General features: G+C 53.2%; 83 protein-coding genes and 2 pseudogenes (1 of these 85 only partly in view). 33 read left to right on the top strand and 52 right to left on the bottom strand.

Annotated elements, in window-relative coordinates:
* The coding region (locus OGX67_RS12285; RefSeq protein ID WP_286526550.1) for a hypothetical protein at positions 1–209 on the top strand (209 nt) is incomplete at its 5' end.
* A gap of 105 nt (positions 210–314) precedes the next feature.
* Here the strand turns inward: OGX67_RS12285 and OGX67_RS12280 are convergent.
* Positions 315–437: pseudogene (locus OGX67_RS12280) on the bottom strand (transposase); the annotation flags it as partial.
* 208 nt (positions 438–645) lie between these two features.
* On the opposite strand from OGX67_RS12280, the gene narP reads away from it, so the two are divergent.
* Positions 646–1293 (top strand): nitrate/nitrite response regulator protein NarP, encoded by a 648-nt coding sequence (narP, locus tag OGX67_RS12275; RefSeq protein WP_003027518.1) that lies wholly within the window; start codon positions 646–648, stop codon positions 1291–1293.
* Positions 1294–1394: 101 nt separating this feature from the next.
* Here narP and OGX67_RS12270 read toward each other — a convergent pair whose 3' ends face one another.
* From OGX67_RS12270 to napF, 15 genes are all read right to left on the bottom strand, one after another.
* Positions 1395–2444: a cytochrome c-type biogenesis protein CcmH gene (locus tag OGX67_RS12270; RefSeq protein WP_049002051.1), complete on the bottom strand. Its 1050-nt coding sequence runs from the start codon at positions 2442–2444 to the stop codon at positions 1395–1397.
* Positions 2441–2998 carry a thiol:disulfide interchange protein DsbE gene (gene dsbE / locus OGX67_RS12265; protein ID WP_003834613.1) on the bottom strand — a complete coding sequence of 186 codons (558 nt, stop codon included), beginning with the start codon at positions 2996–2998 and terminating at the stop codon, positions 2441–2443. The genes OGX67_RS12270 and dsbE overlap by 4 nt, the downstream gene beginning before the upstream one ends.
* Positions 2995–4950 (bottom strand): heme lyase CcmF/NrfE family subunit, encoded by a 1956-nt coding sequence (locus OGX67_RS12260; RefSeq protein WP_003027529.1) that lies wholly within the window; start codon positions 4948–4950, stop codon positions 2995–2997. Before OGX67_RS12260 ends, dsbE begins: the two co-directional genes overlap by 4 nt.
* Positions 4947–5426: a cytochrome c maturation protein CcmE gene (ccmE, locus tag OGX67_RS12255; RefSeq protein ID WP_032949674.1), complete on the bottom strand. Its 480-nt coding sequence runs from the start codon at positions 5424–5426 to the stop codon at positions 4947–4949. Before ccmE ends, OGX67_RS12260 begins: the two co-directional genes overlap by 4 nt.
* Positions 5423–5635, bottom strand: coding sequence for a heme exporter protein CcmD (gene ccmD, locus OGX67_RS12250; RefSeq protein ID WP_003027536.1), 213 nt, complete (start codon positions 5633–5635; stop codon positions 5423–5425). Before ccmD ends, ccmE begins: the two co-directional genes overlap by 4 nt.
* Positions 5632–6369 (bottom strand): heme ABC transporter permease, encoded by a 738-nt coding sequence (locus OGX67_RS12245; RefSeq protein WP_032949675.1) that lies wholly within the window; start codon positions 6367–6369, stop codon positions 5632–5634. The genes ccmD and OGX67_RS12245 overlap by 4 nt, the downstream gene beginning before the upstream one ends.
* Before the next feature lie 76 nt (positions 6370–6445).
* Complete coding sequence (gene ccmB / locus OGX67_RS12240; RefSeq protein ID WP_003027542.1) at positions 6446–7105, bottom strand: heme exporter protein CcmB; 660 nt, start codon at positions 7103–7105, stop codon at positions 6446–6448.
* Positions 7102–7722 carry a cytochrome c biogenesis heme-transporting ATPase CcmA gene (gene ccmA, locus OGX67_RS12235; RefSeq protein WP_003027545.1) on the bottom strand — a complete coding sequence of 207 codons (621 nt, stop codon included), beginning with the start codon at positions 7720–7722 and terminating at the stop codon, positions 7102–7104. Before ccmA ends, ccmB begins: the two co-directional genes overlap by 4 nt.
* Before the next feature lie 20 nt (positions 7723–7742).
* The gene (gene napC, locus OGX67_RS12230; protein WP_003027548.1) at positions 7743–8345 is read right to left on the bottom strand and encodes a cytochrome c-type protein NapC; all 603 of its coding nucleotides are present in this window, start codon (positions 8343–8345) and stop codon (positions 7743–7745) included.
* 9 nt (positions 8346–8354) lie between these two features.
* The gene (gene napB / locus OGX67_RS12225; protein WP_003027550.1) at positions 8355–8804 is read right to left on the bottom strand and encodes a nitrate reductase cytochrome c-type subunit; all 450 of its coding nucleotides are present in this window, start codon (positions 8802–8804) and stop codon (positions 8355–8357) included.
* On the bottom strand, positions 8801–9664 hold the full coding sequence (napH, locus tag OGX67_RS12220; RefSeq protein WP_003839440.1) for a quinol dehydrogenase ferredoxin subunit NapH: 864 nt from the start codon (positions 9662–9664) through the stop codon (positions 8801–8803). The genes napB and napH overlap by 4 nt, the downstream gene beginning before the upstream one ends.
* The gene (gene napG, locus OGX67_RS12215) at positions 9651–10346 is read right to left on the bottom strand and encodes a ferredoxin-type protein NapG (RefSeq protein ID WP_003027555.1); all 696 of its coding nucleotides are present in this window, start codon (positions 10344–10346) and stop codon (positions 9651–9653) included. The genes napH and napG overlap by 14 nt, the downstream gene beginning before the upstream one ends.
* A 6-nt stretch (positions 10347–10352) precedes the next feature.
* Positions 10353–12839 carry a nitrate reductase catalytic subunit NapA gene (napA, locus tag OGX67_RS12210; RefSeq protein WP_220393135.1) on the bottom strand — a complete coding sequence of 829 codons (2487 nt, stop codon included), beginning with the start codon at positions 12837–12839 and terminating at the stop codon, positions 10353–10355.
* Complete coding sequence (napD, locus tag OGX67_RS12205) at positions 12836–13099, bottom strand: chaperone NapD (RefSeq protein WP_003027560.1); 264 nt, start codon at positions 13097–13099, stop codon at positions 12836–12838. The genes napA and napD overlap by 4 nt, the downstream gene beginning before the upstream one ends.
* Positions 13089–13580 carry a ferredoxin-type protein NapF gene (napF, locus tag OGX67_RS12200; RefSeq protein ID WP_286526548.1) on the bottom strand — a complete coding sequence of 164 codons (492 nt, stop codon included), beginning with the start codon at positions 13578–13580 and terminating at the stop codon, positions 13089–13091. The genes napD and napF overlap by 11 nt, the downstream gene beginning before the upstream one ends.
* Positions 13581–13992: 412 nt before the next feature.
* Here napF and eco point away from each other — a divergent pair, with 412 nt between their 5' ends.
* The gene (gene eco, locus OGX67_RS12195; protein ID WP_003027568.1) at positions 13993–14490 is read left to right on the top strand and encodes a serine protease inhibitor ecotin; all 498 of its coding nucleotides are present in this window, start codon (positions 13993–13995) and stop codon (positions 14488–14490) included.
* Between the two features lie 92 nt (positions 14491–14582).
* Here the strand turns inward: eco and mqo are convergent, their stop codons facing one another.
* Entirely contained in the window at positions 14583–16244 is a 1662-nt protein-coding gene (gene mqo, locus OGX67_RS12190; protein WP_016150680.1) for a malate dehydrogenase (quinone), read from the bottom strand.
* A 278-nt stretch (positions 16245–16522) separates the two neighbouring features.
* Between mqo and OGX67_RS12185 the strand changes: the two genes are divergently transcribed.
* Positions 16523–17770 carry a SulP family inorganic anion transporter gene (locus OGX67_RS12185; RefSeq protein WP_230141285.1) on the top strand — a complete coding sequence of 416 codons (1248 nt, stop codon included), beginning with the start codon at positions 16523–16525 and terminating at the stop codon, positions 17768–17770.
* Here the strand turns inward: OGX67_RS12185 and mgtE are convergent.
* The 6 genes from mgtE to OGX67_RS12155 form a co-directional block, all read right to left on the bottom strand.
* On the bottom strand, positions 17733–19169 hold the full coding sequence (mgtE, locus tag OGX67_RS12180; RefSeq protein ID WP_257651501.1) for a magnesium transporter: 1437 nt from the start codon (positions 19167–19169) through the stop codon (positions 17733–17735). The two genes, OGX67_RS12185 and mgtE, sit on opposite strands and share 38 nt — an antisense overlap.
* Before the next feature lie 105 nt (positions 19170–19274).
* Positions 19275–20918 carry a multidrug ABC transporter permease/ATP-binding protein gene (locus OGX67_RS12175; protein ID WP_257651502.1) on the bottom strand — a complete coding sequence of 548 codons (1644 nt, stop codon included), beginning with the start codon at positions 20916–20918 and terminating at the stop codon, positions 19275–19277.
* A 75-nt stretch (positions 20919–20993) separates the two neighbouring features.
* Positions 20994–21644: a DNA oxidative demethylase AlkB gene (gene alkB, locus OGX67_RS12170; RefSeq protein ID WP_373371751.1), complete on the bottom strand. Its 651-nt coding sequence runs from the start codon at positions 21642–21644 to the stop codon at positions 20994–20996.
* Entirely contained in the window at positions 21644–22702 is a 1059-nt protein-coding gene (gene ada / locus OGX67_RS12165; protein ID WP_286526543.1) for a bifunctional DNA-binding transcriptional regulator/O6-methylguanine-DNA methyltransferase Ada, read from the bottom strand. Before ada ends, alkB begins: the two co-directional genes overlap by 1 nt.
* 79 nt (positions 22703–22781) lie before the next feature.
* Positions 22782–23834, bottom strand: a complete 1053-nt coding sequence (apbE, locus tag OGX67_RS12160; RefSeq protein WP_106107095.1) for an FAD:protein FMN transferase ApbE — start codon at positions 23832–23834, stop codon at positions 22782–22784.
* Positions 23835–23949: 115 nt separating this feature from the next.
* A complete protein-coding gene (locus tag OGX67_RS12155; protein WP_003027588.1) occupies positions 23950–25065 on the bottom strand; it encodes a porin OmpC in 1116 nt (371 codons plus the stop codon).
* A 737-nt stretch (positions 25066–25802) separates the two neighbouring features.
* Between OGX67_RS12155 and rcsD the strand changes: the two genes are divergently transcribed.
* Together rcsD and rcsB are read left to right on the top strand one after the other, a co-directional pair.
* Positions 25803–28472: a phosphotransferase RcsD gene (gene rcsD, locus OGX67_RS12150; protein ID WP_257651505.1), complete on the top strand. Its 2670-nt coding sequence runs from the start codon at positions 25803–25805 to the stop codon at positions 28470–28472.
* A gap of 16 nt (positions 28473–28488) precedes the next feature.
* The gene (gene rcsB / locus OGX67_RS12145) at positions 28489–29139 is read left to right on the top strand and encodes a response regulator transcription factor RcsB (RefSeq protein WP_003027592.1); all 651 of its coding nucleotides are present in this window, start codon (positions 28489–28491) and stop codon (positions 29137–29139) included.
* 112 nt (positions 29140–29251) lie between these two features.
* Here the strand turns inward: rcsB and rcsC are convergent, their stop codons facing one another.
* Positions 29252–32098 (bottom strand): two-component system sensor histidine kinase RcsC, encoded by a 2847-nt coding sequence (gene rcsC / locus OGX67_RS12140; RefSeq protein WP_086529426.1) that lies wholly within the window; start codon positions 32096–32098, stop codon positions 29252–29254.
* 168 nt (positions 32099–32266) lie between these two features.
* On the opposite strand from rcsC, the gene atoS reads away from it, so the two are divergent.
* The 6 genes from atoS to OGX67_RS12110 all read left to right on the top strand — a co-directional run bounded on the left by atoS (position 32267) and on the right by OGX67_RS12110 (position 39532).
* Entirely contained in the window at positions 32267–34105 is a 1839-nt protein-coding gene (gene atoS / locus OGX67_RS12135; RefSeq protein WP_257651506.1) for a two-component system sensor histidine kinase AtoS, read from the top strand.
* A complete protein-coding gene (gene atoC / locus OGX67_RS12130) occupies positions 34102–35487 on the top strand; it encodes an acetoacetate metabolism transcriptional regulator AtoC (protein ID WP_220393132.1) in 1386 nt (461 codons plus the stop codon). The genes atoS and atoC overlap by 4 nt, the downstream gene beginning before the upstream one ends.
* A 198-nt stretch (positions 35488–35685) precedes the next feature.
* A complete protein-coding gene (gene atoD, locus OGX67_RS12125; RefSeq protein ID WP_003845129.1) occupies positions 35686–36345 on the top strand; it encodes an acetate CoA-transferase subunit alpha in 660 nt (219 codons plus the stop codon).
* A 2-nt stretch (positions 36346–36347) separates the two neighbouring features.
* Entirely contained in the window at positions 36348–36998 is a 651-nt protein-coding gene (locus tag OGX67_RS12120) for a 3-oxoacid CoA-transferase subunit B (RefSeq protein WP_257651507.1), read from the top strand.
* Positions 36995–38317, top strand: coding sequence for a TIGR00366 family protein (locus tag OGX67_RS12115; protein ID WP_048218308.1), 1323 nt, complete (start codon positions 36995–36997; stop codon positions 38315–38317). Before OGX67_RS12120 ends, OGX67_RS12115 begins: the two co-directional genes overlap by 4 nt.
* A 30-nt stretch (positions 38318–38347) precedes the next feature.
* Complete coding sequence (locus OGX67_RS12110; RefSeq protein ID WP_257651508.1) at positions 38348–39532, top strand: acetyl-CoA C-acetyltransferase; 1185 nt, start codon at positions 38348–38350, stop codon at positions 39530–39532.
* A gap of 43 nt (positions 39533–39575) precedes the next feature.
* Here the strand turns inward: OGX67_RS12110 and gyrA are convergent, their stop codons facing one another.
* A complete protein-coding gene (gyrA, locus tag OGX67_RS12105) occupies positions 39576–42212 on the bottom strand; it encodes a DNA topoisomerase (ATP-hydrolyzing) subunit A (RefSeq protein WP_044701169.1) in 2637 nt (878 codons plus the stop codon).
* Between the two features lie 158 nt (positions 42213–42370).
* On the opposite strand from gyrA, the gene ubiG reads away from it, so the two are divergent.
* The 5 genes and pseudogenes from ubiG to OGX67_RS12080 form a co-directional block, all read left to right on the top strand.
* Positions 42371–43099, top strand: coding sequence for a bifunctional 2-polyprenyl-6-hydroxyphenol methylase/3-demethylubiquinol 3-O-methyltransferase UbiG (gene ubiG / locus OGX67_RS12100; RefSeq protein WP_003027601.1), 729 nt, complete (start codon positions 42371–42373; stop codon positions 43097–43099).
* A gap of 488 nt (positions 43100–43587) precedes the next feature.
* A complete protein-coding gene (nrdA, locus tag OGX67_RS12095) occupies positions 43588–45873 on the top strand; it encodes a class 1a ribonucleoside-diphosphate reductase subunit alpha (protein WP_071697045.1) in 2286 nt (761 codons plus the stop codon).
* Positions 45874–45983: 110 nt separating this feature from the next.
* The gene (gene nrdB, locus OGX67_RS12090) at positions 45984–47114 is read left to right on the top strand and encodes a class Ia ribonucleoside-diphosphate reductase subunit beta (RefSeq protein WP_006683700.1); all 1131 of its coding nucleotides are present in this window, start codon (positions 45984–45986) and stop codon (positions 47112–47114) included.
* Complete coding sequence (gene yfaE / locus OGX67_RS12085) at positions 47114–47368, top strand: ferredoxin-like diferric-tyrosyl radical cofactor maintenance protein YfaE (RefSeq protein ID WP_003027609.1); 255 nt, start codon at positions 47114–47116, stop codon at positions 47366–47368. The genes nrdB and yfaE overlap by 1 nt, the downstream gene beginning before the upstream one ends.
* A gap of 21 nt (positions 47369–47389) precedes the next feature.
* Positions 47390–47479: pseudogene (locus OGX67_RS12080) on the top strand (hypothetical protein); the annotation flags it as partial.
* A 61-nt stretch (positions 47480–47540) separates the two neighbouring features.
* Here OGX67_RS12080 and glpQ read toward each other — a convergent pair.
* Together glpQ and glpT are read right to left on the bottom strand one after the other, a co-directional pair.
* A complete protein-coding gene (gene glpQ / locus OGX67_RS12075) occupies positions 47541–48608 on the bottom strand; it encodes a glycerophosphodiester phosphodiesterase (RefSeq protein WP_071697042.1) in 1068 nt (355 codons plus the stop codon).
* 3 nt (positions 48609–48611) lie between these two features.
* Complete coding sequence (gene glpT / locus OGX67_RS12070; RefSeq protein ID WP_032949686.1) at positions 48612–49970, bottom strand: glycerol-3-phosphate transporter; 1359 nt, start codon at positions 49968–49970, stop codon at positions 48612–48614.
* Positions 49971–50240: 270 nt separating this feature from the next.
* On the opposite strand from glpT, the gene glpA reads away from it, so the two are divergent.
* The 4 genes from glpA (at position 50241) to OGX67_RS26970 (ending at position 54837) form a co-directional block, all read left to right on the top strand.
* Positions 50241–51869 carry an anaerobic glycerol-3-phosphate dehydrogenase subunit A gene (gene glpA / locus OGX67_RS12065; RefSeq protein WP_046670096.1) on the top strand — a complete coding sequence of 543 codons (1629 nt, stop codon included), beginning with the start codon at positions 50241–50243 and terminating at the stop codon, positions 51867–51869.
* On the top strand, positions 51859–53118 hold the full coding sequence (gene glpB, locus OGX67_RS12060; RefSeq protein WP_003839405.1) for a glycerol-3-phosphate dehydrogenase subunit GlpB: 1260 nt from the start codon (positions 51859–51861) through the stop codon (positions 53116–53118). Before glpA ends, glpB begins: the two co-directional genes overlap by 11 nt.
* Positions 53115–54305: an anaerobic glycerol-3-phosphate dehydrogenase subunit GlpC gene (gene glpC, locus OGX67_RS12055; RefSeq protein WP_003027620.1), complete on the top strand. Its 1191-nt coding sequence runs from the start codon at positions 53115–53117 to the stop codon at positions 54303–54305. The genes glpB and glpC overlap by 4 nt, the downstream gene beginning before the upstream one ends.
* A 319-nt stretch (positions 54306–54624) precedes the next feature.
* Complete coding sequence (locus OGX67_RS26970; protein ID WP_081368697.1) at positions 54625–54837, top strand: Rpn/YhgA-type helix-turn-helix domain-containing protein; 213 nt, start codon at positions 54625–54627, stop codon at positions 54835–54837.
* 38 nt (positions 54838–54875) lie between these two features.
* Here OGX67_RS26970 and OGX67_RS12045 read toward each other — a convergent pair whose 3' ends face one another.
* Positions 54876–56072 carry a nicotinamide mononucleotide deamidase-related protein YfaY gene (locus tag OGX67_RS12045; RefSeq protein ID WP_257651509.1) on the bottom strand — a complete coding sequence of 399 codons (1197 nt, stop codon included), beginning with the start codon at positions 56070–56072 and terminating at the stop codon, positions 54876–54878.
* 79 nt (positions 56073–56151) lie between these two features.
* A complete protein-coding gene (locus OGX67_RS12040) occupies positions 56152–56694 on the bottom strand; it encodes a YfaZ family protein (RefSeq protein WP_003027640.1) in 543 nt (180 codons plus the stop codon).
* Between the two features lie 317 nt (positions 56695–57011).
* Between OGX67_RS12040 and nudI the strand changes: the two genes are divergently transcribed.
* The 8 genes from nudI to arnF all read left to right on the top strand — a co-directional run bounded on the left by nudI (position 57012) and on the right by arnF (position 65098).
* Complete coding sequence (nudI, locus tag OGX67_RS12035; RefSeq protein ID WP_003027643.1) at positions 57012–57437, top strand: nucleoside triphosphatase NudI; 426 nt, start codon at positions 57012–57014, stop codon at positions 57435–57437.
* Between the two features lie 284 nt (positions 57438–57721).
* Positions 57722–58861 carry a UDP-4-amino-4-deoxy-L-arabinose aminotransferase gene (gene arnB, locus OGX67_RS12030; RefSeq protein WP_257651510.1) on the top strand — a complete coding sequence of 380 codons (1140 nt, stop codon included), beginning with the start codon at positions 57722–57724 and terminating at the stop codon, positions 58859–58861.
* A gap of 2 nt (positions 58862–58863) precedes the next feature.
* Entirely contained in the window at positions 58864–59847 is a 984-nt protein-coding gene (gene arnC, locus OGX67_RS12025; RefSeq protein ID WP_003027648.1) for an undecaprenyl-phosphate 4-deoxy-4-formamido-L-arabinose transferase, read from the top strand.
* On the top strand, positions 59844–61826 hold the full coding sequence (gene arnA, locus OGX67_RS12020; RefSeq protein WP_044714032.1) for a bifunctional UDP-4-amino-4-deoxy-L-arabinose formyltransferase/UDP-glucuronic acid oxidase ArnA: 1983 nt from the start codon (positions 59844–59846) through the stop codon (positions 61824–61826). Before arnC ends, arnA begins: the two co-directional genes overlap by 4 nt.
* Positions 61823–62725, top strand: coding sequence for a 4-deoxy-4-formamido-L-arabinose-phosphoundecaprenol deformylase (gene arnD / locus OGX67_RS12015; RefSeq protein ID WP_257651511.1), 903 nt, complete (start codon positions 61823–61825; stop codon positions 62723–62725). The genes arnA and arnD overlap by 4 nt, the downstream gene beginning before the upstream one ends.
* On the top strand, positions 62722–64380 hold the full coding sequence (arnT, locus tag OGX67_RS12010; protein WP_032949692.1) for a lipid IV(A) 4-amino-4-deoxy-L-arabinosyltransferase: 1659 nt from the start codon (positions 62722–62724) through the stop codon (positions 64378–64380). The genes arnD and arnT overlap by 4 nt, the downstream gene beginning before the upstream one ends.
* Positions 64377–64712 carry a 4-amino-4-deoxy-L-arabinose-phosphoundecaprenol flippase subunit ArnE gene (arnE, locus tag OGX67_RS12005; protein ID WP_003027661.1) on the top strand — a complete coding sequence of 112 codons (336 nt, stop codon included), beginning with the start codon at positions 64377–64379 and terminating at the stop codon, positions 64710–64712. Before arnT ends, arnE begins: the two co-directional genes overlap by 4 nt.
* Positions 64712–65098 carry a 4-amino-4-deoxy-L-arabinose-phosphoundecaprenol flippase subunit ArnF gene (gene arnF / locus OGX67_RS12000; RefSeq protein WP_003027663.1) on the top strand — a complete coding sequence of 129 codons (387 nt, stop codon included), beginning with the start codon at positions 64712–64714 and terminating at the stop codon, positions 65096–65098. Before arnE ends, arnF begins: the two co-directional genes overlap by 1 nt.
* A 2-nt stretch (positions 65099–65100) precedes the next feature.
* Here arnF and pmrD read toward each other — a convergent pair whose 3' ends face one another.
* From pmrD to OGX67_RS11955, 9 genes are all read right to left on the bottom strand, one after another.
* Entirely contained in the window at positions 65101–65364 is a 264-nt protein-coding gene (pmrD, locus tag OGX67_RS11995) for a signal transduction protein PmrD (RefSeq protein ID WP_048218323.1), read from the bottom strand.
* A 95-nt stretch (positions 65365–65459) separates the two neighbouring features.
* Complete coding sequence (menE, locus tag OGX67_RS11990) at positions 65460–66884, bottom strand: o-succinylbenzoate--CoA ligase (protein ID WP_257651512.1); 1425 nt, start codon at positions 66882–66884, stop codon at positions 65460–65462.
* Positions 66881–67843, bottom strand: a complete 963-nt coding sequence (gene menC / locus OGX67_RS11985) for an o-succinylbenzoate synthase (RefSeq protein WP_257651513.1) — start codon at positions 67841–67843, stop codon at positions 66881–66883. The genes menE and menC overlap by 4 nt, the downstream gene beginning before the upstream one ends.
* Positions 67843–68700 carry a 1,4-dihydroxy-2-naphthoyl-CoA synthase gene (gene menB / locus OGX67_RS11980; RefSeq protein ID WP_003027671.1) on the bottom strand — a complete coding sequence of 286 codons (858 nt, stop codon included), beginning with the start codon at positions 68698–68700 and terminating at the stop codon, positions 67843–67845. Before menB ends, menC begins: the two co-directional genes overlap by 1 nt.
* Positions 68701–68714: 14 nt before the next feature.
* Positions 68715–69473, bottom strand: a complete 759-nt coding sequence (menH, locus tag OGX67_RS11975) for a 2-succinyl-6-hydroxy-2,4-cyclohexadiene-1-carboxylate synthase (RefSeq protein ID WP_071697033.1) — start codon at positions 69471–69473, stop codon at positions 68715–68717.
* Positions 69470–71140, bottom strand: a complete 1671-nt coding sequence (gene menD, locus OGX67_RS11970) for a 2-succinyl-5-enolpyruvyl-6-hydroxy-3-cyclohexene-1-carboxylic-acid synthase (RefSeq protein WP_016150697.1) — start codon at positions 71138–71140, stop codon at positions 69470–69472. Before menD ends, menH begins: the two co-directional genes overlap by 4 nt.
* Positions 71141–71224: 84 nt before the next feature.
* On the bottom strand, positions 71225–72523 hold the full coding sequence (gene menF, locus OGX67_RS11965) for an isochorismate synthase MenF (protein WP_194857542.1): 1299 nt from the start codon (positions 72521–72523) through the stop codon (positions 71225–71227).
* 104 nt (positions 72524–72627) lie between these two features.
* Positions 72628–72933, bottom strand: coding sequence for a stress response protein ElaB (gene elaB, locus OGX67_RS11960; protein WP_032936574.1), 306 nt, complete (start codon positions 72931–72933; stop codon positions 72628–72630).
* Positions 72934–72996: 63 nt separating this feature from the next.
* Complete coding sequence (locus OGX67_RS11955; protein WP_003027684.1) at positions 72997–73458, bottom strand: GNAT family N-acetyltransferase; 462 nt, start codon at positions 73456–73458, stop codon at positions 72997–72999.
* A 67-nt stretch (positions 73459–73525) separates the two neighbouring features.
* On the opposite strand from OGX67_RS11955, the gene rbn reads away from it, so the two are divergent.
* Entirely contained in the window at positions 73526–74443 is a 918-nt protein-coding gene (gene rbn, locus OGX67_RS11950; RefSeq protein WP_003845091.1) for a ribonuclease BN, read from the top strand.
* Between the two features lie 64 nt (positions 74444–74507).
* Positions 74508–75512 (top strand): chemotaxis protein, encoded by a 1005-nt coding sequence (locus OGX67_RS11945; protein WP_003839364.1) that lies wholly within the window; start codon positions 74508–74510, stop codon positions 75510–75512.
* A gap of 59 nt (positions 75513–75571) precedes the next feature.
* Here the strand turns inward: OGX67_RS11945 and nuoN are convergent, their stop codons facing one another.
* The 14 genes from nuoN to lrhA form a co-directional block, all read right to left on the bottom strand.
* Positions 75572–77029: an NADH-quinone oxidoreductase subunit NuoN gene (nuoN, locus tag OGX67_RS11940; RefSeq protein ID WP_286526528.1), complete on the bottom strand. Its 1458-nt coding sequence runs from the start codon at positions 77027–77029 to the stop codon at positions 75572–75574.
* Positions 77030–77035: 6 nt separating this feature from the next.
* A complete protein-coding gene (gene nuoM / locus OGX67_RS11935) occupies positions 77036–78565 on the bottom strand; it encodes an NADH-quinone oxidoreductase subunit M (RefSeq protein ID WP_003027692.1) in 1530 nt (509 codons plus the stop codon).
* Between the two features lie 183 nt (positions 78566–78748).
* Complete coding sequence (gene nuoL / locus OGX67_RS11930; RefSeq protein ID WP_003027695.1) at positions 78749–80590, bottom strand: NADH-quinone oxidoreductase subunit L; 1842 nt, start codon at positions 80588–80590, stop codon at positions 78749–78751.
* Positions 80587–80889 carry an NADH-quinone oxidoreductase subunit NuoK gene (nuoK, locus tag OGX67_RS11925; RefSeq protein WP_000612644.1) on the bottom strand — a complete coding sequence of 101 codons (303 nt, stop codon included), beginning with the start codon at positions 80887–80889 and terminating at the stop codon, positions 80587–80589. Before nuoK ends, nuoL begins: the two co-directional genes overlap by 4 nt.
* On the bottom strand, positions 80886–81440 hold the full coding sequence (gene nuoJ / locus OGX67_RS11920) for an NADH-quinone oxidoreductase subunit J (RefSeq protein WP_003028059.1): 555 nt from the start codon (positions 81438–81440) through the stop codon (positions 80886–80888). Before nuoJ ends, nuoK begins: the two co-directional genes overlap by 4 nt.
* Positions 81441–81451: 11 nt before the next feature.
* Positions 81452–81994, bottom strand: a complete 543-nt coding sequence (gene nuoI / locus OGX67_RS11915) for an NADH-quinone oxidoreductase subunit NuoI (protein ID WP_003028062.1) — start codon at positions 81992–81994, stop codon at positions 81452–81454.
* Positions 81995–82008: 14 nt separating this feature from the next.
* The gene (gene nuoH, locus OGX67_RS11910) at positions 82009–82986 is read right to left on the bottom strand and encodes an NADH-quinone oxidoreductase subunit NuoH (RefSeq protein ID WP_003028063.1); all 978 of its coding nucleotides are present in this window, start codon (positions 82984–82986) and stop codon (positions 82009–82011) included.
* The gene (nuoG, locus tag OGX67_RS11905; protein WP_003839358.1) at positions 82983–85709 is read right to left on the bottom strand and encodes an NADH-quinone oxidoreductase subunit NuoG; all 2727 of its coding nucleotides are present in this window, start codon (positions 85707–85709) and stop codon (positions 82983–82985) included. Before nuoG ends, nuoH begins: the two co-directional genes overlap by 4 nt.
* A gap of 80 nt (positions 85710–85789) precedes the next feature.
* On the bottom strand, positions 85790–87127 hold the full coding sequence (gene nuoF / locus OGX67_RS11900) for an NADH-quinone oxidoreductase subunit NuoF (protein ID WP_003839356.1): 1338 nt from the start codon (positions 87125–87127) through the stop codon (positions 85790–85792).
* On the bottom strand, positions 87124–87624 hold the full coding sequence (nuoE, locus tag OGX67_RS11895) for an NADH-quinone oxidoreductase subunit NuoE (RefSeq protein WP_003028069.1): 501 nt from the start codon (positions 87622–87624) through the stop codon (positions 87124–87126). Before nuoE ends, nuoF begins: the two co-directional genes overlap by 4 nt.
* A 2-nt stretch (positions 87625–87626) precedes the next feature.
* Positions 87627–89429, bottom strand: a complete 1803-nt coding sequence (nuoC, locus tag OGX67_RS11890; RefSeq protein WP_003028072.1) for an NADH-quinone oxidoreductase subunit C/D — start codon at positions 89427–89429, stop codon at positions 87627–87629.
* Between the two features lie 85 nt (positions 89430–89514).
* Positions 89515–90177, bottom strand: a complete 663-nt coding sequence (gene nuoB, locus OGX67_RS11885; RefSeq protein WP_003028075.1) for an NADH-quinone oxidoreductase subunit NuoB — start codon at positions 90175–90177, stop codon at positions 89515–89517.
* Between the two features lie 15 nt (positions 90178–90192).
* Positions 90193–90636, bottom strand: coding sequence for an NADH-quinone oxidoreductase subunit NuoA (gene nuoA / locus OGX67_RS11880; RefSeq protein ID WP_003028077.1), 444 nt, complete (start codon positions 90634–90636; stop codon positions 90193–90195).
* A gap of 627 nt (positions 90637–91263) precedes the next feature.
* Positions 91264–92202 (bottom strand): transcriptional regulator LrhA, encoded by a 939-nt coding sequence (gene lrhA / locus OGX67_RS11875; RefSeq protein ID WP_286526526.1) that lies wholly within the window; start codon positions 92200–92202, stop codon positions 91264–91266.
* 927 nt (positions 92203–93129) lie between these two features.
* Between lrhA and alaA the strand changes: the two genes are divergently transcribed.
* The gene (alaA, locus tag OGX67_RS11870) at positions 93130–94347 is read left to right on the top strand and encodes an alanine transaminase AlaA (protein ID WP_003028082.1); all 1218 of its coding nucleotides are present in this window, start codon (positions 93130–93132) and stop codon (positions 94345–94347) included.
* 83 nt (positions 94348–94430) lie between these two features.
* Positions 94431–94563 carry the 5' portion of a 5'-deoxynucleotidase gene (gene yfbR / locus OGX67_RS11865; protein WP_003839353.1) on the top strand. Its footprint extends 467 nt past the window's final position, so the window shows 133 of its 600 coding nt (coding positions 1–133); its start codon is at positions 94431–94433; its stop codon lies off the right edge, out of view.

The raw sequence follows: 94563 nt of genomic DNA, 5'->3' as shown, positions 1-94563 counted from the left end.
AACCGTCATATTGCTTAAGTACAATCCGCCGTGACTGGCAATCATTCAATACTCGCACTATCGAACGTTCGCCAGTCGGCCGCAATCATGCTCTTGCATACGGTGTGGTTGCGGCAACTCTCGTTACGACTCACCATCAATTGGCCAGCCAGGTCATCTTTAATGATTTCCGTTATTACGCCAAATATCGGCAAAGGAACACTGCTTGATATGATTCAGTAACCTATGGTTATCATATATTAGAACAAAACGACAATTTCAAAAAAAATAATACCAATGAAAATCATTCACCGTTGAATAATCCTTTGCAACAACCAGTTATAGTAGATGGCTTCAGAAATACCGGCCTCCCGGCAGACATCTTGAACGGTTCGTCCGGATTCAACCGATTTAATTACGGCAATGATCTGATGCTCAGTAAAACGGGCTTTACGCATAGTGATCTCCTTTGTTGGCAGATTGATTATGCCGAAGGATCTCTAAATATGAATGGCACGATTATGTGGGATTCTTACATCTGTACAGGTTTTACTACTTACCCATGCACAAATTGGGGTAAAATTTATCCTCTCATCAGCGTGATGAATGTGGACGATTGATGCGCTGAAAACAATAATGATACTAATAAAAACTCAGGAGAATAGTATGCCTGAAGCAACGCCTTTTCGGGTGCTGATTGTTGACGACCACCCACTGATGCGGCGAGGAATTAGTCAATTATTGCAACTTGATCCCGCCTTTAACGTAGTCGCGGAAGCGGGTGATGGCGCCAGCGCTATCGACCTGGCAAACCGCCTGGACCTTGATGTGATCCTACTGGATCTCAATATGAAAGGGATGAGCGGACTGGATACCCTGAATGCGCTGCGTCGGGACGGCGTCACCGCGCAAATTATTATTCTTACCGTATCGGATGCCGCCAACGATGTGTACGCTCTAATTGATGCCGGCGCGGATGGTTATTTACTTAAAGACAGCGATCCTGAAGTCCTGCTGGAGGCTATTCGCAGTGGTGCCAAAGGTGGTAAAGCCTTTAGTACCCGCGTCAGCGAATATTTGCGCGAGCGCGACCTGTTTGGCGCTCAGGAAGACCCATTCAGCGTTCTCACCGAACGCGAACTGGATGTGTTACATGAACTTGCTCAGGGGCTGTCGAACAAACAGATTGCATCAGTGCTGAATATTTCTGAACAGACGGTGAAGGTGCATATTCGCAATCTGCTGCGCAAACTCAACGTGCGTTCTCGTGTAGCTGCCACCATTCTATTTTTACAAACACGCGGCATGCAGTAATCAGATATTGCCCGATAGCGCTACGCTTATCGGGCCTACAAGTCACGTGCATCAGTAGGCCGGATAAGACGTTTTGCGTCGCCATCCGGCATCTTCCACTCTTACTTCTCCTGCGGCGTTAGCTGCTCCATCGCCTGCTTAATGCTGCGTTCTATCACCGCCCGACGGGTATCATTGGCCGGTAATAATTTCAGCATCATCTCCCATGCCGCAACCGCCTCGCCAAAGCGCTGCTGTTCAAAAGCGTTAAACGCATACATGCTGAGAACCCGCACGTTGGCATGTTCGCCGCGTACCAACTGGCGTAGCAGCTCCCCTCCTCGACGGTTATCGTCAGGATCGGAAGAACGGGTCAGCGCTTCCGCATAGCCCAGCGCAGCATCGCTGTTTTTCGGATCCAGTCGATAAGCATTGGCATAGGCTTCAGTGGCCGTACTGGCGTTACCAAGTACCATGCCAATGCGCCCAAGCATGATCCAACCTTCAACGTTGGCAGGATCGGCTTGTAAGCGAGTGCGCAAACCCAACGCCAGACGCGTCATATCTTCTTCATTGAGCGGATCAGCTTTTGGATCCAACGCCCGCTCCAGCAGCGCCGGAGCCTGAGCGGTGGCCTGTTGCCAGACCTGAACCTGCTTATAGTTGCCGGTTTCATAATAGCTCACTGCGCCAACCCCCAGCGCCACCACGATGCCGGGCACAAACAACCCGAACCCACCGCGCTTGCCATCCGGGATAACGTCATCAGGAAACTCTTCCTGTTTTACCCGGACACGTCGGCGAGTACGGGCGAAAATAATCCAGCCACCCAGACCAATCGCGACCACCGGCATCACCCACAAAAGCACAGTAAGCGGCGTCAACGGCGGATCGTAAGTGACGAAGTTGCCGTAGCGCGCCACCATGTAGTCGACAATCTCTTTCTGACTTTTTCCTTCCTGCATCAGTTCGTACACTTTCTGACGCAGGTCGGTGGCAATCATCGAGTTAGAATCGGCAATACTGTTGTTCTGACATTTAGGACAGCGCAACTGTTCGGTAAGCTGACGGAACTGCTGCTCCTGCGCTTCATCCTTAAACTGCATCACATCGATGGTCGCAAGCGCGGATCCCGAGATAACCAGCATCAGCAGGCCCAGTAAAAATCTCATTGCGCAGCCTCCTTACTGTACTTATCCCACAACGGTTTGATCTCGCTCTCCCACACCCTGGCATTCAAATCACCGGCATGGCGATAGCGAATAATACCTTTACCGTCGATCAGGAACGTCTCCGGCGCGCCGTACACGCCAAGATCCAGACCAAGCATACCGTCGCCGTCAAACAGGCTTAATGAGTAAGGATTGCCCAGCTCTTTCAGCCAGACAATGGCTTTCTGACGATCGTCTTTATAGTTCAGACCCACTACCCGTACGCCCTGCGCAGACAGCTGATTCAGGTACTGATGTTCGGCGCGACAGGTCGGACACCAGGTCGCCCAGACGTTCAGCAGTACCGGTTTGCCCTGGGTCAGCACATCGGCCTGATAATGCTGACCCGGATTTTCCAGCGACTCCAGGCGGAATGTCGGAACGGGTTTGCCGATCAGCGCCGACTCCAGATTAGTGGGATCGTCCCCCTGAGCGTTACGCGCCAGCTGCCACAGCAGCGCCGCCGCAATGATCAGAAAAATAATAAACGGAATTAACAGTGCGTTGCGCTTCATACAGCCTCCGACGCATTTTTTTGCACCGCGGCGCGAGGACGCGTGCGCTGACGATAGCGTGGATCAAACAGGCAGAACAATCCGCCCAGCGCCATCAGCAATCCTCCGGCCCAAATCCAGCGAATAAACGGTTTGTAGTACAAACGCACAGCCCATGCGCCGTTATCCAGTTCTTCACCCAGCGCAGCGTACAGATCGCGTGTGAATCCGCCGTCAATTGCCGCTTCGGTCATCATCGAACTGGTGCTGTTATAGAAGCGTTTTTCCGCATGCAGCGTGGCTTCTGGTTTACCATCTCGGGTAACGCCAATAATGGCGACACCGCCCCGGTAGTTAGGTCCGGTAATATCTTTCACTTCGCGGAACGTGAACTGATAGTTATGGATACTGACGCTATCACCTGCCTTCATGCGCACATCGCGTTCAACACTGTAGTTCTGGCTAAAGGCAATACCGACAATAGTAATCGCCAGCCCAACGTGGCCCGACACCATGCCCCAATAGCTTGGTGTTAACTTCGTTCCGCGGGAAACACGCAGGAACGCTTCGGACACCGCCAGCACAAATATCCAGCATGCCATCGCCAGACCCACCACCGTCATAGCGGCAATGCGATCCTCAAACAGCCACGGCAGCAGCAGCGACATAACAAGCGTGGTGACAAACGCGACAAGCAATAGTGTTTTCAGCTTACGCGGTCGGTCACGGCCCCAACGCACTAATGGCCCTATTCCCAGCAACAGCGCGAACGGTGCCATCAGCCAGGTAAACATGGTGTTGAAGAACGGCTCGCCAATCGAAATGCTACCCAACCCCAGCTGTTTGTGCACCAGCGGCAGCAGCGTACCCAATAGCACCACCAGCATGGCGGCAATCAGCAGAACGTTGTTGCCCAACAGCAGAGATTCACGCGACCACAGCGCGTTGTTTACCCGTGAGCGGACCTTGTGACCGCGAACCGCAAACAGCAGCAGGGAGCCGCCAATCACTAATACCATAAAGGCCAGAATAAACATCCCGCGCGACGGATCGGAGGCAAAAGCATGCACCGACACCAGCACGCCGGAGCGCACCAGGAAAGTCCCCAACAGGCAAAGCGAGAAGGCGCAGATTGACAGCAGCAGCGTCCAGGCTTTAAAGCTGGCACGCTGTTCGGTGACCGACAACGAGTGCATCAGCGCCGTTCCCACCAGCCATGGCATAAACGAGGCGTTTTCAACTGGATCCCAGAACCACCAGCCGCCCCAGCCCAGCTCGTAATAGGCCCAGGCGGAACCGAGCACAATACCCAGCGTCAGGAACACCCACGCCGCCAGCGTCCACGGACGCGAAAAACGGGCGAAGGTACTGTCCAGTCGGCCACTCATCAACGCGGCAATCGCAAACGCAAAGGCCACGGAGAAACCGACATACCCCATGTACAGCAACGGCGGATGGAAAATCAGCCCCGGATCCTGCAACAGCGGGTTCAGGTCGCGCCCTTCAATAGGGAAGTTGGGCAACGTACGGGCAAATGGATTGGAGGTAAACAGAATAAACAGCAGAAAGCCAACGCTGACCATCCCCATCACCGCCAGCACGCGGGCGACGATGTCCAGCGGCATACGCTGGCTGAATGCCGCAACGGCGAACGTCCAGCCGCTCATCAGCAGTACCCACAGCAGCAGAGAGCCTTCATGCGCGCCCCAGGTTGCTGCCACCCGATACCAGACCGGAAGCTGGGTATTGGAATTGCTGGCGACGTAGGTGACGGTAAAGTCATTAACCACGAAGGCGTTGACCAAAATCAGGAACGCGCCCATCACACAGATAAATAACACCCAGGCAAAGGGCCGCGCGGAAGCCATCATCCGCACATCGCCGCGCGCTACGCCCCACAGCGGATAGACCGACAGCAGTAACGCCACGCCTAGCGCAAGGCACAACAGCGCATTGCCAATTTCAGGCATCATGACGTTTTATCCTTATACACGCTTTCCGGACGACGATGGTTTTCCTGCATCGCTTTTTCAACTTCCGGCGGGGTGTAATTTTCATCATGTTTGGCCAGAACCTCTTTGGCCTGTACATGATTTCCCCCGTCCAGTTCGCCCTGAACAACAACACCCTGCCCTTCGCGGAACAGATCCGGCAGAATACCTTCATAGGTTACATCCACCACACCTTCGGCGTCATAGATGCTGAAATTCACCTTCAACGACTGCGGATCGCGCTTTACGCTACCGGGCATCACCATACCGCCCACGCGTAGGCGCTGACCGACTTCAGGCATCTGCTGCGTTTCGCGCTTACCGTAGAGTATCTCTCCCGGCGTATAGAACAGGTCAATATTGGAACGCAGCGCATAAAGCACCAGCGTAATGGTCAAAGCCAGACCCGCCAGTACCGCACAGGCTATCCATAACCGATTTTTACGTCGAATATTCACGCCGCCTCCCGTTGCACTTGCGCCGCACGCATACGTGCTTCTCTCGCCCGCTGCTGCGCTACACCGCGTAAAATTGCGCGATGCTGTAACGTGGAATGCACTACCAGCACCACCAGCGGGATAACACTCATCGCTACGGCAAGCCAGACATACAAGGCGTAGCCGCCCATCGCGAAAAAATCACTCCATGATGCAAATGCAGGGGTCATTGGCGGCCTCTTTTTAAGATCAGTTCGCTCACCCACGGGCGGCGTTTTTCCATCATCAGAATCAGGTTACGCATGCGCATCAGCGCCAGCGTGACAAACAGTAACAGGTAGCCGACGATCGCCAGACGCAGCGGCGTACGCATCGCCGGATCGATGCTTTGCTGCATGCGGGTAGAACCCTGATGCAGCGTATTCCACCACTCAACCGAGTAGTGGATAATCGGTAAGTTGACCACGCCAATCAGCACCAGAATACCGGCGGCACGACCTGCCAGACGGCGGTCATCAAAGGCATGCCACAGCGCAATGGCGCCAACGTAGAGAAACAGCAGCACCAGTTCAGAGGTGAGTCGGGCATCCCAAACCCACCAGGTTCCCCACATCGGTTTGCCCCATGCGGAACCTGTCACCAGCGCAATAAAGGTAAACACTGCACCAATCGGCGCCATCGCAGCCAGCGCCAGATTGGCCATTTTCATCTGCCAGACCAGGCCGATAAACGCGGCAACGGCCATCGAGGCGTAAATGCCCATCGACCAGATTGCCGCCGGAACGTGCAGATAAATAATGCGATAGCTCTGCCCCTGCTGATAGTCTGCAGGCGCAAAACCAAAGCCCCAGATCCATCCCGTTATCAGTACCACCGCGCTGGCAATCGCCAGCCACGGGATAAACCAGCCACAGATCTGATAGAGCCGAGGGGGCATCGCCAATTGATGAAGTGTTTTCCACATAGTTCAGTCACCAGACTCCATAAATTAAAATCCGTTGTGCCGGAGCGCCTTGCCCGGCATGCACATCTAATTCTCGTTACTGCACGCTTATCCGTAACGCCGCGGCTGTGGCAAACGGGCTTAACGTGGCGCTGCCGACCAGCAACGCACCCAGAATCGCCATGTACCCTTCAACCGGTAAGTGCATAGAAGCCGCATCCATCGCGGCGGTCGCAAAAATCAGTAAGGGTATGGTGAGCGGGAGTACCAGCACGCTTAACAGCACGCCGCCGCGCTTTAAGCCCACCGTCAACCCTACGCCCGGCGCGCCGAGAAAACCCAGCGTCGGAGTGCCGAGTAACAAAGTCAGCGCCATAATTTTCCAGCCGTACATATCCATGCCCAGCAACAGCGCCACCAGTGGCGAGAGGATCAGCAGCGGCAGACCTGTCACGACCCAGTGCGCCATCACTTTCGCCAGCACCACGGCCGGTAGCGGTAACGGCAGCAGCATCAGTTGCTCAAGGCTGCCATCCTGTAAGTCATCACGAAATAGCCGTTCCAGCGCCAGCAATGACGCCAGTAGCGCTGCAACCCAGATGATGCCCGGCGCTATGCGCGCCAGCAGCTGTGGCTCCGGCCCAATACTCAGGGGGAACAGCGTAATAACAATCAGGAAGAACCATAAAGGATTAGCAATTTCCGCACTATGACGAAACGCAACTCGCAGTTCTAAACGAAAGATTCGCCACATCATTGCGTTGCCCTCTCACTGGTCAGCGCAATGCGTCGCACTTTATCGGTCTCGACATTGAGCGGTTGGTGGGTGGTGAGAATAACAATACCGCCCTGCTCCGTATGCTGCGCCATACGCTGAGTCAGTCGCTCAACGCCGTTCACATCAATGGCGGTAAAGGGTTCATCGAGGATCCACAGTCGGGCGCGGGTCAGCCACAAACGGGCCAGCGCCACGCGCCGCTGTTGTCCGGCGGAAAGTTGGTTCACTGGGATATCTTCATATCCGGCAAGTCCCGCCTGCGCCAGCGCAGCCAGACACTGCGCGATGTCGCCGTCATGATGGAAGAAACGCAGGTTCTCCAACGCCGAAAGCCGGGTTTTTATCCCCGGCTGATGTCCGATCCACAGTAGTTGCTGATGGTAGCTGTCCCGCACGTGATGCAGCGGTTGCTCTTGCCAGCAAACCTCCCCTGCGTCGGGACGCGCCAGCCCGGTAAGCAACCGCAGCAGAGTGGTTTTCCCTGCGCCGTTGCTGCCGGTAATTTGTACCCATTCCCCTGCGTTGACGCGAAATGACAACTCGCTGAACAGTATTCTGTCATCCCGCTCGCAAAGTAATTCTCTGGCTTCAAGCATACCTGGTTATCTACATCCTGTTAAAAGCCCGGTTTGACTTCGCGCATATCAGGCAGTTTGTGCGCTATCCCTTTATGGCAGTCAATACAGGTTTGCCCGTCTTTCACGGCCTGGTCGTGCATTTTGGCCGCTACGCCTTTCTGGGCGGTTAAATCCATAAACTCGAAGTTGTGACAGTTTCGACACTCTTGCGAATTGTTATCTTTCATACGCCGCCACTCATTTTGCGCCATCGTTAAACGATGGTCTTCAAATTTCTGCGGTGTATCTATTAACCCCAGTGCTTTCGCGTACAGCTCTTTACTGGCCTTGATCTTACGGATCATTTTCGGGCCCCACTCGTGTGGGACGTGACAATCAGGGCAAGTCGCTCGCACACCACTGCGGTTGTTGTAGTGTACGGTTTCCATGTATTCCTGGTACACCGTATTGCGCATTTCGTGACAGCTAATGCAGAACTCTTCTGTATTGGCCTTTTCCATACCGGTATTAAAGCCGCCCCAGAAAATAATGCCGCCCACAAAGCCGATTAACAACAGCGTGCCGAGCGCCAGACGGCTGGGGCGACGCCACCATTGCCAGACGCGCTTAATCCAGCCTGGTTTACGGTTAGAATTTTCCATAATGACCTCTTATTTCCCGTAACCTTTCGAGGGGGTGAAGGTATTTTCAACAATCGGCGCGGCGTCAGCCTGCGGAACGTGACATTGCAGGCAGAAATAACGACGCGGCGCAACCTCAGCCAATACCTTGCCGTCGCTGTCCATAAAGTGCGTCGGGCTGATGCGCGGCGCACCGGTGGTGCGATAGCTTTCCACACCGTGGCATTGCAGGCAGCGGTTAGTGTTCGTCGTCACCTGATACCCTTCAACGCTATGCGGAACCATCGGCGGCTGATTCACATAGTTCAGCGGCATGCGCTCTTGCTCTTTCGGCATGCGAATCGCCCCTTCCTGTGTTCCTGAGACTTCCGGTGACTGGCTCAGATCCACTCCGTTTGCAGCCCAAACTGCCCCACTGACTAGCAAGGCCAGCGCGGCCATCCATTGACTCAGCGCTTTAATCAGGTCATGGCTTTTCATGATTTCGCTCCCGAACTCCATCGTGTTGTTATTGTAAAAACATCCTCAGAACAGACATCCACACAGCGACCGCAGGCCATGCAATCGCGACTGGTTACCTGCACCGGACTTTGCTCATCCAGCACCGGCGCACGTAGCACATGCGGTTCCGGGCAAACATGAAAACAATCCATACAGCGGTTACATCTGTTACGTTCTTTTGCCGAGACGGTTAATGCACCTTTACTTCCCACCACGCTATACAGCGCACCCAGTGGGCAGAGATGCCCGCACCAGCCATGCTCAACGACCAGTAAATCAAATAAAAACAGCGCGAGGATCAGCAACGCTCCGCTACCGAATCCCATTACCAGGCTACGTCCCAGCAAAGAAACCGGGTTTATCCACTCCCACAGCAGCGTACCAGTCAGCGCTGAACCGACCAGAATGACTACCAGCAGGACGTACCGTATATGGCGCGGCAGGGTTGCGGACTGATTCAGGTCAAACCTTCTGCGCAGCCAGCTGGCTAAATCGGTGACCGGGTTCATGGGACAAACCCAACTGCAAAACAGTCGCTTACCGGCCAGGGCATACAGCACCGTAATGATGGCTGCCCCCGTTAATGCCACCGTCGCTGGCAGATGCCCACTGGCCAGGCTTTGCAGAGTAATCAGCGGATCGGTGAACGGGATAGCGTCCAGCAACAGGCTGCTACTGTAGTTGCCATGCAGGATCCAAACACCTAGCCACGGGCCGCTAAGGAACATCGCCAGTATCAGAAACTGACTCAGACGACGCAGCAGCAGCCAGCGATGACTCCTCCACCATCCTTTTTTTGCCTGCGCTTCACGCCCGGCATCACGTTTACGATTTGCCATTGTTCCCCTCCAGCCAACCGAAGCGGTAATGGTGTCCTAACTCCCCTTTCGCCAGCGACAACGGCAGCACTTTTATTGCTGGCTGCTCCAGTACGCAGACTTTTTCGCATTTCCCACAGCCGGTACAGGCATCGCTGTGCACGGTAGGAATAAACCGCGCATGCTTGCCGGTACGCATGTTACGGTCCAGCTCCAGGGTGATCGCCTCATCGATTTTCGGGCACTCGCGATAGCAAACGTCACAGCGTAATCCCTGATAGTTGAGGCAGTTTTCGTGATCCAGCAGTACCGCCAGCCCCATACGCGAATCGTCAATGGATTCAATTTCTCTGTCCAACGCGCCGCTGGGGCAGACTTTGGCGCACGGAATGTCCTCACACATTTCGCAGGGAATATCACGGGCGATGAAATATGGCGTACCAGCCGCCAGCCCGGAGGCCAGCGTCGCCAGCTTCAGCGTGTCATACGGACATGCCTGAACGCACTGACCGCAACGTACGCAAGCGCTGGCAAATGCCTCCTCGCTTAGTGCACCTGGCGGGCGCAACCGCACGCCAGTTGCGCGTGCGGTTTGTTGTTGCAACCCCAGCGCCACGCCAACGACGGCCAGCCCGCCTGCTGCGCGAACCATATCGCGCAGAAAGCGGCGGCGGCCATTTTGGGGTTTTGCTGACCGGGACATAACGCGTTACACCTTCGCCAGTTTCACGGCGCACTTCTTGAAATCCGTCTCTTTGGAGAGCGGATCCGTCGCATCCAGCGTCAGGTTGTTCACCAGCTGTGCGGCGTCGAAGAACGGCATGTACACCAGCCCCTGCGGCGGACGGTTACGACCGCGTGTTTCAACAATCGAAATCACTTCGCCACGACGGGAAATCACTTTGACCTTATCGCCACGACGCAGATCGCGTGCTTTTGCATCCAGCGGGTGGATAAACAGCACGGCTTCCGGGAAAGCGCGGTGCAGTTCAGGCACACGACGCGTCATACTGCCGGTATGCCAGTGTTCCAGAACACGTCCGGTGGATAGCCACAGGTCATATTCTTTATCCGGCGCTTCAGCAGCAGGCTCAAACGGCAGCGCGAAGATAACCGCTTTACCGTCCGGTTTACCGTAGAACTTGTAGCTTTCACCTGCTTTCACGTAAGGGTCGTTGCCTTCGCTGTAGCGCCACTGGGTCTCTTTGCCTTCAACGACCGGCCAGCGTAAACCGCGGGCTTTGTGGTAATCGTCAAATGGCGCAAGGTCATGCCCGTGACCGCGACCAAACCAGGCGTACTCTTCGAACAACCCTTTTTGCAGATAGAAGCCCAGCTCGCGGGATTCATCATTCAGTTGATCTTCAGCCAGTTCAGTCACCGGAAATTTTGTCACTACTGGCGTGGCAAACAGCACGTCATATAGCGTTTTGCCACGCAGCTCCGGTTTTTGTGCCAGCAGCTCTTCGGGCCACACTTCTTCTGTTTTGAAGCGACGAGAGAACTGCACCAGTTGCCACAGATCCGACTTCGATTCGCCCGGTGCTTTAATCTGCTGACGCCAGAACTGTGTACGGCGTTCAGCGTTACCGTAGGCACCTTCTTTCTCTACCCACATCGCCGTCGGCAGGATCAGGTCAGCAGACAAGGCGCTGACCGTCGGGTACGGATCGGAGACGATGATGAAGTTACGCGGATCGCGCCAGCCCGGCATACGCTCCTCATTGATGTTCGGACCAGCCTGCATGTTGTTGGTGCACATCGCCCAGTAGACATTGAGCTTGCCATCTTTCAGCGCGCGGTCTTGCGCCACGGCGTGCAGACCGATTTTTGCCGGAATGGTCCCTGACGGAATATTCCAGTGCTTCTCGCAGATATCGCGGTGTTTTTCGTTTGTCACCACCATGTCCGCAGGCAGACGATGGGAGAATGTACCGACTTCACGCGCGGTGCCGCATGCGGAAGGCTGGCCGGTCAGAGAGAACGGGCCGCAGCCTGGCTGGGAGATTTTGCCAGTCAGCAAGTGCAGGTTATAGACCAGGTTGTTAGCCCATACGCCGCGGGTGTGCTGGTTAAAGCCCATCGTCCAGTAGGAGATGACTTTTTTCTTCGGATCGGCATACAGCTGTGCCAGCTGTTCCAACTGATCTTTTGGTACGCCGGTCATTTCGGCGGTTTTATCCAGCGTGTACTCAGCAACGAAGGCTTTGTAATCCTCAAAGCTCATCGGTTCAGAGGCATCGGATCCCGGGTTTTTCGCCGCTTTTTCCAGCGGATGGGTCGGACGCAGACCGTAGCCGATGTCCGTCACGCCTTTACGCAGGTTGACGTGCTTGCTAAAGAAATCCTGGTTAATCGCATTGTTTTGAATGATGTAGTTCGCGATGTAGTTGAGGATTACCAGATCGGTTTGCGGCGTGAAGACCATACCGTTATCCGCCAGCTCAAAGCTGCGGTGCTGGAAGGTGGAGAGAACCGCGACGTTCACATTAGGATCGGACAGACGACGGTTGGTGATGCGCGACCACAGTATCGGGTGCATCTCTGCCATATTCGCGCCCCACAGGACGAAGGCGTCTGCATGTTCGATATCGTCATAGCAGCCCATCGGTTCATCCATACCGAAGGTACGCATAAAGCCGACTACCGCTGAGGCCATGCAGTGACGTGCGTTCGGGTCGATGTTATTGGAACGGAAACCCGCTTTAAACAATTTGGCAGCGGCATAACCTTCCCAAATCGTCCACTGGCCAGAGCCGAACATGCCGATAGATTCCGGGCCTTTCTCTTTCATCGACGTTTTGAATTTCTCTTCCATCACGTCAAAAGCCTGGTCCCAGCTAATCGGGGTGAACTCGCCTTCTTTGTGATATTTGCCGTCTTTCATGCGCAGCATCGGCTGCGTTAAACGGTCTTTCCCGTACATGATTTTCGGCAGGAAGTAACCTTTGATGCAGTTAAGCCCACGGTTAACCGGCGCATCCGGATCGCCCTGGCATGCCACAACACGCCCTTGCTGCGTTCCGACCAATACGCCGCAGCCCGTCCCGCAAAAACGGCACGGGGCTTTGTCCCATTTGATGGCTTCTTGCTGACCGACTACCGCGCGGGCAACGCCCGGCACGCTTAACCCGGCAGCCGCCGCAGCGGCCGCAACGGCGTTAGCTTTCATAAAGCTACGACGACTGAGTTTCATGGTGTTTCCTCACCTTGCTCATCCTGCTGGTGATAAACCAGCGACACCGCCAGCACGCCCGCAACGTTGCGCACTGACTCAATTGTTTTCATTAGCGTTTCACTTTGCTCAGCTTCCACCACCACAATCAACTGACCACTTTCCACATCGCTGAGGGCAACTTCGCAACCGGGAAAGGAACGCAACTGCGTGGCGATATCGTTGATATGCTGGCTTTTGGCCTGAACGACCAGGCTGCAGACCTGCCAGTTATTGTCCATGGTTGTACTCCGCGTTAATGGCTGATACCGGGCAGATAGCGACACAGGCGCCACATCCGTTACAGTCCTGATTGTCGAGCTGCGGCTGATAAATGCCGGACAGCGTGGGGCGAAAGGTTATTGCCATGGGCTCACAGCTATCCTGACAGCGGTGACATTCAACGGACTGATGTGCGAGACAGTTTTCCCCAATCGTAAAGTTCAGATCCCATGCCCTGATGTGGCGCGGAAGAAAAAGTGATTCGGGACAGGCTTCTGCGCAGGCATAGCAAAAGCTGCACTCGCCGTGTTTGAAATTTACGCTCGGGTAACCACCCTGGCCTCGCTGCAGGATGTCGGTTTCGCACGCCTGGATGCAGGCGTCACAACGGAGGCAATGGGCCAGAAAGTGAGAGTCTTCCTTGCTCCACGGCGGACGGATCCCTGCACTGGCGTTTCGCCAACTGCCTGTCAACATGCCTCGACGGGATAAATCAACCATGACATTGTCCTTCCATAATGACGCCCTCCCTCGGCGGGTTGAACGACATAAAAAACTGCACTATTTATGAGTAGTTATTTTTAGCCGTAAGATATTTCAGGATGTGTTAGAGGTGCATACCCCAATTGGGGTAAATGCTGTTGCCGGATCAAAGGAGTGTTGAGTTGGCGGGAAAAAATGCGCTTTTGCTCACATTTCAATGAGTTATATAGCCATGTATATAGCGCATCAATATTAAGAGAATAATCTTATATTTAAGATAATTCTTAGAATATATCACTACATTGAACGTAAACCATTGCTAGATACACTTAAAATATAAGTAAATACAGATTAATTGATGATGCGAATATGTTAACCTGCCCCAGACTCGTTCAAAAGACAGAAGAAAGGAAACGCTGTGAACAATAAGATGAAGACAATTGTCCCTGCCGTACTTTTCGCCGCCTTTGCCAGCACCTCTGCATGGGCTGCCAGTAACGAAGCCGGCGCTCAACCGCTGGAAAAAGTCGCCCCTTATCCTAAGGCGGAAAAGGGTATGAAGCGCCAGGTTATCCAGCTTACCCCTGAGAAAGATGAATCTACTCTGAAAGTAGAACTGCTGATCGGACAAACGCTGGAAGTTGACTGCAACCAACACCGCCTGGGTGGCGAACTGGACAGCAAAACGCTGGAAGGTTGGGGATATGACTACTACGTCTTCGACAAAGTCACATCTCCGGTTTCAACCATGATGGCCTGCCCGGACGGTAAGAAAGAGAAGAAATTCATTACTGCGTATCTGGGTGATGACGGCATGCTCCGTTACAACAGCAAGCTGCCGATTGTGGTCTACACCCCGGAAAACGTGGACGTTAAATACCGTATCTGGAAAGCAGAAGATAAAATTCAGGACGCAGTCGCGCGCTAAGTCAGGATGTGCCGGATGGCGGCGTACCGCCTTATCCGGCCTACAGACGCATAAAACAGGCCGGATAAGCGCAACGCCATCCGGCATTGTATTTACAGTGCGATATCCGCGACGGCTTTCTGTTCAGGCTGCGGTTGTGCCTGAGGTTTCAGCTGTGGTTTCGGCGCTTCATCAGCAACCTGCGGCTTGTCATATTTCAGACCCAGAACCTCACTGGTGTACTGCAACTCTTGTTCCGTAGCCTCAACGTTACCGTTCAGCTTAGTACCATAAGACGGAATGATGGTTTTCAGCTTCGCCTGCCACTCGGGGCTGGCCACTTTATCTTTAAACACTTTTTCCATCAGATGCAGCATGATCGGTGCCGCGGTTGATGCGCCCGGAGAAGCTCCCAGCAGCGCAGCAATCGTGCCTTCTTTATCGCTGACGACTTCAGTACCCAGACGCAACACGCCGCCCTTCTCCGCATCGCTTTTGATGATCTGCACACGCTGGCCCGCCTGCCATAAACGCCAGTCTTCTTTTTTCGCCTGCGGATAGTACTCTTGCAGCGCAGCAAAACGGTCGTCGTCGCTGAGCATCACCTGGCTCACCAGATATTTCACCAGATCGAAGTTATCCAGACCCACGTTGACCATCGGCATAAAGTTCGACGTGGTGGTCGAGCTAAGCAGATCCCACAATGAACCGTTTTTCAGGAACTTGGTGGAGAATGTCGCGAATGGCCCAAACAGCACAACGCGCTTGCCATCAAGGATACGCGTGTCGATGTGCGGTACGGACATCGGCGGCGCGCCAACGGAGGCCTGACCGTACACTTTCGCCAGGTGGCGGTTGACTACGTCCGGATTGTCCGCAACCAGGAACTGCCCGCCCACCGGGAATCCGGCATAGCCTTTCGCTTCCGGAATGTCGGTTTCCTGCAACAGCTTCAGCGCAGCGCCACCGGCACCGATAAAGACAAACTTCGCCTTGATATCATGTTCCGCTTCGTTATTTTTCAGATCGGCGACCGTGACCGTCCAGCTATTGTCGGCATTACGCTTAAAACCGCGCACTTCGGTGCTCAACTGCAGCGCAAAGTTGGGCTTTTTCTGCAATGAGGTAATCAACTGGCGCGTGATTTCGCCGTAGTTCACGTCAGTACCAATCTCGGTACGCGTTGCTGCGACTTTCTGTTTTGGATCACGACCTTCCATGACCAGCGGCGCCCACTCTTTAATCTGCGCGTGATCTTCAGAATAACGCATACCGCGGAATAACGTGCTCTGTTGCAATGCGGCGTAACGGGCACGCAGGAAGTTGACGTTCTCGTCACCCCAGACAAAACTCATGTGCGGAACGGTAGTGATAAACGAGCGTGGTTCATGCATCACGCCATTATTAACCTGATATGCCCAAAACTGGCGGGAAATCTGGAAGGCTTCGTTAATGTCGACTGCCTTTTCAATGCTGATGCTACCGTCTGCCTTTTTAGGCGTGTAGTTCAGCTCCATCAGTGCGGAGTGTCCCGTTCCGGCGTTATTCCAGCCATTTGAGCTTTCCTGCGCTACACCATCCAGTCGCTCAACCATGGTCATTGACCATTGCGGCTCCAGCTCCTGTAAATAGGTTCCCAGCGTGGCGCTCATGATGCCGCCGCCAATCAACAGTACATCCGTTTCCTGCTCTTCCGCCGCTTTCGCTTTTGCCGCCATCGAGACAACATTCAGCCCTACAGCCATGGTGAAGAGCATGGCAGTCACTTTTTTCATAATGTTAATGCCTTACTTTTAGTATCGCTTTTTTGCTTTTAATGCAGGTGAAAATCGAGCGGTATCAACGGTAACACTTAAGTAAAAATAATTAAATATTGTTTATAAATTATATTTAATTTTTAAAAATGTTATTAATACGTTGATAGTTTATATGGTTATTGACAATCATTTCTGGAAACCAGTCCGTCAGACGGGTACTATGCTGCGCTTTGCTATTCACCGCACGGATGCCTGTCGGTCTGCTGTATCAGGCCATTTTTGACCTGAGTGTAACTATGTCTGCAACTCAACATTCCTCTGTCGCAGTCGCGGAAAACGCGACCCGTGCCGTGCTCCGCCAACCCCGTCTGCTGGTTCGCGAAACACTGGCCGGTGTGGTAACCGCCCTGGCGCTGATCCCGGAAGTGATCTCGTTTTCCGTTATCGCAGGCGTTGATCCTAAAGTCAGTCTGATCGCCTCCGTCGTACTGTGCCTGGCGATGTCCTTTTTAGGTGGTCGTCCCGCAATGGTTACCGCCGCTGCAGGATCGGTTGCGCTGGTGATTGGTCCGATGGTGCATCAACACGGCGTGCAATACATCCTGCCTGCAGTGGTGCTGGCCGGGATGATTCAGATCCTGTTTGGTGTATTGGGAATGGCACGTCTGATGCGATTCATCCCTACGGCCGTGATGACCGGATTTGTCAACGCACTAGGTATTTTGATTTTCTTTGCCCAGGTCCCTCATTTCTGGGGGAAAAGCCCGCTCATCTGGGGGCTGTTTGTCCTGACGCTGCTGATTGTGCTGTGGGTTCCGCGGTTTATTAAAGCCATCCCCGCACCGCTTATCGCCATCGTGCTACTGACCTTATTCACTGTCACCAGCGGGCAACTGTTACCGACCGTCGGTGACGAAGGTTCGATGAGCGGCGGCCTGCCGGGTTTCACCCAGTTGTTGGTTCCGCTCAACCTGCAAACGCTGGCGATTATCTGGCCCTGCGCGCTGAGTATCGCTTTTGTTGGTTTGATGGAGTCGCTGTTGACCGCCCGTCTGGTGGATGACCTGACGGTGACGCCGTCGAATAAGAATCGCGAGAGTGCCGGGCTGGGGATAGCCAATATTCTGGCCGGATTTTATGGCGGCATCGCCGGGTGCGCGATGATTGGTCAAACCATCGTTAACGTCGAGATGGGCAAAGGACGCAGCCGCGTCTCGACGGTTGCCGCCGGACTGGTATTACTACTGTTAGTCACTGGATTAAGCGAAGTGATGGCAGAAATACCCATGTCGGTGCTGGCGGGAATTATGGTGATTGTGGCGGTAAAAACCTTCAGTTGGCACAGCATCCAGCCCGCCACGCTGAGGAAACTCCCCATCACTGAAACGCTGGTGATGCTGATGACCGTCGCTGCCACGGTGTCCACCGGCAACCTGGCGATTGGCGTGGTTGCCGGGGTGATTGCAATGCTCATTCTGCCGCGTATCGTCAGAGGCAAACGCGCGACTACATCAGAAACAGCGTTGCCAGACCGAGAAAAATAAAGAATCCCCCGGTATCGGTGATAGCCGTAATCATGACGCTCGAGCCGACCGCCGGGTCGCGCCCGAGCTTCACCATCGTCATCGGAATGATGACCCCCATTAATGCTGCCATCAACAAATTAAGCATCATCGCCAGGGTCATTACTCCGCCGAGCGCCATGTCATCGTACAGCCACCAGGTAATACCGCCCATAATTCCGCCCCATACGAGGCCATTAATCACTGCCACGCCCATTTCGCGCAGGATCAAAAACGTCAGGTTCCCCGGCTGAATATTTTGTAGCGCCAGCGCTCGAACGATCATGGTGATGGTTTGATTCCCGGTATTGCCGCCAATTCCCGCCACAATTGGCATCAGCGAGGCCAGCGCCACCAGTTGCGAAATCGTATGTTCAAAACCGTCGATCACCCGCGAGGCGATAAAGGCGGTACAGAGGTTAACGGCCAGCCACGCCCAACGGGTTTTTACCGCTTTGGTAACGGGCGCAAACACATCCTCTCCGGCGCTTAAGCCCCCCATTCGACGCAAATCGGTATCAGTTTCTTCATAAACCACATCGACGATCTCATCGATAGTTAAGCGGCCCATCAGCTTGCCTGAAGGGTCAACGACTGCAGCACTGACTAGGTCGTCACGTTCGAAGGTACGTGCAGCGTTTTCAGCGATATCGTCCGGAGAAAAGGTGAGCGGGTCATCTTCCATCACCTCGCTGACTTTGCGTTGCACATCATTGAGCAGAATACAGGTTAGCGTCAATTCGCCAACCAGCACTTTATTGCGATCGGTCACGAAGAGTTTATCGGTGTTCTCCGGCATTTTGCCCAACCGTCGCAGGTAGCGTTGCACCACTTCCAGCGTCACGTCCGGACGCACGGTGATGACTTCGAACTCCATAATCGCGCCGACGCGATTCTTCTCGTAATGCATTACCTGGCGGACACGCGCCCGCTCTTCGGCTGGTAACGTCGCCAGCAACCGTCCAGTGAGGTTACGCGGGAGATGCTGCACCAGATAAATCTGTTCATCGATATCGAGATATTGCAGCGCATCCAGTATTTCGCGGTCACTCATCTCATCGATCAGGTCGTCCCAGACGTTTTCAGACGCCTCAAGCAGGACGTTACCACGCTTTTCACTTTCGACCAGTAGCCACAGGGCGTGACGCTCTTCTGAAGGTAATGCTTCGAGGGTATCGGCTAAATCGGGAGGCGGCAGGTGGGCGACCAGCGCCCCTACCTCAGCAATATCGTCGGCTAACGTACCGACGTCATATTGCTCAGCCAGGGTAAACTTGCCCAACAGTGTTGAAATAATGGCTTTATCAGTGGTCAGCAGCCAGATAAGGCGCGCACGCTCTTCATCACGCAGCCTGGCGCTGTTTTTGTTTATTACGGACATTAATCATAAATCCATGATATGAAATATCATTAATCATGATGCCGATTTATGTAAATAACAATAAACAGTGCCGCCGGGTGGCTAAAAAACCGGCGGCACGTGGGATCAGGCTGTGCGAGCCACCGCGTCACGCGAGGCGGCTTCACGTTCATCGCCCAGCAGTTCACTCAACTGTCCGTTACGCATTTCCAGCAGACGATCGGCGTGAATAAAATAGTGATCGTCGTGGCTAATGGCGAAAATGGTTTTGCCCATTTCCTGCATCAAAGGCAATAGCACCTGATAGAACTCCCGGCGGAAATGGGGATCCTGATCGGCAGCCCATTCGTCCAGCAGAATGATGTCGCGCTCCTCCGCCAGAGCCAGCAGCAGCGCCACGCGTTTCTTCTGCCCTTTCGACAGTTTCAGATTGAGGATACGGCCATCGCTCAGCTCCAGCTTGTGCCCCATCTTCAGATGTTCCAGCCACTTCGCGACCAACTGCGGATTAGCCTCTTTACCTTCCGGCCCCAGCAGTTTGTCAAACAGCCAGACGTCAGTAAACACGGCGGAGAATAGCTTGCGGTAGTCTTCCGGTGTTTCAACGGCAACGGCCTTACCATCAAGCAATATTTCGCCTGACTGCGGCTGGTATAGACCGGTCAGTAACATCGCCAGCGTAGATTTCCCGCTACCGTTACCGCCAATCAGAAAGATCAGTTCACCGCGATGAATCGTCAGATTCACTGGTCCAACGGAGAAGGCGTTATCCTGATAGTGGAAAACCACGTTACGTAACTCCAGCGTCTGCCAGTTCGGAAACGCATTTGGACGCGGGAATTCGGCCTTAAAGGGCGCAAGGGCAAACCTGTTCAGCTTGTTGAACGCTACCTGCGCGGTGAGCAGCGTCGGTAGCGCGCCAACGGCAGAGAGCAGCGGCGTGCGCAGAAATAGCAGGGTCAGAGAATAGGTCGCCGCCACGGCGGTATCGGCCCATCCCAGACTGTTGGCCATCCAGAACACCAGGCCAATGGCACCCAGCATCATAATGTTCGACCAGTTGACCGCGCTCAGGTGGAAAGTATCGGCGCGAATAATATGGTGACGGTACTCTTTGGCATCCGGGACATACATCTGATTAAAGATATGCTCGGCACGCTCACGGTTGAGTGTCAGCTCTTTGCGCCCTTCCAGCACCGTTTGATAATCGTTGTACAACTTATCTTCAGTTTCGCGCAAGGTAGCCATGTGTTTATACACCCGCGCAACCAGCACAAATCCGCCCCAGATGGTGATTGCCATCCAGATTGCCGTCACCAGCAGCATTTTAGTCGACAGCATCGCCAGATACGCCGCCGATCCGACGGTCAGGATAATCCCCTGTACCAGCTCAGGCAGGCGGACAAAGGCGATGGTGATGTTGCGGATGTCGCTGGTTAAACCCGCCAGCAACGAGGCGCTGCCAAGCTGTTCGATACGCTCGACATGGGTGTCCAGAATCCGTTTGATAAATTCGCTACGCAGTCGGTAGACAAAGTGGTGTCCCAGCGTGGTGAGCGCCAGTTGTGAACCGAGGGTGACGGCCATCAATAACAGCAGCAGGCCAAGAAACTCCGGTAGCACCATCAGCGTGGTGTCGACCGTTTCAATCAAACGCTGGTTGATAAACGCAATCAGCCCAATCCCCAACGCGGCGCTGGCGAGGCTGAGCGCCATCACGCTGATAAATGGCCAGCGATACTGCCGCCAGACAAGAAGTAAAAGTTCCATGCGAACAACCCGGGCAAGTAATAACAGCCCGCAGTTTAAACATCTCTTCGCTGACAGCAATAATAATTCTTATTTTTATTCTTTTTTACCTGCCTGACGAAACGTCAGATTGTAACGACAGTCTCCGGTCAACGGATGATACCCCGTTTTAAGCGGCTGGATCCCATGATAAAACAGCCGCGAATTACCGCCCCACACCACGACATCGCCATGCTCCAGCAGCAAACGCTTTAAAGGGTCATTACGGCGCAATCCGCCAAATTGAAAGATGGCCGGTAGCCCCAGCGATACAGAGACAATCGGCGCCCGCAGGTCGGGCTCGTCTTTATCCTGATGTAAGGACAGTTTTGCCCCTGGCGTGTAGCGGTTAATCAGGCAGGCATCGGGTTGAAAATCAGCATAGCCCGCCGCCGTCGCCGCCTGTTGACACAGGTCAGCAAATGCATCCGGCAGCGGCGGCCAGTGCACGCCGGTGAGTGGATCAAACGGAGAATAAAGATAGCCATGCTGATCCGTCGTCCAGCCCAGATGGCCGCAGTTGGTCATTGCCACCGACATCATATAGCCGCCGGGCGTTACCATCTGACGAAACGGCGACTGTCTGGCGACAGCCGCTATCGCCTGCAGTAAAGTGGGTGCAGAGTCAAAAGCGAAACGTCGCAGAATAACCGCACCTGAAGCCAGCGGCTCCTGCCAGGGTTTAGCATCCGCAAAAAGATCGAGCATTATGTTTCCTCGCCAGTAGTTTCCCGTTGCAGTAACTGCGCCTTGCGCGCAATACCCCATCGGTAGCCCGAAAGTGCGCCATCACCACGGATCACCCGGTGACACGGTATAACAATCGCCAGTTTGTTGGCCCCACAGGCACTGGCCACCGCGCGTACCGCCTTCGGTTTGCCGATGGCGCTGGCCAGCTGTTGGTAGCTCATTGTTTCGCCGCACGGAATTGCGCGCAGCGCCTGCCACACCTGCTGCTGAAATGCGGTGCCCCGGATATCCAGGGGTAGCGATAGCGACGCGTCACGCGAGTTGATCGCGGCGATCACTTCGCGCACGCGCTGCTGAAAATCGGCATCTGCAGGAACATCCTGCGCGGCGGGAAACAGCTCATGCAGATCCGCAACTAACGTGGCGTCATCATCACCAAGTAAGATCGCACAGATACCCCGCTCGCTTTCTGCCACCATACAACGACCCAGAGCGCAATCTGCGAGGGTATAGCGTACAAAAACGTTGTCGCCACCTTTACGAAACTGCTTTGCGGTCATGCCTAATGTCTGATCCGCTTTGCGGTAATAGCTGCTGCTGTCGGGGAATCCGGCGTTGAGAATCGCCTGCGTAACCGGAACACCTTTCGCCAGAGCATCGCGCAGACGGCGGGCACGCCAGGACTGCTGCCACGCTTTCGGGGTCATGCCTGTCGTAGCTTTGAACAAGCGATGTAAGTGATACGGGCTCATTGCCACCTGTTGTGCCAACTCGTCCAGCGTAAGAGGTGACTCTTGCTCCAACAACTGGCAGGCGCGGGCAATTTTGTCCAGCCGATGCTGCTGTGCGCTGTCTTTATCCGGCTGGCAGCGCTTACAGGGGCGAAACCCGGCAGCCTGCGCCTGCTGAGCATCAGAGAAAAAGCGGACATTTTTGCGCAGCGCATGTTTTGCCCGACAGGACGGACGGCAGAAAATACCGGTGGTCTGGACGGCAAAAACAAACTGACCGTCGGCGTCACGAGCCAAAACGGACTGCCAACGGTCATCGTCAGTGATGCGTAAACGATTTTTCATTTCGGACTCCTTTGTTAAGCATAGCGCTTAGCGTCAGTGTGTCCCCATAGGCGGATACAAAAACCCGCAATCTTGCTTTTTAATTTTTTCCGCTGACCAGAAAGCTTTTGAACTGAGGCGACATCCAGGTGTTAAACCCCTCGCCCTCTTTCATAATCATATAGACCGCCAGCCCTTCACGACGCACAACTTCTTTGGCCTTTTCCGGGCCGAGCACCATCAATCCAGTATCCCAGCCGTCAGCTTCCAGCGCCGTTGGCGCAATCACCGTTACGGATACCAGGTTGTGTTCAATCGGACGACCGGTTTGTGGATCGATAACATGGGAAAGACGCTTGCCATCCAGCTCATAATAGTTACGGTAGCTGCCGGAGGTGCTAATGCCATGCCCGTTTATGTCTACAATCGCCTGCACCGCGTTTTCACGATCGGTCGGTTTCTGAATTGCGACACGCCACGGATGCCCTTCAGCATTCATACCGCGGCTGTTTAACGCGCCGCCAACTGAAACCAGATAACGGGCGATCCCTTCCTGCTCCATTAATCGAGCCAAATGATCGGCGGCGTACCCTTCGCCAACGGTAGAGAGATCCACATACAGATCCGGCAAGTCTTTTTGCAGGTAGTTCTGATGCGCTTCATTCACGACCTTCAGATGTGAAAGTCCGGTTTGCGCTTTTGCAGCGTCAATTTGCCCTTGGGTGGGAATATGCAACGGTTGCTGATCCGGGCCAAAGCCCCACAGGTTGACTAACGGCCCCACAGTGATATCCATAGCCCCATCGGTTTTTGCACCAATGCGTAGCGCCGAGGTCACGATATCCGCCATGGCGTCGCTAACCGGCCATGGTGACAAACTATTCGATAAGTTAAAGCGCATCAATGCAGAGTCATTTTTATAGGTGGAGAGCAGTTGATCATCGGCATCAAGCTGAGTCTGAATCTTCACCTGTAGTTCTGCGGCGCGTTTTGCATCGACGCCCACGACACTGACCCGCCAGAAAGTGCCCATGGTTTTACCTTCCAGAACGGTGGCTGGCGTTGTGGTCTGAGCAGGTTTCGGGGCTTCATCGCACCCGACAAAAAAAATCGTCACCGCCAGCAGCGCTGCGCGATAAAATTTCATTTCCATACGTAATTATCCTCATGCGAACGCGCGCAAGAGTACACCAAAAATCGTTGTTTGTACGGCGGAAAAACAGCATTAAAAAAGGCCCCGCAGGGCCTTTGATAACAATAAATGTAGATTAGAACTGGTAAACCAGACCCAGCGCTACGATATCATCGGTACCGATACCTGCGTCACGGGTGAACTGATTGTCATCCAGCAGGTTGATTTTGTAATCAACATAGGTGGACATGTTTTTGTTGAAGTAGTAAGTCGCGCCAACATCAACATATTTCACGATGTCTTCGTCGCCATAGCCACGGCCCAGGTCTTTACCTTTAGACTGCAGGTAAGCCACGGACGGACGCAGACCGAAGTCGAACTGGTACTGAGCAACCGCTTCGAAGTTCTGTGCTTTGTTAGCCCAACCCAGGGAGCCTGCACGCGTTGCGTTGTAGGTCTGAGTGTACTGAGTTGCAAAGTAGAAATTGTTCGCATCGTATTTAATACCACCGGTATAGGTTTCAGCACGGTCGCCGGTACCGAAGTTCAAACGGTTCTGTTCGTCGGTACGTTTGGAACTTGTGACTGCAGTACCCAGAGAGAAGCCTTCGCCGATATCATAAGTGATAGATCCGCCAACGCCGTCGCCATTCTGACGCAGTGCTTCACGACCGTTGTTTGTCACGCCAGTGAAAGTTCTGCCGGTATCGTCTTCGCCACTCACGCTACCGTTTTTCCCCTGGTACTGAATGGCAAAGTTCAGGCCATCAACCAAACCGAAGAAGTCGGTGTTACGGTAGGTCGCGAAGCCGTTACCACGCTGCTGCATGAAGTTGTCAGAACCGTAGGTGTCGCCGCCGAATTCCGGCAGAACGTCGGTCCAGGACGTTACATCGTAAACTACGCCGTAGTTACGACCGTAGTCGAATGAACCCACGTCTGCGAATTTCAGACCCGCAAACGCCACACGGGTCCAGGCGTTGTTTTCATTTTCTGCGGAGTTACCCTGAATCTGGTATTCCCACTGGCCGTAACCGGTCAGTTGGTCATTAACCTGAGTTTCGCCTTTGAAGCCGATACGCATATAGGTTTGGTCACCGTCAGCGCTTTTGTCATCGGAGAAATAGTGCAGACCGTCGACTTTGCCGTACAGGTCTAATTTGTTGCCGTCTTTGTTATAAATTTCAGCCGCATTCGCTGCGCCTGCTACCAGCAGTGCTGGTACCAGGAGGGACAGTACTTTAACTTTCATGTTATTAACCCTCTGTTATATGCCTTTATTGCTTTTTTATGCCACTGCATACTGATTAAGGTCATTAACCAGTCGGCAACTTCATTCTCCGCAAAAACACAGAATAATCCAACACGAATATGATACTAAAACTTTTAAGGTGTTTCATTTATCTGCATAGATGTTTCAAAATATTAATATAAGGGAACTTTTTTAAAATCAAAAAATAGGCAAAATAAGCACAAATAATCAAGAATCATATTAATGATCTTTAAAATCAACAAGTTACACGAAAAAATCTTATAGCACTGAATGACAAAAAAAAATCTTCACTCGCAACTAAAATAGACCCGCTATCATCATTAACTTTATTTATTACCGTCATTCATTTATGAATGTCTGTTTACCCCTATTTCAACCGAATGCTCAGCGTTCGGTTTTTTTTACCCTTCTTTACACAAAACTTACCTTTCTGTGCTACCGATGCAAAACTATAACGACTATTAACTATCTCATAGCACTGCGCTCAGATATAAGCCTGACAAATAATTGATTGTTATTTAATGCTAAATGTATACTTTCCGTACGAATATTTGTACCCACCGTTATCCACTGTACACCTTTGCACCGTCACGGGTGCAATCAAATGAGGCGTAAAAAATGCAACCTCTGCCGCGCGGTGTAAGTGTGGTAATTCATACATTACCCTTTATACTGCCCCTTCATCTTTCGCGTCGTTTAACAGGTCATAAACACGAATGAGTCAGTCTGACACAACGGTTTCCACCCGATTCTCCCTGTTGCCAGGAAGTATTACCCGTTTCTTCTTATTACTGATCGTTGTGCTGTTGGTGATGATGGGTGTTATGGTCCAGAGCGCCGTCAACACCTGGTTAAAAGATAAGAGCTATCAGATCGTCGATATTACCCATGCCATTCATAAAAGGGTCGATACCTGGCGATACGTGACCTGGCAAATCTATGACAATATTGCCGCCTCAACCAGTTCGCCGGGTGCAGAAGGGCTGCAGGAAACGCGTCTGAAACAAGATGTCTATTATCTTGAGAAGCCACGCAGAAAGACCGAGGCGCTGATTTTCGGCTCGCATGACAGTTCTACATTGGAAATGACCCAGCGCATTTCAACATATCTGGATACGTTGTGGGGCGCAGAGAATGTCCCATGGTCAATGTATTACCTGAATGGTCAGGACAACAGCCTGATCCTAATCTCGACGTTACCGCTGAAAGATCTTACCTCCGGTTTTAAAGAATCGACGATTGGGAATATTGTCGATTCCCGGCGCGCTGAGATGCTGCAACAGGCTAATGCGCTAGATGAACGTGAAAGCTTCTCTTCACTACGCCGTCTGGCCTGGCAGAACGGGCATTACTTCACGCTACGCACGACCTTTAATCAGCCAGGACATCTGGCAACGGTTGTCGCCTTTGACCTGCCGATTAATGATTTGATCCCGCCCGGTATGCCGCTGGACAGTTTCTATCTGGAACCTGATGCCACCTCAACGACCGAGCACCTGAATGAAAAAGAGTCGCCTGACAGCGTCAGCATTAATTTCAACAACAGTAAAATTGAGATCTCTTCAGCGCTAAACTCAACGGATATGCGGCTGGTATGGCAGGTTCCGTTTGGCTCATTGCTGCTCGACACATTGCAAAGCATTCTGCTACCTCTTTTGCTGAACATTGCGTTGCTGGCCCTGGCGCTGTTTGGCTATACCACATTTCGCCACCTCCCTGTCCGTTCCACCCAAGTGGCGCCAAACCTTGCGGCAAATAATGAACTGCGCGTTCTTCGCGCCATCAATGAAGAGATTGTATCCCTGCTCCCGCTGGGCTTACTGGTGCACGATCAAGAAGCAAATCGTACGGTTATCAGCAACAAAATTGCCGATCACCTGCTGCCGCATTTGAATCTGCAAAACATTACCAACATGGCAGAGCAGCATCAGGGAGTCATTCAGGCCACCATCAATAATGAACTGTATGAAATCAGACTGTTTCGCAGCCAGATCTCCCCGAGAACGCAGATCTTTATCATTCGTGACCAGGACCGCGAAGTGCTGGTCAATAAGAAGCTGAAACAAGCGCAGCGGCTGTATGAGAAAAATCAGCAGGCCCGCGCGGCCTTTATGCAGAATATTGGCAGCGCGCTGAAAGACCCCGCGAAAACGTTGGCTGCCAATGCCGCCGCGCTCAATACACCGGACAGCCAGAAACTGGCAAATCAGGCCGACGTTCTGGTGCGAATGGTGGACGAAATCCAGCTAGCCAACCTGCTGGAGAACGATGCCTGGAAAGGTGAATCCACACTGTTTTCCGTGCAGGCATTAATTGACGACGTAGTTCCGGAGGTTCTGCCGGCCATTAAGCGTAAAGGGCTGCAGCTACTGATTAAAAATCACCTTAGCGCCCATGATGAACGCCGTGGCGACCATGATGCCTTGCGCCGTATTTTGCTGTTGTTGATCCAATATGCGGTAACCACCACGCAGATTGGTAAAATCACGCTGGAAGTCGACCAGGATGAGTCAGAGGCTGAACGCCTGACCTTCCGCATTCTGGATACCGGGCAAGGCGTCACATTGAATGAAGTTGATAATCTCCATTTCCCGTTCATCAATGACACGCAGGGCGATCGGTATGGCAAAGCCAACCCTCTGACGTTCTGGTTGTGCGATCAGTTAGCCCGTAAGCTTGGCGGACACCTGAATATTAAAGCGCGGGAAGAACTTGGAACACGTTATATCGTCCATGTTAAAATGCCGCTGCACGATCAACATGCTGATAGTGAAGAGCGCCTGTTGGATGACGTCTGCGTAATGGTTGATGTCACCTCAAATGACGTACGTAGCATTGTATTACGTCAGCTGGAAAACTGGGGGGCAACCTGCATCACGCCCGATGAACGGTTGAATAGTCAAGAATATGATCTCTTTTTAACGGATAATCCGTCTAATCTTACTGCTTCAGGCCTACTTTTAAGCGATGATGAGTCTGGCGTGCGGAAAATTGGCCCTGGCCAACTGCGCGTTAACTTTAATATGAGCAATGCTATGCAGGAAGCTGTCCTTGAGCTGATTGAAGAGCAGCTGGCGCAGGAAGGGTTCCAGGAACTCCCCCTCGGCGGAGATGATAACGCCGAACTTCATGCCAGTGGTTACTACGCTCTCTTTGTAGACACAGTTCCGGATGATGTTAAGAGGTTGTATACTGAGGCGGCTATCAGCGATTTCGCTGCGTTAGCCCAAACGGCCCATCGCCTGAAAGGCGTGTTTGCCATGCTTAATCTGGTACCCGGCAAGCAGTTATGTGAAGCGCTGGAACATCTTATTCAAGAGAAAGATGCTCCAGGTATAGAAAAATACATCAGCGACATTGACGTTTACGTCAAGAGCTTGCTGTAGCAAGGTAGCCCAATACATGAACACTATGAACGTAATTATTGCCGATGACCACCCGATTGTACTGTTCGGTATTCGTAAATCACTTGAGCAAATCGAGTGGGTAAATGTTGTCGGCGAATTTGAAGACTCCACTGCACTGATCAACAATTTGCCTAAGTTGGATGCGCATGTGTTGATTACCGACCTCTCCATGCCGGGAGATAAATACGGTGATGGGATCACGTTAATTAAATATATCAAGCGTCATTTCCCGAGCCTGTCGATTATCGTTCTGACCATGAACAACAATCCGGCTATTCTGAGCGCGGTACTGGATCTCGATATTGAAGGGATCGTACTGAAGCAAGGTGCGCCAACCGATCTGCCGAAAGCGCTTGCCGCACTGCAGAAAGGTAAGAAATTCACCCCGGAAAGCGTGTCTCGTCTGCTGGAAAAAATCAGCGCCAGCGGCTATGGCGACAAACGTCTGTCACCGAAAGAGAGTGAAGTTCTGCGTCTGTTTGCCGAAGGTTTCCTGGTTACTGAAATCGCGAAAAAACTCAACCGTAGTATTAAAACCATCAGCAGCCAGAAAAAGTCGGCAATGATGAAACTCGGTGTGGAAAACGATATCGCCCTGTTGAATTACCTCTCTTCCGTAACGCTGAGTCCCTCAGACAAAGAGTAATTCTTTTAACACCAAAGTGCCTAATGGCACGCCGTTTATCAGGCCTACGAATGACACTGCGTGGTGCGTGTTCCGTAGGCCGGATAAGGCAAGCGCCGCCATCCGGCATCTGTTATTCCCGCGCCTTCCTCACCCTTTCCGCATAGACCGTCAGCGTTTGCTTCAATACATCCAATGTCACTGGCTTAGACAGACAGCTATCCATACCCGATTCCAGGCAACGCTGCTTCTCTTCGGCCAGCGCGTTGGCCGTCACGCCGACAACCGGTAGCGTTAACCCTAACTGGCGGATACGCTGGGTCAGGCGATAACCATCCATGTTTGGCATGTTGACGTCACTCAGCACAATGTCGATATGATTTTTGCTGAGCACATTGAGCGCATCCACACCGTCATTCGCGGTTTTACACTGATATCCCAACGATCCCAATTGATCGGCCAGTAAGCGCCGGTTTATAGGGTGATCGTCAACAACCAGGATCATCATGTCATCGTTCGTCGCACCGGCTTTATCCGGGGTTGGCAGCGCCGTGGAGAGCTCTTCACTCCCCAACTCTACACTGTAGATATGTGCCAACAGCGCAGGCAGTTCGTGCGGTGACGCCACGCTGTGTATCCATTCTCCAGGCTCTCTTTCCAGCGGAATGCCAATATGTCGGCGGCAGAAAATCACCGCTGCTCGCCCCTGCCAGGCCTGTTCCAGCACATCGTCGGCCACCAACAGGTCATCCGCATCGGGCTGTTGTCCCTCATATCGCAGCACCGTCATCCCATTACGCGTCAGGCTGGATTCGAGGAAATGGTACAGTGACGCATTACGTACTGCCAGCCAGCAGCGCGTGCCAGCCAATCCTTCAACACCCTTTTTCAGCGGATACTGTGCGCCATAAAGCGGAATACGCAGCGTAAACTGGCTCCCCATTCCCGGCTCGGAATCGACGGAAATATCCCCATCCATCATGCTGATCAGTTTTTCACAGATCGCCAAACCAAGTCCCGTTCCCTGGAAATTACGCTGTACGCCAGTCCCCACCTGGAAAAAAGGATCGAACAACCGAACCACCTCTTTGGCAGGGATCCCTACACCGGTATCACGCACTCGAATGCTCAGGTAGTCGCCGCTGCACTGCACGTGCAACACAATACAACCGGTATCGGTAAACTTGATTGCGTTACTCAGTAGATTAGAAATCACCTGTTGTAAACGCATCGGATCGCCATTCAGCGCCACAGGCACATCCGGATCGATAAAGCAGTACAACCCCAACTGCTTGCGGACCACCAGCGGCAAATAGTTAGCCGTAATATGGTTCATGACTTCACGCGGTGAAAACTCTCGCGGTTCAATCTTCAGCTGTTCAGATTCAATCTTTGAGAAGTCGAGAATATCGCTGATAATTTTCAGCAGCAGGCTGGAAGAGTTATTCATCGCCGTTACCAGACGATCCACCCCACTCGGTAACTCTTTGGTTTGCAACAAATCAAGGTTACCGATAATGCCATACAGCGGTGTACGTAGCTCATGGCTCACCGTCGCAAGGAACATCGATTTTGACTGGCTAGCCTGTTCCGCCGCCTGTGCCATCTCCTGCAACGACTCTTCCATTTTAACGCGCGCACTGACATCAACAAGGACACAAATTGCCACGTTTTCATTACGATAGCGCGAGTGCACAAAGCTGATTTGCAGATTGGTATTGTTGCTGGTCAGCACATCAACAAAATTGACCTGTTGGCCGCAAATAATTTGCGTTAACCGCTGACGGTCTTCATGCGTCAGCATGTTCAGATAGGTGTGCGCCAGTTCGTTACTCAGGATATTAATGCCATCCATCGTGCGCAGAATACAAATACCTACCGGCGCAGAAGCCACGATTTTACGGTTAAACTGCTCATGTTCTTCCAGCCGCTGAGCATCACTTTCCGCTGGAATAAAAATACGCCGTTCATACATGCGCGTGAGCATAAACAATGCCGCCCCGACCAGCACGTTCAGCAATATAGCGTTCAGGATCATCATGCGGATCCGCTCCAGCACCAGGTCGACAGGAACGGAGTACACGATGCTCAGGGAGGACGGAGGCAGATTTTTCTTCAATACCAGCTCGCGGAAACCCGGCGTGTAACCAAACCAGGAGCGCTCCTGCATCCAGTGGGGCTCAGCCTTAATATTCCCTTCAGGGCCGGTGAGAGAAATTAGCGCATGGCCATTTTCGTCGAGGATGGTCACGCCCATCGGTAAACTGCCCGGCGTGAAGAAATTCTCCATGCGAATAGGTTGCTCTACGCCCAACAGCGCCTGGAGACGATTGGCGAGGTAAACCGGCGTCAGTGCATAGAAATACCCTACTCCCGGACGCGGCCCCTGGCTAATCCAGAACAAGTTGTTGCCGTTTTCTTCTTGCGTAGCATTGCGATACTTAATAATGCGCTCATGCAGAGCCTTCAGGGCCTCGTCTCGTTCGACGGGCATATCACGCAAACCGAAATTGGCCATACAGAGGTTGTCGCTGCCGATCAGGAACACTCGATTTAAATCATAAGCGGCGGAAAAGTTGTCGCGCCAGTAGCGCATAAACCATGCCAGTGATTCCAGGGAACCTCGCCAGGCGTTGCCCATTACGGAACAGTCGGAGTCGGCAAACAGCGGCTCAAAATTAGGCACGACGGTTTTATCGTCTCGCGCCCGCAACGACATCACGCCGTTTTCCGCCGTTAAGCGATTTTCGGCAATATATTTCAGCTCTTTAATCACATCAGAGGTGCGCTGAATGTAACGTTGGGCCTGATCGGAACTGAGATTAAGCTCCTGATGGATTTCAGACTCTCGCTGGTGCAGCGCATTCACAATGTAGAACACGGAGGCAAACGCAATCAGACACCAGATAACGAGCGCCAGCGCTCTGAACAGGTAGCGTGAGACTTTTAGGGTTGAATGAACGGAAGCAAGGTATTTCAAAGGGGCGAAGCTCCGCCTCAGGGCATTAATAGAGTGTGGTTAAGGTAGCGGTAAATGTCCGGCGTCGCAATGCCCTCTCTTTACGGGAATATGATACACCGCTCTGAAACCATTGTCTTAACCCGTGATAATCGTCGTTTGCCTGAAAAACACTGCACGGATGTCAGAATGCGCGGCCTGAGATGGCTGGCTCGTCGGTTATACCCACGACGATTACGCAACCAAATGATCATGATGGCCATTCTGATGGTCATCATTCCGACGATATCTATAGGCTATATCGTAGAAACTGAAGGCCGTTCAGCAGTCTTATCTGAAAAAGAGAAAAAACTTTCATCGGTGATAACCCTGCTAAACGATGCGTTGGGCGACAGCTTCAGTCACTACCCGGATCTGCCGCGTGAAGCGCGTATTCGCGCGCTTAATCATGAGTTGGGCCCCGTCACCGAACGGATTACGCAGGCGTTTCCCGGCATTGGCGCAGGGTATTACCACAAAGCGCTGGATGCCATTATCACCTATGCCCCCTCTGCGCTCTACCAAAGCAACGTAGGTATTACCATCACCGAGGATCACCCCGGACGTGAAGTGATGAGTAGCAACTCGCCAGTGGTCTATTCAGGGCGACAAGTACGCGGCGATATACTCAACTCCATGATCCCAATAGAGCGCCAGGGTGAAGTTATTGGCTATATCTGGGCCAATGAACTGACGGAAGATATCCGCCAGCAGGCCTGGAAAATGGACGTCAGAATTATTGCTGTCCTGGTTGCCGGGCTCATCTGTAGCCTGCTGCTCATCGTGCATTTTTCACGCCGCCTCAGTGCGAATATCGACATTATCACCGATGGACTCTCAACGCTGGCACAAAAAACGCCTGCCCGATTGCCTGAACTCCCCGGCGAGTTGGGACAAATCAGCCGTAGCGTCAATGCGCTGGCGCAAACGCTACGAGAAACCAAAACCCTTAACGATCTGATTATTGAAAATGCTGCCGATGGCGTGATTGCCATCGACAGACAGGGTGACGTCACCACCATGAACCCTGCGGCAGAGCAGATAACCGGCTATACGCTGCATGAACTGGTTGGACAGTCCTACGCGACGCTCTTTGCCAACACGCAATTTTATAGTCCGGTACTGGACACCCTTGAGCACGGTACTGAACATGTGGCCCAGGAGATTAGCTTTCCTGGACGTGAACGCACCATTGAAATCAGCGTCACCACGAGCAGGATCCATAACGCCCACGGCGAGCTGATTGGCGCATTGGTTATTTTCTCCGATTTAACCGCGCGTAAAGAGACCCAGCGTCGGCTGGCGCAAACTGAAAGGCTTGCCACCTTAGGTGAGCTGATGGCCGGCGTCGCACATGAAGTGAGAAATCCGCTGACCGCAATCCGTGGCTACGTCCAGATCATCCGCCAGCAAACCTCTCTGCCAGAGCATCAGGAATATTTATCTGTTGTGCTTAATGAAATTGATTCCATCAATAAAGTTATTCAACAACTGTTAGATTTCTCGCGACCGCGACAAAGCCAGTGGCAACAGATCCAGCTCAATGCGCTAATTGAAGAAACGCTAATCCTGGTGCAAACCGCTGGCCTTCAGGCACGGATCGCCTTTATAACGGAATTAGATCCCAGCCTGCCGCCGATCGTCGCCGATCGCGAGCTTCTCAAACAGGTAGTCCTCAATATTTTAATCAATGCGGTACAGGCGATCGCTGCACGAGGAGAAATTCGCATTCGCACCTGGCAATACTCTGCCTCGCAACAGGCCGTGATGATTGAAGATAATGGCAACGGTATTGAACTCGCCATCCAGAAGAAAATATTCGATCCCTTTTTTACGACAAAAGCATCCGGCACCGGACTTGGACTGGCGCTGAGCCAGCGCATCATTAACGCGCATCAGGGGGATATCCACGTAACCAGCCAGCCTGGCTGCGGGGCGATATTCACCCTGATGTTACCTCTTAACCCGCAGGGAAATCCGTCAGAATGAAAACGACCTACCGTATTCTCATCGTTGATGATGAAGAAAATGTTCGCCGTATGCTTGCCACCGCATTTTCCCTGCAAGGGCATGAAACGCATTGTGCCAGCGACGGAAAAGCCGCGCTGAACCTGTTTAGAGAAACGCAGCCAGATGTGGTGCTGATGGATATTCGTATGCCGGAGATGGATGGCATCGACGCACTGAAAGTCATGCGTGCGCAGCAACCACGGATCCCCGTCATTCTGATGACCGCCTACGCCGAAGTGGAAACCGCAGTAGAAGCTCTGCGCAGCGGCGCATTCGACTACGTGATTAAGCCCTTTGATCTCGACGAGCTAAGCATGGTGATTCAACGCGCATTGCAACTGCAGGAGATGAAACAGGAAATCCGCAATCTGCATAAAGCGTTGAGCACCAGCTGGCAATGGGGACATATTCTGACCAACAGCCCACGAATGATGGATATCTGTAAAGACACGGCGAAAATCGCCCTCTCACAGGCAAATGTCCTGATAAGCGGTGAAAGTGGCACAGGAAAAGAGCTGATCGCCCGCGCCATTCATTACAACAGCAAACGTGCCAACGGCCCGTTTATTAAAGTTAACTGCGCGGCTCTGCCGGAGTCGCTGCTGGAAAGCGAGCTGTTTGGTCACGAAAAAGGTGCGTTTACCGGGGCACAGACGTTGCGCCAGGGGTTGTTCGAACGCGCTCATCAGGGAACGTTATTGCTTGATGAAATTGGTGAGATGCCGCTGGTGCTGCAGGCCAAACTACTGCGTATTTTGCAGGAGAGAGAGTTTGAACGCATCGGCGGGCACCAGACCATTCGCGTTGATATTCGCATCGTCGCCGCCACTAACCGCTGCCTGCAAACGATGGTGAAGGAAGGAACATTTCGCGAAGACCTGTTTTACCGGCTCAACGTTATCCATCTGACTTTGCCTCCCTTACGTGAGCGTCGGGAAGACATTGCCTTATTAGCAAACCATTTTTTACAAAAATTCAGCTCTGAAAATCAGCGAGATATTATTGAGATCGACCCGACAGCGATGTCGATTCTCACCGCCTGGCCCTGGCCGGGTAATATTCGCGAACTGTCAAACGTCATCGAACGTGCAGTCGTGATGAATACCGGCGCGGTGATCTTTGCCGACGATCTCCCCGACCCGTTTCGCAGCCCGGTTAGCGCAATGACAGAGACAAAACCAACTTACTCCGGGGAACGCAATCTGAAAGAAGAGATTAAGCGTGAAGAAAAACGCATTATCCTCGAAGTCCTCGATAATCAGGACGGCAATCGTACCCGCACGGCGTTGATGCTGGGGATTAGCCGTCGCGCTCTGATGTATAAATTACAAGAGTACGGCATCGACCCATCGGGTTCCTGATACGCTAATTTGCTATGCAGAATTTTGCACACTGCGCAAAACTCTGCATAGTCCCCTCATCTTCCCCTCAGCAAAAGAAGAAAAATTATCATTTAATTTCAATGCATTAAATAATCTCATTTCACCTTTATCATTCTGGCACCCTGCTTGCAATTCCCTAAGCATACCCAAAATGGAGTATGCAAAAAGGGAAACATAATGAAAACAAAACTGATTACCTTACAAGACGCTGCGGGCTTCTTTCGTGACGGCATGACCATCATGGTCGGTGGTTTTATGGGGGTTGGCACACCGCCTCGTCTGGTTGAAGCCCTGCTGGAATCCGGCGTCCGGGATCTGACGCTAATTGCTAACGATACTGCCTTTGTCGATACCGGTATCGGACCCCTGATCGTCAATGGGCGGGTAAGCAAAGTGATCGCTTCACACATAGGCACCAACCCGGAAACGGGTCGCCGCATGATCGCAGGCGAAATGGACGTTCAACTGGTTCCGCAAGGTACCCTGATCGAGCAAATCCGCTGCGGCGGCGCGGGTCTTGGCGGCTTTCTGACACCCACCGGCGTCGGCACCATCGTGGAAGATGGCAAACAGACCATGACGCTCGAGGGTAAAACCTGGCTGCTTGAACGTCCATTGCGCGCCGATTTAGCGCTTATTCGCGCCCATCGCGCTGACATGCTTGGCAACCTCACTTATCAGCTCAGCGCCCGGAACTTTAACCCGTTAATTGCCCTCGCCGCCGACATCACGCTGGTCGAACCGGATGAAATGGTTGAAACAGGTGAGCTGCAGCCTGACCAGATTGTTACCCCCGGCGCTGTTATCGACCATATCGTCATTCCACAGGAGAGCTAATCATGGATGCTAAACAACGTATTGCGCGCCGTGTGGCGCAAGAGCTTCGCGATGGCGATATCGTTAACTTAGGTATCGGCCTGCCGACGATGGTTGCCAACTATTTGCCCGCGGATATTCACATTACGCTGCAATCTGAGAACGGTTTTCTGGGACTGGGCCCTGTGATCACCGCGCATCCTGACCTGGTGAACGCGGGCGGTCAACCGTGCGGTATTTTGCCGGGCGCGGCGATGTTTGATAGCGCCATGTCATTTGCGCTTATTCGCGGCGGTCACGTTGATGCCTGTGTGCTTGGCGGGTTGCAGGTCGATGAGCAGGCAAACCTCGCCAACTGGGTGGTTCCCGGCAAGATGGTGCCCGGCATGGGTGGCGCAATGGATCTGGTGACCGGTGCGCGTAAAGTCATTATCGCCATGGAACATTGCGCGAAAGACGGCTCAGCGAAAATCCTGCGTCAATGCACCATGCCGCTTACTGCGCAACATGCTGTGCACATGCTGGTCACTGAGCTTGCCGTATTTCGCTTTATTGACGGCAAAATGTGGCTGACTGACGTCGTCGAAGGATGCGACATCGCCACGCTGCGTGAAAAAACCGACGCCCATTTTGATATTGCCGACGATCTGCGCATCCTGCGAAGTGACGCATGATTGGCCGCATCGCTCGCTTTATGACGCGGGTGGTCAGCCGCTGGCTGCCTGACCCGCTGATTTTCGCCATGTTGTTAACGTTGCTGACCTTTGGCATCGCACTGTGGTTAACACCACAGACGCCTATCAGCATGGTGAAATTCTGGGGTGACGGTTTCTGGAACCTGCTGGCGTTTGGTATGCAGATGGCGCTGATCATCGTAACCGGCCATGCGTTAGCCAGTTCCGGGCCGGTGAAAAGCCTGCTGCGTACGGCGGCATCCGCCGCCAAAACTCCCGCTCAGGGCGTAATGTTGGTCACTTTTTTTGGTTCGGTGGCCTGCGTTATTAACTGGGGATTTGGTCTGGTGGTTGGGGCGATGTTCGCCCGCGAAGTCGCCCGTCGGGTACCGGGTTCCGATTATCCGTTATTGATTGCCTGCGCTTATATCGGTTTTTTGACCTGGGGTGGCGGTTTCTCAGGCTCAATGCCTTTGCTGGCGGCAACGCCCGGTAACCCGGTCGAGCACGTAGCGGGCCTGATTCCTGTCGCGGATACTCTCTTCACCGGCTTCAATATCTTCATCACCGTGGCGCTAATTGTTGTGATGCCGTTCATTACACGCATGATGACGCCAAAACCTTCAGACGTGGTGAGCATCGATCCAAAACTGTTACTGGAAGAAGCTGATTTTCAGAAGAAACTGCCGCCAGATGCGCCGCCATCGGAAAAACTGGAAGAGAGCCGCATTCTGGCGCTGATCATCGGGGCATTAGGCATTGCCTATCTGGGCATCTACTTTGCCGAGAAAGGTTTCAACATCACCATCAATACCGTCAACCTGATGTTTATGATTGCCGGTCTGCTGCTGCACAAAACGCCGATGGCCTATATGCGCGCCGTCAGCGCTGCCGCACGGAGCACCGCCGGAATTCTGGTGCAATTCCCCTTCTACGCGGGCATTCAGTTGATGATGGAGCACTCCGGTCTCGGTGGACTCATTACCGAGTTTTTCATCAACGTTGCCAACAAAGATACCTTCCCGCTGATGACCTTCTTCAGTTCAGCACTGATTAACTTTGCCGTGCCATCCGGCGGTGGCCATTGGGTTATTCAGGGACCGTTCGTCATGCCTGCCGCTCAAGCTCTGGGTGCCGATCTTGGCAAATCTGTCATGGCCATCGCCTACGGAGAGCAATGGATGAATATGGCACAGCCGTTCTGGGCACTCCCTGCTCTGGCCATCGCCGGATTGGGGGTACGCGACATCATGGGGTACTGCATCACCGCCCTGCTCTTCTCCGGCGTCATTTTTGTTATTGGATTGACCTTGTTCTGACGGCAACCTCTTATTTAAAGGAACTGAAAAATGAAAAACTGTGTCATCGTCAGCGCGGCTCGTACCGCAATCGGCAGTTTTAACGGCGCACTGGCAACTACGGGAGCCGTCGAGCTTGGAGCAACCGTCATTAGAGCCGCTCTTGAACGCGCTCACCTTGACCCACAGCGCGTGGACGAGGTGATTATGGGCAACGTGTTGCAGTCAGGGCTCGGGCAAAACCCGGCGCGTCAGGCATTATTAAAAAGCGGTCTGTCCGACACCGTTTGTGGCTTTACCGTCAACAAAGTGTGCGGCTCCGGCCTGAAAAGCGTGGCGCTTGCCGCCCTGGCAATCAAAGCGGGACAAGCCCAGGCGATCGTCGCGGGGGGGATGGAAAACATGAGCCAGGCCCCCTACCTGTTAGACGCGAAAGCCCGTTGGGGATATCGCCTTGGCGACGGGCAATTGTCTGACGTCATTCTGCGCGATGGACTGATCTGCGCCGAGCATGGTTACCATATGGGGATCACCGCAGAAAATGTTGCCAAAGAGTATGGCATCAGCCGCGAAATGCAGGATGAACTGGCTCTGCAGTCACAGCGTAAAGCCGTTGCCGCAATCGAATCTGGCGCATTTCAGGCTGAAATCGTGCCCGTGAGCGTGTCATCACGGAAGAAAACCATCATTTTTGATCGTGACGAATTCCCCAAAGCTGACTCGACGGCAGAAGGTCTCGCCGCCTTACGTCCTGCCTTCGATAAAGCAGGAAGCGTCACCGCTGGCAACGCCTCGGGGATCAACGACGGCGCGGCGGCATTAGTGATAATGGAAGAGTCTGCGGCACTGGCGGCAGGGTTAAAACCGCTGGCGCGGATCAAAGCCTGGGCCAGCGGCGGCGTGGCACCTGCTATGATGGGAATGGGGCCGGTTCCAGCCACCCAAAAAGCGTTACAACTGAGCGGGCTGCAACTGTCCGATATCGATCTTATTGAAGCCAACGAAGCCTTTGCCGCGCAGTTCCTTGCCGTCGGCAAAACGCTGGGGTTCGATCCGCAAAAGGTGAACGTCAACGGCGGGGCAATTGCGCTGGGACATCCTATTGGTGCCAGCGGCGCGCGAATTCTGGTTACGCTGCTACATGCGTTACAGGCACGGGATCAAACGTTTGGACTTGCCACGCTGTGCATTGGCGGCGGTCAGGGAATCGCGATGATCGTGGAGCGCATGAACTAAAAAAAAGGGCCGGAGTTCTCCGGCCCTTCTTATTACGTTTTAATTACTCTTCAGCGTCATCCGCTGCATCATCATCGCTTTCCGCTTCAGGCGCGATATCCTCGTCACCTTCAGCTGCACTTCCGTCGATGGAGTCGAGCTCTTCATCATCAACCGGTTCAGCAACGCGTTGCAGACCCACAACGTTTTCGTCTTCCGCAGTACGGATAAGGATAACACCCTGGGTATTACGCCCTACCACGCTGATTTCCGACACGCGAGTACGTACCAGCGTACCTGCATCGGTGATCATCATGATCTGGTCGGTATCTTCAACCTGTACTGCGCCAACAACGGAGCCATTACGCTCGGTGACTTTGATGGAGATAACACCCTGCGTACCACGAGACTTGGTTGGGTATTCGCTTTCCGCTGTACGCTTACCGTAACCGTTCTGCGTGACGGTCAGGATTGCCCCTTCACCGCGTGGAACGATCAGGGAAACAACGGAGTCTTCACCTGCCAGTTTGATCCCGCGAACACCGGTCGCCGTACGACCCATCGCGCGAACTGCGTTCTCTTTAAAACGCACCACTTTACCGGCAGCAGAGAACAGCATAACTTCGTCATTACCGGACGTCAGATCAACGCCAATCAGTTCGTCGCCTTCGTTCAGGTTGACGGCGATAATACCGGCAGAACGCGGACGGCTGAATTCGGTCAATGCCGTTTTCTTCACGGTACCGCTGGCGGTTGCCATGAAGACGTTGACGCCCTCTTCGTACTCGCGTACCGGCAGAATTGCGGTGATACGTTCGTTAGCTTCCAGCGGCAGCAGGTTAACGATTGGACGTCCACGCGCACCACGGCTCGCTTCCGGCAGTTGATAAACCTTCATCCAGTACAGACGACCACGGCTGGAGAAGCAGAGGATCGTGTCATGGGTGTTGGCCACCAGCAGGCGGTCGATAAAGTCTTCTTCTTTAATGCGTGCTGCAGATTTGCCTTTACCGCCACGACGCTGCGCTTCGTAATCGGTTAACGGCTGATATTTCACGTAGCCCTGATGAGACAAGGTCACGACAACATCTTCCTGGTTAATCAGATCTTCGATGTTGATGTCAGCGCTGTTCGCGGTAATTTCGGTCCGACGCGCGTCGCCGAACTGTTCACGAATCAGCTCCATCTCTTCACGGATAACTTCCATCAGACGATCTGCGCTGCCCAGAATGTGCAGCAGTTCAGCGATCTGTTCCAGCAGCTCTTTGTATTCGTCGAGCAGTTTTTCGTGCTCAAGGCCGGTCAGTTTCTGCAAACGCAGATCCAGAATAGCCTGAGCCTGCTGTTCAGTCAGGTAGTACTGACCGTCACGCACGCCAAATTCCGGTTCCAGCCATTCAGGACGCGCGGCGTCATCACCAGCACGTTCCAGCATGGCGGAAACGTTGCCCAGTTCCCACGAACGCGCAACCAGCGCGGCTTTCGCTTCTGCCGGGGTCGGCGCACGGCGGATCAGTTCGATGATCGGATCGATGTTCGCCAGCGCAATCGCCAGCGCTTCAAGGATGTGCGCACGGTCGCGGGCTTTACGCAGTTCAAAGATAGTACGACGAGTTACGACTTCACGGCGGTGACGTACGAACGCGGCAATAATATCTTTCAGGTTCATGATCTTCGGCTGGCCATGGTGCAATGCAACCATGTTGATACCGAAGGAAACCTGCAATTGGGTCTGGGAGTAAAGGTTGTTCAGAACCACTTCCCCGACCGCATCGCGTTTCACTTCAATCACGATGCGCATACCGTCTTTGTCAGACTCGTCACGCAGTGCGCTGATGCCTTCTACGCGTTTGTCTTTTACCAGTTCGGCGATTTTCTCGATCAGGCGCGCTTTGTTTACCTGATACGGAATTTCGTGGACGATGATGGTTTCACGACCCGTTTTGGCATCCGCTTCGACTTCCGCACGTGCGCGAATGTACACTTTGCCACGGCCGGTACGGTAGGCTTCTTCGATACCACGACGACCGTTGATGATCGCTGCAGTCGGGAAGTCCGGACCCGGAATATGTTCCATCAGCCCTTCAATGCTGATGTCTTCATCGTCAATATATGCCAGACAGCCGTTGATCACTTCAGTCAGGTTGTGCGGCGGAATGTTGGTCGCCATACCTACCGCGATACCGGACGAACCGTTCACCAGCAGGTTAGGAATTTTGGTCGGCATGACATCAGGAATTTGTTCGGTGCCGTCGTAGTTATCGACGAAATCAACCGTTTCTTTTTCCAGGTCAGCCATCAGCTCATGGGCGATTTTCGACATACGGATTTCCGTATAACGCATCGCCGCTGCGGAGTCGCCATCGACAGAACCAAAGTTACCCTGACCATCTACCAGCATGTAACGCAAGGAGAATGGCTGCGCCATACGAACAATGGTGTCGTAAACGGCGATATCACCATGAGGGTGGTATTTACCGATTACGTCACCAACGACACGGGCAGATTTTTTATAGGCTTTATTCCAGTCGTTGCCCAATACGTTCATGGCGTAAAGTACGCGACGGTGAACCGGCTTCAGGCCATCTCGGACGTCTGGCAGCGCACGGCCAACAATGACCGACATCGCATAATCCAGATAGGAGCTCTTCAGCTCTTCCTCAATGTTGACCGGTGTAATTTCTCTCGCAAGGTCGCTCATCTAACCGCTATCCCTCTACTGTATCCCGGATTCAAAGGTCGCAAATTATAACACATACGTGAAGATTCAGGTAAATGGATTCCCCCTGACAGAGGCTTTATTCATCCCGTCAGGCTGATATACTCATTTGCATCGCAAATTTAGGAGTAGAAGCCCCAATGAATGCCGAAAAACCCCCGGTTACTCACAACGTTGACCATGAAGAAATTGCCAAGTTTGAAGCAGTCGCGTCACGCTGGTGGGATCTTGAGGGTGAATTTAAGCCACTGCACCGTATTAACCCGCTGCGTCTGGGCTACATTACTGAGCGCTCAGGTGGCCTGTTTGGTAAAAAGGTTCTCGACGTCGGCTGCGGCGGCGGCATTCTGGCGGAAAGCATGGCGCGCGAAGGCGCAACCGTCACCGGGCTGGACATGGGCTTTGAACCGTTACAGGTCGCAAAACTGCATGCGCTGGAGAGCGGCATCCAGGTGGAGTACGTACAAGAAACTGTCGAAGAACATGCGGATAAGCATGCGCATCAGTATGACGTGGTGACCTGCATGGAAATGCTGGAGCACGTACCAGATCCGCAGTCGGTGGTCAGGGCCTGCGCCAGACTGGTTAAACCGGGCGGCGAAGTCTTTTTTTCCACGCTTAACCGCAACGGCAAATCCTGGCTGATGGCGGTGGTCGGAGCGGAATATATTCTGCGGATGGTGCCGAAAGGCACGCATGATGTGAAAAAATTCATTAAGCCCGCTGAACTGTTAGAGTGGGTTGACCAGACCGTGCTGAAAGAGCGTCATATGACCGGCCTGCACTACAACCCCATCACTAACACCTTCAAACTCGGTCCGGGCGTTGATGTGAACTATATGGTGCATACCACCGCCAAAAGCGAATAAACCAGCGCTCATGGCCTTATGACGCTGGATTGTAGGCCGGATAAAGCGCGCCAGCGCCGCCATCCGGCACGACTCCGGGCTTTAACGCCTGATGGCGCTTCGCTTATCAGGCCTACGTTATTACGCATCGCCTACCAATCCTGAGTAGTACCGGTACAGCAATTTTTGCGCCAGATCATAAGAACTTTCCTTACCTTAGATGAAGAAATCAGCACTCGATCAAAATTTCTATTTTTTTTCTCAATTATTGACATCCCCGCCAGGCCTTATAAGACGCGCACTTAGCGATTCTCACCCTTTTGCAACCTCAATTTAACCTCAAAATCAACTCTTGTGCTGAAAAGAATCCCTACTAGAATACTCACCATATAGCGTCTATTTTATCAAACAACCCCTACATATAGTATTTATCCACAGACTTAGTCACAACATGACTCTGTGGATAATATGGGGGATATTTTTTCTTTCACGGACAGGTAAAAAACCACATGAATCAGAGTCTGCTGGTGACAAAGCGTGATGGTAGTACAGAGCGCATCAATCTCGACAAAATCCACCGAGTTCTGGATTGGGCGGCAGAAGGACTGAATAACGTATCGATCTCTCAGGTCGAGCTGCGCTCCCACATTCAGTTTTATGACGGTATCAAGACCTCCGATATCCATGAAACAATCATCAAAGCTGCCGCCGACCTGATCTCCCGCGAAGCGCCGGATTATCAGTATCTGGCCGCCCGTCTGGCGATTTTCCATCTGCGCAAAAAAGCCTACGGCGAGTTTGAACCGCCAAAACTGTTTGACCATGTCGTGAAAATGGTTGAAATGGGCAAATACGACAATCATCTGCTGGAAGACTACACGGAAGAAGAGTTCAAGCAGATGGACTCGTTCATCGTACACGATCGTGATATGACCTTCTCCTACGCTGCGGTGAAGCAGTTAGAAGGCAAATATCTGGTGCAAAACCGTGTTACCGGTGAAATCTATGAAAGCGCACAGTTCCTCTACATTCTGGTAGCAGCCTGCCTGTTTTCTAACTATCCGCGTGAAACACGTCTGCAATATGTGAAACGTTTCTACGACGCTGTTTCTACATTCAAAATCTCGCTGCCGACGCCGATTATGTCCGGCGTGCGTACCCCAACGCGTCAGTTCAGCTCCTGTGTTCTGATCGAGTGCGGCGACAGCCTTGACTCCATCAACGCAACCTCCAGCGCGATTGTGAAATACGTTTCTCAGCGTGCCGGTATCGGCATTAACGCCGGTCGCATCCGTGCGCTGGGTAGCCCGATTCGCGGCGGTGAAGCGTTCCACACTGGCTGTATTCCGTTCTACAAGCATTTCCAGACTGCGGTGAAATCCTGCTCTCAGGGTGGCGTACGCGGCGGTGCAGCCACGCTGTTCTACCCAATGTGGCACCTGGAAGTTGAAAGCCTGCTGGTCCTGAAAAACAACCGTGGCGTCGAAGGCAACCGCGTTCGTCACATGGACTACGGCGTACAGATCAACAAACTGATGTACACCCGTTTGCTGAAAGGCGGCGACATCACCCTGTTTAGCCCGTCCGACGTCCCGGGTCTGTATGACGCGTTCTTCGCCGATCAGGATGAGTTCGAACGTCTGTACACCCAATATGAAAACGACGACAGCATCCGCAAACAGCGCGTGAAAGCGGTTGAGCTGTTCTCACTGATGATGCAGGAACGTGCCTCTACTGGTCGTATCTATATTCAGAACGTTGACCACTGCAACACCCATAGCCCGTTTGATCCGGTTGTCGCGCCGGTACGCCAGTCCAACCTGTGCCTGGAAATCGCCCTGCCGACCAAACCGCTGACCGACGTTAACGATGAAAACGGCGAAATTGCGCTGTGTACGCTGTCCGCATTTAACCTGGGCGCTATCGAAAGTCTGGACGAACTGGAAGAACTGGCCGTACTGGCGGTACGTGCGTTGGATGCGCTGCTCGATTACCAGGATTATCCGATTCCGGCCGCCAAACGCGGTGCGATGGGGCGTCGTACGCTGGGTATTGGCGTTATCAACTATGCCTACTGGCTGGCGAAAAACGGTAAACGCTACTCTGACGGCAGCGCTAATAACCTGACTCACAAAACCTTTGAAGCGATTCAGTATTACCTGCTGAAAGCGTCTAACGAGCTGGCGAAAGAGCAAGGCGCATGCCCGTGGTTTAACGAAACCACCTATGCGAAAGGCATTCTGCCGATCGATACTTATAAGAAAGACCTCGATGCGATTGCCAACGAGCCGCTGCATCTGGACTGGGAACAGCTGCGTGAATCCATCAAGACGCACGGTCTGCGTAACTCCACGCTCTCCGCTCTGATGCCGTCCGAGACCTCTTCGCAGATCTCCAACGCCACCAACGGTATTGAACCACCACGCGGTTACGTGAGCATCAAAGCATCGAAAGATGGAATTCTGCGTCAGGTCGTGCCGGACTACGAACACCTGCACGACGCGTACGAACTGCTGTGGGAAATGCCGAACAACGACGGCTACCTGCAGCTGGTAGGTATCATGCAGAAATTTATCGATCAGTCGATTTCTGCCAACACCAACTACGATCCGTCGCGCTTCCCGTCCGGAAAAGTACCGATGCAGCAGTTGCTGAAAGACCTGCTCACCGCCTACAAATTTGGTGTCAAAACGCTGTATTATCAGAACACCCGTGACGGTGCGGAAGACTCTCAGGACGATCTGGTACCGTCCATTCAGGATGATGGCTGCGAAAGCGGCGCATGTAAGATTTAATCTTTTGCCGGGTGGCGTAGCGCTTACCCGGCCTACAAATTAATTCGCGGTATTGTAGGCCGGATAAGCAAAGCGCATCCGGCAGTACATTCCAGACAGGATTCACATCAATGGCATACACCACTTTTTCACAGACGAAAAATGATCAGCTTCTGGAACCGATGTTCTTCGGCCAGCCGGTGAACGTCGCCCGCTACGATCAGCAAAAATATGACATCTTTGAAAAACTGATCGAAAAGCAACTCTCTTTCTTCTGGCGTCCGGAAGAAGTCGATGTTTCTCGCGATCGTATCGATTACCAGGCACTGCCGGAACATGAAAAACATATCTTCATCAGTAACCTGAAGTATCAGACGCTGCTGGACTCCATTCAGGGACGTAGTCCAAACGTCGCGCTGCTGCCGTTAATCTCGATCCCTGAACTGGAAACCTGGGTGGAAACGTGGGCGTTTTCTGAAACAATCCATTCCCGCTCCTACACTCATATTATTCGCAATATCGTTAACGATCCGGCGGTAGTGTTTGACGATATCGTCACTAATGAGCAAATCCAGAAACGCGCAGAAGGTATTTCCAGCTACTACGACGAATTGATCGAGATGACCAGCTACTGGCATTTGCTCGGTGAAGGTACGCATACCGTTAATGGCAAAACGGTTGTCGTAAACCTGCGTGAGCTGAAGAAGAAGCTGTATCTGTGCCTGATGAGCGTTAACGCGCTGGAAGCGATCCGCTTTTATGTCAGCTTCGCCTGCTCCTTCGCATTCGCCGAACGTGAACTGATGGAAGGCAACGCGAAAATTATTCGTCTGATCGCCCGCGATGAAGCCCTGCATCTGACTGGTACTCAGCATATGCTGAACCTTCTGCGCAGCGGTGTAGACGATCCGGAGATGGCGGAAATTGCCGAAGAGTGCAAACAAGAATGTTACGACCTGTTCGTACAGGCCGCGCTGCAGGAAAAAGAGTGGGCGGACTATCTGTTCCGTGATGGCTCAATGATTGGCCTGAACAAAGACATTCTGTGCCAGTACGTTGAGTACATCACCAACATCCGTATGCAGGCTGTCGGACTCGATCTGCCATTCCAGACACGCTCTAACCCGATCCCGTGGATCAATACCTGGCTGGTGTCTGACAACGTCCAGGTCGCACCTCAGGAAGTGGAAGTCAGCTCTTATCTGGTCGGCCAGATCGATTCGGAAGTTGATACTGACGATCTGAGTAACTTCCAGCTCTGATGGGCCGCGTGACTTTGCGCATCTCTGGCACACAACTGCTGTGCCAGGATGAACATCCTTCCCTACTTGCCGCACTCGAGTCGCACGATGTTGAAGTAGAATATCAGTGTCGTGAAGGCTACTGCGGCTCCTGTCGTACCCGCCTGGTGGCGGGACAGGTTGACTGGATTGCCGAACCTCTGGCCTTCATTCAACCGGGTGAAATTTTGCCCTGTTGTTGCCGGGCGAAAGGCGATATTGAAATAGAGCTGTAACGCAAGGCGGGATAAAAATTGTTACTGGCAAAAGAGCCGCCGGTGGACGGCAGCCCTTTATTTCTCCTGCAGGCTTGTATGGAAACGTTGACAGCAGACGGCCTTATCTAGCGGTTAAAACGTTTCATCCATTAAGGCCTGTGACCGGAGGTGCATCACAGACCTTACGCCATCACTCTTTATTCAAGAATTTCACTGCTTTGTCGGGGAAGTCGGTGAACAGCCCGTCAACGCCCGCTTTGTTATAAAGAATGTCATACAGCTGGTTTACGTCAGTGGTGTAATCCGGCAACTGATCGGCGCGAACGGTATAAGGATGCACCACCATCTTATTCTGATGTGCGTCCTGCACCATGCCAGTTAACGAGATATTGCCCTTCTTCGACTTCTCATCAATCAGCATGTGGTAGTCCGGCCCAATGCCGTCCGCATACTGCGCAACCTGCTTCATGGCACCCGGTTTAAACATCCAGTCGTAGTTGTAATTAACCCAACTGCCGTCCGGCTTTTTCTCCTGAGTTTCATTCCAGTCAGTGTACGCAATCAACTGTACCAGATTGAGATCCATCCCCATCTTCGGTTCCAGTTCATTCTTAATGCGCTTTAACTCTGCGACATCAAAACACTGCAGATAGACCTTGTCGTTCTTGTCGGTGTACCCGTACTTTTTCAGTACTTCCAGCGTTTTAGCCGCAATGTCCTTCCCTTCCTGATGATGGAACCACGGCGCTTTCATTTCCGGGTAAATGCCGATGTTTTTACCGGTTGAATGATTTAATCCCTGAACGAACTCAATCTCTTCTTCGAAAGTGTGCACACGGAAATCAGATTTACCCATCGGGAAACGCCCCGGGTAGGTCTGGACCTTTTTGCCATTTTCGATATCAAAGCCTTCGGTAAATTTCAGCGACTTAATCTCATCCAGCGTAAAGTCGATAGCATAGTAACGCCCATCTTTACGCGCACGATCCGGGAAACGCTCGGCAACATCGGTGACGCGGTCAAGATAGTGGTCATGCAGGACGACCAGATGGTCGTCCTTAGTCATCACCAAATCCTGTTCCAGGTAATCCGCTCCCTGAGCATAGGCCATCGCTTTCGCAGGTAACGTATGCTCCGGTAGATAACCGCTGGCACCACGGTGCGCAATCACGACTTTATCTGCGGCAACCACCGCGCTGCTCACAACCATACCTGCCAGCATCAGCGCCACGCTGAGACTTTTCAATGTGGTTTTCATCTATTAGCCCCCGTTACGCTTGAGCTGCATCTCTTCGTGATGACGTTTTTCGCCAATCATGACGACTACCAGCAGAATAACCGCCAGCACGCTACCGCCAATCATCACCATAAAGCCGCCGTCCCAACCGAAGAAGTCAACGGTGTAGCCGACAATGGCGCTCGCAGCCACAGAACCGCCGAGATAACCGAACAGACCAGTAAAGCCAGCCGCCGTACCTGCCGCTTTTTTCGGTGCCAGTTCCAGCGCATGCAGACCAATCAACATGACCGGGCCGTAGATCAGGAAGCCGATGATAATCATGCAAGCCATATCTACGTTCGGGTTGCCTGCCGGGTTCATCCAGTAAACGATGGTCGCAATCGTCACCAGCGTCATAAAGAACACGCCGGTCGCGCCACGGTTTCCACGGAAGACTTTATCCGACATCCAGCCACACAGCAGCGTGCCCGGAATACCCGCATATTCATACAGGAAGTAGGCCCAGGATGATTTATCCAGTGCAAAATGCTTCACTTCTTTCAGATAAGTCGGCGACCAGTCCAGGATGCCGTAGCGCAGCAGATAAACAAACACGTTGGCGATAGCGATGTACCACAACAGTTTGTTCGGCAGTACGTACTGCATGAAGATCTGCTTCGCAGTCAGCTCTTCTTCCGCTTTCTCGTTGTAATCGTCCGGATAATCGTTCTTGTACTCTTCGATTGGCGGCAGACCACAGGACTGCGGAGTGTCACGCATCAGAGCAAAAGCAAACAGCGCGACGACGATCGCACCGAAAGCAGGCATGTACAGCGCCGCTTTCCAGTCATTGAACCAGGCCATACCCAGCAGGAATAACAGAGGAGGCAGACCGCCACCCACGTTATGCGCACAGTTCCAGACTGAAACGATGCCGCCACGCTCTTTCTGCGACCACCAGTGCACCATGGTACGACCACACGGCGGCCATCCCATCCCCTGGAACCATCCGCAGAGGAACAGCAGCACAAACATAATCGCAATGCTCGATGTTGCCCACGGTACAAAGCCCATAAACAACATCACTGCCGCAGCCAGTATCAGACCCGCAGGCAGGAAAACGCGCGGATTCGAGCGATCCGAAACGGACCCCATGATGAATTTCGAAAATCCGTAAGCAATGGAGATACCGGACAACGCAAAACCCAGATCGCCACGCGAGAACCCCTGCTCAACCAGATACGGCATCGCAAGGGCAAAGTTCTTACGTACCAGATAGTACGCGGCATAACCAAAGAAAATCCCCAGAAAAATCTGCCAACGTAATCGACGATATGTCGGGTCGATCTCCGCTGCAGGTAAACGCGCCGTGTGTGACGCTGGTTTAAAAATGCTCAACATAGTGTAGCCTCCGTGGCCGTCTTTCATTCGAAGTAAACACTGCAGTTCGTCATTACTACCCTACCGCTCCCAGTGTGGCCGCGATGTTAAGGAAAGATACATAACAAAAATGTGAAACGCAGCACATATTGTTACAGATTTATGACAAATGTTCATAAAGGCGCACGAAATCACGTTTCATTTTCGAATAATGAGCGATTATGCGCGAAATCAAACAATCCATGTTTTTTATGTGGCTAAATGATAAAAAACGAACTGTGAGGAAAAACAATGAAAACTCGCGACTCGCAAACAAGTGACGTGATTATCATTGGTGGAGGAGCAACAGGTGCAGGGATCGCACGCGATTGTGCGCTGCGCGGGTTGCGCGTCATCTTAGTGGAACGCCACGATATCGCCACAGGTGCGACCGGGCGCAACCACGGCCTGCTGCACAGCGGTGCACGCTACGCCGTAACCGACGCTGAATCTGCCCGTGAGTGCATCAGCGAAAACCAAATTCTGAAACGTATCGCCCGCCATTGCGTTGAGCCAACGGACGGTCTGTTTATTACCCTGCCGGAGGATGAGCTCTCCTTTCAGGCGACCTTTATTCGCGCCTGTGAAGAGGCTGGGATTCGCGCAGAAGCGATTGACCCTCAGCAGGCACGTATTATCGAACCTTCCGTGAATCCACAGCTGATTGGTGCGGTAAAAGTGCCGGACGGCACGGTTGATCCTTTCCGCTTAACCGCCGCCAACATGCTGGATGCGCGTGAGCATGGCGCGGTTATCTTAACGGCGCATGAAGTCACGGGACTTATCCGTGAAGGGGCAACGGTTTGCGGCGTTAACGTGCGCAATCATCTGACGGGCGAAATGCAGTCCCTGCATGCACCAGTTGTCGTCAACGCCGCCGGGATCTGGGGTCAACGCATTGCGGAATATGCCGATCTGAGCATCCGAATGTTCCCGGCCAAAGGTTCGTTGCTGATTATGGATCATCGCATTAACCAGCATGTCATCAACCGCTGCCGTAAACCGTCTGACGCCGATATTCTGGTGCCTGGCGATACCATCTCATTGATCGGTACCACCTCGCAGCACATTGATTACGATGATATCGACAGCAACCGCGTCACCGCAGAAGAAGTCGACATTCTGCTGCGTGAAGGCGAGAAACTGGCGCCGATTATGGCGAAAACGCGCATTTTACGCGCCTACTCCGGCGTGCGTCCGCTGGTGGCCAGCGACGACGATCCCACCGGTCGTAACGTCAGCCGTGGGATTGTACTGTTCGATCACGCCCAGCGTGACGGACTGGAAGGGTTTATCACCATTACCGGCGGCAAACTGATGACCTACCGCCTGATGGCGGAATGGGCTACCGATGCTGTTTGCCGTAAGCTGGGCAATACCCAGCCTTGCACAACCGCAGACACCGCGTTGCCTGGCTCACAGGAATCTACCGAGCATACGCTTAAACGCGTTATTTCGTTACCTGCGCCGCTACGCGGCTCGGCAGTCTACCGTCATGGCGATCGTACCCCAGCGTGGCTGAGCGAAGGCCGTCAACATCGCAGCCTGGTCTGTGAATGCGAAGCGGTCACCGCAGGCGAAGTGCAATACGCCGTCGAGAATTTAACCGTCAACAGTCTGCTCGATTTACGTCGCCGTACCCGCGTCGGAATGGGGACCTGCCAGGGCGAATTGTGTGCCTGTCGCGCCGCAGGTTTGCTGCAACGTTTTAATGTCACTACCGCAGCACAATCCATTACTCAGCTTTCCGACTTCCTCAACGAACGCTGGAAAGGTGTGCAGCCTATCGCCTGGGGAGATGCACTGCGCGAAAGCGAATTCACTCGCTGGGTTTATCAAGGGTTGTGTGGTCTGGAGAAGGAGCACCAGGATGAAATTTGATACCGTCATTATCGGCGGCGGCCTCGCTGGACTGCTATGTGGCCTGCAACTGCAAAAAAGCGGACTGCGCTGCACGATTGTTACCCGCGGCCAAAGCGCCCTGCATTTTTCCTCCGGCTCACTGGATTTGCTCAGCAGCTTACCCGATGGTCAACCGGTGACGGATATAGAAGCGGGTTTGAATGCACTGCACACTCAGGCACCCGCACATCCGTATAGCACCATCGGAACGCAGAACGTTCTGGAACTGGCCCAGCAGGCGCAAAATTTACTGGAAGAATGCGGAACGCATTTGCAAGGCAACGTGCATCAGGCACATCAACGTGTTACCCCGCTGGGCACCCTGCGCTCAACCTGGTTAAGTTCCCCGGAAGTGCCGGTCTGGCCGCTGTCCGCGCAGCGTATATGCGTTGTAGGGATTAGCGGGTTACTGGATTTTCAGGCGCATCTCGCCGCGGCGTCATTACGCCAACGTAATCTCAGCGTCGAGACGGCTGAAATCGAACTGCCGGAACTGGATGTTCTGCGTGATAACCCAACTGAGTTTCGCGCCGTTAATATTGCGCGCCTGCTGGATAACGAAGATAAATGGTCGCTGCTCTATGACGCATTACTGCCAATGGCAAAAACCTGCGACATGATAATCATGCCGGCCTGCTTTGGTCTGGCAGATGAGCGACTCTGGCAGTGGCTTAACGAGCGCCTCCCCTGCTCGCTGACACTGTTACCGACCCTACCTCCTTCGGTACTGGGCATGCGTTTACACAACAAATTGCAGCGCCAGTTTGTGCGCCAGGGCGGTGTGTGGATGCCGGGTGATGAAGTGAAGAAAATCACCTGTCAGGACGGCGTGGTCAGCGAAATCTGGACCCGAAATCATGCCGATATCCCGTTGCGGCCACGTTTCGCCGTGCTCGCCAGCGGCAGTTTTTTCAGCAGCGGGCTGGTCGCCACGCGTGAGGCAATCCACGAACCAATCCTGGGACTGGATGTACAGCAAACAGCTACCCGCGCCGAGTGGTATCAGCGTGATGTTTTCGATCCACAACCGTGGCAACTGTTTGGCGTCACAACCGATGCCACATTGCGCCCATCACTGGCGGGAAAAACGATAGAGAACATGTACGCCATCGGTTCCGTCCTCGGCGGATTCGACCCTATCGCCCAGGGTTGCGGAGGCGGCGTGTGCGCAGTCAGCGCCTTACATGCCGCACATCATATTGCGAAACGTGCAGGAGGACAGCAATGAGCGACACACGTTTTGAAAGTTGTATCAAATGTACGGTGTGCACCACCGCCTGCCCGGTAAGCCGCGTCAACCCGAGCTACCCGGGCCCTAAGCAGGCCGGCCCGGACGGTGAACGTCTGCGCCTGAAAGATGGCGCACTATATGACGATGCGCTGAAATACTGCATCAACTGTAAGCGCTGCGAAGTGGCCTGTCCGTCAGACGTGAAAATCGGCGATATCATCCAGCGCGCGCGCGCCAAATACGACACGACGCGCCCATCGCTGCGTAACTTCGTCTTAAGCCATACCGATTTAATGGGTAGCGTTTCCACCCCCTTCGCCCCAATAGTGAATACCGCCACCTCACTAAAACCGGTACGTCAGTTGCTGGATTACGCGCTAAAAATCGATCATCGCCGTACGCTGCCGAAGTACTCCTTTGGTACCTTCCGCCGCTGGTATCGCAGCATTGCCGCACAGCAGGCGCAGTATCAGGATCAGGTCGCCTTTTTCCACGGCTGTTTTGTGAATTACAACCATCCCCAGCTTGGCAAAGACCTGATCAAGGTGTTGAATGCGATGGGAACCGGCGTGCAACTGCTGAGTAAAGAGAAATGCTGTGGCGTGCCGCTGATTGCTAACGGATTTACAGATAAAGCGCGTAAGCAGGCGGTCAGCAACGTGGCCTCACTCCGGGAAGCGATTGATGGCAAAGGCATTCCGGTGATCGCCACCTCATCAACCTGTACCTTTGCGCTACGTGATGAATATCCAGAAGTGCTGGATGTCGACAACTCAGGCCTGCGAGAACACATTGAACTGGCAACCCGCTGGCTGTGGCGCAAGCTGGATGAAGGTAAAACGCTGCCGCTGAAAACGCTGCCGCTGAAGGTGGTCTATCACACTCCATGCCATATGGAGAAAATGGGCTGGACGCTCTACACGCTGGAGCTACTGCGACAAATTCCGGGGCTGGAGCTGACGGTGCTGGATTCTCAGTGTTGTGGGATTGCCGGGACTTACGGCTTTAAAAAGGAAAACTATCCGACTTCACAGTCTATTGGCGCACCGTTATTCCGCCAAATTGAAGAAAGCGGCGCAGATATCGTCGTCACCGACTGCGAAACCTGTAAATGGCAGATTGAGATGTCTACCAGTAAGCGTTGCGAACATCCCATCACCCTGCTTGCCAAAGCGTTGGGTTAAACCTGTTGCCCGGTGGTATTTGCTACCGGGCATTTTTTTGCGTAGCCCGTTCCGCTTAATTGAATACGTTGCAGTCGAACATATTTATCTCTGATTCATCCACGCAAAGACCCCATTTCCCGCATGCAGCGCATATTAAAAGTGGATATCGTCACGCCATCTTCTCTATTAGTTGCAAGCACCATTAGTTACAAGCACCGCTAATGACAGCCAGCTACAAACGCTATTTAATTACCTGCTACGGTACGGTGACGTTTCTCACGTCAGCGAATTTATCCATGAAGTTGCCGAACGTTCCCCCCATCATAAGTTGAGGTTGATGACAATCGCAGAGAGGCTAAAACAAGAAGGTCACCACAATAGGCTACAACAAGGGCTACAACAAGGGATACAGCAAGGATTAGCGCAAGGAGTACAGAAAGGTACGCAAGAAGAAGCCTTACGTATCGCGCGCATGATGCTGGAAAATGGAATTGATCGTGATTTGGTTCGGTTAATTACTGGGCTATTGCCTGACTATGTCACAGAATGAGCCAGATTGGGAAGGTTTGTAACCTTCCCTGTTAATAATTAAATCGTGAGCAACTCAACCACTTCGATCCAGCCGTGCTCACTGGCAATATCCTGTCCGTTAAGCCAACGGCGCAGCATATTTAGCGCCATCATTGCGCACACTTCCTGACGAATCGACAAGCTGTAGCGATTAGCGTTCAGCCGAACGCGCAAACCATATGTCCCATTGGGGGTGGCCAGTGCAAAGTTAATATGTTCGTTTTCGAAAGCTGATATCGCCAAAGCCAGCCCGGCATAATGTTTGCTACGTCGCTCGGTTACCCAATGCGCCGTTTGCGCCAGCGTTTCTTCCTGGGGCGGAACAACTTCGCTCGCCAACAACGGAGCATTAGCGCGAGAAAGCTGCAACGCGACCAGACCACCGGTAAATTGTTCGCTCAGCGTCAGGCTGTATTGTCGTTCCTGTAACGTGCGGGTGATTTGCGCAGGCAAACCTTCCGTACCTTCGAAAATCATATTCTGTCCGGCAACTCGCTTAACTTCTGGCCACAGCGCCAACATCGCTTCACGTTGGGAATCCGGCCCGGTCAGCTTCAGCTCAATAATCGGCATTGAGGAGCGATATCCCATTGTTACGCCCGGTGGCAAAGTCAGCGGATCCAGGCTTTGTGCCAGCTCACTTTCAGAACGGCCAAAGGTGGTTAATCGCAGGCATAACGGGGGCTGAGCCAAAGAGAAACGCTCACGCAAACGCGGCAGGATCTCATGCTCAACCATGACTTTAAATTCTGACGGTACACCCGGTGTAAAGAACATCAGGCAGCGGTTAAGCTTCAGGGCGAACCCGCACGCGGTACCCACCGGATTATTGATAAACTCAGCGCTGGCCGGAAGTTCAGCCTGTTTGCGGTTGCTCGGCGCCATCACGCGGCCACGATCGCGGAAATATCGCTCCATCTCGGTCAGCCATGCTTCATGCAGCACCAGCCCTTCGCCTTTTGCCGTTGCCGCTGCCAGCGCGCTCAAATCATCGCTGGTTGGCCCCAAACCGCCATTAACGATCAGTATATCGGCGTGTTCGCTACGCTCACGCAAAACGGCGACTAAATCGTTAAGATTGTCACCTACCGTGTTGCGGCGTGTTAGCGGTAAACCCTGATTAAAGAAAAAATCGGCCAGCCAGGCGGCATTGGTGTCGACGATTTGTCCGTGCAACACTTCATCCCCGGTGGATAGCATCTCCACGTTTAACATCGTGTTCTCCTGCTTTTATGATGAAAACACTATAACGCATGGAGGGGGGAAGGCGCGACTGAACGCCGCGCCAGAAATGTTAGAAGCTGGCGTTAACCCCAACGTACGGGCCATCAGCAATTGCGTTATCACGGTTACCATCTTTACCTGCCAGGTTCAGGTAACGATAACCGGCTTCGATGCTCAGCGGACGCATAATGGTCAAACGCGCACCGGCATTTGCTTCTTCATAGCTGTCGATACCGCTGGAAAGCGAATCAGGAGAGTAATAGTACTCACCAAACAGACGAATGCTGTCGCCGATCGGCCACTGTAAACCACCACCGACAGCCGCAGCATAACCTTCATCGCCATCGTTTGGATTGGTATAAACACCTTTACCACCAACGGTCGCCAACAGTGGACCCAGCGGGATATTCAGCCCCAGGCCCAGCCCAGCAACATCGCCGTCGTCATCATTATGCATCCAGTTGCCGCTGACGGCCAGACCAGTGGTCTCAGTACCCATACCGAATCCAAGGTTGGTGTAGTCTTCGCCAGCCTGACCATTGATGCTAATCGCGTTTGCCGAAGCGGAAACAAACAGCATTCCGGCAAAACCCAACAGTAAACTTTTTTTCATTTTCTATCCTTTCCTGCAAGAATCAAAACATAGCCCCAAAACCGGTGAATTGTACTGTCAGATGACGAGGAATCAATGAGCTAAAAAAGCGATGCAAGACCATATTGTAACTAAATACTACTTAATGAGATTAGATAAGGTTAAATTTTTGTATGTAATCTATCATTCGCATCCCTGAACGCCATTTTCAACAACAATCAATTTTTCCTCGCCCGTACGGACTTAATCGTTGATGAAGCGTTTTTTCTCCAGCCAGCAAAAGGTAAGATAGGTGGATGATGGAATTCTTAATACCCGCCCCTGCAAGGACTTGACCTATGCGCCAAAGAACAATTGTTTGCCCATTAATTCAAAACGATGGCTGCTATTTACTCTGCAAAATGGCTGACGACCGCGGTGTGTTTCCCGGTCAGTGGGCGCTGTCTGGCGGTGGCGTTGAGCCGGGTGAGCGCATCGAAGAAGCTTTGCGCCGGGAAGTGAGAGAGGAGCTGGGCGAGCAGCTGGTGTTATCAGAAATTACGCCATGGACTTTCAGTGACGATATTCGTACTAAAACGTACGCGGATGGCAGCCAGGAAGAGATTTATATGATTTATCTCATCTTCGATTGTGTGGCAGCTAATCGTGAAGTGAACATTAACGAAGAGTTCCAGGCGTTCGCCTGGGTTAAAGCGGAAGATCTTGGCACCTACGACTTAAATATCGCCACACGTAAAACGTTAACCTTGAAAGGGTTACTGTAAGTCCCCCGAGTTTAAACGTAATATAAACAATGATCACATTAGCGGTATTGCTCTCAGCATTCAGCAACAGAGAACAATACCGCCATAATGACTAAAAACTCTTTATATTCAAACAAATAAACCACTCCCCACTGTCTTTGTTATTATCTCCCAAACCTTAAACCCTTAAGGATAAATTAACCTTCGGCCATTAACCTTTGTAGCCTGATGAAATAATTAACGACGCCCCTGTTTAGTCCTAAAAATAAAACTTCGGTAGCGTTAAATGGCTTGAAGGAATAATGATGTCTGACTTTTTGCCTTTCTCTCGCCCGGCAATGGGTGCTGAAGAGCTTGCCGCTGTAAAAGCGGTGCTGGACTCTGGATGGATAACCACTGGCCCGAAGAACCAACAGCTGGAAGAAGCCTTCTGTCAGCTCACAGGAAATCAACACGCTGTCGCCGTCTGCTCTGCCACGGCAGGTATGCACATCACACTGATGGCGTTGGGCATAGGTGCAGGCGATGAGGTCATTACGCCGTCGATGACGTGGGTTTCCACCCTCAACATGATTGTCTTGCTGGGTGCGACGCCAGTCATGGTCGACGTCGACCGCGATACACTTATGGTCACACCTGAGCAAATTGAAGCCGCCATTACCCCACGAACCAAAGCCATTGTTCCAGTACATTACGCAGGCGCCCCCGCCGATCTTGACGCAATTTATGCCATTGGCGAGCGTTATGGCATCCCGGTAATAGAAGATGCGGCCCATGCCGTAGGGACATTGTATAAGGGCCGTCATGTCGGGGCGCGCGGTACGGCAATCTTCTCGTTTCACGCCATCAAAAATATCACCTGCGCAGAAGGTGGACTGATTGTTACCGACGACAGCCAGCTTGCCCAGCGGCTTCGCAGCCTGAAGTTTCACGGTCTGGGCGTTGATGCTTTTGATCGACAAACCTATGGCCGGGCACCGCAGGCCGAAGTGCTTGCGCCAGGATACAAATACAACCTGACGGATATCAATGCCGCTATTGCGTTGGTACAGCTGAATAAGCTGGAGCAACTGAATTCACGCCGGGCGCAAATTGCCCAACAATATCAGCAGGCGCTGGCTGATACGCCATTTCAACCGCTGGGCCTGCCCCGGTGGCCGCACGTTCATGCCTGGCACTTATTCATCATTCGCGTTGACGAAGCGCGCTGCGGGCTGAGCAGAGATGCCCTGATGGAAGCGCTGAAGACCAAAGATATCGGCACCGGTCTGCATTTTCGTGCAGCCCATACGCAAAAATATTATCGCGAACGCTTCACTACCCTTTCGCTCCCAAATACTGAATGGAACAGCGCGCGCATCTGCTCGCTGCCGTTATTCCCAGACATGACCGAAGCGGATACCCAGCGGGTCATTACGGCACTTCGCGAGATTGCAGGACAATAATCATGTTTGAAGCAGCACCAATCAAAAAAGTCTCGGTGGTCATTCCCGTTTTTAATGAACAGGAAAGCCTGCCAGAGTTAATCAGACGCACCAGCGCCGCCTGCGAGAAATTGGGTAAAGACTATGAAATTCTGCTAATCGACGACGGTAGCAGTGACAATTCCGCTCAGTTGATGATGAACGCCTCCCAGGCGCCAAACAGCCATATTGTTTCTATTTTGCTAAACCGCAATTACGGACAGCACTCGGCGATTATGGCCGGTTTCAGTCATGTCACTGGCGACTTGATCATCACACTGGATGCCGATTTGCAGAACCCGCCGGAGGAGATCCCTCGGTTGGTCGCCACAGCAGATGAGGGATTTGATGTGGTGGGCACGGTGCGCCAGAACCGGCAGGACAGCGTATTTCGTAAGACCGCCTCACGAATGATCAACCATCTGATCCAACGAACCACCGGTAAAGCAATGGGCGACTACGGCTGCATGCTACGCGCCTATCGCCGTCACATCGTCGATGCCATGCTGCATTGCCAGGAGCGCAGCACCTTTATCCCTATTCTGGCCAACATTTTTGCCCGTCGCGCTACGGAGATCCCGGTACATCATGCAGAGCGCGAATTTGGTGACTCCAAATACAGCTTCATGCGTCTGATCAACCTGATGTATGACCTGGTGACTTGCCTTACCACAACACCGCTTCGCATGCTGAGTCTGTTGGGCAGCGTGATCGCCGCCACGGGCTTTACCTTATCAGTCTTGCTTGTTGTTCTGCGCCTGACGCTCGGCCCACAGTGGGCAGCGGAAGGGGTATTCATGCTGTTTGCCGTCCTGTTTACCTTTATCGGCGCACAGTTTATTGGCATGGGTTTACTCGGCGAATATATCGGTCGCATCTATAACGATGTCCGCGCCCGCCCCCGCTATTTTGTTCAACACGTTATCCGCCCACAAACCACGCAGTCAACCGAGGAAAACCGCGCATGAAAGCCGTCGTATTTGCCTATCACGATATGGGATGTCAGGGTGTCCAGGCCTTGTTGGATGCAGGTTATGAAATCGCTGCCATTTTTACGCACACCGACAATCCGGGTGAAAAAGCGTTTTTTGGATCTGTTTCCCGCCTCGCGGCCAGCGCCGGTATTCCGGTTTACGCCCCGGACGAGGTTAATCATCCCCTGTGGATTGAGCGCATTAGCCAACTGGCACCTGATGTTATCTTCTCGTTCTACTATCGCCATTTACTGAGTGATGAGATCCTCAGCATTGCCCCTAAGGGTGCATTTAATCTGCACGGCTCGCTACTGCCCAAATACCGTGGCCGCGCACCGCTGAACTGGGTACTGGTCAATGGTGAAACCGAAACCGGCGTCACGCTTCACCGGATGGTCAAACGCGCGGATGCCGGTGCCATTGTTGCCCAGCAGCGGGTTGCTATTTCGCCCGATGATGTGGCGTTAACGCTGCACCATAAGTTGTGCCAGGCTGCGCGTCAGTTACTGGAAGAGGCGCTGCCCGCGATTAAAACGGGAGATTATGCAGAACACCCCCAACAGGAAGCAGAAGCGACCTGTTTTGGTCGCCGTACGCCGGAAGATAGCTTCCTCGACTGGAACAAACCAGCCGCAGAGTTGCATAACCAGGTACGCGCCGTCAGCGATCCATGGCCGGGCGCATTTAGCTATGTTGGTACGCAAAAATTCACCGTCTGGTCGTCACGTGTTTGCAAAAATGATCGCGCAGCCCAGCCAGGAACCGTCATCTCCGTTTCTCCTTTGCTGATCGCCTGCGCTGATGGCGCACTGGAGATTATTACCGGGCAAGCTGGCGATGGTATTGCCATGCAGGGGTCACAGCTGGCGCAGGTTCTGGGCCTGGTACCAGGTTCTCGCCTGAACAGCCAGTCAGTTACTACCGCTAAACGCCGTACTCGCGTGCTGATCCTTGGCGTCAATGGCTTCATTGGTAACCATCTGACCGAACGCCTGTTGCAAGAAGACAATTACGAAGTGTATGGACTCGATATTGGCAGCGACGCCATTAGTCGTTTTCTGCAGCATCCACGATTCCATTTCGTCGAAGGCGATATCAGCATTCACTCCGAATGGATTGAATATCATGTGAAAAAATGCGACGTCGTGCTGCCGCTGGTAGCGATCGCCACGCCAATCGAATATACCCGCAACCCGCTGCGCGTGTTTGAGCTCGATTTTGAAGAGAACCTGAAAATCATTCGCTACTGCGTGAAATACCGTAAGCGCATCATTTTCCCGTCAACCTCCGAAGTCTACGGCATGTGTACCGACAAAGTTTTTGATGAAGACAGCTCGAACCTGATCGTCGGCCCGGTGAATAAACCACGCTGGATCTACTCCGTTTCCAAGCAGTTGCTGGACCGCGTAATCTGGGCATACGGCGAAAAAGAGGGATTGCGCTTCACCCTGTTCCGTCCGTTTAACTGGATGGGACCGCGTCTGGACAGCCTTAACGCCGCGCGTATCGGCAGCTCACGCGCCATTACTCAATTGATCCTCAATCTGGTGGAAGGTTCACCTATTAAGCTGATTGAAGGCGGTAAGCAAAAACGCTGCTTTACCGACATTCGCGATGGTATCGAAGCCCTGTACCGCATCATTGAAAACGAAGGCGGACGCTGCGACGGTGAGATTATCAACATCGGTAACCCGGAGAATGAAGCCAGTATTCAGGAACTGGCAGAAATGCTGCTTACCTGTTTTGAAAAACATCCATTGCGTAACCACTTCCCGCCGTTTGCCGGTTTCCGTGACGTCGAAAGCAGTAGCTACTATGGTAAAGGTTATCAGGACGTTGAGCATCGTAAGCCCAACATTCGTAATGCAAAACGCTGCCTGAACTGGGAGCCCACTATTGAGATGCAGGAAACGGTAGAAGAGACGCTGGACTTCTTCTTACGCAGTGTGGATATCACGGAACACACATCATGACCAAAGTAGGCTTGCGCATTGATGTCGATACTTTCCGGGGGACGCGCGAAGGTGTGCCCCGACTGTTGGAGACATTGAACCGGCATAACGTTCGGGCAAGTTTTTTCTTTAGCGTTGGACCTAACAACATGGGGCGCCATCTCTGGCGTCTTGTGAAGCCACAATTTCTGTGGAAAATGCTGCGCTCAAACGCAGCATCGCTCTACGGATGGGATATATTGCTCGCGGGAACCGCGTGGCCGGGAAAAGAGATTGGCCAGGCCAATGCGGCGATCATTGCGCAAACCGCCCTGATTCATGAAACCGGTTTGCATGCCTGGGATCACCATGCCTGGCAAGCGCGAAGCGGAAACTGGAATGATAAACAGCTGATTGATGATATTTCACGAGGCATTACCGCCCTTGAAGCCATCATCGGACAACCGGTTACCTGTTCTGCGGTTGCCGGATGGCGTGCCGACAACCGCGTCGTCGAGGCAAAAGAAACGTTCCATTTACGCTATAACAGCGACTGTCGGGGAACGTCGCTATTTCGTCCTGTACTGGCGTCCGGGGAAACAGGTACGCCGCAAATTCCCGTCACGTTACCAACATGGGATGAAGTGGTTGGTCAGGAGGTCCAGGCGGTGGACTTCAACGCTTATATTCTCTCCCACATCCAGATGAGCAGAGGAACACCGGTGTACACCATTCATGCGGAAGTTGAAGGCATCGCCTTTCATCAGAATTTTGACGAGCTGCTTACTCGCGCCGCCGACATGGGGATGACATTTTGCCCGCTTGGCGAGCTGTTACCAGACGATATCAGCACGCTGCCAACAGGGCAGATCGTGCGGGGAAAAATACCGGGCAGAGAGGGATGGCTCGGCTGCCAACAACCGGTGAGTGTGACACAATGAAACCTGCTGCCCGCTATACTCTGGCCTGTATCGCGTTTATTGCACTGTATTTTATTCTCCCCATCAACAGTCGCCTGCTCTGGCAGCCTGATGAAACGCGCTATGCCGAAATCAGTCGGGAAATGCTGACGTCCGGCGACTGGATCGTGCCGCACTTTTTAGGACTCCGTTACTTCGAAAAACCCATTGCCGGATACTGGTTAAACAGCATCGGACAATGGCTATTTGGTGCTAATAATTTTGGCGTCAGAGCGGGGGCTATTTTTGCCACCTTGCTGACGGCGCTACTGGTAGCCTGGCTTGCCATGCGGTTATGGCAGGATAAGCGTACCGCCGTACTCTCTTCTGCTATCTTTTTAACGTTCTTTTCGGTTTACAGCATCGGTACCTACGCGGTACTTGATCCCATAATTGCGCTTTGGCTGATGGCGGGCATGTGCTGTTTTTGGGAAGGCATGCAGGCCACCACCAGAACGCGCAAAATCATCGCTTTTTTGCTGTTAGGGTTAACCTGCGGCATGGGCGTGATGACCAAGGGCTTCCTTGCGCTTGCCGTTCCTGTGCTCAGCGTACTGCCGTGGGTTTTCGCGCAAAAGCGCTGGAAAGATCTCATGCTCTACGGTCTGCTGGCGGTTATCGGCTGCGTCGTGATTGTGCTGCCGTGGGGAATAGCGATTGCCCGGCGTGAGCCGGATTTCTGGCATTACTTCTTCTGGGTTGAACATATTCAACGCTTCGCACAGGATGATGCCCAACACAAGGCTCCCATCTGGTACTACATTCCGGTATTCGTGGCTGGCGCATTACCATGGCTCGGGCTGCTCCCCGGCGCGCTGCGTACGGGCTGGCGTGAGCGGGATGTTCCGCGCAGCGCGCTGTACCTGTTAAGCTGGATTGTCATGCCAATCCTGTTTTTCAGCATCGCCAAAGGAAAACTGCCAACCTATATTCTTTCTTGCTTCGCCCCGCTGGCGATATTAACGGCGCGTTTCGGCCTGCAGGCCGCGGAAAAAGGCTCCGCCGCACTGCGTGTGAATGGCTGGATCAACGTGCTGTTCGGCGTGACCGGCATTGTCGCCACATTTATTGTTTCCACATTGGGTCCGTTAAAGACGCCAGTCTGGTCGCATATCGAAACGTATAAGGTGTTTTGCGCGTGGGGCATTTTTATCACCTGGGCACTGTTCGGTTGGTATACGCTAAATAACCGCGAGAAGAACTGGAAATTCGCCGCGCTGTGCCCGCTGGGACTCGCGCTGTTGTTTGGTTTCTCAGTCCCTGACCGGGTGATGGAGTCTAAACAGCCGCAGTTTTTTGTCGAGATGACTAAAGAGTCGCTGGAGTCGAGCCGTTACATTCTCACCGACAACGTTGGCGTTGCCGCAGGGCTGGCCTGGAGCCTGAAGCGTGACGACATCATAATGTATGGCCAAACGGGCGAGTTAAAATATGGCCTCAACTACCCGGATGCTCAGGGGCGCTTTGTCAGTCGGGAAGACTTTGCCGACTGGTTAGCGCAACATCGTCAGCAAGGAAATATTACGCTCGTGCTCACGATTGATAAGGATGAAGATATTAATCAACTCGCCATCCCTCCCGCTGATTACATTGATAATCAGGGGCGACTGGTTCTGATTCAGTATCGACCAAAATGATCTGGATAGCCTTAGTTCTCGCCAGCCTGCTCAGCGTCTGCGGCCAGCTATGCCAGAAGCAGGCGACCCGACCAGTGTCCGTTCGTGCGCGAAAACGCCACGTCACGCAATGGATTGGGCTTGCTCTGGCAAGCCTCGGTCTGGCCATGCTGCTATGGCTGGCGGTACTGCAGAACATTCCTGTCGGCATCGCCTACCCCATGCTGAGTCTTAACTTTGTATGGGTGACGCTGGCCGCGTGGAAAATCTGGCGCGAACCCGTCACTACACGCCACTGGCTGGGAGTTGGGCTGATCATTACCGGCATTTTTATTCTTGGGAGCGCAGTGTAATGGGCATCTTTTGGGGATTATGTAGCGTTATTATCACCTCCGCAGCCCAGTTGAGCCTCGGCTTCGCAATGGATAATCTGCCGCCAATGATGCAGCCGCTGGCGTTCATCTCCGCCGTATTCTCTCTCAGTATTGGAGCGTTTGCTTTATCTGCCGGGCTGGCAGGCTATTTGCTGTCGGTTATTTGCTGGCATAAAGCCCTGCACCAGCTCGCGCTGAGCAAAGCTTATGCCCTGCTCAGCCTGAGCTATGTGCTGGTTTGGGTTGCATCAATGATTCTGCCCGGCTGGCAGGGAACATTTTCAGTAAAAGCGCTGGTTGGGGTACTGTGCATCATGGCGGGTTTAATGACGATTTTTCTGCCTGCAGACAAGCACCGGCGCTGAGCTCATTTATCTGCCGACAGTCGTAACAGGCGCTCCCATTCGTCACATATGTACTGTCTGGCATCGATTATTTTAATCACGCGGGATGCATCGCGATTAACACAATACTGCGCATCTTTCAGCGGTGACAGAAGATCGCCAGGTTTAACCCGCTCGAAAGATTGCGCCTCAGCGAGCATCTTAAGCGAACCACCACTATCGCAAAGTACGATATAGAGCCTCCCTGCTTTCTTGTGACAGCAAGACTTCTTCACATGCCATTCCATAGCGCACCTTTTGTTAATAAATTTCACACCAGGTTACACTTTAGCAGATAAACAAAAGGACAATAGCTGCGGAATGACAAAAATGAGAAATGTAATTAATGCTTTCTTAATGTTAATGATGAAGCACTTACCCAATCCGACAACGCACGACGCGAGATTTTAATCCCTCCGGCTTTAAGCTCGGGTGGCAATGTCAACCAACATACCGGTTGCTGAAAGCGGGCCAGCTTATCTTTTACCCACTCTGCCAGATTAGTTTCTCCAGCATTAGCGTCATACTCAACGACCGCTACCGGGCGATGGCCAAATTCTTTGTCTTCTATCGGCACAATAAAGGCCTGCAGAACATGTGGATGTGCGGCAATCACGCGTTCCACCTCTTCCGGCTGTATGCCTTCCCCGCCGCTAAAGAACAGATTGTCCATACGACCGACAATGGTTAACTTGCCGTCCTTCAACACGCCGCGATCGCGGGTTGCAAACCAGCCTTCCGCGTTCGCTAAAGGCATAAGCTGTCCGTTACGCCAGTAACCTTGCGCCATGCTGGCGGCTCGTAGCCAAACTTCGTCATTAACGATCCTGACTTCCCGCCCTGGTAAAGCAGAGCCCACATCCGCCAGGCCATCTGCTTCTTTCGCACAAACCGTAGAAGCAAACTCCGTCAATCCGTAACCGCACCAGCAACGAATCCCCTGTTCACGCGCCTGTTCCGTCAACTCAACAGGAATTGCCGCACCGCCCAGCAGCACCGCTTTTAGCGTGACTGGTGTGTTATTAACAAGTAAGCGCCACAGTTGCGTGGGCACCAGTGAAGCGTGAGTGCATCCAGCCAGCATTTGATCCAGCGGCTGTTTGTCGCGCACGGTCATTCGCGCCCCGGCGAACAACCATCGCCACAAAATGCCCTGCCCGGAAACATGAAACAGCGGCAATGAGAGCAGCCAGTCATCCTCAGCACCAAACGGCATTAATGACAGTACGCCCTGCGCGCTTGCCAGATGCGCCTGACAGGTATGCACCGCCGCCTTTGGTAATCCGGTAGAACCAGAGGTTAACGTCATCGTGCTCAAACGCTCGGGCAACCATGCGGTGGCGTGATCGCCTGGCAACGACTGCATCTGTAACGGACTGAGTTCCGGGAGTGCGATAGCAGCCTCCAGGTCCAGCGCAAAACGTAGCGTTAAGTCCGGGACCAACGCATCAAGCAGCGACTGAGGCAACTGTGGGTTCACAGGTAAAACCCGCGCCCCACACTGCAGCAGCGCGAGCCAGGCCAGCAAAGCGCGCGGATGATTCCAGGCGCGAAGCAGGACGCCATCGCCTTCTTCCACGCCCTGAGCGGCAAAACCGCAGGCCAGATGGTCGATGCGCGCGCAGAGCTCGCTCCAGCTTAATGCCTCATCGTTGAGGCGTAAGGCTGGCGCCTTCGCTCGAACCTGTCGCCAGTGACGCCACGGCCAGTCACTGGGTTGTATCAGGCCCGATAAGCTCACGCTATCGGGCATTTCCTGCTGGGTCATAGCAGACGTTCCAGCGCATCAACGTCGACACACGGCAATGCGCTACCCGGCCAGGTGCGTACCTGCTGGCACTGCATCAGGCTCAGGGTATCCAGACCTGGGATGGTTTGCGGCGTCAACCAGGCGGCAATTCGCGCCAGCTGGGTTAAGCCCAGACTCGACTCGATTGACGAACTGATAACGGCAATAAGACCAAGCGCATGCGCCGCTGCCACCTGTTCACGGACTTTATCGAGACTGCCGGTCAGCGTAGGTTTGATAACCACAGCCTTGACGCCCTCTTCGGCTTCGAAGGTGAAATCCGCTTCACGCAGACTTTCATCCCAGGCGATGGCAATGCCGGTTTCACGCGCGAAGGCACGAGAATCATCACGGGTTTTGCACGGTTCTTCGAGGAAGGCAATGCGTCCGCGGTACTCCGGATTAACGTATTTCGCGAACTGCTGAGCTTTCAACGGCGTCCAGGCCCGGTTGGCGTCAAGTCGCAAATGCAGCTCCGGGATCGCCTCAAGTAACAGATTGGCTACCATGCCGTCGCGAACTGCTTCATACAGACCGACCTTAATCTTCGCCACTTTTTCGCCCGGCATGTCCGCCAGTTGCAGTACCAGATCGTCAGGATCGCCCGTACACAGCGGTGCAGCACGATAGTCTGCGTCCTGTGGCAATACGCCAGCCAGTTCGGCCAGCGCACAGCTTACGCCAAAGGCGACCGAAGGCAGTTGCGCTAAGGAGGCATCCCCTTGCAGCCAGCCTTTCACCCAGGCCAGCAACTCGGTTTGCGCTTCTTCCCAGCTTTCCTGACTGAAGCCCGGCAGCGGGGAGATTTCTCCCCACCCTTCACGCTCACCGTCACGAAGAAATACGTATAACCCGTCACGCGTTTTTAACCGCCTGTCGCGCAGAATCACCCCCGCGTCCATGGGGATCTGCCAGCGGTATACCTGCGCGCTACGCATTACGGATTCCGTTTGAATTTGCTGAAATCAGGCTGACGTTTCTGGTTAAAGGCGTTACGGCCTTCCTGACCTTCTTCCGTCATGTAGAACAGCATAGTGGCGTTACCTGCCAGCTCCTGCAGACCTGCCTGACCATCACAGTCGGCGTTCAGTGCAGCTTTCAGGCAGCGCAGCGCCATTGGGCTGTTTTGCAGCATTTCGCGACACCAGCGTACTGTCTCTTTTTCCAGATCCGCCAGCGGAACCACGGTGTTGACCAGCCCCATATCCAGCGCCTGTTTCGCATCGTACTGACGGCACAGGAACCAGATTTCACGCGCTTTTTTCTGACCGACGATACGCGCCATATAGGAAGCGCCCCAACCGCCGTCGAAGGAACCGACTTTCGGACCGGTCTGACCGAAGATGGCGTTTTCAGCCGCAATGGTCAGGTCACACATCATGTGCAGCACATGACCGCCGCCAATGGAGAAACCTGCAACCATCGCCACGACCGGTTTCGGACAGGTACGAATCTGACGCTGGAAGTCCAGCACGTTCAGGTGATGCACACCGGAGTCATCCTGGTATCCGCCGTAGTCGCCACGTACCTTCTGATCGCCGCCTGCGCAGAACGCTTTGTCGCCAGCACCGGTCAGAATAATTACGCCGATGTTGTCATCATAGCGAGCATCCGCCAGCGCCTGGATCATCTCTTTCACGGTGACCGGACGGAAGGCATTGCGTACCTGCGGACGATTAATGGTGATTTTTGCGATACCGTCGGTGGATTTCTCGTAAAGAATGTCGGTATAGCCTTCAGAGCAATCGTGCCATTCTACCGGTGCGTAAAGCATTGTTTCATCAGGATAGATCATAAAATGTCCTATAGTCAGCGACGCAGAATCTGAGCCAGACAGTCCACTACACCCGCGGGGTTGTCCCGATGCGCGTTGTGTCCGGCATTACGAATCACATGGTTTGGTACTGATATTTCCGCCGCCAGAGCGCGGAATTTATCGTCACGTTCACCACATAAATAATAAAACGGAAATGTGCACGTCGTGAGTTGCGCACGTAAATCAGGTTGTACGGCAAGCGAGGTGGCCTCCAGCATTGCCGCCAGCGTTTGCCCATTATTCTGGCTACGCAGAGCGACCAGCGCCTCTCTTTGTACCGTGTTCAGCGAGGAAAAAACGGGCTGTTGATACCAGTCATTAAACACCTCACGTAGCGACTCTGCGCGAAAACGCGCAGCCCAGCGGCCATCCGAGAGACGACGCTGAACGCGCGCTTCTTCGCCTTGCAAGCCTGGATGTCCACCTTCAACCACCAGACCACAAAGCCCAGGCATCTCCTGACAGGCCGCCATCATCGCGACTCTGCCACCAAGAGAGTATCCCACCAGCCAGTAGTTGTGTATGTTGTAACTAAGCAGAGTGTTACGCAGCAAAACGTTTACGTCATCGAATCCGCTCACGCTGATGTCAGCAGAGCCACCGTGTCCCGGCAGATCGATGTATAGCCGCGAATAATCCTGAAACGCTTCGCCGACCGTCTGCCATTCCCGACAATCGCCAGAGAAACCGTGCAGGAAAACCAGCCAGGGAAATCCCGTCTGGCCCTCTTTCGCCTGCGCATGCAGGATCATAGATGACTTACCTTCGCCAGCAGTTGCTGCAAGGTTTGCGCCCCGTCAGTTTCATTCACCACCAGCTCAATCACCGTGGCCGCAGGAGTACGCCAGGCGTTAGTCAACGCGCTCTCCAGCTGCTCCCAGTTTTCCGGGCGCTGGTATTTAAGGTTAAACATGGCGGCAGCATGCTCGAAATGTACGTTCTGCGGCATCAGATAGAACCGTTCGCGTTCGCTGGCTGGCGTCGGCAGCAGAGAAAAAATCTGTCCGCCGTTATTGTTGACCACTATCAGGACAAACGGTGCAGAAACCTGGCGCAATAACGCCAGCGCATTCAGGTCATACAATGCAGATAAATCGCCAACAATCGCCAGCGTCGATTTCGCGCTGGCACGCTGTACACCTGCTGCCGTTGACAGCAGGCCGTCAATACCGCTCGCGCCACGGTTGCTATAGACCGGGTAACCAGCCGGAAGCTGCGACAGCGCATCAATCAGGCGTACCACCAGACTGTTACCCACGAACAGCTGCCCCTGCTCCGGCAAGTATTCGCGAATACGGTGGGCTAATTGCGCTTCACCAAACGCCTCACGACGGGCTTCTACCGCCTGCCAGGCCAGTTGCGCCAGACGAGGGATTTCCACGTACCAGGGCTGACGTTTCTCCGCCGGATGCAGCTCCAGCCAGTCGCCAACTTTCGCCACCAGCCTGCGGCCACGATGGTGAGCCGGATCGAGGCGGCCTTCGATATTATCGACAATCCAGTATTCCTGCGGATCGCAACTGGCCTGCCATTGCAGGAGTCGTTTTCCGGTCAGGCTGCTGCCAAGCTGCACCACAATCTGCGCCTGCTGTAACTCAGCTACCGCTTTCGCATTTCCCAGCCACAGGTCGGCGCACGGCAGCGGTTGTCCGGTTTGCGACAGAACATCACCAATCAGCGGCCAGCCTAACGTCTGCGCCCACTGCGCAACTTTCTTACCTTCTTCAGCGCTCATGCGGCCCGCAATGACTACGCCGCGTTTTTGTCGCCAGAAAAACCAGTCGCGCTGTTTGTCGCTTTCCAGCCGACGCGCTTCTCGCAGCCAGGGTTTATCGTCCTGCCACCAGTCGCCGAGGCGCTGCTGCCAGGCAATCCCCGTTTCGTCCATATCGCCATACAGCGGTTCCGCAAACGGGCAATTGATATGAACCGCCCCGCTATGCAGGGTTGCTAACGCATTATCAATAGTGGACACCAGCCAGCTTGCCGGAATGTCCTGAGTCGGACGCGGTAAAGAGAGCGTTTGCGATGGATGCGAGGCAAACATTCCGGCCTGACGAATCGCCTGGTTCGCGCCACAGTCGATAAGCTCTGGCGGTCGGTCTGCCGTAAGTAAAATTAGTTTTTCACCGGTCAGGCCCGCTTCAATCAACGCGGGATATAAATTCGCCACCGCGGTACCGGACGTCACAATCACTGCGACAGGCTGACGGCTAACTTTTGCCAGACCTAAGGCCAGATGACCAAGACCACGCTCGTCAAAATGGGTGTGATGGATGAATGCGGGGTTTTCCGCTGCCGCCAGCGTCAACGGTGTAGAACGAGAGCCAGGGGCAATGCAGACATGCCTGACGCCGTGGCGAGTGAGTGCTTCCAGAATGACCGCCGCCCAGCGTCGGTTAAATGCGCTTACTGACATGAGATTGTCCGGTATCAATATTGCGACACAGTATAAAGAATCGAATAAATGGATTTTTGATATGAGTCGGTAATGTGTGACTCATTAGGCTTCCATCTGTAATAAAGTACGTAAACCCGCCGCTTTGTTGTCTATTTCTTGCCATTCCTGCTCAGGATCTGAACCACGTACGATCCCTGCCCCGGCATACAGGCGCACCACGTTTGCGCTAATTTTCGCCGAACGTAGTGACACGCAAAACTCACTTTGGCGCCGTGAAAGATAACCCGCAGAACCGGCATACCACTCACGTTCAAAGGGTTCATTTTGTTGGATGAATTCACGCGCCAGCTCTCGCGGAATACCGGCGACAGCCGCCGTGGGCTGGAGTTGCATCAGGCAAAGCGTATCGTCGGCCTGATTCAGTTCCGTCCAGATGCAACGGCGCAGGTGCTGCACTTTACGCAGCCTGAGCACCTGTGGCGGCAGCACGTCGAGAGTTTGCGTACAGCCTTGCAGGCGCTGGCAAATATCTTCAACCACCAGCATATTCTCACGCTGGTTTTTATCATCTTTCATTAGCCATTCACCCAACTGCCAGGCCCGATGATCCTCTGGATGATTGGCCACGGTTCCGGCCAGCGCCTCGGTGCGCAGCGCCGTGTCTCGCCGCCGATACAGACGCTCAGGGGAAGAGCCAAGAAAAGCGGAGTCGGCAGAGAATGCCATAAAGAAATGGTAGCAGTTCAGGTTTAAGCGACGGCTGGATGCCATCACGGCCGCGGCATTAACCGACTGAGAAAACTGTAAATCGGTCGCCCGTGCCAGCACAACCTTATCGAGGTCTTCTCCTGCGATTGTTTGGGTGGCGAGTTTTATCAGATTTGTCCAGCCCGCTTTATCTGGCCAGTTCTGTTCTCCCGTCAAACTGAGACGCAACGCGGGTAGCGGCTTAACATTGGCGAGCGATGAAATAAACGCCACCGCCTGCGCGGCGTCGTCACGTAACGATACGTCGCTGTAGAGATGTAAGCGTAAGCTCGCCACTCCGGCGCAACGTCGCCACTCCAGCCGCGGCAGCAGCAAATTGCCACGCTGTGGCTCAAAGGCATTCAGGCCCCAGATGCGCAGGTCGGGATGATTATCATGCTGGTGTAAAAATTGCTGGGCCGATTCCAGCGAGGAAAATGCGGCGACGGCCCCTAATACGGCGGCCTCTTCGTCGCCGTTACGCTGCTGCCAGTAAAACTGGGGCCAGACGGGTTGACTGGCCAGCCATCCTAAAGCGTCAAACGCATCATTCAGTGGGAAAGGTATATCGTAAATACGAATTCCAGGTGCTGCTGGCATCTCTTGCGATAAATGACGCATCAGACTTTCCAGCGCAGTAGTGATTGAATGCACGCGGACCTCTCCCTGTTAAAAACCTCACATTATACGGGGTACTGAGCAGAAAAAGCAGTACCCCCAGTTAGGGAGTACGTACAAATGCGATGACAGAACGGAATTTATCGCCGTGCTAACAATAATCCCATCACTAAACCGACTGTGGCGCCAACGCCAATCCCGCGCCAGGGTTTTTCGTGCACATAATCATCCGCCCGACAAACAGCTTTTTTCGCACGGTAATAGTAGCTGTCAGAAGCATGGCTGACGCGATTTCTCACCTCTTCTAACGCCCGTTCTGCCCGCGCTTTTAACTCAAGGTATTTTTGATCTGCTGGGTCGCCAGAAGAACGCAGCACCTCTTCCAGCGTTTCACTTAATAATTCCAGATCATCATCGACACGTGATTCATAAGAATGAAAAGACATTATATTCTCCCTTTCTATTGACGTACCCGCTAACTATAGACAACCAGGACTGTTTGCGCCTGTTTACGCCTGATGTGCTTCCCGCGCCATTCCGACGTGTGGAATACCGTCTTCGTCATAGATATCCGTTACCGGAACAAAGCCAAAGCGCGCATAGAACGATTGCAGATGCGCCTGCGCGCCCAGATATAACGCCTTGTGTGGCCAGTGTTGCGCGCAGGATGCCAGCGTCTGGGCCATCAGCTGTTGCCCCAGTTTTTCACCGCGCAGCGCTTCGCTTACAATCACCCGACCAATCACCACCGGCTCCAGCTCGTCATCGCTTTTCAGAATCCTCGCATACGCCACCAGCTCATCGTTATGCCAGCCCAGAATATGGCGATTCTCTCCAACCAGGTCATCGCCATCCACATCCTGGTACGGACACTGTTGCTCAACTACAAACACCGCGCATCGCAACTGAAGTAGTGCGTACAGTTGTTGGGTACTCAGCTTTGCATGGTGGAGATCTTGCCAGTGAATCATTGTCTGCCCCTATGTTGTGATAACCTGAACACCCTGCCTTATTGATGGCGAAAAGTGTAACGCGAAGATGGAATTACTATTTTTAGGCACGTCAGCGGGAGTCCCCACTCGCTCACGCAATGTAACGGCAATTTTACTGAATCTGCAACACCCGACTCAGGCGGGGCTGTGGCTTTTTGATTGCGGTGAAGGGACGCAGCATCAGATGCTCACCACTCCTTTCAATCCAGGAAAACTCGATCGTATTTTTATCAGCCATCTGCACGGCGATCACCTGTTTGGTTTACCGGGACTACTGTGCAGTCGCTCAATGGCCGGCAATGTCCAGCCTCTGACGCTTTACGGGCCAAAAGGGTTGCGAGAGTTTACCGAAACCGCATTACGTCTGAGCGGCTCCTGGACCGATTATCCGATGGAAATTGTGGAAATCACCGCAGGTGAGATTGTCGATGACGGCCTGCGTAAAGTCACGGCGTACCCGCTGGCGCATCCGCTGGAGTGCTACGGTTTTCGCATTCAAGAGCATGACAAACCCGGTGCGCTTGACGCTAGCGCCCTGAAGGCGGCAGGTGTTAAAGCGGGCCCGTGGTTTCAGGATTTGAAAGCCGGGAAAACTATCGTGCTGGAGGATGGACGTACGATCCACGGCGCCGACTTCCTCGCCCCGGCCACCAGGGGAAAATCAGTCGCTATTTTCGGTGACACAGGACCCTGTGCGTCCGCCATTGAACTGGCTCGAGGTGTAGATGTCATGGTACACGAAACCACGCTGGATGCCTCAATGGAGGAGAAAGCGAACAGTCGCGGGCACAGCTCAACCCGACAAGCCGCACAGCTGGCGCTGGATGCCGGAGTGGGACGCCTGATCATGACCCACGTTAGCTCACGCTATGATGAAAAAGGCTGTCAGCGTTTGCTTGAAGAGTGCAAAGCGATTTTTCCAGACACGGAACTGGCACACGATTTCGCCATTTTCAGCGTTTAACGCTTTATTTTTCCGCCTCAGTGCCGATAACAGTGGAAAGGCTGGCTTTCACACTGAGGACAGGATGAACAATTTCCAGAAAGATATTGATGACAGGACAAACCTAACCCTGTCTAACCGTTTTGAACTGCTGCTATTTCGCCTCGGCAAATCTGTTGAAGAGCAGAAATCAGAGCTATTTGGCATCAACGTATTCAAGCTGCGTGAAATCGTGCCGATGCCGACCTTTACACGTCCGGCTGGTATGAAAGCCCCACTGCTGGGTATGGTTAATATTCGCGATCAGGTGATCCCGGTGATTGACCTGCCCGCCGTCGCGGGCTGTAAACCAGAGACCGGACTCAACATCCTGTTGATCACAGAATATGCCCGCAGCGTCCAGGCGTTTGCGGTGGAGTCAGTGGAAAACATTATGCGCCTGGACTGGCAACAGGTGCATACCGCCGAGAAAGCCGTCAATGGTCGCTATATCACCAGTATCGCTTGCCTGGACGACAACAAAGAGACCAACAACCTGGCGCTGGTGCTCGACGTTGAGCAGATCTTGTACGACATCGTACCGGCGAACCACGACCTGCGCGCAACCGATCTGAAAACCAATAAATTCAACATCACGCCGGGTGCGGTGGCGATTGTGGCAGATGATTCAAAAGTGGCCCGCGCAATGCTGGAAAAAGGGCTTAACGCCATGGAAATCCCGCATCTGATGCATGTAACGGGCCAGGATGCGTGGGAAAAAATACAGCAGCTTTCCGCAGAAGCACTGGCGGAGGGCAAGCCTATTAGCGAGAAGATCGCCCTGGTACTCACCGATCTCGAAATGCCGGAGATGGACGGTTTTACGCTTACCCGCAAAATAAAAACCGACGAACGCCTGAAGAAGATCCCGGTCGTTATCCACTCTTCGCTTTCCGGTAGTGCGAACGAAGATCATGTTCGCCGAGTAAAAGCGGATGGCTACGTGGCCAAATTCGAAGTCAATGAGCTTTCTTCAGTGATCCAGGAAGTGATGGATCGCACAGCAAAAGGCATTAGCGGTCCGCTGGTGAGCCGTCAGCTATTGAACTGACCGTATTTCACGCATAAAAAAACCCGCCGAGGCGGGTTTTTTCGTTACTGCATGTAGCCTTACATCAGCGGAGTCGCTAACTGCACAATGCTGATCAGCGGTTGCGGGTAAATACCCAGCACCAGTACCAGCAGGGCAGAAATCAGCACCACGATACCGCCCGCGCTGTACTGCCAGTTGGATGGCGCATCGCGGTTCAGCTGTTGCGGTGCGCTCAGGTACAGGCTCACGGCAACACGCAGATAGTAGTACAAACCAATCGCCGAACCGACCACCACAGCGGCAACCAGCCACCACAGGTTAGCCTGCACACCGACTGCCAGTACGTAGAACTTACCGATAAAGCCCAGCGTCATCGGGATACCGGCCAGAGACAGCATCATTACCGTCATCACTGCCGCGAGGATCGGACGATGCCAGAACAGACCACGGTAGGAGAACAGAGAGTCCGCATCCGGGCCGCGGTTCGGGCTGGACATCAGGCTGACCACACCGAACGCGCCGAGGCTGCTGAACAGGTAACCGGCCAGGTAAACGCCAACCGCTTCCATCGACATCTCGCCGCTCTGCAGAGCAATCAGCGCCACCAGCAGGTAGCCGAGATGAGAGATAGAAGAGTAACCGAGCAGACGTTTAATATTGGTCTGGCTCAGCGCCATCAGGTTACCGAAGATGATGGAAGCAAAGGCAATCACGCCCAGTACGATACGTACCGCTTCGCTATCCCCTACCGGTGCGTACAGGAACAGACGCATCACCACGCCGAAGATAGCGATTTTGCTCGCCGTCGCCAGGAAGGTGGAAACCGGAGCCGGAGCGCCCTGGTAAACGTCTGGCGTCCACAGGTGGAACGGAACCAGCGAAAGTTTAAAGCCGAGGCCAACAATCATCAGACCGAAGCCCGCCAGCAGCAGCGGTTCGTGCAGCATGCCGTCGCCGAGGCTCTTACCGAGCGCAACAAACGACAGATTGCCAGACTGCGCGTACACCAGCGCCATACCGAACAGCAGGAAGGAAGACGCTGCGGCAGACAGAATGGTGTATTTGATACTGGCTTCCAGCGAACGTTTCTGACGGAACGCATAGCCAACCAGACCAAACAGCGGCAGAGAGATCAGCTCAATACCAAGGAACAGCGCCGCCAGATGGTTAGCATTAGCCAGCAGAATACCGCCGAGTGCGGCAATCAGCACCAACAGGTAGAACTCTTCCCGGTTGTCATCGTAGCCTTCCAGCCACGGGTAAGCAAAGGTACAGGTGGCAAGACTCGCCAGCAGCACCAGTCCGGTGTAGAGCATGGCGAAACCGTCAACCCGCATCAGCGGGGTGACGTCCATGGCGCCAGCCTGGCCAACAAACCAGAGCGAAACCAGCGCGGCGTTAAGCCCAATGACCGATAACGTGGCATTGAGGAAGTGATTGCGTCGCCACGCAATGGAGAGCATCACAACCACCACCGTCAAGCCGACGATCAGCAGCGGTAGCAGCGCAATCAGGTGTTGTGGAGTTATTGTCATGGCGATTTACGGCCTTGTAGTAGTAACGGAATTAACAAACCACTGCTGGATGTTGCTCATCGCAGAATGCGAGGTATCCAGAATCGGCTGCGGATAAAAGCCAAGCAGTACCAGAAGCACGACCAGCAACAGGATGATAAACAACTCACGCAGCGACATCCCTGGCAGTTCAACACTGGCAATCTGGCTCTTCGCTTTACCGAAGTAAGCGCGATGCAACATCGCCAGCGAGTAAACAGAGGCAAACACCAGACCAAAGGTCGAGATCACGGTAATGACCGGAACCACCTGGTAGCTGCCGAACAGAATCATAAATTCGCCAACGAAGTTACCTGTACCCGGCATACCCAGCGTACACACGGCGAAGAACATTGACAGCGCAGGCAACCATTTCATTTTGCCCCACAGGCCGCCCATCATACGCATATCACGCGTGTGCAGACGTTCGTACAGCTGACCACACAGAATGAACAGACCGGCTGCGGACAGACCGTGCGCGATCATCTGAATAACCGCACCCTGGTAAGCCAGCTGGCTGCCGGTGTAGATAGCAATCAGTACGAAGCCCATGTGCGATACGGAGGTGTAAGCAATCAGGCGTTTGATATCGTACTGATTAAAGGCCATCCACGCGCCGTAGAAGATACCGATAACACCCAGCCACATTGCGATAGGTGCAAACTCCGCCGACGCGTTCGGGAACAGCGGCAGAGAGAAGCGCAGTAGACCGTAAGCCGCGGTTTTCAGCAAGATCCCCGCCAGGTCAACGGAACCTGCGGTCGGCGCCTGGGAGTGCGCATCCGGCAACCAGCCGTGCAGCGGAACCACCGGCATTTTCACCGCGAAGGCGATGAAGAAGCCCAGCATCAGCAGATATTCCACACCGTGGGACATCGGGGTATTCAGCAACTCTTCATAGTTGAAGGTCCACACACCGGTCGCTTTATAGTGCACAAACACCAGCGCCAGGATGGCAATCAACATCACCAGACCACTCGCCTGGGTATAAATGAAGAACTTGGTCGCCGCCGTGATACGCGTTTTACCGTCAGAGGCTTTATGCCCCCACAACGCGATCAGGAAGTACATCGGCACCAGCATCATTTCCCAGAAGAAGAAGAACAGGAACATGTCGATGGCAAGGAACACACCAATCACGCCGCCTAAGATCCACATCAGGTTCAGATGGAAGAAGCCCTGGTATTTTTCGATTTCATTCCAGGAGCAAAGTACCGCCAGAACACCGAGCAGACCGGTCAGCACTACCATCAGCAGCGACAGACCGTCGATAGCCAGATGAATAGAGATGCCAAAACGTGGGATCCACGGCAGGACAAACTCAGACTGCCACTGCGGAATGCCAGCGGATTGCGTCAGTGAATAGCCGCCCTGCAACCACAGTTGCAGGCCAAGCGCCAGCGTCAATCCCATGGTAATCAGCGCGATCCAGCGCGGCACCTTCACGCCAAAGCGTTCGGTCTGCCAGCACAGGAAGCCACCGATAAAGGGAATTAATATTAGCCAGGGTAGTAACATGGCGATCTTTATTCCTTGTTAAAGTCCCATCAGGACCTGATTTTCAACGAATTCTCAAACAGAAAATTCACTTCGGATTGCGGCTTTTTTTGCCCGGTGGCGCGAACGCTTACCGGGCCTACAGATTCCCGTAGGTCGGATAAGCGCGAGCGCCATCCGACATCAACCCCACAATCCTCAAACTCAACGCAGTACCATCAACAGTGCCAGCACAACGACGGCGCCGATGCTCATTGATGCGACATACCAGCGCAGATAACCGTTCTCGCTCAACAACAGGCCTTTACCTGCAAAGCGGGAAAGGATCGCCGGAATGTTCATCATTGAGTTGAGCGGATCGCGTTTCAGCAACCAGGCAACACCCAGGAACGGCTTGACGAACACTTTGTCATACAGCCAGTCGAAGCCCCAGGCGTTATACCACCAGGTACCCAGCAGGCGGCCCGGCGCACTGTTGGCAATCGATGTCACAAGCTGGCGTTTACCCAGCCACAGCCATGCTGCGATCAGGATGCCCGCAATCGCTACGATACCGGAGGTAATTTCCAGCGTCATGACGCGACCATGCTCAAGCTCGGTCGTCGCAGGCAGTACACCCTGCAGCGGCGGCACAATCAGCGCGCCAACGAAGGTGGACAGGATCATCAGCACAATCAGCGGCAGATGATGGGTAATCCCCTTCCCTGCATGAGCGTGAATTTGTTCTTTACCGTGGAACACGATGAAAATCATACGGAAGGTATACAGAGAGGTCATGAACGCACCGACCAGACCTGCGACCATCAGATTAATATGACCATTCGCCATTGCACCAGCCAAAATCTCATCCTTACTGAAGAAGCCAGCGGTAATCAGCGGCAGAGCCGACAGCGCCGCGCCACCGATCAGGAAGCAGAGATACACCAGCGGAATTGACTTACGCAGTCCGCCCATCTTGAAGATGTTCTGTTCGTGGTGGCAAGCCAGGATAACCGAGCCGGATGCCAGGAACAGCAGCGCTTTAAAGAAGGCGTGCGTCATCAGGTGGAAAATCGCCGCATCCCACGCCTGTACACCGAGAGCCAGGAACATATAACCAATCTGGCTCATGGTGGAGTACGCAAGAACGCGTTTGATGTCGGTCTGTACCAGCGCAGCAAAACCCGCCAGCACCAGAGTGATGGCACCGATAATCCCCACCAGGTGCAGGATTTCTGGGGTCATCAGGAACAGGCCGTGCGTACGTGCAATCAGGTAGACACCGGCAGTAACCATCGTCGCAGCGTGGATAAGCGCAGAGACAGGCGTCGGGCCGGCCATCGCATCAGCAAGCCATGTTTGCAACGGCAACTGCGCAGATTTACCGACCGCACCGCCCAGCAGCATCAGGGTTGCCCACATCAGCATGTTGTTACCATCTGCAAAGTGCGCAGGCGCCAGTTCCACCATTTCGCGGAAGTTCAGCGTGCCCAGCTCGTTGTAGAGGATGAACAGCGCGAACGCCAGGAATACGTCACCAACACGGGTTACCACGAAGGCTTTCATTGCCGCAGCGCCATTCTTCGGATCGGTATAGTAGAAACCAATCAGCAGATAGGAGCACAGGCCCACGCCTTCCCAGCCGAGGTACATCAGCAGCAGGTTATCCGCCAGCACCAGAACCACCATGCTGGCGATAAACAGGTTGGTGTAGGCGAAGAAACGAGAATAGCCCTCTTCTCCGCGCATATACCAGGAGGCGAACATGTGGATCAGGAAACCGACACCGGTCACCACGGAGAGCATGGTCAGCGACAGGCCATCCAGCACCAGGTTAAAACCGATGTTGAAGTCGCCGACTGACATCCAGGTCCACAGCGGCTGGCTGTAAGCCTGCTGGCCATTGGCAAAGAAATCAACGCCAACAAACGCAGTCACCAGCGCGGCCAGACCGATCGACCCGACACCCACGGTAGCGGACAGATTTTCTGACCAACGACCACGGGAAAACGCCAGTAATACAAAGCCAATAAATGGCAGAATAATGGTTAAGGCAAGCATGTTCATCCACGCATCTCACTTACTGAATCGATGTTCAGGTTCTGGCGACGGCGATGAAGTTGCAGCAACAGCGCAAGTCCAATGCTCGCTTCCGCAGCCGCAAGGCTGATGGCGAGAATGTACATCACCTGACCATCGGTCTGGCCCCAGTAGCTTCCGGCGACCACAAAGGCCAGCGCGGAGGCGTTAATCATGATTTCCAGCCCGATCAGCATAAACAGCAGATTGCGGCGGATAACCAGACCAGTCAAACCCAGGACGAATAAAATCGCAGCGAGGATCAGTCCATGTTGTAAGGGGATCATGCGTGCTCCTCCGTTTTTCTTTTCGCGCGGTCATCAGTGCGATTGCTCAGCACTTCACCTGAACGCTCTTCGCGCCCCACGTGGAAGGCCACAACCAAGCCCGCCAGCAGCAGCATCGAAGCCAGTTCGACCGCCAGTACATACGGTCCGAACAGGGAAATACCGACTGCTTTCGCGCTAATTGGCGTCCCGTCGATGCCCTGATCGTTTACGCCCAGAATCGCGTAAACAATGACCACCAGCATGATGGCCGACAGAATCGCCGGACCAATCCACACCTGAGGTTTCAGCCACTGGCGTTCCTGTTCAATTTCAGAACCACCGAGGTTTAGCATCATTACCACGAATACGAACAGCACCATGATAGCGCCCGCGTAGACGATAATTTCCAGTGCACCGGCGAAGTAAGCGCCTAACGAGAAGAACACCCCGGAAATCGCCAGCAGCGAAATAATCAGATACAGCAGTGCGTGTACCGGATTGGTGTGGGTGATCACCCGCAAGGTTGCGAGAATGGCTATCAGGCCACAGATATAAAAAGCGAACTCCATTGCCCCTCTCCTTACGGTAACAGGCTCTTGACGTCGATAGGCTTAGCTTCGTTCTCTGCTTCGCCCTTATCTTTGCCGTCGATTGCCATACCTGCCATCCGGTAGAAGTTATATTCCGGGTATTTGCCCGGACCGGAGATCAGCAGATCCTCTTTCTCGTAAACCAGGTCCTGGCGCTTGTACTCACCCAGCTCGAAATCTGGAGTCAGCTGAATAGCCGTTGTCGGACAGGCTTCTTCGCACAGGCCGCAGAAAATGCAGCGTGAGAAGTTAATGCGGAAAAACTCCGGATACCAGCGGCCATCTTTGGTCTCTGCTTTTTGCAAAGAGATACAGCCTACCGGACACGCTACCGCGCACAGGTTACAGGCAACGCAGCGCTCTTCACCGTCTGGATCACGAGTCAGAACGATACGACCACGAAAACGGGGCGGTAGATAGACCGGCTCTTCCGGGTACATCTGCGTTTCGCGTTTCGCGAACGCATGCAGGCCGATCATCCAGATACTGCGTACCTGGGTGCCGAAACCTACGAACAATTCTTTTAAGGTCATGGTCTTTGTGTCCCTTATTGCGCCTGCCAGAGAATGACAGCCGCCGTTACCAGCAAGTTGACGAGCGTCAGCGGCAGACAGACTTTCCAGCCGAAGGACATTACCTGGTCATAACGAGGACGTGGTAACGACGCACGAATCAAAATGAACATCATCATGAAGAACGCGGTTTTCAGCGCGAACCAGACGAATGGCGGTAAGAACGGGCCATGCCAGCCACCGAAGAACAGGGTAACCATCAGTGCAGAAATGGTGACGATACCGATGTATTCACCCACGAAGAACAGACCGAATTTCATACCGGAATATTCAATGTGGTAACCGTCGGCCAGTTCCTGCTCGGCTTCTGGCTGGTCAAACGGGTGACGGTGACACACCGCCACGCCCGCGATGGCAAAGGTGACAAAACCAAAGAACTGCGGAATAACGTTCCAGATATCAGCCTGGTTGTTGACGATGTCGGTCATGTTAAATGAACCGGCCTGCGCCACCACGCCCATTAGGGAAAGTCCGAGGAACACTTCGTAGCTCAGGGTCTGCGCAGACGCACGCATCGCACCGAGCAGGGAGTATTTGTTGTTACTGGACCAGCCGGCGAACAGCACCGCGTATACCGCGAGGCCCGCCATCATCAGGAAGAACAGGATCCCGATGTTCAGGTCAGCAACCACCCAGTTCGGACTCACTGGCACGATGGCGAAAGCCAGCAGCAGCGAGGTGAAGGCGATCATCGGTGCCAGGGTAAAGATGACGCGATCCGAGAATTTCGGGATCCAGTCTTCTTTAAAGAACATCTTGATCATGTCCGCAACCAGCTGGAGCGAACCGCCCCAGCCAACACGGTTCGGTCCGTAACGGTTCTGGAACAGACCCAGCAGACGACGTTCGCCAAAGCTCATGAATGCCCCGCAGGTGACCACCACCAGCAGGATCACCACAGCTTTGAGAATGCTCAGCAGGATCTCAATCAGATCGGGTGTAATCCAACTCATTGTTGTGCCTCCTGCAGATCCTCAAGACGCGCACCTGCCAGAACCGGCGCGATGCCAGGCATGCCCATCGGTAAACCAACCTGCCCTGCCGTTAATCCTTCAGCGATTTCAACCGGCAGCGTAACCGTGTTGCCATCGTAGCTGAAAGAAACGCGCGTACCGGCATTAACACCCAACTTCGCGGCATCAGCCGGGTTGAGTTTGATGTACGGCTGCGGCATACGGGTCTGGAAGACCGGCGCACGCTGGGACATTTCGTCACTGCCAAACAGGTGATAGTAAGGCGCGATACGCCACTGACCATCCTGAGCCTGGAAGCTCGCCGGAACGGTAGTGAAGTAATCCATACCATCCGCAGAAGCTTCGATCAGGCGCACGCCCGGATCGCCATGACGCAGTTTACCGCCCACTTCATCCTGGAACTTGTTCCACGCCTGTGGGGAGTTCCAGCCCGGAGCCCAGGCAAACGGAATTTGTGAACGCGGTGCAGACGGCTGGTTGTTCCCTTCCATAGAGAAAGCGAACATAGTGTCTTTGTCCTGCGGTTGACGCGGTTCGTGTACGCTGATGTTGGCGCGCATTGCGGTACGCCCACTGTAGCGGTGCGGTTCACGCGCCAGCTTCTGTCCACGGATACGGAAGCTTGCGTCCGGCGCGGCATCTTTAATGCCCGCCAGCTGCGGCAACTTCTCAACAACCGCGTCGATAACGTGGTCGAGCTGCGTCCAGTCCACTTCACGGCTCTGCACGGTGCTGTGCAGCGAGTGCAGCCAGCGCCAGCTTTCCAGCATTACGGTGTTGCTGTCGTAGTAGGATGGGTCATAAACCTGGAAGAAACGCTGGGCGCGGCCTTCGTTGTTAATCACCGTACCATCGCTTTCGGCGAAGCTTGCAGCGGAAAGCACCAGATGGGCGTTTTCCATAATTGCCGTACGCTGATGGTCAACGACCAGTACCAGCGGCGCTTTCGCCAGCGCGGCATCAACGCGAGCGGCTGAAGCATGGCGATGCAGGTCATTTTCCAGCACCACAACAGCGTCAGCGCGGCCTGTTTCCAGCTCGGTCAGCGCATCGTCAAGGGAACCACCGCCAATCATGCCGAGGCCCATGCTGTTAACCGAGCGAGCAATCATAGTGATGCCGACGTCTGCGCCACGGCCTTTCAGCGCCTTCGCCACGTTGGCAGCCGCCTGAATCACTTCGGCGCTACCGGCGTTGGTGCCGGAAATAATCAGTGGTTTCTTCGCCCCGGCTAGTGCCTGAACGATAACGTCAATTTTGTTCTGCAGGTCACGGTCGATACCGTCAACCGCCGGCGCGTTGTTATCCAGCGCGTGGGCGATAGCGAAACCTAAACGCGCCTGATCTTCAACCGGTGCGCGATAGGTCCAAGCGGCGATATCGTCCAGACGGGTGTTATCGACGTTGGTAACGAATAGCGGATGCTTAGCACGCTGGCCGATATTAAGGATTGCTGCGATCTGCCAGTCAGCCACTTTCTGTGCCGCCGCCATTTCACGCGCTTTACCTTTCACCGCCTGACGCACCGCCAGCGCAACGCGTGCGCCGGTCTGGGTGACATCTTCGCCCAGCACCAGAACCGCATCATAAGATTCGATTTCGCGCAGAGCCGGAGTATGAATCCCGCCGTCACGAAGTACGCTCAGCGCCAGTTGCAGACGATCCAGTTCGCCCTGAGCGATACCGGTATAGAAGTTATCCGCACCGACCAGTTCACGCAGCGCGAAGTTACTTTCAACGCTGGCGCGCGGGGAGCCGATACCAATCACTTTCTTCGACTGACGCAGAATATCTGCCGCGCCCTGCATCGCCTGCTCGGCGTTCAGCGTGATCAGGTCATCGCCACGACGCTGTACCGGCTGACGCGGACGGTCTTTCAGGTTCACGTAACCATAGCCGAAACGACCACGGTCGCAGAGGAAGTAGTGGTTAACGGTACCGTTATAACGGTTTTCGATACGACGCAGTTCACCGTAGCGCTCGCCCGGGCTGGTGTTACAGCCGATGGAACACTGCTGGCAGATGCTCGGCGCAAACTGCATGTCCCATTTACGGTTATAACGCTCGGAGTGCGTTTTATCGGTGAAGACGCCGGTTGGACAAATTTCGACCAGGTTGCCAGAGAATTCGCTTTCGAGCGTACCGTCTTCCGGACGACCGAAGTAGACGTTGTCATGTGCGCCATACACGCCCAGATCCGCACCATCGGCGTAATCTTTGTAGTAACGTACACAGCGATAGCAGGCGATGCAGCGGTTCATTTCGTGAGAGATGAACGGCCCCAGGTCCTGGTTACGGTGAGTACGCTTCGTGAAGCGGTATCGACGGAAGCTGTGACCGGTCATGACGGTCATATCCTGCAGGTGGCAGTTGCCGCCCTCTTCACAGACCGGACAGTCGTGCGGGTGGTTAGTCATCAACCACTCCACGACGCTTTCGCGGAACTGCTTCGCTTCTTCGTCATCAATAGAAATAAAGGTGCCTTCGGTGGCCGGTGTCATACAAGACATCACCAGGCGACCACGCGTGTCTTCCGCGTTCTGATATTGCTTCACCGCACACTGGCGGCAAGCACCGACGCTTCCCAGCGCCGGGTGCCAGCAAAAGTACGGAATATCAAGGCCAAGAGACAGACAAGCTTCCAGCAGGTTGTCCGCTCCGTTGACCTCATATTCTTTGCCGTCTACATGAATCGTAGCCATAGTCAGCATGCTTCCAGTTGGCTCGGTCGTAACCGAGCGTTAATCGAATTTCTTATCGCGACACAGGGCTAACCCTGTGATCACCAGCGCTCTTTCAGCAGGTTCGGCTGAATACCACCAATAGCGTGGGTATTGCTGAAGGTCTGCTTGATGCCAGCTTCGAATTCTTCGCGGAAATATTTAATGGCGCTCTGCAGCGGTTCCACTGCACCCGGTGCGTGTGCACAGAAGGTTTTACCCGGGCCGAGGAAACGACACAGTTGCTCAAGTGTCTCGATATCCCCAGGCTGGCCTTCGCCACGCTCAAGCGCGCGCAGAATTTTCACACTCCACGGCAGACCATCACGGCACGGCGTACACCAGCCACAGGACTCGCGGGCAAAGAACTCTTCGAGGTTACGCACCAGAGGAACCATGCCAATCTCGTGATCGACAGCCATTGCCAGTGCGGTGCCCAGACGGCTACCTGCTTTACCAATGCTTTCGAATTCCATCGGCAGATCGAGGTGTGCTTCGGTCAGGAAGTCAGTCCCCGCGCCGCCAGGTTGCCAGGCTTTGAACTTCAGGCCATCGCGCATGCCGCCCGCGTAATCTTCGAGGATCTCACGCGCGGTAGTACCGAAAGGTAGTTCCCACAGGCCAGGGTTCTTCACACGACCGGAGAAGCCCATCAGCTTGGTGCCCGCGTCTTTGCTCTTCGAAATGTTCTGGTACCACTCCACGCCGTTCGCGAGGATAGCTGGTACGTTACACAGGGTTTCGACGTTGTTTACGCAGGTCGGCTTACCCCATGCGCCAGAGCTTGCCGGGAACGGCGGCTTGGAGCGTGGATTAGCACGGCGACCTTCGAGGGAGTTGATCAGCGCGGTTTCTTCACCGCAGATGTAACGCCCTGCCCCAGTGTGGACAAACAGTTCGAAGTCGAAACCGGTGCCCATAATGTTTTTGCCTAGCAGACCGGCTTCGGTCGCTTCGGCGATAGCGCGACGCAGATGCACGGCTGCTTCGATATATTCACCGCGCAGGAAGATGTAACCACGGTACGCTTTCAGCGCAAACGCGGAAATCAGCATGCCTTCCACCAGCAGGTGCGGCAGCTGTTCCATCAGCAGACGGTCTTTATAGGTGCCCGGCTCCATTTCATCGGCGTTACACAGCAGGTAACGGATGTTCATGGATTCGTCTTTCGGCATCAGACTCCACTTCAGACCGGTGGAAAAGCCCGCGCCGCCGCGCCCTTTCAGGCCAGCGTCTTTTACCTGATTAACGATTTCGTCCGGTGACAGCCCGGTCAGGGCCTTACGCGCACCTTCGTAGCCGTTCTTGCTACGGTATTCGTCCAGCCAGACCGGCTGTTTGTCATCACGCAGACGCCAGGTCAGCGGATGGGTTTCGGGAGTACGGATAATGTCTTTCATTTATACCGCTCCAGCAGTTCGGGAATGCCTTCCGGGGTCAGATGAGCGTGAGTATCCTCATCGATCATCATGTTTGGCCCTTTGTCGCAGTTCCCCAGGCAACAGGTCGGCAGCAGCGTAAAGCGACCATCAAAAGTCGTCTGCCCCGGCTTGATGTTGAGTTTTTTCTCAAGCGCGGCCTGGATCCCCTGGTAGCCGTTGATATGGCACACCACGCTGTCGCAATAGCGGATCACGTGGCGACCTACCGGCTGGCGGAAGATCTGGCTATAAAACGTAGCAACACCTTCTACGTCGCTTGCCGGAATACCCAGCACATCAGCGATCGCATAGATCGCCCCATCCGGCACCCAGCCACGCTGTTTCTGAACGATTTTCAGCGCTTCAATGGACGCCGCACGCGGGTCTTCGTAGTGGTGCTTCTCGTGCTCAATCGCTTCACGCTCAGCCGCACTCAGCTCAAAAGCCTCGGTTTGTGGTTGTTGATTCTCGTGCATAATTAGCGGTCCACATCTGACATAACAAAATCGATACTACCCAGATGGACGATCAGGTCGGACACCAGGCTGCCACGTACCGCTACCGGGATCTGCTGCAGGTGCGCATAGCTCGGGGTACGGATACGGGTACGGTAACTCATGGTGCTGCCATCGCTGGTCAGGTAGTAACTGTTGATACCCTTGGTCGCTTCCACCATCTGGAAGGACTCGTTTGCCGGCATAACCGGACCCCACGAAACCTGCAGGAAGTGGGTGATAAGGGTTTCGATATGTTGCAGCGTGCGCTCTTTCGGTGGCGGCGTCGTCAGCGGGTGATCCGCTTTGAACGGGCCTTCCGGCATGTTATTGAGGCACTGCTCAAGGATGCGCAGACTCTGGCGCAGCTCTTCAACTTTTAGCATCACGCGGGTATAGCAGTCGGACACACCGCCGCCAACCGGGACTTCAAAGTCAAAGTTTTCATAGCCAGAGTACGGACGCGCTTTACGCACGTCGAAATCAATACCGGTCGCACGCAGCGCAGCACCGGTACAACCCCAGTCCAGCGCTTCTTTCTTACCGTAAGCGGCAACACCCTGCGAACGGCCTTTCAGGATGGTGTTACGCAGCGCGGCTTTCTCGTAAGAATCCAGACGTTTTGGCATCCAGTCGAGGAAATCACGCAGCAGTTTGTCCCAACCGCGCGGCAGATCGTGTGCCACACCGCCGATACGGAACCAGGCCGGGTGCATACGGAAACCGGTGATCGCTTCCACGACGTCGTAGATTTTCTGACGGTCGGTAAAGGCGAAGAATACCGGGGTCATCGCGCCGACGTCCTGAATGAACGTGGAGATGTACAGCAGATGACTGTTGATACGGAACAGTTCAGATAGCATGACGCGAATCACGTTGACGCGATCCGGCGTGGTGATGCCTGCCAGTTTCTCAACCGCCAGTACGTAAGGCATTTCGTTAACGCAGCCGCCGAGGTACTCGATACGGTCGGTGTACGGAATGTAGCTGTGCCAGGACTGACGTTCGCCCATCTTTTCAGCGCCACGGTGGTGGTAGCCGATGTCAGGTACGCAGTCGACGATTTCTTCGCCATCAAGCTGCAGCACAATACGGAACGCACCGTGGGAAGACGGGTGGTTAGGACCGAGGTTGAGGAACATGAAGTCCTCATTTTCGGTGCTACGCTTCATGCCCCAATCTTCAGGTTTGAAGGTCAGCGCTTCCATTTCCAGATCCTGTTTGGCTTTAGTCAGCTCAAACGGGTCGAATTCAGTCGCACGCGCCGGGTAGTCTTTACGCAGCGGATGGCCTTCCCAGGTATGCGGCATCAGCAGACGCGTCAGGTGCGGGTGACCTTCGATGTCGATGCCAAACATTTCCCAGGTTTCACGCTCATACCAGTTGGCGTTCGGGAAAAGTTTGGTGAAAGTCGGTACGCGCAGATCGTTTTCAGACAAAGCCACCTTGAGCATGATATCGCGATTGCGTTCAATGGAGATCAGGTGATAGAAAACGGAAAAATCCGCGGCGGGTAACCCTTCGCGGTGCGTACGCAGACGTTCGTCCATGCCGTGTAAGTCAAACAGCATGACGTAAGGTTTCGGCAGTCTCTTTAAGAAATCGCCAACTTCCAGTAATTGTTCACGCTTGACCCAAACAACGGGTACCCCGGTGCGAGTCGCCTGAACGGTAAAGGCATCCGGCCCAAAACGGTTGCGCAGTTCGCCAATGACCGGGTCATCAAGGTGATCCCGTGTTTGCCATGCGGCGTCTTGCGCGGTTAAGTCGGTCATATTGTTCACCATTGCAAATGGTCCGTGGTGGTCGGCAGTGCTTCGCGCTATTTATGTAGTGATAAGCGAAGGAAGTGCTGCTGCCGACAGGCGCAAATTAAATCTCGTCTGGTGTACGAAGATTCGTTACAGCAATACGTTCGCCGCGTTTACGCTCGCGTTCTGACTGCATATTGGCGCGATAAACGCCCTGATCGCCAACCACCCAGGAGAGCGGACGGCGTTCTTTGCCAATGGAATCTTGCAGCAGCATCAGAGCCTGCATATACGCTTCTGGGCGCGGCGGACATCCCGGGATGTACACATCGACCGGAATAAATTTATCAACGCCCTGCACTACAGAATAGATGTCGTACATCCCGCCGGAGTTGGCGCATGCGCCCATGGAAATAACCCATTTCGGTTCCAGCATCTGATCGTAGAGGCGCTGAATAACTGGCGCCATTTTGGTAAAGCAGGTTCCGGCTACGACCATCAGGTCAGCCTGACGCGGCGATGCACGCAGTACTTCCGCACCAAAACGGGCCACATCGTGCACGGCGGTAAACGAGGTCACCATCTCAACGTAGCAGCAGGAAAGGCCAAAGTTATATGGCCAAATTGAGTTTTTACGGCCCCAGTTAACCATGTCATGCAGTTTGCCCATGAACACGTTTTTGTTAACTTCTTGTTCCAGGGGGTCGGTTACGATCTCCTGTTTTTGCAGGGGGTAACGGTCGTTCTCACCGTTAGGATCTATGCGGGTGAGCGTATAATCCATCTTAATGCCTCGCGGTTAGCGTTGACGATTAGCGATACTGTTCGTTTCCGGGTTCATACGCTCGCGGCGTGAACGCGCGGGCGTCCAGTCCAGCGCGCCAATACGCACCAGATAAACCAGACCTGCCAGTAACACAAAAATAAAAATTGCAGCTTCCACAAAGCCAATCCAACCGCTTTCACGGATAGAAGTTGACCATGCGAACAGATACAGCGCTTCAACGTCGAAGATAACGAAGAACATGGCTACCAGATAAAACTTGGCAGACAGGCGCAGGCGGGCGGTGCCGACCGAGTCGATACCTGATTCAAACGGCACGTTTTTAGATCTCGCGCGTGCGCGACCCCCTAAAAACCAGCCGCCGACGAGCATCAGGCAACACAGGCCAATGGCAACGATAAGAAAGATAGCGAATGCCCAGTGATGAGCGATGATTTCAGTGGATGTTGACATACTCATTGCTTACTCATCAAAAGTAGCGCCAAATTCTCTGCTCTTTTCGGCAGATGAACGCCACATCGATTCATGGGGAGGAATAAAAAAAACCTTACAATCACTGTGAAAAATCATTTTATACAGCTAATTGATGGGGTTTTTTACTCCTTTCTATAACCTTTTGTCAACTTTAACAAAAGTTTCCTCACATTATTTTACACTACTCCAACTTCATTAACATAAAGTGCTCTTTAGACCCATTTCGATTGCATCATCGGTCATTTTTAATGTTGTTGAATCGTGTCCGTAGTGAAGTAAAAAAGATAATACACGTCTATTTTGACAGGAATTCACCCAGATGCCTCCCCCTAAATGGGAGTATTTTCTTGATCTGTGACACGCTTTTGTTAATTCACCATAAAAAACAGCAACAATTTCTCTAGTTTTTTAACATGGAAACATTTAGCAACGCGGCTGATTATTTTTCACCCTATTGTCAGTCTGTTTTTTTACCTGCTGATTTTGTTAAGTTTTAGTATATGAATGAACAGAAAGCAGTAATATTTGCATAAAAAAAGAGCCGCTGGATGTTTTTTCATCATCAGTGGCCCTTTTTTACACTTACATTTTTAAACGTTTTTCTGTGACGCTTTACTCAAAGTCGCCTTCAACAATCAGCGAGTCATCTCCCCCTTCAGGGGTAAACTGATTGTATTGCCAAGGATTTTGATATGTCTGCATCGACTTAAAGATAGCCTGAGCTAATTCATTTTGCGTGGCCGGATCGCTGCACAACAGATACTCGGTATCAGGCAGAGGTGGCAATCCGTCCGACGCACCCAGTACGCGTAAATCCGGGCTCATCATTTCTACAGGACGCGCAGTAACGCCAAGCCCTGCTTTTACCGCCGCGCGGACCGCAGGCAATGTTGAAGCGACATAAGCCAGACGCCACGGGATCTGTGCGGCATTCAACGTCGCCAGCACGATATCGCGAAACGGGCTGGGATCGTCCAGCAGAACTAACGGCACCGGTTCGCCTTTTTGCAGGATATATTCGGCTGCGCAATACCAGTATGTCGGTGAAGTTCGCAAATTCAGGCATTCAAAATCGTCAGGGCGATTCGTGGTTACCACTAAATCCACTTCTTGCGACTTAAGCATCTCCACCATGTAAGCATTGCGTTTCACTCTTACATCAAGGGCAAGTTTCGGATAAACCGAACTAATGCGGTTAAGCAGAAATGGGAGTATGGTGTCGGCGGATTCATCAGAAGCACCGATAGTTAACACCCCCTGAAGATTGTTAAACATCAATGATGAGCATGCCTCATCATTAAATCGCAGTATTTTCCTGGCGTAACCCAACAGTTGGATACCATGTTCGGTCAGCAGTTTGTTGCGTCCATGACGCGCGAACAACTCTTTCCCCACAAGTTGCTCAAGGCGCTGCATTTGCTGACTTACCGCAGACTGAGTTCGACATACTGCAGCTGCCGCAGCCGCGAAGGTATTTAGGTCGGCAACAGCAACAAAGGTTCTCAGCAGATCGAGGTCGAGGTTAATTATCGGACGATTTGCATTTATCATAGTTTTTCACTTACTCGCGGGTCATACCGGGTTAATGCTGTGCATTCAGAATCAAACAACTCCATTTGTAATGTGCCTCCCTTCAGTTTCGCTTAGTGTAACCAAGTGAAAATAAGGATGTATTTGGTTTAACAAACGAAACAATGCTCTTTCTGAGCTATTTTAAAACCCGTGATATTCATCGGAATATAGCAACGAGAAAGAGCCGTATTTTTAGCTGCCGGATGATTCTGACTAATGGAAAACATGTAAATTTTGTAAATTTAAAAAATAGTTAACGAACAATAATTTACACATTAAAAACTAACTTTTCAGTATGTTATGAACAACCAACAAACATTTGAATTATCGTAAAACTCGTACTACACACCATTTCATAGGAGTTATCTTAACCTAAAACCACTATATTTATAAGTGTTATTGCGAATAATTCCGGGCGAATTGGTGTTATGTCAGTACAACGGTTTTCGTATTATTAGCCCAATCAATTTGATGTCGTTTAAATAATAAATAATAATTAATTAAGAATCTCTCAATTCATTAATTATGCTTAACAATGGATTCACACCGCATCACGTAGGGATCAGACCGATAACAGAATTCGTGGATGAAACCTCAGTATTTTCGAATCGCGCCGTATCGCACAGATATCGGCTGCATTTTGTTTTATAGGGCTAACTTTTTTCGACCAGACAAATCACCATACCAATACCAACAAAGCAAAACATAAATCATAAAAAACACAACAATCCAGATTATTACACTGTAATAATTGTATAATTTAGTTATTAAAAGTTAATTATCGCCCTCCTGCTTTCCAAAATCTTCTACTAAAGACCCTTCAAAACTCACCGTCGTGGGAGTACATTGTGCTGGGCTGACTTCCACGGCAGGGAGTGGCATTCACAGCTAAAAAGGTCAACGTTCATGTCCCCCATTGAAAAATCCAGCAAATTAGAAAACGTCTGTTATGACATTCGCGGCCCGGTTCTGAAGGAAGCAAAGCGCCTGGAAGAAGAAGGCAACAAAGTTCTGAAACTGAACATCGGCAACCCTGCGCCTTTCGGGTTTGAAGCACCAGATGAAATTTTAGTGGATGTGATCCGCAATTTGCCAACTGCGCAAGGATATTGCGATTCCAAAGGCCTTTATTCAGCCCGCAAAGCAATCATGCAGCATTACCAGGCCCGCGGGATGCGCGATGTAACCGTAGAAGATATCTATATCGGTAACGGCGTATCCGAATTGATTGTGCAGGCCATGCAGGCATTGCTGAACAGTGGGGACGAAATGCTGGTTCCTGCACCTGATTATCCACTGTGGACGGCGGCGGTTTCGCTCTCTGGTGGTAATGCCGTGCATTACCTGTGTGATGAATCATCAGACTGGTTCCCGGACCTGGATGATATCCGCGCCAAAATTACGCCGCGTACGCGTGGGATCGTCATCATCAACCCCAACAACCCAACCGGCGCTGTTTATTCTAAAGAGCTGCTGATGGAGATTGTTGAGATTGCTCGCCAGAACAACCTCATCATCTTTGCAGATGAGATTTACGACAAAATTCTCTACGATGACGCCGAGCACCACTCGATAGCGGCAATGGCCCCGGATCTGCTGACTATTACCTTTAACGGCCTGTCAAAAACCTATCGTGTTGCCGGTTTCCGTCAGGGCTGGATGGTACTGAACGGACCGAAGAAACATGCCAAAGGGTATATCGAAGGCCTTGAGATGCTGGCTTCTATGCGCCTGTGTGCGAACGTCCCTGCACAACATGCCATTCAGACCGCGCTGGGCGGATATCAGAGCATCAGCGAATTCATCATGCCTGGCGGACGTCTGTATGAGCAACGTAACCGCGCCTGGGAACTGCTCAATGATATTCCTGGCGTCTCTTGCGTAAAACCGCGCGGTGCACTGTATATGTTCCCGAAAATTGACGCCAAGCGCTTCAATATTCATGACGACCAGAAGATGGTGCTCGACTTCCTGTTGCAGGAAAAAGTACTGCTGGTTCAGGGGACGGCATTCAACTGGCCATGGCCGGATCATTTCCGCATCGTTACGCTGCCGCGAATTGATGATATCGAAATGTCGTTGAGTAAATTTGAGCGTTTCCTGTCAGGGTATCGCCAGCTGTAACCACGCAAAGTGCTACCGGGTTTGCATCCGGTAGCACTCTCTGCGCAAAATACCGTTACTGAAGTCACTGAGTAAGGGTCGTTATGAAGCAGAGCCACTTTTTTGCCCACCTCTCCCGTCTGAAACTCATTAACCGCTGGCCGCTGATGCGCAACGTGCGCACCGAAAACGTGTCCGAACACAGTCTGCAGGTTGCTATGGTTGCTCATGCGCTGG

This window comes from Citrobacter sp. Cf118, assembly GCF_030334095.1.
Taxonomy (GTDB): Bacteria; Pseudomonadota; Gammaproteobacteria; order Enterobacterales; family Enterobacteriaceae; genus Citrobacter; species Citrobacter freundii.
This window is presented reverse-complemented; position numbering and strand designations above follow the sequence as displayed.

Bases quoted from the DNA above. Each gene is read 5' to 3' on its own strand.
- nuoA (WP_003028077.1), bottom strand. From the start codon at position 90,636: ATGAGTATGTCAACATCCACTGAAATCATCGCTCATCACTGGGCATTC.
- atoD (WP_003845129.1), top strand. From the start codon at position 35,686: ATGAAAACAAAACTGATTACCTTACAAGACGCTGCGGGCTTCTTTCGT.
- napB (WP_003027550.1), bottom strand. From the start codon at position 8,804: ATGAAAAGCCATGACCTGATTAAAGCGCTGAGTCAATGGATGGCCGCG.
- narP (WP_003027518.1), top strand. From the start codon at position 646: ATGCCTGAAGCAACGCCTTTTCGGGTGCTGATTGTTGACGACCACCCA.
- OGX67_RS11945 (WP_003839364.1), top strand. From the start codon at position 74,508: ATGAACAATTTCCAGAAAGATATTGATGACAGGACAAACCTAACCCTG.
- dsbE (WP_003834613.1), bottom strand. From the start codon at position 2,998: ATGAAGCGCAACGCACTGTTAATTCCGTTTATTATTTTTCTGATCATT.
- OGX67_RS12185 (WP_230141285.1), top strand. From the start codon at position 16,523: ATGTCTGCAACTCAACATTCCTCTGTCGCAGTCGCGGAAAACGCGACC.
- ccmB (WP_003027542.1), bottom strand. From the start codon at position 7,105: ATGATGTGGCGAATCTTTCGTTTAGAACTGCGAGTTGCGTTTCGTCAT.
- OGX67_RS12175 (WP_257651502.1), bottom strand. From the start codon at position 20,918: ATGGAACTTTTACTTCTTGTCTGGCGGCAGTATCGCTGGCCATTTATC.
- mgtE (WP_257651501.1), bottom strand. From the start codon at position 19,169: ATGTCCGTAATAAACAAAAACAGCGCCAGGCTGCGTGATGAAGAGCGT.
- ada (WP_286526543.1), bottom strand. From the start codon at position 22,702: ATGAAAAATCGTTTACGCATCACTGACGATGACCGTTGGCAGTCCGTT.
- glpB (WP_003839405.1), top strand. From the start codon at position 51,859: ATGAAATTTGATACCGTCATTATCGGCGGCGGCCTCGCTGGACTGCTA.
- glpC (WP_003027620.1), top strand. From the start codon at position 53,115: ATGAGCGACACACGTTTTGAAAGTTGTATCAAATGTACGGTGTGCACC.
- mqo (WP_016150680.1), bottom strand. From the start codon at position 16,244: ATGAAAAAAGTGACTGCCATGCTCTTCACCATGGCTGTAGGGCTGAAT.
- OGX67_RS12260 (WP_003027529.1), bottom strand. From the start codon at position 4,950: ATGATGCCTGAAATTGGCAATGCGCTGTTGTGCCTTGCGCTAGGCGTG.
- lrhA (WP_286526526.1), bottom strand. From the start codon at position 92,202: ATGATAAATGCAAATCGTCCGATAATTAACCTCGACCTCGATCTGCTG.
- OGX67_RS12040 (WP_003027640.1), bottom strand. From the start codon at position 56,694: ATGAAAAAAAGTTTACTGTTGGGTTTTGCCGGAATGCTGTTTGTTTCC.
- nuoI (WP_003028062.1), bottom strand. From the start codon at position 81,994: ATGACCTTAAAAGAATTGTTCGTAGGTTTCGGCACCCAGGTACGCAGT.
- nuoM (WP_003027692.1), bottom strand. From the start codon at position 78,565: ATGTTACTACCCTGGCTAATATTAATTCCCTTTATCGGTGGCTTCCTG.
- pmrD (WP_048218323.1), bottom strand. From the start codon at position 65,364: ATGGAATGGCATGTGAAGAAGTCTTGCTGTCACAAGAAAGCAGGGAGG.
- eco (WP_003027568.1), top strand. From the start codon at position 13,993: ATGAAGACAATTGTCCCTGCCGTACTTTTCGCCGCCTTTGCCAGCACC.
- yfaE (WP_003027609.1), top strand. From the start codon at position 47,114: ATGGGCCGCGTGACTTTGCGCATCTCTGGCACACAACTGCTGTGCCAG.
- nrdB (WP_006683700.1), top strand. From the start codon at position 45,984: ATGGCATACACCACTTTTTCACAGACGAAAAATGATCAGCTTCTGGAA.
- napG (WP_003027555.1), bottom strand. From the start codon at position 10,346: ATGTCCCGGTCAGCAAAACCCCAAAATGGCCGCCGCCGCTTTCTGCGC.
- nuoF (WP_003839356.1), bottom strand. From the start codon at position 87,127: ATGAAAGACATTATCCGTACTCCCGAAACCCATCCGCTGACCTGGCGT.
- arnB (WP_257651510.1), top strand. From the start codon at position 57,722: ATGTCTGACTTTTTGCCTTTCTCTCGCCCGGCAATGGGTGCTGAAGAG.
- nrdA (WP_071697045.1), top strand. From the start codon at position 43,588: ATGAATCAGAGTCTGCTGGTGACAAAGCGTGATGGTAGTACAGAGCGC.
- OGX67_RS12270 (WP_049002051.1), bottom strand. From the start codon at position 2,444: ATGAGATTTTTACTGGGCCTGCTGATGCTGGTTATCTCGGGATCCGCG.
- glpA (WP_046670096.1), top strand. From the start codon at position 50,241: ATGAAAACTCGCGACTCGCAAACAAGTGACGTGATTATCATTGGTGGA.
- glpT (WP_032949686.1), bottom strand. From the start codon at position 49,970: ATGTTGAGCATTTTTAAACCAGCGTCACACACGGCGCGTTTACCTGCA.
- nuoC (WP_003028072.1), bottom strand. From the start codon at position 89,429: ATGGTGAACAATATGACCGACTTAACCGCGCAAGACGCCGCATGGCAA.
- OGX67_RS26970 (WP_081368697.1), top strand. From the start codon at position 54,625: ATGACAATCGCAGAGAGGCTAAAACAAGAAGGTCACCACAATAGGCTA.
- arnD (WP_257651511.1), top strand. From the start codon at position 61,823: ATGACCAAAGTAGGCTTGCGCATTGATGTCGATACTTTCCGGGGGACG.
- napF (WP_286526548.1), bottom strand. From the start codon at position 13,580: ATGGTTGATTTATCCCGTCGAGGCATGTTGACAGGCAGTTGGCGAAAC.
- OGX67_RS12155 (WP_003027588.1), bottom strand. From the start codon at position 25,065: ATGAAAGTTAAAGTACTGTCCCTCCTGGTACCAGCACTGCTGGTAGCA.
- menC (WP_257651513.1), bottom strand. From the start codon at position 67,843: ATGCGTAGCGCGCAGGTATACCGCTGGCAGATCCCCATGGACGCGGGG.
- atoC (WP_220393132.1), top strand. From the start codon at position 34,102: ATGAAAACGACCTACCGTATTCTCATCGTTGATGATGAAGAAAATGTT.
- gyrA (WP_044701169.1), bottom strand. From the start codon at position 42,212: ATGAGCGACCTTGCGAGAGAAATTACACCGGTCAACATTGAGGAAGAG.
- nuoN (WP_286526528.1), bottom strand. From the start codon at position 77,029: ATGACAATAACTCCACAACACCTGATTGCGCTGCTACCGCTGCTGATC.
- nuoG (WP_003839358.1), bottom strand. From the start codon at position 85,709: ATGGCTACGATTCATGTAGACGGCAAAGAATATGAGGTCAACGGAGCG.
- elaB (WP_032936574.1), bottom strand. From the start codon at position 72,933: ATGTCTTTTCATTCTTATGAATCACGTGTCGATGATGATCTGGAATTA.
- arnA (WP_044714032.1), top strand. From the start codon at position 59,844: ATGAAAGCCGTCGTATTTGCCTATCACGATATGGGATGTCAGGGTGTC.
- OGX67_RS12110 (WP_257651508.1), top strand. From the start codon at position 38,348: ATGAAAAACTGTGTCATCGTCAGCGCGGCTCGTACCGCAATCGGCAGT.
- ccmD (WP_003027536.1), bottom strand. From the start codon at position 5,635: ATGACCCCTGCATTTGCATCATGGAGTGATTTTTTCGCGATGGGCGGC.
- OGX67_RS12120 (WP_257651507.1), top strand. From the start codon at position 36,348: ATGGATGCTAAACAACGTATTGCGCGCCGTGTGGCGCAAGAGCTTCGC.
- napC (WP_003027548.1), bottom strand. From the start codon at position 8,345: ATGGAAAATTCTAACCGTAAACCAGGCTGGATTAAGCGCGTCTGGCAA.
- alkB (WP_373371751.1), bottom strand. From the start codon at position 21,644: ATGCTCGATCTTTTTGCGGATGCTAAACCCTGGCAGGAGCCGCTGGCT.
- OGX67_RS12045 (WP_257651509.1), bottom strand. From the start codon at position 56,072: ATGTTAAACGTGGAGATGCTATCCACCGGGGATGAAGTGTTGCACGGA.
- nuoK (WP_000612644.1), bottom strand. From the start codon at position 80,889: ATGATCCCCTTACAACATGGACTGATCCTCGCTGCGATTTTATTCGTC.
- menB (WP_003027671.1), bottom strand. From the start codon at position 68,700: ATGATCTATCCTGATGAAACAATGCTTTACGCACCGGTAGAATGGCAC.
- menE (WP_257651512.1), bottom strand. From the start codon at position 66,884: ATGACCCAGCAGGAAATGCCCGATAGCGTGAGCTTATCGGGCCTGATA.
- menH (WP_071697033.1), bottom strand. From the start codon at position 69,473: ATGATCCTGCATGCGCAGGCGAAAGAGGGCCAGACGGGATTTCCCTGG.
- alaA (WP_003028082.1), top strand. From the start codon at position 93,130: ATGTCCCCCATTGAAAAATCCAGCAAATTAGAAAACGTCTGTTATGAC.
- arnE (WP_003027661.1), top strand. From the start codon at position 64,377: ATGATCTGGATAGCCTTAGTTCTCGCCAGCCTGCTCAGCGTCTGCGGC.
- atoS (WP_257651506.1), top strand. From the start codon at position 32,267: ATGCGCGGCCTGAGATGGCTGGCTCGTCGGTTATACCCACGACGATTA.
- ubiG (WP_003027601.1), top strand. From the start codon at position 42,371: ATGAATGCCGAAAAACCCCCGGTTACTCACAACGTTGACCATGAAGAA.
- nuoE (WP_003028069.1), bottom strand. From the start codon at position 87,624: ATGCACGAGAATCAACAACCACAAACCGAGGCTTTTGAGCTGAGTGCG.
- rcsB (WP_003027592.1), top strand. From the start codon at position 28,489: ATGAACACTATGAACGTAATTATTGCCGATGACCACCCGATTGTACTG.
- rbn (WP_003845091.1), top strand. From the start codon at position 73,526: ATGGAATTACTATTTTTAGGCACGTCAGCGGGAGTCCCCACTCGCTCA.
- OGX67_RS12115 (WP_048218308.1), top strand. From the start codon at position 36,995: ATGATTGGCCGCATCGCTCGCTTTATGACGCGGGTGGTCAGCCGCTGG.
- OGX67_RS11955 (WP_003027684.1), bottom strand. From the start codon at position 73,458: ATGATTCACTGGCAAGATCTCCACCATGCAAAGCTGAGTACCCAACAA.
- nudI (WP_003027643.1), top strand. From the start codon at position 57,012: ATGCGCCAAAGAACAATTGTTTGCCCATTAATTCAAAACGATGGCTGC.
- napD (WP_003027560.1), bottom strand. From the start codon at position 13,099: ATGGACAATAACTGGCAGGTCTGCAGCCTGGTCGTTCAGGCCAAAAGC.
- napA (WP_220393135.1), bottom strand. From the start codon at position 12,839: ATGAAACTCAGTCGTCGTAGCTTTATGAAAGCTAACGCCGTTGCGGCC.
- arnC (WP_003027648.1), top strand. From the start codon at position 58,864: ATGTTTGAAGCAGCACCAATCAAAAAAGTCTCGGTGGTCATTCCCGTT.
- apbE (WP_106107095.1), bottom strand. From the start codon at position 23,834: ATGGAAATGAAATTTTATCGCGCAGCGCTGCTGGCGGTGACGATTTTT.
- arnF (WP_003027663.1), top strand. From the start codon at position 64,712: ATGGGCATCTTTTGGGGATTATGTAGCGTTATTATCACCTCCGCAGCC.
- nuoJ (WP_003028059.1), bottom strand. From the start codon at position 81,440: ATGGAGTTCGCTTTTTATATCTGTGGCCTGATAGCCATTCTCGCAACC.
- nuoB (WP_003028075.1), bottom strand. From the start codon at position 90,177: ATGGATTATACGCTCACCCGCATAGATCCTAACGGTGAGAACGACCGT.
- rcsD (WP_257651505.1), top strand. From the start codon at position 25,803: ATGAGTCAGTCTGACACAACGGTTTCCACCCGATTCTCCCTGTTGCCA.
- ccmA (WP_003027545.1), bottom strand. From the start codon at position 7,722: ATGCTTGAAGCCAGAGAATTACTTTGCGAGCGGGATGACAGAATACTG.
- menD (WP_016150697.1), bottom strand. From the start codon at position 71,140: ATGTCAGTAAGCGCATTTAACCGACGCTGGGCGGCGGTCATTCTGGAA.
- nuoH (WP_003028063.1), bottom strand. From the start codon at position 82,986: ATGAGTTGGATTACACCCGATCTGATTGAGATCCTGCTGAGCATTCTC.
- OGX67_RS12245 (WP_032949675.1), bottom strand. From the start codon at position 6,369: ATGTGGAAAACACTTCATCAATTGGCGATGCCCCCTCGGCTCTATCAG.
- arnT (WP_032949692.1), top strand. From the start codon at position 62,722: ATGAAACCTGCTGCCCGCTATACTCTGGCCTGTATCGCGTTTATTGCA.
- napH (WP_003839440.1), bottom strand. From the start codon at position 9,664: ATGGCAAATCGTAAACGTGATGCCGGGCGTGAAGCGCAGGCAAAAAAA.
- glpQ (WP_071697042.1), bottom strand. From the start codon at position 48,608: ATGAAAACCACATTGAAAAGTCTCAGCGTGGCGCTGATGCTGGCAGGT.
- nuoL (WP_003027695.1), bottom strand. From the start codon at position 80,590: ATGAACATGCTTGCCTTAACCATTATTCTGCCATTTATTGGCTTTGTA.